At 55.8% G+C, this 114483-nt stretch carries 107 protein-coding genes, 2 rRNA genes and 1 riboswitch (1 of these 110 only partly in view); of the genes, 52 read left to right on the top strand and 57 right to left on the bottom strand.

Annotation, left to right across the window (positions count from 1 at the left end; all coding sequences use genetic code 11):
• The 3 genes in view from pgaB to pgaD are tightly spaced (each overlapping or abutting the next) and all read left to right on the top strand, a layout consistent with a single transcriptional unit that may run on beyond the window.
• Positions 1-1464, top strand: the 3' portion of a protein-coding gene (gene pgaB, locus AC22LX_RS19350; RefSeq protein ID WP_487334176.1) for a poly-beta-1,6-N-acetyl-D-glucosamine N-deacetylase PgaB. It extends 522 nt beyond the left edge of the window; only the last 1464 of its 1986 coding nucleotides appear in the window; its start codon lies off the left edge, out of view; its stop codon occupies positions 1462-1464.
• The gene (gene pgaC / locus AC22LX_RS19345; protein ID WP_047078506.1) at positions 1457-2788 is read left to right on the top strand and encodes a poly-beta-1,6-N-acetyl-D-glucosamine synthase; all 1332 of its coding nucleotides are present in this window, start codon (positions 1457-1459) and stop codon (positions 2786-2788) included. The genes pgaB and pgaC overlap by 8 nt, the downstream gene beginning before the upstream one ends.
• Positions 2785-3219, top strand: coding sequence for a poly-beta-1,6-N-acetyl-D-glucosamine biosynthesis protein PgaD (gene pgaD / locus AC22LX_RS19340; RefSeq protein ID WP_045396482.1), 435 nt, complete (start codon positions 2785-2787; stop codon positions 3217-3219). The genes pgaC and pgaD overlap by 4 nt, the downstream gene beginning before the upstream one ends.
• A gap of 58 nt (positions 3220-3277) precedes the next feature.
• Here pgaD and AC22LX_RS19335 read toward each other — a convergent pair whose 3' ends face one another.
• Positions 3278-4069, bottom strand: coding sequence for a DsbA family protein (locus AC22LX_RS19335; protein WP_049059798.1), 792 nt, complete (start codon positions 4067-4069; stop codon positions 3278-3280).
• Between the two features lie 220 nt (positions 4070-4289).
• Between AC22LX_RS19335 and AC22LX_RS19330 the strand changes: the two genes are divergently transcribed.
• The 4 genes from AC22LX_RS19330 to AC22LX_RS19315 all read left to right on the top strand — a co-directional run bounded on the left by AC22LX_RS19330 (position 4290) and on the right by AC22LX_RS19315 (position 6623).
• Positions 4290-4973, top strand: a complete 684-nt coding sequence (locus AC22LX_RS19330) for a TerC family protein (RefSeq protein WP_045396487.1) — start codon at positions 4290-4292, stop codon at positions 4971-4973.
• A gap of 141 nt (positions 4974-5114) precedes the next feature.
• The gene (cbpA, locus tag AC22LX_RS19325; RefSeq protein WP_045396490.1) at positions 5115-6032 is read left to right on the top strand and encodes a curved DNA-binding protein; all 918 of its coding nucleotides are present in this window, start codon (positions 5115-5117) and stop codon (positions 6030-6032) included.
• Positions 6032-6337 (top strand): chaperone modulator CbpM, encoded by a 306-nt coding sequence (cbpM, locus tag AC22LX_RS19320; protein WP_015368685.1) that lies wholly within the window; start codon positions 6032-6034, stop codon positions 6335-6337. Before cbpA ends, cbpM begins: the two co-directional genes overlap by 1 nt.
• A 139-nt stretch (positions 6338-6476) precedes the next feature.
• Positions 6477-6623 carry a hypothetical protein gene (locus AC22LX_RS19315; protein WP_213292866.1) on the top strand — a complete coding sequence of 49 codons (147 nt, stop codon included), beginning with the start codon at positions 6477-6479 and terminating at the stop codon, positions 6621-6623.
• Between the two features lie 309 nt (positions 6624-6932).
• On the opposite strand, the gene AC22LX_RS19310 is transcribed toward AC22LX_RS19315, so the two are convergent.
• The 4 genes from AC22LX_RS19310 to melA form a co-directional block, all read right to left on the bottom strand.
• The gene (locus AC22LX_RS19310) at positions 6933-7304 is read right to left on the bottom strand and encodes a plasmid partitioning/stability family protein (RefSeq protein WP_015704087.1); all 372 of its coding nucleotides are present in this window, start codon (positions 7302-7304) and stop codon (positions 6933-6935) included.
• A 9-nt stretch (positions 7305-7313) separates the two neighbouring features.
• Positions 7314-8270 (bottom strand): plasmid stability protein StbA, encoded by a 957-nt coding sequence (locus tag AC22LX_RS19305; RefSeq protein WP_015368687.1) that lies wholly within the window; start codon positions 8268-8270, stop codon positions 7314-7316.
• A 274-nt stretch (positions 8271-8544) separates the two neighbouring features.
• Positions 8545-9960: a melibiose:sodium transporter MelB gene (melB, locus tag AC22LX_RS19300; RefSeq protein ID WP_487334149.1), complete on the bottom strand. Its 1416-nt coding sequence runs from the start codon at positions 9958-9960 to the stop codon at positions 8545-8547.
• Positions 9961-10052: 92 nt separating this feature from the next.
• Positions 10053-11405: an alpha-glucosidase/alpha-galactosidase gene (melA, locus tag AC22LX_RS19295; protein WP_045396499.1), complete on the bottom strand. Its 1353-nt coding sequence runs from the start codon at positions 11403-11405 to the stop codon at positions 10053-10055.
• A 239-nt stretch (positions 11406-11644) separates the two neighbouring features.
• On the opposite strand from melA, the gene melR reads away from it, so the two are divergent.
• Positions 11645-12583 carry a transcriptional regulator MelR gene (gene melR, locus AC22LX_RS19290; protein WP_032715623.1) on the top strand — a complete coding sequence of 313 codons (939 nt, stop codon included), beginning with the start codon at positions 11645-11647 and terminating at the stop codon, positions 12581-12583.
• Positions 12584-12633: 50 nt separating this feature from the next.
• Here the strand turns inward: melR and proP are convergent, their stop codons facing one another.
• Complete coding sequence (gene proP, locus AC22LX_RS19285) at positions 12634-14136, bottom strand: glycine betaine/L-proline transporter ProP (RefSeq protein WP_020079848.1); 1503 nt, start codon at positions 14134-14136, stop codon at positions 12634-12636.
• 534 nt (positions 14137-14670) lie between these two features.
• On the opposite strand from proP, the gene AC22LX_RS19280 reads away from it, so the two are divergent.
• From AC22LX_RS19280 to phnP, 12 genes are all read left to right on the top strand, one after another.
• Positions 14671-15006 carry a zinc ribbon domain-containing protein YjdM gene (locus AC22LX_RS19280; protein WP_015368693.1) on the top strand — a complete coding sequence of 112 codons (336 nt, stop codon included), beginning with the start codon at positions 14671-14673 and terminating at the stop codon, positions 15004-15006.
• Between the two features lie 284 nt (positions 15007-15290).
• Positions 15291-15725 carry a VOC family metalloprotein YjdN gene (gene yjdN / locus AC22LX_RS19275; RefSeq protein WP_487334148.1) on the top strand — a complete coding sequence of 145 codons (435 nt, stop codon included), beginning with the start codon at positions 15291-15293 and terminating at the stop codon, positions 15723-15725.
• A 156-nt stretch (positions 15726-15881) separates the two neighbouring features.
• Entirely contained in the window at positions 15882-16607 is a 726-nt protein-coding gene (gene phnF / locus AC22LX_RS19270) for a phosphonate metabolism transcriptional regulator PhnF (protein ID WP_487334147.1), read from the top strand.
• On the top strand, positions 16608-17060 hold the full coding sequence (gene phnG / locus AC22LX_RS19265; RefSeq protein ID WP_045396504.1) for a phosphonate C-P lyase system protein PhnG: 453 nt from the start codon (positions 16608-16610) through the stop codon (positions 17058-17060).
• Complete coding sequence (phnH, locus tag AC22LX_RS19260; RefSeq protein ID WP_015368697.1) at positions 17057-17641, top strand: phosphonate C-P lyase system protein PhnH; 585 nt, start codon at positions 17057-17059, stop codon at positions 17639-17641. The genes phnG and phnH overlap by 4 nt, the downstream gene beginning before the upstream one ends.
• The gene (locus AC22LX_RS19255; RefSeq protein WP_045396506.1) at positions 17642-18706 is read left to right on the top strand and encodes a carbon-phosphorus lyase complex subunit; all 1065 of its coding nucleotides are present in this window, start codon (positions 17642-17644) and stop codon (positions 18704-18706) included.
• On the top strand, positions 18699-19547 hold the full coding sequence (locus AC22LX_RS19250; RefSeq protein ID WP_015368699.1) for an alpha-D-ribose 1-methylphosphonate 5-phosphate C-P-lyase PhnJ: 849 nt from the start codon (positions 18699-18701) through the stop codon (positions 19545-19547). Before AC22LX_RS19255 ends, AC22LX_RS19250 begins: the two co-directional genes overlap by 8 nt.
• On the top strand, positions 19544-20302 hold the full coding sequence (gene phnK, locus AC22LX_RS19245; protein WP_045396510.1) for a phosphonate C-P lyase system protein PhnK: 759 nt from the start codon (positions 19544-19546) through the stop codon (positions 20300-20302). The genes AC22LX_RS19250 and phnK overlap by 4 nt, the downstream gene beginning before the upstream one ends.
• Before the next feature lie 106 nt (positions 20303-20408).
• Positions 20409-21089 carry a phosphonate C-P lyase system protein PhnL gene (phnL, locus tag AC22LX_RS19240; RefSeq protein ID WP_045396513.1) on the top strand — a complete coding sequence of 227 codons (681 nt, stop codon included), beginning with the start codon at positions 20409-20411 and terminating at the stop codon, positions 21087-21089.
• A complete protein-coding gene (gene phnM, locus AC22LX_RS19235; protein ID WP_045396516.1) occupies positions 21086-22222 on the top strand; it encodes an alpha-D-ribose 1-methylphosphonate 5-triphosphate diphosphatase in 1137 nt (378 codons plus the stop codon). The genes phnL and phnM overlap by 4 nt, the downstream gene beginning before the upstream one ends.
• Entirely contained in the window at positions 22222-22785 is a 564-nt protein-coding gene (gene phnN, locus AC22LX_RS19230; RefSeq protein ID WP_045396519.1) for a ribose 1,5-bisphosphokinase, read from the top strand. Before phnM ends, phnN begins: the two co-directional genes overlap by 1 nt.
• Before the next feature lie 15 nt (positions 22786-22800).
• A complete protein-coding gene (phnP, locus tag AC22LX_RS19225; protein ID WP_047050397.1) occupies positions 22801-23559 on the top strand; it encodes a phosphonate metabolism protein PhnP in 759 nt (252 codons plus the stop codon).
• Between the two features lie 21 nt (positions 23560-23580).
• Here the strand turns inward: phnP and yjdP are convergent, their stop codons facing one another.
• Both yjdP and AC22LX_RS19215 read right to left on the bottom strand, forming a co-directional pair.
• Positions 23581-23934, bottom strand: a complete 354-nt coding sequence (yjdP, locus tag AC22LX_RS19220) for a DDRRRQL repeat protein YjdP (protein ID WP_045396524.1) — start codon at positions 23932-23934, stop codon at positions 23581-23583.
• Positions 23935-24004: 70 nt separating this feature from the next.
• On the bottom strand, positions 24005-26290 hold the full coding sequence (locus tag AC22LX_RS19215; RefSeq protein ID WP_487334146.1) for an ATP-binding protein: 2286 nt from the start codon (positions 26288-26290) through the stop codon (positions 24005-24007).
• Positions 26291-26479: 189 nt separating this feature from the next.
• On the opposite strand from AC22LX_RS19215, the gene AC22LX_RS19210 reads away from it, so the two are divergent.
• Genes AC22LX_RS19210 through AC22LX_RS19200 form a run of 3 tightly spaced genes read left to right on the top strand, consistent with a single transcriptional unit; the run spans position 26480 to position 29964 of the window.
• Positions 26480-28000, top strand: coding sequence for a sugar ABC transporter ATP-binding protein (locus tag AC22LX_RS19210; RefSeq protein ID WP_487334145.1), 1521 nt, complete (start codon positions 26480-26482; stop codon positions 27998-28000).
• Entirely contained in the window at positions 27997-28995 is a 999-nt protein-coding gene (locus tag AC22LX_RS19205) for an ABC transporter permease subunit (protein ID WP_045380370.1), read from the top strand. Before AC22LX_RS19210 ends, AC22LX_RS19205 begins: the two co-directional genes overlap by 4 nt.
• Positions 28996-29022: 27 nt before the next feature.
• The gene (locus AC22LX_RS19200; RefSeq protein ID WP_045396533.1) at positions 29023-29964 is read left to right on the top strand and encodes an ABC transporter substrate-binding protein; all 942 of its coding nucleotides are present in this window, start codon (positions 29023-29025) and stop codon (positions 29962-29964) included.
• A gap of 33 nt (positions 29965-29997) precedes the next feature.
• On the opposite strand, the gene AC22LX_RS19195 is transcribed toward AC22LX_RS19200, so the two are convergent.
• The gene (locus AC22LX_RS19195; RefSeq protein WP_042894288.1) at positions 29998-30732 is read right to left on the bottom strand and encodes a response regulator; all 735 of its coding nucleotides are present in this window, start codon (positions 30730-30732) and stop codon (positions 29998-30000) included.
• Between the two features lie 272 nt (positions 30733-31004).
• Here AC22LX_RS19195 and fdhF point away from each other — a divergent pair, with 272 nt between their 5' ends.
• Together fdhF and AC22LX_RS19185 are read left to right on the top strand one after the other, a co-directional pair.
• Positions 31005-33152 carry a formate dehydrogenase subunit alpha gene (fdhF, locus tag AC22LX_RS19190; protein WP_308958424.1) on the top strand — a complete coding sequence of 716 codons (2148 nt, stop codon included), beginning with the start codon at positions 31005-31007 and terminating at the stop codon, positions 33150-33152.
• 912 nt (positions 33153-34064) lie between these two features.
• Entirely contained in the window at positions 34065-34748 is a 684-nt protein-coding gene (locus AC22LX_RS19185; RefSeq protein WP_026612428.1) for a tetratricopeptide repeat protein, read from the top strand.
• A 35-nt stretch (positions 34749-34783) separates the two neighbouring features.
• Here the strand turns inward: AC22LX_RS19185 and gltP are convergent, their stop codons facing one another.
• Positions 34784-36094: a glutamate/aspartate:proton symporter GltP gene (gene gltP / locus AC22LX_RS19180; RefSeq protein WP_047047489.1), complete on the bottom strand. Its 1311-nt coding sequence runs from the start codon at positions 36092-36094 to the stop codon at positions 34784-34786.
• Between the two features lie 414 nt (positions 36095-36508).
• Between gltP and acs the strand changes: the two genes are divergently transcribed.
• From acs to actP, 3 genes are all read left to right on the top strand, one after another.
• Complete coding sequence (gene acs / locus AC22LX_RS19175) at positions 36509-38467, top strand: acetate--CoA ligase (RefSeq protein WP_015704069.1); 1959 nt, start codon at positions 36509-36511, stop codon at positions 38465-38467.
• 183 nt (positions 38468-38650) lie between these two features.
• Positions 38651-38965 carry a DUF485 domain-containing protein gene (locus AC22LX_RS19170; RefSeq protein ID WP_045398145.1) on the top strand — a complete coding sequence of 105 codons (315 nt, stop codon included), beginning with the start codon at positions 38651-38653 and terminating at the stop codon, positions 38963-38965.
• The gene (gene actP, locus AC22LX_RS19165) at positions 38962-40611 is read left to right on the top strand and encodes a cation/acetate symporter ActP (RefSeq protein WP_213292874.1); all 1650 of its coding nucleotides are present in this window, start codon (positions 38962-38964) and stop codon (positions 40609-40611) included. Before AC22LX_RS19170 ends, actP begins: the two co-directional genes overlap by 4 nt.
• Positions 40612-40652: 41 nt before the next feature.
• On the opposite strand, the gene AC22LX_RS19160 is transcribed toward actP, so the two are convergent.
• The 7 genes from AC22LX_RS19160 to AC22LX_RS19130 form a co-directional block, all read right to left on the bottom strand.
• Positions 40653-41744 carry a type 1 fimbrial protein gene (locus AC22LX_RS19160; protein WP_487334144.1) on the bottom strand — a complete coding sequence of 364 codons (1092 nt, stop codon included), beginning with the start codon at positions 41742-41744 and terminating at the stop codon, positions 40653-40655.
• 20 nt (positions 41745-41764) lie between these two features.
• The gene (locus AC22LX_RS19155; RefSeq protein ID WP_045398154.1) at positions 41765-42334 is read right to left on the bottom strand and encodes a fimbrial protein; all 570 of its coding nucleotides are present in this window, start codon (positions 42332-42334) and stop codon (positions 41765-41767) included.
• Between the two features lie 34 nt (positions 42335-42368).
• Positions 42369-44954 (bottom strand): fimbria/pilus outer membrane usher protein, encoded by a 2586-nt coding sequence (locus AC22LX_RS19150; protein ID WP_045398157.1) that lies wholly within the window; start codon positions 44952-44954, stop codon positions 42369-42371.
• Positions 44908-45597: a fimbrial assembly chaperone gene (locus tag AC22LX_RS19145; RefSeq protein WP_045398160.1), complete on the bottom strand. Its 690-nt coding sequence runs from the start codon at positions 45595-45597 to the stop codon at positions 44908-44910. The genes AC22LX_RS19150 and AC22LX_RS19145 overlap by 47 nt, the downstream gene beginning before the upstream one ends.
• A gap of 56 nt (positions 45598-45653) precedes the next feature.
• Positions 45654-46214: a fimbrial protein gene (locus tag AC22LX_RS19140; RefSeq protein ID WP_161801914.1), complete on the bottom strand. Its 561-nt coding sequence runs from the start codon at positions 46212-46214 to the stop codon at positions 45654-45656.
• 555 nt (positions 46215-46769) lie between these two features.
• Positions 46770-47459: an LrgB family protein gene (locus AC22LX_RS19135; RefSeq protein WP_045398166.1), complete on the bottom strand. Its 690-nt coding sequence runs from the start codon at positions 47457-47459 to the stop codon at positions 46770-46772.
• Positions 47452-47862 carry a CidA/LrgA family protein gene (locus tag AC22LX_RS19130; protein ID WP_045398169.1) on the bottom strand — a complete coding sequence of 137 codons (411 nt, stop codon included), beginning with the start codon at positions 47860-47862 and terminating at the stop codon, positions 47452-47454. Before AC22LX_RS19130 ends, AC22LX_RS19135 begins: the two co-directional genes overlap by 8 nt.
• A gap of 103 nt (positions 47863-47965) precedes the next feature.
• Between AC22LX_RS19130 and AC22LX_RS19125 the strand changes: the two genes are divergently transcribed.
• Complete coding sequence (locus AC22LX_RS19125; protein WP_487334143.1) at positions 47966-48847, top strand: LysR family transcriptional regulator; 882 nt, start codon at positions 47966-47968, stop codon at positions 48845-48847.
• A gap of 171 nt (positions 48848-49018) precedes the next feature.
• On the opposite strand, the gene AC22LX_RS19120 is transcribed toward AC22LX_RS19125, so the two are convergent.
• From AC22LX_RS19120 to soxR, 4 genes are all read right to left on the bottom strand, one after another.
• A complete protein-coding gene (locus AC22LX_RS19120) occupies positions 49019-50665 on the bottom strand; it encodes a Na+/H+ antiporter (RefSeq protein ID WP_015368729.1) in 1647 nt (548 codons plus the stop codon).
• Between the two features lie 147 nt (positions 50666-50812).
• Positions 50813-52162, bottom strand: a complete 1350-nt coding sequence (locus tag AC22LX_RS19115; RefSeq protein ID WP_015704058.1) for an NCS2 family permease — start codon at positions 52160-52162, stop codon at positions 50813-50815.
• A gap of 372 nt (positions 52163-52534) precedes the next feature.
• Complete coding sequence (locus AC22LX_RS19110) at positions 52535-53203, bottom strand: glutathione S-transferase family protein (protein WP_045396725.1); 669 nt, start codon at positions 53201-53203, stop codon at positions 52535-52537.
• A 274-nt stretch (positions 53204-53477) separates the two neighbouring features.
• Positions 53478-53936 carry a redox-sensitive transcriptional activator SoxR gene (gene soxR / locus AC22LX_RS19105; RefSeq protein WP_045396728.1) on the bottom strand — a complete coding sequence of 153 codons (459 nt, stop codon included), beginning with the start codon at positions 53934-53936 and terminating at the stop codon, positions 53478-53480.
• A gap of 84 nt (positions 53937-54020) precedes the next feature.
• Between soxR and soxS the strand changes: the two genes are divergently transcribed.
• Positions 54021-54350, top strand: a complete 330-nt coding sequence (gene soxS / locus AC22LX_RS19100; protein ID WP_015368734.1) for a superoxide response transcriptional regulator SoxS — start codon at positions 54021-54023, stop codon at positions 54348-54350.
• Here soxS and AC22LX_RS19095 read toward each other — a convergent pair.
• The gene (locus AC22LX_RS19095; protein WP_047045874.1) at positions 54335-55939 is read right to left on the bottom strand and encodes an EAL domain-containing protein; all 1605 of its coding nucleotides are present in this window, start codon (positions 55937-55939) and stop codon (positions 54335-54337) included. The genes soxS and AC22LX_RS19095 overlap by 16 nt on opposite strands.
• Positions 55940-56488: 549 nt before the next feature.
• Here AC22LX_RS19095 and AC22LX_RS19090 point away from each other — a divergent pair.
• Positions 56489-56770 (top strand): YjcB family protein, encoded by a 282-nt coding sequence (locus tag AC22LX_RS19090; RefSeq protein ID WP_015704055.1) that lies wholly within the window; start codon positions 56489-56491, stop codon positions 56768-56770.
• 64 nt (positions 56771-56834) lie between these two features.
• On the opposite strand, the gene iraM is transcribed toward AC22LX_RS19090, so the two are convergent.
• The gene (iraM, locus tag AC22LX_RS19085) at positions 56835-57194 is read right to left on the bottom strand and encodes an anti-adapter protein IraM (protein ID WP_045396734.1); all 360 of its coding nucleotides are present in this window, start codon (positions 57192-57194) and stop codon (positions 56835-56837) included.
• 449 nt (positions 57195-57643) lie between these two features.
• Here iraM and AC22LX_RS19080 point away from each other — a divergent pair, with 449 nt between their 5' ends.
• Positions 57644-59224: an MltF family protein gene (locus tag AC22LX_RS19080; protein WP_045396737.1), complete on the top strand. Its 1581-nt coding sequence runs from the start codon at positions 57644-57646 to the stop codon at positions 59222-59224.
• A gap of 79 nt (positions 59225-59303) precedes the next feature.
• Here AC22LX_RS19080 and ssb1 read toward each other — a convergent pair whose 3' ends face one another.
• Entirely contained in the window at positions 59304-59828 is a 525-nt protein-coding gene (gene ssb1 / locus AC22LX_RS19075; RefSeq protein WP_015368746.1) for a single-stranded DNA-binding protein SSB1, read from the bottom strand.
• Positions 59829-60082: 254 nt separating this feature from the next.
• Between ssb1 and uvrA the strand changes: the two genes are divergently transcribed.
• From uvrA to AC22LX_RS19060, 3 genes are all read left to right on the top strand, one after another.
• Positions 60083-62908 (top strand): excinuclease ABC subunit UvrA, encoded by a 2826-nt coding sequence (gene uvrA, locus AC22LX_RS19070; protein WP_487334142.1) that lies wholly within the window; start codon positions 60083-60085, stop codon positions 62906-62908.
• Positions 62909-63050: 142 nt separating this feature from the next.
• Complete coding sequence (locus AC22LX_RS19065; RefSeq protein ID WP_045422137.1) at positions 63051-63458, top strand: hypothetical protein; 408 nt, start codon at positions 63051-63053, stop codon at positions 63456-63458.
• Positions 63458-63775 (top strand): hypothetical protein, encoded by a 318-nt coding sequence (locus AC22LX_RS19060; protein WP_045396749.1) that lies wholly within the window; start codon positions 63458-63460, stop codon positions 63773-63775. The genes AC22LX_RS19065 and AC22LX_RS19060 overlap by 1 nt, the downstream gene beginning before the upstream one ends.
• A gap of 1 nt (position 63776) precedes the next feature.
• Here the strand turns inward: AC22LX_RS19060 and AC22LX_RS19055 are convergent, their stop codons facing one another.
• The 6 genes from AC22LX_RS19055 to dnaB all read right to left on the bottom strand — a co-directional run bounded on the left by AC22LX_RS19055 (position 63777) and on the right by dnaB (position 69558).
• On the bottom strand, positions 63777-64130 hold the full coding sequence (locus AC22LX_RS19055; protein ID WP_020079872.1) for an MmcQ/YjbR family DNA-binding protein: 354 nt from the start codon (positions 64128-64130) through the stop codon (positions 63777-63779).
• A gap of 3 nt (positions 64131-64133) precedes the next feature.
• Complete coding sequence (locus AC22LX_RS19050) at positions 64134-64550, bottom strand: secondary thiamine-phosphate synthase enzyme YjbQ (protein WP_045396752.1); 417 nt, start codon at positions 64548-64550, stop codon at positions 64134-64136.
• 141 nt (positions 64551-64691) lie between these two features.
• Complete coding sequence (gene aphA / locus AC22LX_RS19045) at positions 64692-65405, bottom strand: acid phosphatase AphA (protein WP_047045864.1); 714 nt, start codon at positions 65403-65405, stop codon at positions 64692-64694.
• A gap of 248 nt (positions 65406-65653) precedes the next feature.
• A complete protein-coding gene (tyrB, locus tag AC22LX_RS19040; protein ID WP_487334141.1) occupies positions 65654-66847 on the bottom strand; it encodes an aromatic amino acid transaminase in 1194 nt (397 codons plus the stop codon).
• 184 nt (positions 66848-67031) lie between these two features.
• Positions 67032-68111 (bottom strand): alanine racemase, encoded by a 1080-nt coding sequence (alr, locus tag AC22LX_RS19035; protein WP_047067000.1) that lies wholly within the window; start codon positions 68109-68111, stop codon positions 67032-67034.
• A 31-nt stretch (positions 68112-68142) separates the two neighbouring features.
• A complete protein-coding gene (dnaB, locus tag AC22LX_RS19030; RefSeq protein ID WP_045396768.1) occupies positions 68143-69558 on the bottom strand; it encodes a replicative DNA helicase in 1416 nt (471 codons plus the stop codon).
• Positions 69559-69610: 52 nt separating this feature from the next.
• Between dnaB and AC22LX_RS19025 the strand changes: the two genes are divergently transcribed.
• A complete protein-coding gene (locus AC22LX_RS19025; protein WP_045396772.1) occupies positions 69611-70594 on the top strand; it encodes a quinone oxidoreductase in 984 nt (327 codons plus the stop codon).
• Positions 70595-70786: 192 nt separating this feature from the next.
• Here AC22LX_RS19025 and pspG read toward each other — a convergent pair whose 3' ends face one another.
• The 3 genes from pspG to AC22LX_RS19010 all read right to left on the bottom strand — a co-directional run bounded on the left by pspG (position 70787) and on the right by AC22LX_RS19010 (position 72760).
• The gene (gene pspG, locus AC22LX_RS19020; RefSeq protein WP_045396775.1) at positions 70787-71029 is read right to left on the bottom strand and encodes an envelope stress response protein PspG; all 243 of its coding nucleotides are present in this window, start codon (positions 71027-71029) and stop codon (positions 70787-70789) included.
• A gap of 141 nt (positions 71030-71170) precedes the next feature.
• A complete protein-coding gene (gene dusA, locus AC22LX_RS19015) occupies positions 71171-72169 on the bottom strand; it encodes a tRNA dihydrouridine(20/20a) synthase DusA (protein WP_289578574.1) in 999 nt (332 codons plus the stop codon).
• Positions 72170-72271: 102 nt separating this feature from the next.
• On the bottom strand, positions 72272-72760 hold the full coding sequence (locus AC22LX_RS19010) for a cupin domain-containing protein (protein WP_015368759.1): 489 nt from the start codon (positions 72758-72760) through the stop codon (positions 72272-72274).
• A 114-nt stretch (positions 72761-72874) separates the two neighbouring features.
• On the opposite strand from AC22LX_RS19010, the gene zur reads away from it, so the two are divergent.
• The gene (gene zur / locus AC22LX_RS19005) at positions 72875-73390 is read left to right on the top strand and encodes a zinc uptake transcriptional repressor Zur (protein ID WP_045379090.1); all 516 of its coding nucleotides are present in this window, start codon (positions 72875-72877) and stop codon (positions 73388-73390) included.
• Between the two features lie 80 nt (positions 73391-73470).
• Here zur and AC22LX_RS19000 read toward each other — a convergent pair whose 3' ends face one another.
• The 4 genes from AC22LX_RS19000 to AC22LX_RS18985 all read right to left on the bottom strand — a co-directional run bounded on the left by AC22LX_RS19000 (position 73471) and on the right by AC22LX_RS18985 (position 76351).
• Positions 73471-73680 (bottom strand): CsbD family protein, encoded by a 210-nt coding sequence (locus AC22LX_RS19000; RefSeq protein ID WP_015704042.1) that lies wholly within the window; start codon positions 73678-73680, stop codon positions 73471-73473.
• A gap of 175 nt (positions 73681-73855) precedes the next feature.
• Entirely contained in the window at positions 73856-75181 is a 1326-nt protein-coding gene (gene dinF, locus AC22LX_RS18995; RefSeq protein WP_045396779.1) for an MATE family efflux transporter DinF, read from the bottom strand.
• A 70-nt stretch (positions 75182-75251) separates the two neighbouring features.
• Positions 75252-75860, bottom strand: a complete 609-nt coding sequence (gene lexA, locus AC22LX_RS18990; RefSeq protein ID WP_015704040.1) for a transcriptional repressor LexA — start codon at positions 75858-75860, stop codon at positions 75252-75254.
• Positions 75861-75982: 122 nt separating this feature from the next.
• Positions 75983-76351: a diacylglycerol kinase gene (locus AC22LX_RS18985; protein WP_045396782.1), complete on the bottom strand. Its 369-nt coding sequence runs from the start codon at positions 76349-76351 to the stop codon at positions 75983-75985.
• 130 nt (positions 76352-76481) lie between these two features.
• On the opposite strand from AC22LX_RS18985, the gene plsB reads away from it, so the two are divergent.
• Positions 76482-78905 carry a glycerol-3-phosphate 1-O-acyltransferase PlsB gene (plsB, locus tag AC22LX_RS18980; protein ID WP_045396787.1) on the top strand — a complete coding sequence of 808 codons (2424 nt, stop codon included), beginning with the start codon at positions 76482-76484 and terminating at the stop codon, positions 78903-78905.
• A gap of 51 nt (positions 78906-78956) precedes the next feature.
• On the opposite strand, the gene ubiA is transcribed toward plsB, so the two are convergent.
• The 6 genes from ubiA to AC22LX_RS18950 form a co-directional block, all read right to left on the bottom strand.
• Positions 78957-79826, bottom strand: a complete 870-nt coding sequence (gene ubiA / locus AC22LX_RS18975; protein WP_045396790.1) for a 4-hydroxybenzoate octaprenyltransferase — start codon at positions 79824-79826, stop codon at positions 78957-78959.
• Between the two features lie 12 nt (positions 79827-79838).
• Entirely contained in the window at positions 79839-80336 is a 498-nt protein-coding gene (gene ubiC, locus AC22LX_RS18970; protein WP_015704038.1) for a chorismate lyase, read from the bottom strand.
• Between the two features lie 188 nt (positions 80337-80524).
• Positions 80525-81472 (bottom strand): maltose operon protein MalM, encoded by a 948-nt coding sequence (gene malM / locus AC22LX_RS18965; RefSeq protein ID WP_045396796.1) that lies wholly within the window; start codon positions 81470-81472, stop codon positions 80525-80527.
• A 107-nt stretch (positions 81473-81579) separates the two neighbouring features.
• Positions 81580-82878 (bottom strand): maltoporin, encoded by a 1299-nt coding sequence (locus tag AC22LX_RS18960; RefSeq protein WP_015704036.1) that lies wholly within the window; start codon positions 82876-82878, stop codon positions 81580-81582.
• Between the two features lie 99 nt (positions 82879-82977).
• Positions 82978-84087 carry a maltose/maltodextrin ABC transporter ATP-binding protein MalK gene (gene malK, locus AC22LX_RS18955; protein WP_045389498.1) on the bottom strand — a complete coding sequence of 370 codons (1110 nt, stop codon included), beginning with the start codon at positions 84085-84087 and terminating at the stop codon, positions 82978-82980.
• 166 nt (positions 84088-84253) lie between these two features.
• Complete coding sequence (locus AC22LX_RS18950; RefSeq protein ID WP_015368771.1) at positions 84254-84430, bottom strand: hypothetical protein; 177 nt, start codon at positions 84428-84430, stop codon at positions 84254-84256.
• A 27-nt stretch (positions 84431-84457) separates the two neighbouring features.
• Here AC22LX_RS18950 and malE point away from each other — a divergent pair, with 27 nt between their 5' ends.
• The 3 genes from malE to malG all read left to right on the top strand — a co-directional run bounded on the left by malE (position 84458) and on the right by malG (position 88227).
• Positions 84458-85648, top strand: a complete 1191-nt coding sequence (malE, locus tag AC22LX_RS18945) for a maltose/maltodextrin ABC transporter substrate-binding protein MalE (RefSeq protein WP_045396799.1) — start codon at positions 84458-84460, stop codon at positions 85646-85648.
• Positions 85649-85777: 129 nt separating this feature from the next.
• Entirely contained in the window at positions 85778-87322 is a 1545-nt protein-coding gene (gene malF / locus AC22LX_RS18940) for a maltose ABC transporter permease MalF (protein WP_045396803.1), read from the top strand.
• A gap of 14 nt (positions 87323-87336) precedes the next feature.
• Positions 87337-88227, top strand: a complete 891-nt coding sequence (gene malG / locus AC22LX_RS18935) for a maltose ABC transporter permease MalG (protein ID WP_015368774.1) — start codon at positions 87337-87339, stop codon at positions 88225-88227.
• A gap of 193 nt (positions 88228-88420) precedes the next feature.
• Here malG and psiE read toward each other — a convergent pair whose 3' ends face one another.
• Positions 88421-88831 (bottom strand): phosphate-starvation-inducible protein PsiE, encoded by a 411-nt coding sequence (gene psiE / locus AC22LX_RS18930; protein ID WP_015368775.1) that lies wholly within the window; start codon positions 88829-88831, stop codon positions 88421-88423.
• A 364-nt stretch (positions 88832-89195) separates the two neighbouring features.
• Here psiE and AC22LX_RS18925 point away from each other — a divergent pair, with 364 nt between their 5' ends.
• From AC22LX_RS18925 to AC22LX_RS18900, 6 genes are all read left to right on the top strand, one after another.
• Positions 89196-90473: an L-cysteine desulfidase family protein gene (locus tag AC22LX_RS18925; RefSeq protein WP_045396804.1), complete on the top strand. Its 1278-nt coding sequence runs from the start codon at positions 89196-89198 to the stop codon at positions 90471-90473.
• 83 nt (positions 90474-90556) lie between these two features.
• Complete coding sequence (locus tag AC22LX_RS18920; RefSeq protein ID WP_045396808.1) at positions 90557-91297, top strand: AzlC family ABC transporter permease; 741 nt, start codon at positions 90557-90559, stop codon at positions 91295-91297.
• Complete coding sequence (locus tag AC22LX_RS18915; RefSeq protein WP_015368778.1) at positions 91290-91610, top strand: AzlD domain-containing protein; 321 nt, start codon at positions 91290-91292, stop codon at positions 91608-91610. The genes AC22LX_RS18920 and AC22LX_RS18915 overlap by 8 nt, the downstream gene beginning before the upstream one ends.
• Positions 91611-91630: 20 nt before the next feature.
• Complete coding sequence (locus tag AC22LX_RS18910; protein ID WP_045396811.1) at positions 91631-92011, top strand: RidA family protein; 381 nt, start codon at positions 91631-91633, stop codon at positions 92009-92011.
• 108 nt (positions 92012-92119) lie between these two features.
• On the top strand, positions 92120-92629 hold the full coding sequence (locus tag AC22LX_RS18905) for a GNAT family N-acetyltransferase (RefSeq protein WP_045396813.1): 510 nt from the start codon (positions 92120-92122) through the stop codon (positions 92627-92629).
• Positions 92630-92637: 8 nt separating this feature from the next.
• Entirely contained in the window at positions 92638-93093 is a 456-nt protein-coding gene (locus AC22LX_RS18900) for an acyltransferase (protein ID WP_045396852.1), read from the top strand.
• A gap of 49 nt (positions 93094-93142) precedes the next feature.
• Here the strand turns inward: AC22LX_RS18900 and pgi are convergent, their stop codons facing one another.
• Entirely contained in the window at positions 93143-94792 is a 1650-nt protein-coding gene (gene pgi / locus AC22LX_RS18895; RefSeq protein ID WP_020079879.1) for a glucose-6-phosphate isomerase, read from the bottom strand.
• A 340-nt stretch (positions 94793-95132) separates the two neighbouring features.
• Positions 95133-95366: riboswitch (Lysine riboswitch) on the top strand.
• A gap of 183 nt (positions 95367-95549) precedes the next feature.
• Between pgi and lysC the strand changes: the two genes are divergently transcribed.
• Together lysC and panS are read left to right on the top strand one after the other, a co-directional pair.
• Positions 95550-96899 (top strand): lysine-sensitive aspartokinase 3, encoded by a 1350-nt coding sequence (lysC, locus tag AC22LX_RS18890; protein ID WP_032709596.1) that lies wholly within the window; start codon positions 95550-95552, stop codon positions 96897-96899.
• A 97-nt stretch (positions 96900-96996) separates the two neighbouring features.
• A complete protein-coding gene (gene panS, locus AC22LX_RS18885) occupies positions 96997-97926 on the top strand; it encodes a ketopantoate/pantoate/pantothenate transporter PanS (protein ID WP_015368789.1) in 930 nt (309 codons plus the stop codon).
• A gap of 37 nt (positions 97927-97963) precedes the next feature.
• Here panS and AC22LX_RS18880 read toward each other — a convergent pair whose 3' ends face one another.
• Entirely contained in the window at positions 97964-98302 is a 339-nt protein-coding gene (locus AC22LX_RS18880; protein ID WP_045396820.1) for a helix-turn-helix domain-containing protein, read from the bottom strand.
• Positions 98299-98655 (bottom strand): type II toxin-antitoxin system RelE/ParE family toxin, encoded by a 357-nt coding sequence (locus AC22LX_RS18875; protein WP_487334140.1) that lies wholly within the window; start codon positions 98653-98655, stop codon positions 98299-98301. Before AC22LX_RS18875 ends, AC22LX_RS18880 begins: the two co-directional genes overlap by 4 nt.
• Positions 98656-98858: 203 nt before the next feature.
• Here AC22LX_RS18875 and AC22LX_RS18870 point away from each other — a divergent pair, with 203 nt between their 5' ends.
• On the top strand, positions 98859-99131 hold the full coding sequence (locus AC22LX_RS18870; protein ID WP_045396828.1) for a YjbD family protein: 273 nt from the start codon (positions 98859-98861) through the stop codon (positions 99129-99131).
• Here AC22LX_RS18870 and rluF read toward each other — a convergent pair.
• Complete coding sequence (gene rluF / locus AC22LX_RS18865; protein ID WP_045396831.1) at positions 99128-100003, bottom strand: 23S rRNA pseudouridine(2604) synthase RluF; 876 nt, start codon at positions 100001-100003, stop codon at positions 99128-99130. The two genes, AC22LX_RS18870 and rluF, sit on opposite strands and share 4 nt — an antisense overlap.
• 61 nt (positions 100004-100064) lie before the next feature.
• On the bottom strand, positions 100065-100310 hold the full coding sequence (locus AC22LX_RS18860) for a YmjA family protein (protein ID WP_020079884.1): 246 nt from the start codon (positions 100308-100310) through the stop codon (positions 100065-100067).
• A 145-nt stretch (positions 100311-100455) separates the two neighbouring features.
• Between AC22LX_RS18860 and pepE the strand changes: the two genes are divergently transcribed.
• Positions 100456-101145: a dipeptidase PepE gene (gene pepE / locus AC22LX_RS18855; protein WP_045396835.1), complete on the top strand. Its 690-nt coding sequence runs from the start codon at positions 100456-100458 to the stop codon at positions 101143-101145.
• A gap of 70 nt (positions 101146-101215) precedes the next feature.
• Here pepE and AC22LX_RS18850 read toward each other — a convergent pair whose 3' ends face one another.
• Together AC22LX_RS18850 and metH are read right to left on the bottom strand one after the other, a co-directional pair.
• Positions 101216-102847, bottom strand: a complete 1632-nt coding sequence (locus AC22LX_RS18850; protein ID WP_015368796.1) for a Na/Pi cotransporter family protein — start codon at positions 102845-102847, stop codon at positions 101216-101218.
• Between the two features lie 130 nt (positions 102848-102977).
• Entirely contained in the window at positions 102978-106661 is a 3684-nt protein-coding gene (gene metH, locus AC22LX_RS18845; protein ID WP_487334139.1) for a methionine synthase, read from the bottom strand.
• A gap of 195 nt (positions 106662-106856) precedes the next feature.
• Here metH and iclR point away from each other — a divergent pair, with 195 nt between their 5' ends.
• Positions 106857-107687, top strand: coding sequence for a glyoxylate bypass operon transcriptional repressor IclR (gene iclR / locus AC22LX_RS18840; RefSeq protein ID WP_045396840.1), 831 nt, complete (start codon positions 106857-106859; stop codon positions 107685-107687).
• Between the two features lie 51 nt (positions 107688-107738).
• Here the strand turns inward: iclR and aceK are convergent, their stop codons facing one another.
• The 6 genes from aceK to AC22LX_RS18810 all read right to left on the bottom strand — a co-directional run.
• Complete coding sequence (aceK, locus tag AC22LX_RS18835; protein ID WP_487334138.1) at positions 107739-109523, bottom strand: bifunctional isocitrate dehydrogenase kinase/phosphatase; 1785 nt, start codon at positions 109521-109523, stop codon at positions 107739-107741.
• Between the two features lie 100 nt (positions 109524-109623).
• Positions 109624-110928, bottom strand: a complete 1305-nt coding sequence (aceA, locus tag AC22LX_RS18830; RefSeq protein ID WP_015368800.1) for an isocitrate lyase — start codon at positions 110926-110928, stop codon at positions 109624-109626.
• A 31-nt stretch (positions 110929-110959) separates the two neighbouring features.
• Positions 110960-112561, bottom strand: a complete 1602-nt coding sequence (aceB, locus tag AC22LX_RS18825; protein WP_063447951.1) for a malate synthase A — start codon at positions 112559-112561, stop codon at positions 110960-110962.
• Between the two features lie 260 nt (positions 112562-112821).
• Positions 112822-113751, bottom strand: coding sequence for a homoserine O-acetyltransferase MetA (metA, locus tag AC22LX_RS18820; RefSeq protein ID WP_045396850.1), 930 nt, complete (start codon positions 113749-113751; stop codon positions 112822-112824).
• Between the two features lie 422 nt (positions 113752-114173).
• A 5S ribosomal RNA gene (gene rrf / locus AC22LX_RS18815) occupies positions 114174-114289 on the bottom strand.
• A gap of 96 nt (positions 114290-114385) precedes the next feature.
• Positions 114386-114483, bottom strand: a 23S ribosomal RNA gene (locus AC22LX_RS18810); the annotation flags it as partial.

The raw sequence follows: 114483 nt of genomic DNA, 5'->3' as shown, positions 1-114483 counted from the left end.
ACCTGGGCTTCGCACTACGGTATTCAGGCCAATCCGCAAGGTAGCCGCGAACCGGCGGTTGCCAACCGTTTTTATGATAAGGCCAGCGGACGCTACGAAAGCGACCAGCAGTTTCACCAGCGCATCGATACCGACGTGCGCAAAGTGAGCGACAAAATCGCCGACGTCACCGGCAAAGCGCCGCGCGCCTGGGTATGGCCCTACGGCGCCGCCAACGGCACATCGCTGGCTATCGCGAAAAGCCGCGGCTATCAACTGGCGTTTACCCTCGGCGATGGTCTGGGCGATGTGCGGGATTTGGATAACATTCCCCGTCTGCTTATCTCCGGCAATCCGTCGATCAAGGCCTTCGCCAGCCAGGTGACGCAAATCCAGGAGCGTGAGCCGGTTCGGGTGATGCACGTCGATCTCGATTATGTCTACGATAAAGACCCGGTTCAGCAGCGCAAAAATATCGATAAGCTGATCCAGCGTGTCTACGACATGAAAATCACTCACGTTTTCCTGCAGGCCTTTTCCGATCCGCTCGGCGACGGCACGGTGAAAGCGCTCTACTTCCCCAACCGCCGCCTGCCGATGCGCGCCGATCTCTTCAACTTCGTCGCCTGGCAATTACAAACGCGCGGCGGCGCCAAAGTGTATGCGTGGATGCCGGTGCTGGCGTTCGATCTGAACGGTTCGCTACCGCGCGTACAGCGCTGGGATGCGCAGAGCAACACGCTGCGCCAGGCCACTCGCCCCTATGTACGGCTATCGCCATGGAATAGCCAGGTGCGCGATCAGATCCGCGATATTTATCAAGACCTTGCCCGCTACGCGACCTTTGACGGCGTGCTGTTCCACGACGACGCGGTGCTGACGGATTATGAAGATGCCGGCGCCGGGGCGATGGCCGCCTGGCACGCGGCGGGCCATTGGGAGGATATCGCGCAGATCCGCCAAAATCCCGCCACGCTGCATGCCTGGACGCGGTTTAAAAGCCAGGCGCTTATCGACTTCACCCGCACGCTCAGCCAGAGCGTAAAAGAGATCCGCGGCCCGCAGGTGAAAACCGCGCGCAATATCTTTGCCCTGCCGATCCTGCAGCCGGAAAGCGAGGCCTGGTTCGCGCAGAATCTCGATGATTTTCTGACGGCCTACGACTGGACGGTGCCGATGGCGATGCCGCTGATGGAATCGGTTCCGGTTGCGGAAAGCGATGCGTGGCTGGCGCGTCTGGTGCGCGCCGTCAGCGCCAGACCGGGCGCGTTGAAGAAAACCATTTTTGAGCTGCAGGCTAAAGACTGGACTCTCCCGCAGCAGAACGCCATCCCTGACCAACAGCTGGTTGACTGGATGCGGACGTTACAGCTCAACGGCGTCAACAATTACGGCTACTACCCCGACGATTTTCTTAATAATCAGCCTGATATCTCAAAAATCAGGCCCCTGTTTTCATCGTACTGGTATCCCAACAATGACTGATCGCATTATCGCATTTTCGATTTTATGCCTGGTTTTCGGGCTACCGCTGGGCGTGGCCGCCGTTTTCACCGGCGAGTTGATACTGGATTTCGTCTTCTTCTGGCCGCTGTTTATGTCGGTGCTGTGGATAACCGGCGGGCTCTACTTCTGGTTTCAACTGGAGCGCCACTGGCCATGGGGTAAAGAGACGCCGCCGCCGGAGCTTGCGGGCGATCCGCTGATCTCCATTTTGATTCCCTGCTTTAACGAGGAGAAAAATGCCCGCGAGACCATCGAAGCCGCGCTGGCGCAGCGCTATCGCAACATTGAGGTGATCGCCATCAACGACGGTTCCTCCGACGATACCGCCAGGGTGCTTAATCAACTGGCGGAAGAGTACGCTCTGCTGCGGGTGATTCACCTGGCTGAAAATCAGGGGAAAGCGGTAGCGCTGAAAGCCGGCGCTGCCGCCGCGCGCGGGGACTTACTGGTGTGTATCGACGGCGATGCCCTGCTCGACCGCGATACCGCCGCCTACCTCGTGGCGCCGCTGATCCAATACCCCCACGTCGGCGCGGTGACCGGTAATCCGCGTATTCGTACCCGCTCGACGCTGATTGGCCGCATTCAGGTCGGCGAGTTCTCTTCGATAATCGGGCTGATCAAGCGCACCCAGCGTATTTATGGCCGGGTGTTTACCGTCTCCGGGGTGATTGCCGCTTTTCGTCGCCAGGCGCTGGCGGACGTCGGCTACTGGAGCCCGGATATGATCACCGAAGATATCGATATCAGCTGGAAGCTGCAGCTACGTCATTGGGCGATTTTCTTCGAGCCGCGGGCGCTGTGCTGGATCCTGATGCCGGAAACGCTGAAGGGACTGTGGAAACAGCGTTTACGCTGGGCGCAGGGCGGCGCCGAGGTTTTCCTGGTCAATCTGCGCCGCCTGTTTCGCTGGGAACACCACCGAATGTGGCCGCTGTTCCTCGAATATGCGCTCTCCACGCTGTGGGCCTTCGCCTATGCGGTCACCATTTTTCTGTTCATCGCCAGCCATTTTGCCCCGCTGCCGGAGAACCTGACCGTCCGCAGCCTTTTTCCGCCGGAATTTACCGGGCTACTGCTGGGGGTGATGTGTCTGCTGCAGTTTATCGCCAGCCTGTACATCGAAAGGCGCTATGAACGCGGCGTCGCCGGCTCGCTGTTCTGGGTGATCTGGTTTCCGATGGTGTACTGGATGATCGGCCTGTTAACCACCATCGTCGCCTTCCCCAAAGTCATGTTGAAACGTAAACGCGCCAGGGCTCGCTGGGTCAGCCCTGATAGAGGTAAAGGAAGAATGTCATGAACGAACAAACTCTGATATTAACCGAGCATCGCATGTTGCCGCGGATCTTTGACGGCGTGTTAACCGCCATCGCGTGGGCCGGCTTCGCCTTTTTTCTGTATGCCAACCTGCTGATGCAGTTTACCGAGCGCGGTAACGACAGCTGGGACGCAATTATGGCGTCGTTTAATACCGTGCTGGTCTATTTATTGGTGGCGGCAATTAACGGCTGGCTGCTGATTTTGTGGTATCAGTACAATCTGCGCCGTTATAACGCCCGGCGGCACGGCAGCATGGCCTCGCTGCGCCATGAAGAGCTGGCGGAGAGCTTTAATATCGCGCCGCAGATCATTTCCGAGATGAGCCAATATAACCTGCTGACGGTATACCACGACCAGATTGGCAGAATTATTGATTTGAAAATCAATCAGAACGAGGAGGTCGAACGGTAACGGCCCCCCCAAAAAAGGCCGCATCACGCGCGGCCTTTCCTCTTTCAGCCCGGTGAGATTACTGACCGCCGGCTTTCTTAATCGCCGCATCCAGCGAGGCTTTGTCGGCCAGTCCCGGGAAGACGGTAATGGTCGCTTCGGTCGCGCCGGTAGTCGGCATGACAATCACGCCAGGCGTACCGCTTAAGCCAATCTCCTGCGCCAGCTGGTTAATGTTTTCCAGCGCCGGTTCGACATCCGCCGCTTTTTTGGCGTCAAAGTTCACCTTTTTCGCCTGCTGCTGAATATCCGCCGCCGTCAGTTTGCCTTCGTTATGCCCGGTAGCGTAAACGCCGTTGTGGTAAGTCAGATAGGCCTCAGCCCCTTTCTGCTGATAAATCTGCAGGCCGGTTTTCGCCGCGTCCAGCGAGGTTGCCCAGCGGCTGCCGAAAATCGGCCACTCTTTAAAGGCAAAACGGGTTTGCGGATGATCTTTAATCACCTGCTCCATAACCGGCGCGAGGCGGCTACAGTAGATGCATTGATAATCGAAGAACTCGATAACGGTGACTTTACCGTTAGCCGGGCCGTAGGTTGGCGTGGCCTTATCCTGCGTCAGCTTGTCGGCATTCTTGATTACCGCCTGAGTAGCGGCGCTGGCCTGCTGCTCCGCCTGAATTTGCTGCAGCTTTTGGCTGGCCTGCAATAGCACTTCCGGATGGGCGACCAGATAGTCAGCGGCGATTTTGCCGATGCGCGCTTCCTGCTCCGCGGTGAAAGTCGCGGCCGGCGCGTCAGCGGCGCTGGCCAGCGCCGGCAGCAGGGAAGCGCCCGTCAGGGCGAGAATAAGTAAATTCTTGATGCCAGACATATTGAAAAGTCCTTACGAAAAAGTAGACGGCAGGTGAGCTTAATCGGACAAAATATCATCCTTTGGCGGCGAATCATTGTCAGTCTATGCATTGATTCGTAACTTTATTTGTCAGACGCCACTATTCTCCCTACGGCTTGAAGGGTGGTCAGGGGCGAAGAACGGGAGTACCCTGCGCCCATCTTTTTTTGATCGACATTATTTGCAATACGAGCCAGGCATGAACGAAATATTGAGTCAGTGGGACTTCGCCGTTATTTTGCTACAAATCATCGCCATCGATTTGTTATTAGGCGGCGATAACGCGGTGGTCATCGCCATGGCCTGCCGCAAGCTGCCGGCGCATCTGCGCACCAAAGCCATTGTTATCGGTACTCTCGGCGCGATTATCGCACGGGTCGTGCTGCTGGCGGTGGCGATTTATTTGTTGTCGTTGCCGTGGCTAAAAATCGTCGGCGCGTTACTGCTACTGTGGATTGGCGTTAAGCTGGTCGCCAACGAAGAAGAAGAGAGCGATATCAGCAGCTCAAGCAGCCTGTGGCGCACCGCCGTCACCATCACCGTCGCCGATGTCATCATGTCGCTGGATAACGTACTGGCCGTGGCCGCCGCCGGTAAAGGCCATCTGTTACTGGTGGCGCTGGGGGTATTAATCAGCATTCCGATTATTGTCGCCGGTAGTAAGCTGGTGTTGGCAATCCTGACTCGCTTTCCCTCGGTCGTATTACTGGGCGGCGCGCTGATTGGCTGGATTGCCGGTTCAATGATGATAACCGATCCGACCCTGGTTCAGCTGTTCCCCAATTCCCCGAATTATCTACATTTTGTTGCCGGGGCCATTGGCGCGGCGTTGGTGCTGCTGGAAGGATGGCGCCGCAACTACCGCTCCGGCACCCCGGAATAATCACTGGACGCCGTCACCCCCGACGGCGTCAAGTTTTCGCCACTTTTCTCCGCCACCCTTTCTCATTTGCCCTACTCTTAATAGAGCCGCCTGATCCAGGGATTCTGTGACCAGATTTTTGAGCATAAATGAGATAACACCATGGAATTAAAGGATTATTATACCATTCTAGGGGTTAAGCCAACGGACGATCTGAAAACCATCAAGACCGCCTATCGCCGTTTGGCGCGTAAATATCACCCCGACGTCAGCAAAGAACCCGATGCCGAAGCAAAATTCAAAGATCTCGCCGAAGCATGGGAAGTCCTCAAAGACGATCAGCGTCGCGCCGAATATGACCAACTTTGGCAGCACCGCAACGATCCGCAGTTCAACCGCCAGCAGCACGCCCACGAACAAAGCTACAGCCAGCAGGACTTCGACGATATCTTCTCCTCGATGTTCGGCCAGCAGGCGCATCACGCCCGCCGCCAGCGCGCCGAGCGCGGCCACGATGTCGAAATCGAAGTGGCGGTGTTCCTCGAAGAAACCCTCGCCGAACAGACCCGTACCATCAGCTACAAGCTGCCGGTCTATAACGTCTTCGGCATGGTTGAGAGTGAAACCCCGAAAACGCTGAATGTGAAAATTCCGGCCGGGGTCAGCGATGGCCAGCGTATTCGCCTGAAAGGCCAGGGGACACCGGGCGAAAACGGCGGCCCAAATGGCGATCTGTGGCTGGTGATTCACATCGCGCCGCATCCGCTGTTCGACATCAACGGTCATAACCTGGAGATCGTACTGCCGCTGGCGCCGTGGGAAGCCGCGCTGGGGACGAAAGTCACCGTACCGACGCTAAAAGAGAGCATTCTGCTGACAATACCGGCGGGTAGTCAGGCGGGGCAACGGCTACGCATCAAGGGCAAAGGGTTGGTGAGCAAAACCCACACCGGCGATTTGTTCGCCGTCATCAAAATTGTCATGCCGCCAAAACCAGATGAAAAAGCGCGTGAGCTCTGGCAGCAGCTCGCCGAAAGCGAAGCCAGCTTCGATCCGCGTAAGACATGGGGGAAAGCCTGATGGCTAAAGTAACAGTGACGTTTACCATCACCGAGTTGTGCCTGCGCACCGGGGTGTCGGAAGAGGAACTGACGGAGATCGTCGGCTTAGGGATGATTGAGCCACACCAGCCGCAGGCTGAAACCTGGCTGTTTGACGACAGCGCGGTGACGATTGTGCATCGCGCGGTGCGCCTGCGTAACGAGCTGGAGCTGGACTGGCCGGGGATTGCGGTGGCGCTGACGCTGCTGGATGAAAATGCGCGCCTAACCCGCGAGAATCGCCTGCTGCAGCAGCGACTGGCCCGCTTTTTGACCCACAGCTAAGCGGAGTTCCCGGGTCGCGGCGTTCCGCCTTACCCGGGCTACCTATGGCACTGGGCCCACCATTGCACTGGATCTTTAGGCCCGCGCAAGCGCAGCGCCGCCGGGCAATATCCGCGGATAAGGAACCGCTTTGCGCCGGATGGCGGCTACGCCTTATCCGGCCTACGGTCTGTGCGGCCTGCCTTTAATTTATTCACCATGCTGGCTGCAACTGCCGGTGCTGGTGGCCTCAAAATCGCTGAGACGTTCCCGGCAGGCCGGGGCAGCCCGCATGGATGCGGGCTGAGGGCCGTGACTTGCAGGGACGCAGCCTCGGCCCGACCCGAAGCCTGCCGGGATAAGTCGAAGGAACCACGAAGTGGCGATTTTGGCGGCCAAAGCCCGGGAGTACAGAGGGCGGCGGCGACTGGCCGCCCTCTGTGCGCTCCCTGCGCCACGGAAAACATATTGCAGAAAAATTAACCGGGAGCGCAATATCCTCCGGAGCGAAACGAGATAAACGCTTTTCTCAAGCTAAAGGTTGCGAACCGATAACAGTATCTACAAATGGCATTGGGCCCACCCATTGCACTGGAAGCGCAAACCGGCAAAGCGCTTAATCCGGCAGCGAGCCGGCGAGATTACGCGCGGAGACGCTCTCGCTCACCGGGGCTGGCGGCTCGGGCGCCTTAACCGGCGCAGCCGCTGGCGCGGATGCCGGAGCGGAAGACGCTGGCTGAATCTCAAGAAACGAGGCCAGCATTCTACGCAACGTCTCCGGCGGCGTATCTTCCGCCAGCAGCGCCGCCAGCATTGACGGCAGCCGGCTATCAACTTCACCCAACGCTAACCCCGCCAACAGCGCCGTACGCGACATATCCCCGCGATCGCCGCGATGATGGGCCTCAATTTTCGCGTCCGCAAAGCGCTCGCTGGCGCTGATATCCGGGCGCAGGTAAATCAGAACCTTTCTGCGGTCCAGAGTCATAGACGCTCCTTAACCAATAATTTTCAGACCACGCACGAGGGCGAACTGCGGCTCGTCGGCCACCACAAAGCGATCTTCGCGCAGACCCATGCGTTCGCGAATCGCATCGGCAACCAGCGGCGCGCCGCCGCCAATCACGATGGCGTGCGAATAGCCTTTAAAACTATCAATCGCCGTCAGAACGCGAGTCGTCAGGCGTTCGATGCTATTAGAGATAACCTTTTTCACCTCCGATACCGCATCCGGATCGTTGATGTTATCGGTCAAATACTCTTCGTCGTGGCGGTTGATGATTATCTGGTCAACGTTATAGCTCGAGGTATCGGTATTCGCCCGGGCCAGCGCCAGCTTAACGGCGTCGGTCACCAGCGATACGCCCAGCTTCGGGTCGCCATAAATGCGCGAAACCGAGGTCATCTGCCCGGCCACCATCGAAATATCCAGCGTGGTGCCGCCGAGGTCGACAATCAGCACCGAATGCGATGGTTTCAGCTCATCGCACAGGCTAATACCCGCCGGAATGGATTCCGGACGCACGGTGACTTTGGTGATATTGAACACCACGCCTTTATTCAGTTTAACTTCGCGCAGCAGGCTCTTTTTCTTACGCTCAATGTTATCAAGACGATATTGCGCATCTTCATCATAAAATTCGGTCAGCGGCAGGGTGACCACAATCTCGACATCCTGCGGTTCCAGACCACTGGTCAGCAGCGCATGATGGACAGCGATGGAGTTCAATGGGCTGTATTGCCAATCAATATTGTTGGTGGGTAACGCATCGGGGGTGATCAGGTCGAAAGAGTACTTTTCATCATCCACGGTGTAGTTAAATGGCTTCCCGGCGCCGAAAGTGGCAGACCAGCCGCGCTTGAAACTATTGGGGCTGATATGGGTGAAAGTTTCGCCATCTTGCTCCCACAGCATTTTGATATTGGTTGAACCATCATCGATAAAAATGCGCATCGCATTGCTCCATCACTGAGACAAATAAGAGAAAATGTAAGACCCAAAAAGAGTAGCAAGAGTTAAAAAGCAGCGCAAGAGCACGAAAAAGAGACAATTCTGAGTTTTATTTGAGAAACAATAGAGATTTCAATTAACCCATTGAGCTCAAAGAGAGAACTATAAGAGACAAATCAGAGAAGTTAAAATTTTCATTTCTGTCTGTTTTAAACGCTTTTTTTGTGCAAAAAGAGAGCATCCCTCCCCTCTTTCGCCAGCGGTTTTCGCACGCTTTTTACACCTGATTGGGTACCACAATCGGCCGTTCCGGCTCGACGACATTTTCCGATACCCGACGATATTTATCCAGCAGGTGAATCTGAATACGTCGCAACATATCGCCATTCAGCTTGTAATAACGGAAATAAAGAAACAGCGTCAGTGCAAAAAAGAGCGTCGGCAGCGCAATCATAATCGCCTGCATCCCCAGCAGCGTGTGAGGCGATTGCGCCGTATTCGGCACGTAGCCAATGATACCCAGCACGATGGCGATAAACCAGGCCGCAAACGCCGAACCGGCTTTGACCACCAGCGTCTGCACCGAGTAGGCGATGCTTTCGCAGCGGATATTCATCGTATATTCGCCGTAATCAACGGTATCGGCCACCATAATGACCTGTAGCACCCAGAACAGCGCGGTGCCGATATTCAACAGCACCCCGGCAAGCGAAATCAGCACGATGTTGTAAACGCCGCTCAGCGCCATCAGCAACAGCACGCCGCAGCCCAGCACCGGCATGATAGATGCTCCCGCCCACAGAATGCGCCGCGACAGCCCTTTCACCAGCCGTGGGAACAGGATCAGCGTCAGCAAATTCGCCGCCCCCGCGTAGGACATGTAATACGGGAACATCTCCGCGCTGCCGATAACGTAGGTAAAGTAATAAATCGCGAAGCCGGCGATAATATTCGCCGCCGTGTTATAGGCCAGCGCCATGCCCAACAGGCAGGCCAGCTGATCGTTTTTATAGATGAGCGCCACCATCTGGCGCAGTGAAAGATGGCTGGAATCCTCGCTCACGCCGCTATCCGACGAGTAAACCTCATGGACGTTGCGTAAGGTAACGAGGGTGGAGACCACGAAGAAGGCAATCAGCACCAGGGTAAACATCTGGAAACCGAAGCCGCGATCGGCGCCGCCGACGGCGCTGACAAACGGCAGCGTGACGCCGGCGGTCACAAACCCGGCAAGGCTGGCGAAAAAGCGCGGGTAAGGCACCAGTTGTTCACGTTCGCGTTTATCAAGGGTAATGGTCGGCACCAGCGACCAGAACGGCACATCCATGATGGTATAGGTGAAGCCCCACAGCAGGTAGGTCAGCCACACCCACGCCAGTAGCGCTCCGCCGCTGAAGTGATGGGCGCTGAACAGCATATACAGCACCACCGAGTTGGTGATAGTCCCGATCAGGATCCACGGCTTGAACTTCCCCCATCGCGATCGCGTGCAGTTGACGATCCATCCCATGATCGGATCGGCTATCGCATCGAGGATCCTCGCCACCAGGAACAAGGTGCCAACCACCCCAACCGATAAGCCAACAATATCGGTGTAGTAATACATCAGATACATGTAAACGATACCGATAGCGAAATCTTTACCAAAGGCACCAAATCCGTAGCTGAGCTTTGTTGTCATTGAAATACTCATAGGGTACAGGTCGCTGTCGCCAGCGCCTCCTTTAGCGTTTGATAGAGCATGGCAGGCGCCGCCGGGCCAGATCCCCCGGCGGCATGAGAAAATTAACGGTGCAGCCAAGCCGGCAGCCAGTCGCCGTGGCTGGCGATCAGATCGTCCACCAGCGCGTAGATCTCTTCGATCCCCAGCACCGCGGCGGTGTGCGGATCCATCATCGTGGCGTAATAAACGTAATCGCGATTTTCCGTCAGGATGGCCTCCGTTAGCAGCGTCTGCACGTTGATGTTGGTCTGCATCAGCGCCGCCAGATGCGCCGGTAGCACGCCGATTTTCGTCGGCTGGATACCGTTAGCGTCCACCAGACAAGGGACTTCGACGCAACAGCCCTGCGGCAGATTGTCGATGAGATCATCGTTGCGTACGTTGCCATACACGACGCTCGGCTCGCCGGTCCAGATAGCGTTCATGATGGTGCTGGCATACTCGCGTGAAGGTTTAACCTCGATCCGCTCGCCGCTCTTATAGCTCTCCAGCTCTTTATGCCAGTTGGCCAGCTGCTCGACGCAGCGTTTAGGGTACTCATCCAGCGGCACTTTATAACGGGCGATAAGATCGTCGCGCCCCGGCTTGATAAACCATGGCGTGTATTCGGCGAAATGCTCCGACGATTCGGTGACAAAGTAGCCCAGCTTTTTGAACATCTCATAGCGGACGATGTTTTCGCAGCGCGGATTGCCATGCAGGTTCGGCTTCGGCGCCAGTCCTTCGGCGTAGGCCTGCAGCAGGTCGGGATAGATACTGACGTAACTGCCGTCCGCGAGCTTTTTCTCCAGCGACAGATAGAACGCCATATGGTTAATGCCCGCGCAGCGGTAACGTAAATCCGCCGGGTCGAGGTTAAGGTCGCGCGCCAGCTCTTCCGCTGTGCCTTGCACCGAATGGCACAGACCCACCTGCTTGATATGCGGGTAGCGGGCGTACATCGCCCAGGTGTTCATCGCCATCGGATTAACGTAGTTAAGCATGGTGGCGTCCGGGCAGACCTCGCTCATATCGTCGCAGATAGCCCACAGGTGCGGGATGGTGCGCAGCGCGCGCATAATGCCTCCCGGCCCCAGCGTATCGGCAATGGTCTGCTCAAGCCCGTGGCGTTTACACACTGCAAAATCGGTGACGGTACAGGGCTCATAGCCGCCAATCTGGAAGGCGACGACGACAAAATCGGCGTCCCGCAAGGCGGTTTTACGATCGCGATGGCAGCTAATTTCGCCATTCGCGCCGACGGAATCCATCAGTTTGCGCACCACGATATGCGACTCTTCCAGTCGGGTTTCATCGATATCCATCAGCGCGATATGCGCCGATTTCAGCGCCGGGCGCTGGAAAACATCACCGAGAATATTTTTAACAAACACCGTCGAACCGGCGCCGATAAAGGTAATTTTGGGGGCAGACATCGCGCTCTCTCCATCAGGTCATTGAACACTTTCAGAGTGGCATGCCGCTCGCCGCTGCGCTGCCCCGTTCCCGCCGGAGCATTCCCGGAAACTCAGATCGGCCATTAAGCGCCACAAAATCTGAGTTTTTGGGAATAGATCGGCCTAAAAGGAGAGAAAACGGGCCGATGATTCCGCTAAGCTGTAATCAGTTCAGGCTAAAAACGCAGCCACTCTGACGATCCAGGAATCCGCCCATGATGGAACACCGCTTCACTTCCCTGCCCCCCGACCCGCACATGTGCAGCAGCGATGAAAAGCAGAGCCGCAGCCCGCTGGCGCTCTATTCCGAGTATCAGCGCATGGATATCGAACTGCGCCCGCCGCACGCCATGGCCACCAGCCACTGGCACGGCCAGGTAGAGGTCAACGTGCCGTTCGACGGCGACGTGGAGTATTTGATTAACAATGAAGTGGTGCGCATTGAGAAAGGCTATATCACCCTGTTTTGGGCCTGTACGCCGCATCAACTGACCCGCCCGGGCGACTGCCAGCAGATGGCGATATTCAACCTGCCGATGCATCTGTTTCTGTCGTGGCCGCTGGATCGCGAACTGATAAATCACGTCACCCACGGGATGGTGATTAAATCTCTCGCCGCCCAGCAGTTAAGCGCTTTTGAAGTACGGCGTTGGCAGCAGGAGTTGAATCACGAGAATGAACAGATTCGCCAGTTGGCGATCGATGAAATCGCCCTGATGCTCAAGCGGCTGAGCCTCGCCGGCTGGCAGCCTATTCTGGTCAATAAGACCTCGCGCACCCACAAGAACAGCGTCTCGCGCCACGCGCAATTTTACGTTAGCCAGATGCTGGAATTTATCGCCGCCCATTATGACCAGGCGCTGACCGTCGATGCCGTCGCCGAGCACGTTAAACTTAACCCAAACTACGCGATGGGCGTTTTTCAGCGGGTGATGCAGCAGACCATGAAGCAGTACATCACCGCCATGCGCATCAATCACGTGCGCGCGCTGCTGAGCGACACCGATAAGACCATCCTTGATATCGCCCTCACCGCCGGGTTCCGGTCCAGCAGCCGCTTCTACAGCACCTTTACCCGCTACGTCGGCATGCCGCCGCAGCAGTACCGTAAATTGAGCCAACAGCGCCGCCACAGCCTCGCGTCGCCGCAGCCATAAAAAATGCCGCCGGGGTCTCCCCTGGCGGCATCGTGAACAGTGAAAAACGGTTAGTCGTTGATACGCGGATGCTGCTGTACCAGACGGGCGCGTTTTTCCTGCAGGTCGGCGATTTCCTGATCGATATCTTCGATTTTATGCTCGATGTTATCGTAGTGCTCGCCCAGAATTTCTTTCGCTTCCTGGATATCGGACGCCGCCGGCGTCGCCCCTTTCAGCGGACGGTTAGCGGTCTCTTTCATCGACAGGCCGGTAATCAGACCAATCACCGCAATCACCATCAGATAGTAAGCCGGCATCATCAGGTTCTGGGTGGTTTCCACCAGCCATGCCGCCAGCGTCGGCGTCAGACCGGCGATCAGCACCGAGATGTTAAAGGCGCTGGCCAGAGCGCTGAAGCGGATGTGGGTCGGGAACATCGCCGGCAGCGATGAGGCCATCACGCCGATAAAGCAGTTCAGCACCACCGCCAGCAGCAGCAGACCGGCGAAGATCAGGCCAATCACGTTACTGTTAATCATGATAAAGGCCGGGATAGACAGCGTGAACAGCGCGACGCTACCCACCAGGATAAACGGACGGCGGCCAAAACGGTCGCTCAGCATGCCGATAACCGGCTGGACAAACAGCATGCCGACCATAATGGCGATAATAATCAGTACGCCGTGATCTTCCGAGTAGTGCAGGTTATGCGACAGGTAGCTCGGCATGTAGGTCAACAGCATGTAATAGGTCACGTTGGTGGAAATCACCAGGCCAATACAGGTCAGCAGGCTGCGCCAGTGCTTGGTGGCAATCTCTTTAAAGGAGACCTTCGGACCTTCCTGCAGACCTTCGCGGTCGCCCTGTTCAAGGGTATCCACGTGCTGCTGGAACGCCGGCGTCTCTTCCAGCGCGTGACGCAGGTACAGGCCGATAATCCCTAGCGGCAGCGCCAGGAAGAACGGGATACGCCAGCCCCAGTCGAGGAAGTTCTCTTCACCCACCACGCTTGAAATCAGTACCACCACGCCTGCGCCCATTACGAAGCCGGCAATCGAACCGAAGTCCAGCCAGCTGCCCATAAACCCGCGTTTACGGTCAGGCGAGTATTCGGCCACGAAGATCGACGCCCCGGTATATTCGCCGCCCACCGAGAAGCCCTGCGCCATTTTACACAGCAGCAGCAGAATCGGCGCCCAGATACCAATGGTGGCATACGACGGAATAAGACCGATACAGAATGTACTTATCGACATAATAACGATGGTGATCGCTAAGATTTTTTGTCGACCGTATTTATCGCCGAGCATCCCGAAGAACAGGCCGCCGAGCGGACGAATCAAGAAGGGAACCGAGAAAGTACCGAGCGCGGCAATCATCTGCACGCTGGGATCGGCATCGGGGAAGAAGACTTTACCAAGGGCATAAGCCACAAAACCATACACACCGAAATCGAACCACTCCATCGCATTACCGAGCGAGGCCGCGGTGATGGCTTTTCGCAACTTACCATCATCGATGATGGTGACATCCCTAAGCGTAATCGGCTTTATTTTTTTCCTTTTAAGCATACTTTTCCTCTGTGCTATCGCCTTGAGCGCACGACTCCTCGCCAAATGACGAGGTCATTCGCGACGTACGTTGGGAGCGGCGAAGTGCTGTGCTCCACATTTCAAGCGTAGCAGGTTTGCCTGCACTGTCTTTCTGACAGAGTGTACAACCGAACCTGTTGACGCCTGCTCTGGCCTTAAATTAATAATTCACTTACCAAATAAGCAGTGACGAATTTACTTACATCCCTTTTTACCCTACCAGCGTTTAAATTTGGGATCAACTTCACGAAAAATTCGCCCAGCTTAATTACAGAGCCAAATAAAATGAATAAGTTCAATCTCTGTTTCGCCGCTGATGTTTATTTATGGACTTTATTAACGTCTGTTTTTCAGCATATTCTCCGTAAAGCCAAAATAATTACCCTGCGTTATTTCCTGGAAAAAATACCCGACAAAAGTGCGGGATTGCGCTATAATCAGCCGCACTTTCGGCTCACAGCCGCTGTTTAACGGACCAACGTCCTGTTTTTCCCAGTAATCACGAGGAACGCCATGCAACTTCCACACTGCCCAAAATGCCATTCTGAATACACATATGAAGATAACGGCATGTACATCTGCCCGGAATGCGCCCACGAGTGGAACAATGCCGAGCCGGCCGATGACGCCGACGCGCTGATCGTAAAAGACGCTAACGGCAACTTACTTGCCGATGGCGACAGCGTGACCGTGGTGAAAGATCTGAAGGTAAAAGGCAGCTCTTCCATGCTGAAAATCGGCACCAAAGTGAAGAATATCCGTCTGGTCGAAGGCGATCACAACATCGACTGCAAAATTGACGGTTTTGGCCCGATGAAGCTGAAATCTGAATTCGTCAAAAAGAACTAATTAAATTTTTTCACGCCAGCGCTATTATTTTTCCGGCGCTGGCGGCAACCTTGCCAGCGCGTCCGAATATCAGCGGCGGAACGTCGCCAAATTATATCGCTCATTTCGCCAAAATTATTCCCGGAACCTTCCAGCCAAACCGCGCGATCAATTCTCATTTCGTCTCTGCCTTCCCGCCACGCGGCGACGCATTTTCAGAAAAATTCACCCCGCTTTGCCGCCTGGCTTCTTTTGCCCGTCACCAACTACGCTTTATGGGTCATTGGTTATCTGAGGTCATGGTTATGTCCCTGAGTCCTTACATTGCTTTTAGCGGCAACTGCGCTGCCGCCATCGCCTTCTATCAGCAGGCGCTGGGGGCGCAACTTATCCACCAAATCACCTACGGCGAAATGCCGCAGAGCGCCCAGGATGCCGACGATGGCTGCGCCTCCGGGCAGCATCTTGCCGCCGACTGCATCGCCCACGCCAGTCTGCAGGTCGCCGACAGTATTCTGATGCTGAGCGATAGCCCCAGTAGCGACATGGAACATTACGCGGGATTCGTCCTCGTGCTGGAGCCGAAAGATATTGCTGAAGGCAAACACTGGTTTGAGGCGCTGGCCGATGGCGGGCGCATCGAAATGGCGTGGCAGGAGACCTTCTGGGCCCACGGTTTCGGCAAAGTCGTCGATCGCTTCGGCGTGCAGTGGATGGTTAACGTCGTCAAACAACCCTAATCTTCTCTCCAGGGCGGCTTCTCCGCCCTGTCATCTCACCGGCATTAACTCTTCATCCTGCGGTCATCGTGACTTAACAGGAATGTAACAAAAACGCGTCAGTATCGGCCCACGCTCAACGGGGATCCCCAAGGTGCTTAGTGAGGCTCGATAACCATGTACTTATCCAGACATCCGACCAGTTACCCCACCCGGTATCAGGAAATTGCCGCCAGGCTTGAACAGGAGCTGCGCCATCACTATCGCTGCGGCGATTATTTGCCTGCGGAACAGCAGCTGGCGGTGCGCTTTGAAGTCAACCGCCACACCCTACGCCGGGCTATCGATCAACTGGTGGAACGCGGCTGGGTCCAGCGCCGCCAGGGCGTCGGCGTGCTGGTATTGATGCGCCCCATCGACTACCCGCTCAACGCCCAGGCACGCTTCAGCCAGAACCTGCTGGAACAAGGCAGCCACCCGACCAGCGAGAAACTGCTGTCGGTGCTGCGCCCGGCCAGCAGCCATGTCGCCGAAGCCTTTGGCATTGCCGAAGGCGAAACCGTCATTCATCTGCGCACCCTGCGCCGGGTCAACGGCGTGGCGTTGTGTTTGATTGACCACTACTTCGCCGACCTGCGCTTCTGGCCGGTGCTGCAAACCTTCACCCACGGTTCGCTACACGACCTGCTGCGCGACCAGCTCGCCATCGAACTGACCCGCGTACGCACCAAAATCAGCGCCCGCCGCGCGCAGGCGAAAGAGAGCAAGCTGCTGGAAATCCCCAATATGGCGCCGCTGCTGTGCGTACGCACGCTCAATAGCCGCGAGGGCGAGACAGTCACGACGGAGTACTCCGTTAGCCTGACCCGCGCCGACATGATTGAATTCACCATGGAGCACTGAATGCACTTCGATACCGCCACCCGCCAGCGTTGGATGTCCGTGCTGGCCCACAGTGAACCGCAGGACCTTCTGGCGCGCATGCAATCGCTGCGGCTGGCGCCGGAGTATGAATTAATTCGCGCCCCGGAAACCGGGCTGGTACAGCTCCAGGCGCGTATGGGCGGCATCGGCGATCGTTTCTTTGCCGGTGACGCCACCCTGACCCGCGCCGCCGTGCGCCTGGCCGATGGCACCCTCGGCTACAGCTGGATTTTAGGCCGCAATCGCCCACACGCCGAGCGCTGCGCGGCGATCGACGGCCTGCTGCAATCGCCTCACTATTTTCACACCTTAATGGAAACCCTCATTACCCCGCTGGAAGCACAACGCAGCGCGCGCCTCGATGCTCGTCGCGCCGAAGTCAACGCCAGCCGGGTCGACTTCTTTACTCTGGTTCGCGGAGATAACGCATGACATTACAAACCGCCTTTACCCTACCGGTGCAGGATGCCCAACACAGTTTCCGCCGCCTGCTGAAAGCAATGAGCGAGCCGGGAGTGATTGTCTCTCTGCAGCAGCTTCAGCACGGCTGGCAGCCATTGAATATCGCCTCCACCAGCTTGCTGCTGACCCTGGCCGATCACGACACCCCGGTATGGATGGCCGCCGCGCTGCATAACGATCTGGTCAGCCAAAATCTGCGCTTCCATACCGGCGCGACGCTGGTGGAACAGCCGCAGCAGGCGGTATTTGCCGTCGCCTGCGACACCATCAGCGCCGAACAGCTTAATGTCCTTTCCGCCGGTACCGTGGCGGCGCCGGAAACCGGCGTCACGCTGATTGTTCAGCTAGCCAGCCTGAGCGGCGGACGCATGCTGCGCCTGACCGGCGCGGGCATTGCCGAGGAGCGAATGATCGCCCCACAGCTGCCGGACTGCATCATCGACGAATTAACCGAACGCCCACACCCGTTCCCGCTGGGCATTGACCTGATCCTGACCTGCGGCGAGCGCCTGCTGGCTATCCCGCGTACCACCCACGTGGAGGTGTGCTAAATGTATGTTGCCGTCAAAGGCGGCGAGAAGGCGATTAGCGCCGCTCACGCCTTGCAAGAGCAGAAACGACGGGGCGATGGACGGCTTCCCGAACTGAGCGTTGACCAGATAAGCGAACAGCTCAGCCTGGCGGTGGACCGGGTGATGACCGAAGGCGGTATTGCCGACCGCGAACTGGCGGCGCTGGCGCTGAAGCAGGCCAGCGGCGATAACGTCGAAGCCATTTTCCTGCTGCGCGCCTACCGCACCACCCTGCCGCGGCTGGCGGTCAGCGAACCGGTTGATACCGCTGGAATGCGCCTCGAGCGCCGCATCTCCGCGGTGTACAAAGATATCCCCGGCGGCCAGCTGCTGGGCCCCACTTACGACTATACCCACCGCCTGCTCGATTTTACCCTGCTGGCCAACGGCGAACCGCCGTCGGTGCAGAAAGCCGGTAGCGAAACGTCGCCGACGCCGCACGTCTTCAACCTGCTGGCGCAACAGGGGCTGGCCAAAGCGGAAGCGGACTGCGGCGCGCCGCCTGACGATATCACCCGCACCCCGCCGGTCTATCCCTGCTCGCGCTCCTCGCGGCTGCAGCAGCTGGTACGCGGCGATGAAGGCTATCTGCTGGCGCTGGCCTACTCGACCCAGCGCGGCTATGGCCGCAATCACCCGTTTGCCGGCGAGATCCGCAGCGGCTACGTGCAGGTGGAAATCGTGCCGGAAGAGCTGGGTTTTAGCGTCAATATTGGCGAGCTGCTGCTGACCGAATGCGAAATGGTCAACGGCTTTGTCGATCCAGAGGATGAGCCGCCGCACTTCACCCGCGGCTACGGCCTGACGTTTGGCATGAGCGAGCGTAAAGCGATGGCCATGGCGCTGGTCGACCGCGCCCTTCAGGCGCCGGAATACGGCGAAGAGATAAGCGGACCGGCGCAGGACGAAGAGTTCGTGCTGGCGCACGCCGATAACGTTGAAGCCGCCGGCTTCGTCTCGCATCTGAAACTGCCGCACTATGTCGATTTCCAGGCCGAACTGGCGCTGTTGAAACGCCTGCAACGGGAGAACGAACGTGGCTAACCCACTGACTGGCTATAACTTTGCTTATCTTGATGAGCAAACCAAGCGCATGATCCGCCGGGCGATACTGAAAGCGGTGGCCATTCCCGGCTATCAGGTGCCCTTCGGCGGCCGCGAAATGCCGATGCCCTACGGTTGGGGTACCGGCGGGATCCAACTGACCGCCAGCGTTATCGGCGAGAACGACGTACTGAAGGTCATCGATCAGGGCGCCGATGACACCACCAACGCGGTGTCGATCCGCCAGTTCTTTAAACGCGTAACCGGTGTCGCCACCACCGAACGCACCGAAGACGCCACCCTGATCCAGACCCGCCACCGGATCCCGGAAACGCCGCTGGTGGAAGATCAGATCCTGATCTATCAGGTGCCGATCCCGGAGCCGCTGCGCTTTATCGAACCGCGCGAAACCGAAACCCGCACCATGCACGCGCTGGAAGAGTACGGCGTAATGCAGGTGAAGCTGTATGAGGATATCGCCCGCTTCGGCCACATCGCCACCACCTACGCCTATCCGGTGAAGGTGAACGGCCGCTACGTGATGGACCCTTCGCCGATCCCGAAATTCGATAACCCCAAAATGCACATGATGCCGGCGCTGCAGCTGTTCGGCGCCGGGCGCGAAAAGCGTATCTACGCGGTGCCGCCCTATACCGCAGTCGAAAGCCTCGATTTCGACGATCACCCGTTTAGCGTGCAGGAGTGGGATGAACCCTGCGCCATTTGCGGTTCGCGTCACAGCTATCTTGACGAAGTGGTGCTGGATGACAGCGGCCAGCGGATGTTTGTCTGCTCCGATACCGATTATTGCCGCCAACAGAGCGAGGCGCAGAAAAAATGAGCCAGCCGTTACTTGCAGTCAATCACCTGACCCATCTCTATGCGCCGGGCAAAGGTTTTAGCGATGTCTCTTTCGAGCTGTGGCCGGGCGAAGTGCTCGGTATCGTCGGCGAATCCGGCTCCGGTAAAACCACGCTGCTGAAAGCGATTTCCGCTCGTCTGGCGCCGCAACAGGGTGAAGTGCGGTATCAACAGCGCTCGCTGTACGCCATGAGCGAAGCCGAACGCCGCCGCCTGCTACGCACCGAATGGGGCGTTGTGCATCAGCACCCGATGGACGGCCTGCGTCGCCAGGTCTCGGCGGGCGGCAACATCGGCGAACGGCTGATGGCGACCGGCGCCCGCCACTACGGCGACATTCGCGCCACCGCCGAACGCTGGCTGCAGGAGGTGGAGATCCCGCCTTCCCGCATCGACGACCTGCCGACCACCTTTTCCGGCGGTATGCAGCAGCGCTTGCAAATCGCCCGCAATCTCGTGACGCAGCCGAAACTGGTGTTTATGGATGAACCCACCGGCGGGCTGGACGTCTCGGTACAGGCGCGCCTGCTCGATCTCCTGCGCGGGCTGGTGGTGGAGCTGGGTCTGGCGGTGGTGATCGTCACCCACGATCTCGGCGTCGCTCGCCTGCTGGCGAACCGTCTGCTGGTGATGAAACAAGGACAGGTGGTGGAAAGTGGCTTAACCGACCGGGTGCTCGACGATCCGCACCATCCTTACACCCAGCTGCTGGTGTCGTCGGTGTTGCAGAATTGATGCTGTTTTGCCGGATGCGGCTGCGCCTTATCCGGCCTACAGGTGCGTTATTCGTAGGCCGGGTAAGCGAAGCGCCACCCGGCACTCCAACCCCGAGAGGGCTAAAATGATCCGCGTTGAAAACATCCATAAAACCTTTGTTCTGCACCAACAGCACGGCGTACGTCTGCCGGTGCTCGCCGACGCTTCGCTCTCCGTTAACGCCGGGGAGTGCGTGGTGCTGCACGGCCATTCCGGCAGCGGCAAATCGACGCTGCTGCGCTCGCTGTACGCTAACTATCTGCCGGACAGCGGTCATATTCATATCCGCCACGGCGACGAATGGGTGGATCTGGTGACCGCCACGCCGCGCAAGGTGCTGGAAGTGCGTAAAACCACCATCGGTTGGGTCAGCCAGTTTCTGCGGGTGATCCCGCGGATATCCGCGCTGGAAGTCGTCATGCAGCCGCTGCTTGAGCTCGGGACGCCGCGCGAAGAGAGCGCCGCTAAAGCCGCCCGTCTGCTGAGCCATCTCAACGTGCCGGAGCGTTTGTGGCATCTGGCGCCATCCACCTTTTCCGGCGGCGAACAGCAGCGGGTCAACATCGCCCGCGGTTTTGCGGTCGACTATCCGATTTTACTCCTTGATGAACCCACCGCCTCGCTGGATGCCAACAACAGCGCCGCGGTGGTGGCGCTGATCCAGCAGGCTAAAGCCCGCGGCGCGGCCATCGTCGGTATTTTCCATGATGAAACGGTACGCGGTCAGGTCGCCGACCGCCTGCACCCAATGGGTATCACAGTATGATAATCAATAACGTAAAGCTGGTACTGGAAGACGAAACCATCGACGGTTCGCTGGAAGTGCAGGAGGGGCGGATTTACGCCTTTGCCGAAAGCCAGAGCCGGCTGCCCGGCGCCCTCGATGGCGAAGGCGGCTGGCTGCTGCCGGGGCTTATCGAACTCCATACCGATAACCTGGATAAATTCTTCACCCCGCGGCCAAAGGTTGACTGGCCTGCACACTCGGCGATGAGCAGCCATGATGCTTTGATGGTCGCCAGCGGCATCACCACCGTACTCGACGCCGTGGCGATTGGCGACGTGCGCGACGGCGGCGACCGCCTTGAGAATCTGGAAAAGATGATCAACGCGGTGGAAGAGACGCAAAAACGCGGGCTTAACCGCGCCGAGCACCGCCTGCATCTGCGCTGTGAACTGCCGCACCACACCACTCTGCCGCTGTTTGAAAAGCTGGTCGACCGCGAGCCGGTCACTCTGGTGTCGCTGATGGACCATTCGCCGGGTCAACGCCAGTTCGCCAACCGCGAAAAATATCGCGAATATTATCAGGGCAAATATCAGCTCAGCGGCGAGCAGATGGAACGCTTCGAAGAGGAGCAAATGGCGCTGGCGGCGGCCTGGTCGCAGCCTAATCGCCAGGCTATCGCCGCGATGTGCCGGGAACGCCAAATCGCTCTCGCCAGCCACGACGACGCCACTCATGAACATGTCGCCGAATCCCACCAGCTTGGCAGCGTGATCGCCGAATTTCCTACCACGTTGGCCGCCGCGCAGGCTTCGCGCCAGCACGGAATGAATGTGTTGATGGGGGCGCCGAATATCGTGCGCGGCGGCTCGCATTCCGGCAATGTCGCCGCGCATCAACTAGCCGCCAGCGGCCTGTTAGATATTCTCTCTTCCGACTACTACCCCGCCAGCCTGCTTGATGCCGCTTTCCGTATCGCCGATAGCGACGACAACGCTTTCACGCTGGCGCAGGCTATCCGTCTGGTCAGCAAACATCCGGCGCAGGCGCTGGGTCTGCATGACCGCGGCGTCATCGCCGAAGGCAAACGCGCCGATCTGGTACTGGCGCACCGCCGCGGCGAGCACGTCCATATCGATCACGTCTGGCGTCAGGGAAAGAGGGTCTTTTAATGCCTGGAAAACTGATTTGGCTGGTCGGCCCTTCCGGGTCGGGAAAAGATAGTCTGCTGGCCGCGCTGCGCCAGCGTGAGCATCCGCAACTGCTGGTCGCGCATCGCTACATCACCCGACCGCACCAGGCGGGCTGCGAGAACCATATTGCGCTGAGCGAGCATGAGTTTTTCACCCGCGCCGAGCGTAATCTTTTCGCCCTCAGCTGGCATGCCAACAATAATTACTATGGCGTCGGCGTGGAGATCGACCTCTGGCTGCATGCCGGTTTCGATGTCGTCGCCAACGGCTCGCGCGCGCATCTGGCGCAGGCGCGGGAACGTTACGATGACGTACTGGTACCGATTTGTCTCGAAGTCTCACCACAGGTGTTGCGCCAGCGGCTGGAACAGCGCGGCCGGGAAAATGCCGTGGAAATCGACCAGCGACTGCAACGCGCCGCGCGTTATAAACCGGCCGATTGCCTGACGTTGAATAACGACGGCAGCCTTGGGCAATCGGTAGAGCGTTTCTTCCAGCTGTTGCGCCAGCACGCCGGGCGTGAAGAGAATCAGCATGCCTGAGGATAAGGTAATACGATGAGCCTGACGATCCGCCTGACCGGCACCGGCGGCGCCCAGCAGGTGCCGGTCTTCGGCTGCGACTGCGCCGCCTGCCAGCGCGCCCGCGCCGATGCGCGCTATCGCCGCCGCCCCTGCAGCGCGGTGGTGCGCTTTAACCATGCGGTCACGCTGCTCGACGCCGGGCTGGCAGACCTGGCGGAACGCCAGCCCGCGGGTAGCTTCCAGCAGATTTTATTGACGCATTACCATATGGACCACGTACAGGGGCTGTTCCCCCTGCGCTGGGGCGTGGGCGATCCGATTGCGGTGTACGGCCCGCCGGATGACATCGGCTGCGACGATCTGTTTAAGCATCCCGGCATCCTCGATTTTAGCCACACCGTTACCCCCTTCACGGTATTTGAACTACAGGGGCTACAGGTCACGCCGCTGCCGTTAATCCACTCAAAGCTGACCTACGGCTATCTGCTGGAGTCGGCGCACAGCCGGGTGGCCTGGCTTGCGGATACCGCCGGGCTGCCGGAGAAGACGCTGAAGTTTTTACTTAATAATCAGCCGCAGGTGATTGTCATCGATTGCAGCTACGAGCCCAGAGCACAGGCGCCGCGCAACCACAGCGACCTGAATACCGTGCGCGCGCTGAACCAGGTACTTGGCTGCCCGCGGGTGATCCTCACTCATATCAGCCATCAGTTCGACCAGTGGATGATGGATAACTCGCTGCCGAAAGGTTTCGAGGCGGGATACGACGGTATGGAGATCGTGCTCGATTAGCCGGCAGCGTGACCGGGAAAATCAATAATCGTTGTCGAGGCGGCGCTGATCGCTTTCCAACTGGCGGCGATCGCTATCGAGCTGGCGCTGGCGCTCATCCAGCTGGCGACGGCGGTCGTCAAGCTGGCGCTGGCGATCGTTATATTGCTGCTGATTATCCCTACGCTGCTGGCGGCTGCCCTGATAGCTGCCGTCATCGTAGCGTCCGTCGTCATAGCGCCCGTCATCGTCGTCGGAACGGCTGCTGCCCGGATTGTAGGCATCGTTGATGGCTTGCTGAATATTGCCAATAGCGTCATCAATAATATCGGCGTGGGCCAATTGGCTGCTCAGCGCCAGCGTGCAAAAAAACAGAGCGGTTGCGTAACGTTTCATCGGGGCCGGTCTCATCAGGGTACTGGCGATACCTTAATCAACCCTATTTGCCGCGTGTAGCGGAGGAATCTCAAATCCGCGCCATCGCCGCACGCAACGCCTGCGCCAGCTGCATACGGGTAAAAGGCTTGCGCAGCCGTTCCACCTCCGGCAACGCCGGGTTATGCGCCGGGCGCAAATCCTGGCCGCTAATCAATAGCAGCGCCACCGCCGGGAAACGGCGTTGCGCTTCGTGAATAACCTCGGCGCCGCTCAGCCCGCCGGGGAGCATTAAATCGCTAATCAACAACGCGATATCCCCGGAGGCCGCCAGCATCTGCAGCGCCTGCTCGCCGCTTTGCGCCTCCAGCGTCAGCCAGCCCAGCTGATGCAGCTGCTCGCATAACGTCTGGCGCACATCGGCTTCATCCTCCAGCACCAGCGCTAGCCGCTCGCCGATCGCCATCGGTTCGCTATCCAACGGCGGTCGCTCCTCCTCCACCGCTGACGTGGCTCGCGGTAGCTGTAAACGTACGGTGGTGCCCTGCCCCGGCGCGCTTTCAATCGCTACGCGCCCGCCCGACTGGCGCACAAAACCGTACACCATCGACAGCCCAAGCCCGCTGCCGCTGCCGGTCTGTTTGGTAGTAAAAAAGGGCTCGAAGACCTGCGCTTTAATTTCCTGCGACATGCCGCTGCCGTGGTCAATCACCTCCAGCGCCACCATATCCTGACGTCGTCCATCGCTACGGGTGACCCGCTGGTTCCAGGTGCGTAGCGCGATAATGCCTGACCGCCCCTCCATGGCGTCGCGGGCGTTCATCACCAGGTTGATGATGGCGTTTTCCAGTTGTCCGACATCGATCCATGCCGGCCAGGCAGGCGACTGTGCTTCAATTTCGAGACGCAAAGAGGCAGGCAGCGAATGGCGCATCAGCTCGCAGACGTTCTCCAGCAATGGCTGTAGCGCCACCGCCTGCGGGTTCAGCGCCTGTTTACGCGAAAAGGCCAGCAGCCGCTGAGTGAGTAAGGCGCCGCGTTCGGCAGCCTTCAGCGCCCGCGATATCCGCGGCGCATCGCGCTCATCCGGCTGTACCAGTTCGAGGCTGCCGATAATAACCGCCAGCAGGTTGTTAAAATCGTGCGCCAGGCCGCCGGTAAGCTGGCCGACGGCTTTCATTTTTTGGCTATGCAGCAGCGCCTCCTCCAGCCCCTGTCGCTCAAGGCGGTCAATCTCCATCTGGGTGGTTTTCTCCCGCAGCAGGCGGGTAGTGTGTTCAAGGGAAGCGGTATTGCGGGCGAAAACGTTAAAGGCGCGCGCCAGTTCGCCAAGCTCATCGCGCCGCTGCAGAGCCGGCACCGTCACATTCTGCTCGCCGTGCGCCAGCCGCGACATCGCGCCGGATATCGCGTTCAGATTAAGGCCGAGATTACGATAGATATACCAGCCCGCACAGCCGGTAATCGCCAGCGCCAGCAGCGCCGCCAGCAGGATAAACGCGCTGATGGAGCGCAACTGCTGGTGGCTTTGCGCCGCTCGCGCCTCAGATGCCTGGGCAACTCTGGCAACATACTGATTAATATCATCATTAAGCAGCGCAACCAGCGCTTTAATATGAAACATATACCAGCCGATCGCCAGATCGCTCTCTTCAAGCTGCGCCGATAGCGGCGCCAGCCGCGCCAGCTCGGCGTTGAAATCCGGCAGGATAAACGCCCGCTCAGAATCGCTATCATTACGCGGTAAAAAGCGTCTGATGTCATCGAGCTGCAGAACGATCGAGCGCGGCGTGGCGGTGTGTATCGCGGCGACGATCAGCCGGTCCATTTCGTTTAAACGCTGAGGATCGATCGCCGGTTTACCCTCGCGATCGTTGAGATCCTGCAAATGGCGCAAATAGCTCTGGTTTTGATACAGCGCGCTCAGCAGTTCATTACGCTGCAGATGGCGGCGTTGCCCGCGCTCCAGCATGCCGGCGACGCTCTGCTGCAGCTCGTTGCTGCGGCGGATAATGCTCGCCACCAGCGTCTGTTCCTGCCGCGCCAGCGGCGCCGAAGCCAGTTGGCTCAGCGAATGCTTCAGCGCCTGTTGGGTTTCCAGCAGACGTTCCGCTTCGCTTTTATACTCCAGCGCGCCTACTACCTGCGACAGTCGCACCGCCGCGGTAGCGACGTTCGCGGTATCGCGCGCCAGATTCATACTGCCGCTCATGTCGCTGAGCGTTTGCTGCTGTACCTGCTCCTGCAACTGGCTGGCATGGCGAAAACCAAATATCGCCACCCCGGCGACCATTAACGTCACCGCCACCATCAACAAGTTAAATGACAGCAGGCGACCGCGGGCGCTAACGAAAAAATGCGGGTGATGGGAAGACATAGCGGCTCCGGTCTGGCGTTTTCTCCCATCATTCCCGGACTGTCGCCGAAGGTGAAGAAAATTTCACTGCGTAATTGTGATCTGCATTAACTATTCAAAAATATGACAATTATGAATGGCCGATGACATCACTCATTTACGTTGCGGTGATGAAGTGCCGATATCGATAACGCAGCCAGGAGAGCAGGCATGCAGGGAACACCGGTGCTATCCATGCGCAACATCGCCAAAGTTTTCGGCAAGTTTTATGCGCTGAAAGGGGTGGATCTGACGGTCTGGCCCGGCGAGATCCACGCGCTGATGGGCGAAAACGGCGCGGGAAAAAGCACGTTGATGAAGATCCTCGCCGGCGCCTATACCGCCTCCAGCGGCGAGATCCTGATCGACGGACAACCGCAGACGATCAGAGGCCCGAAAGATGCGCTGGCGGCGGGGATCACCTTGATCTATCAGGAGATGCAGCTGGCGCCGAACCTCACCGTCGCGGAAAACATTTTCCTCGGCAGCGAGCTTTCCCGCGGCGGTCTGGTACAACGCAAAGAGATGGAGTCCCAGGCGCAGGCGGTTATCGACCGGCTCGGCGCGCAGTTCAAAGCCAGCGACCGGGTGATGAAGCTGACTATCGCCGAACAGCAGCAGGTGGAAATCGCCCGCGCGCTGCATCGCAACAGCCGCATTCTGGTGATGGATGAGCCCACCGCCGCCCTCTCCTCGCGGGAAACGCAGCGCCTGTTTGAGCTGATTTTGCGCCTGCGCGATGAAGGGATGGCGATCATCTATATCAGCCACCGCATGGCGGAGGTGTATGAACTCTCCGACCGGGTCAGCGTGCTGCGCGATGGCCAGTACGTCGGCAGCCTCACCCGCGATCGCCTTAGCGCCCCCGAATTAGTGCGCATGATGGTTGGCCGCCCGCTCAGCGATCTGTTCAATAAAGAGCGCGATATCCCGCGCGGCCAGCCACGCCTGCGGGTGCAGGATCTTAGCGACGGCGGCAAAGTGTATCCCAGCAGCCTGGTGGTGCACGCCGGGGAAATCGTTGGCCTGGCCGGGCTGGTCGGCGCCGGGCGTTCCGAACTGGCGCAGCTGATTTTCGGCGTCCGCAAAGCCACCGCCGGGGTGATTGAAATCGACGGCGAACCGGTGGTTATTCACTCGCCGCGCGAAGCTATCGACCTCGGGATCGGCTTTCTGACCGAAAACCGTAAGGAACAGGGGCTGTTCCTCGAACTGGCGGCGCAGGAGAACATCACCATGGCGACGCTTGAGCGCGACGCCAATTGGGGAATGCTCGACCGTAAGAAAGCGCAAACTATCTCCGATGACGCCATCCAACTGCTGAACATCCGCGTCCCGCATGCTCAGGTGCGCGCCGGCGGGCTTTCCGGCGGCAATCAGCAAAAGCTGCTGATTTCACGCTGGGTGGCGATCGGCCCGCGCATTCTCATCCTGGATGAACCGACCCGCGGCGTTGACGTCGGCGCCAAAAGCGAGATTTACCGCATCATGAATCAGATGGCCCGCCAGGGCGTCGCCATTTTAATGATCTCCAGCGAATTGCCGGAAATCGTAGGCATGAGCGACCGGGTATACGTGATGCGCGAAGGCGCTATCGCCGGCGAGTTGCAGGTTGGCGAGATTAGTCAGGAAAGCATTATGACGCTGGCGACCGGCGTGAACGATTCTCACCTTAAGGCAGGACAAGCATGAGCATACCGAAAGAGACCTCCGCGCCGGCGGCGAAATCCGCCTCGGCAAAAAAAATGCTGATGGGCGACCTGATGCAAACCGTCGGCATCCTGCCGATTTTAATCCTGATCGTCGCGGTGTTCGGCTTCGTCGCGCCGAACTTCTTTACCGAAAGCAACCTGCTGAATATTACCCGCCAGTCCTCTATCAACATCGTGCTGGCGGCGGGGATGACCTTTATTATTCTTACCGGCGGTATCGATCTGTCGGTGGGGTCAATTCTCGGCACCACCGCGGTTGCGGCGATGGTGGTATCGCTCATCCCGCAATTCGCGATGCTGTCGATTCCGGCGGCCCTGATGCTTGGTCTGCTGCTTGGGCTGTTCAACGGCGCGCTGGTGGCCTTCGCCGGGCTACCGCCGTTTATTGTCACCCTTGGCACTTACACCGCGCTGCGCGGCGCCGCCTATCTGCTGGCCGACGGCACCACGGTGATTAACTCCGATATTAGCTTTGAGTGGATCGGCAATAACTATCTCGGCCCGGTGCCGTGGCTGGTGGTGATTGCGCTGGCGGTCGTGGCGGTATGCTGGTTTATCCTGCGCCGCACCACCCTCGGTATTCATATCTACGCCGTCGGCGGCAATATGCAAGCGGCGCGGCTGACGGGAATTAAAGTCTGGCTGGTGCTGCTGTTCGTCTATGGCATGAGCGGGCTGCTTTCCGGGCTCGGCGGGGTGATGAGCGCCTCGCGGTTGTACAGCGCCAACGGCAACCTCGGCGTCGGCTATGAGCTGGACGCCATTGCCGCGGTGATCCTCGGCGGCACCAGTTTCGTCGGCGGTATCGGCACCATCACCGGTACGCTGGTAGGAGCGCTGATTATCGCCACTCTTAACAATGGTATGACGCTGATGGGCGTCTCCTACTTCTGGCAATTGGTGATCAAAGGGGCGGTGATCATCATAGCGGTGCTGATCGACAAATACCGTACCCGACACCATCAAAGTGCATAACAACATCTTACCTGCGAGGAAAAGCGAATGCGTTTAAAACCGATAGTGACCGCGCTATGTGCCGGCGCGCTGCTGGCCACCTCCCCTTTTGCGTCGGCCAAAGATCTACAAGCGATAGGCGTGACGGTGGGCGACCTCGCCAACCCGTTTTTCGTGCAAATCACCAAGGGGGCCGAGCTGGAAGCGCGCAAGCTGGCGGGGGACAAAGTGAAGGTCACGCTGGTGTCGAGCGGCTACGACCTGGGACAGCAGGTAGCGCAGATCGATAATTTTATCGCCGCCAAAGTCGATATGATCATCCTCAACGCCGCTGATTCAAAAGGTATCGGCCCGGCGGTGAAGCGGGCGAAAGAGGCCGGGATCGTGGTGGTGGCGGTTGACGTCGCCGCCGAAGGCGCCGATGCCACCATCACCTCCGATAACACCCAGGCGGGCGCGATGGCCTGTAAATACATTAGCGATCGCCTGAACAACAAAGGCAACGTGGTGATTATCAACGGACCGCCGGTTTCCGCGGTGCAGAACCGCGTCGAAGGCTGCGAAACCGAATTCAAAAAACATCCGGATATCAAAATCCTCTCCGCCAACCAGAACGCTAAAGGCAGCCGCGAAGGCGGGCTGGAAGTGATGACATCGCTGCTGGCGGCGAATCCGAAGATTGACGGCGTGTTCGCGATTAACGATCCAACGGCGATTGGCGCCGATCTGGCGGCGAAACAGGCGCAACGTAATGAGTTCTTTATCGTGGGCGTCGACGGCAGCCCGGACGGCGAAGAGGCGCTGAAGCGTAAGAATTCGCTGTTCGTCGCCACGCCGGCGCAGGACCCGCAGGTCATGGCGGCGAAGGCGGTGGAAATCGGTTATGACATTCTGCAGGGCAAGCCCGCGCCAGCCGCGCCGGTGCTGATCCCGGTGAAGATGATCGATAAAAATAACGTCAGCAGCTACAAGGGCTGGACGGTGAAATAACGCAGCAAAGCGGCTGACGGGTCTCTTTTCGCCCTACGCCGCTTTGTCGTTATGGATAACGTCAGCGGCGAAAACGTAGCCCAGCCCGCGCAGGGTTTTAATCAACGTGGGCTGATGCGGATTGACCTCAACTTTACGCCGCAGGCGCATGATCAGCACATCGATCGTGCGGTCGAATACTTCCATGCTCTCATTATGGGTCAGCGCCAGCAGCTGTTCACGGTTCAGAACCCGGCGGGCGTTTTGCGCCAGCGCCAGCAACAACCCATACTCCCCCTGGGTTAACGCCACGCTCTGCTGCTGGGGATTAAACAGCTCACAGCGGCGGGTATCCAGTCGCCAGCCGTTAAACAACAGCCCATGCTCCCCGCCCGGCACGAGGCTTTCCGCGCCGATCGCCCCGCTGCGCCGCAGCACCGCCTTTACGCGCGCCACCACTACCCGGGCATTAAACGGTTTGGCGATGTAATCGTCGGCGCCCATTTCCAGCCCGACCACCACATCCGATTCGCTTCCCAGGCCGGAAAGCATTATCACCGGTAGCTCAGGCCGCGTGCGCTGCAGCTGTTGTAACACCAGCAAACCATTGGTATCCGGCAGGATCATATCCAGCAGCACCAGCGCGATATCTGCGCGCCGGGCGACCGTCGCCAGCGCTTCGCCGCCGTTCTGGCAGGCCACCACCTCGAACGCGTGGGCGCCGAGCACGTCGCCCAGCAGCTCGCAGATCGCGGTGTCATCATCAATCACTAAAATGACCGGTTTCATGGTTTACCTCTGCCTGGCGGGAATAGTGTCAGTCTGGTCGATTGTGCAAGCGGGCGACGACAAATCCATTTTTCGCTGCCGTTTTTATAATCGGCGTCACATCTCCGGGCTTTTCGTCACGTCAAAACTGACGATGACCTGTTTTTCGTCAGCATTTCGCCCAAAAAAGCCGCGTACTATCCGTTAATACCCACAATGAAAACATGGCATAGAAGATGCATAGTGACGGTCGATTGCGCGTCAGCGCTAATTGATTAACTGGAGCAAAACCGATGAAAAAAGTCGTCACGGTTTGCCCGTATTGCGCATCAGGTTGCAAAATCAACCTGGTGGTCGATAACGGCAAAATCGTCCGGGCTGAGGCGGCGCAGGGGAAAACCAATCAGGGAACCCTGTGTCTGAAAGGCTATTATGGCTGGGACTTCATTAACGATACCCAGATCCTGACCCCGCGTCTCAAAACCCCCATGATCCGTCGCCAGCGTGGCGGCAAACTGGAAGCCGTCTCCTGGGACGAGGCGCTCGATTACGTCGCCACCCGCCTTGGCGCCATTAAAGAAAAATATGGCCCGGACGCGATCCAGACCACCGGCTCCTCCCGCGGGACCGGTAATGAAACCAACTACGTGATGCAAAAATTCGCGCGCGCCGTTATTGGTACCAATAACGTCGACTGCTGCGCTCGCGTCTGACACGGCCCTTCGGTTGCAGGTCTGCACCAGTCGGTCGGTAACGGCGCCATGAGTAATGCCATCACGGAGATTGATAACACCGATTTGGTGTTTATCTTCGGTTACAACCCGGCGGATTCCCACCCTATCGTGGCGAATCACGTCATTAACGCCAAACGCAACGGGGCGAAAATCATCGTCTGCGACCCGCGCAAGATTGAAACCGCGCGCATCGCCGACATGCACATCGCGCTGAAGAACGGCTCGAATATCGCGCTGCTCAACGCCATTGGCCACGTTATTATTGAAGAGGATCTGTACGATAAATCCTTCGTCGCCAGCCGTTCCGAGGGCTTCGAGGAGTATCGCAAAATCGTCGAAGGCTACACGCCGGAGTCGGTGGAAGAGATAACCGGCGTCAGCGCTCAGGAGATCCGCGCCTGCGCCCGGATGTACGCCAGCGCCAAATCCGCCGCCATCCTATGGGGCATGGGCGTCACCCAGTTCTACCAGGGCGTGGAGACCGTGCGGTCACTGACCAGCCTCGCGATCCTCACCGGCAACCTCGGCAAGCCGAGCGTCGGCGTCAACCCGGTGCGCGGGCAGAACAACGTCCAGGGCGCCTGCGATATGGGCGCGCTGCCGGATACCTATCCGGGCTACCAGTACGTTAAGTTCCCGGAAAACCGCGAGAAGTTCGCTAAAGCCTGGGGCGTCGACAGCCTGCCGGAACATACCGGCTACCGCATCAGCGAGCTGCCGCACCGCGCCGAACACGGCGAAGTCCGCGCCGCCTATATTATGGGCGAGGATCCGCTGCAGACCGATGCCGAGCTTTCCGCGGTGCGCAAGGCGTTTGAACAGCTGGAACTGGTTATCGTCCAGGATATTTTCATGACCAAAACCGCCGCCGCGGCCGACGTCATCCTGCCGTCCACCTCGTGGGGCGAGCACGAAGGCGTGTATACCGCAGCGGACCGCGGCTTCCAGCGCTTCTTTAAAGCGGTGGAGCCGAAGTGGGACCTGAAAACCGACTGGCAGATCATCAGCGAAATCGCCACCCGGATGGGCTATCCGATGCACTACAACAATACCCAGGAGATCTGGGATGAGTTGCGGCATCTGTGCCCGGACTTCTACGGCGCCACCTATGAAAAAATGGGCGAGCTCGGCTACGTCATGTGGCCATGCCGCGATGAGTCCGACGCTGACCAGGGGACGTCGTATCTGTTTAAAGAGAAGTTCGATACCCCCAACGGGCTGGCGCAGTTCTTCACCTGCGACTGGGTCGCGCCGATCGATAAGCTCACCGACGAGTACCCGATGGTGCTCTCAACGGTGCGCGAGGTCGGTCACTACTCCTGCCGTTCGATGACCGGCAACTGTGCGGCGCTGGCGGCGCTGGCGGATGAACCGGGCTATGCGCAAATCAACACCGCCGACGCCGAACGGTTAGGCATCGAGGATGAAGCGCTGGTGTGGGTCAACTCGCGTAAGGGGCGCATCATCACCCGCGCGCAGGTCAGCGATCGGCCGAATAAAGGCGCGGTATACATGACCTACCAGTGGTGGATTGGCGCCTGTAACGAGCTGGTGTCGGAGAACCTGAGCCCGATAACCAAAACGCCGGAGTACAAGTACTGCGCGGTTAACGTTGAGCGGATTGCCGATCAGCGCGCGGCGGAGCAGTACGTGATCGACGAGTACAACAAGCTGAAAGCCCGCCTGCGCGAAAGCGCGATGGGTTAAGGTTCGGCGGCCATACCAACCCTCCCCCGGTAGCGCTTACGCTTACCGGGGCTACTAACCGACTACCGAACCGTAGCCCGGATAAGGCGCTGTGCGCCGCTACCCGGGAACCCTCCCCGGTAGCGCTTACGCTTACCGGGGCTACCGACCGACTACCGAACCGTAACCCGGATAAGGCGCCATGTGCCGCTATCCGGGAATCCTCCGCCGGTGGCGCTTACGCTTACCGGGGCTACTAACCGACTACCGAACCGTAGCCCGGATAAGGCGCTATGCGCCGCTATCCGGGAACCCTCCCCGGTGGCGCTTACGCTTACCGGGGCTACCAACCGACTACCGAACCGTAGCCCGGATAAGGCGCCATGCGCCGCCATCCGGGAACCCTCCCCGGTGGCGCTTACGCTTACCGGGGCGACCAACCGACTACCGAACCGTAGCCCGGATAAGGCGCTGTGCGCCGCTACCCGGGAACCCTCCCCGGTAGCGCTTACGCTTACCGGGGCTACCGACCGACTACCGAACCGTCGCCCGGATAAGGCGCTATACGCCGCTATCCGGGAACCCTCCCCGGTAGCGCTTACGCTTACCGGGGCTACCGACCGACTACCGAACCGTAACCCGGATAAGGCGCCATGTGCCGCTATCCGGGAACCCTCCCCGGTGGCGCTTACGCTTACCGGGGCTACCAACCGACTACCGAACCGTAGCCCGGATAAGGCGCCATGCGCCGCTATCCGGGAACCCTCCCCGGTGGCGCTTACGCTTACCGGGGCTACCGACCGACTACCGAACCGTAGCCCGGATAAGGCGCTGTGCGCCGCTATCCGGGTATTCACCCCGCTAATTCCCGCCATTTTCTTCTTTTCCGTCGCCCTTTATACTGCGGGGGTCTTCCTTACTGATAATAAAAAAATGAAATACCTCTATTTACTGCTGGCGCTGACAAGCTTCGCCGCAGACGCTGCGGATCCGGGCAGCCAATACCAACAGCAGGCCGAAGCCGGCGACCCGCGCGCGCAGTTTTATCTGGCGGATACCTGGGTTAGCTCCGGCAACTACCAACAGGCCGAATACTGGGCGCAGAAAGCGGCGGCGCAGGGCGATGGCGACGCAATGGCGCTGCTGGCTCAGCTTAAAATCCGTAACCCGCAGCAGGCCGACTATCAACAGGCGCGACAGCTAGCGGAAAAATCCGTGCAGGCCGGCAGCAAGGCCGGCGAGATTATCCTCGCCCGGGTGCTGGTCAATCAGCAGGCCGGACCCACCGATTATGCGCACGCCATCAGACTGCTGCAGGATGCGGCCAAAGATGAAGAGAGCGACTCCGCCGTCGATGCGCAGATGCTGCTGGGGCTTATCTACGCCAGCGGCGTGCTGCCGCCGGAAGATGACCTCAAGGCCGCGCAGTACTTCAAAGGCAGCTCGGCGCTTTCACGCACCGGCTATGCCGAATACTGGGCAGGGATGATGTTCCAGCAGGGAGAGAAAGGTTTTATCGAACCAAACCCGCAAAAAGCGCTGCACTGGCTTAACGTCAGCTGTCAGGAGGGGTTTGATACCGGATGTGAAGAGTTCGACAGGATAACCAAAGGCTAAAAAAAGCCCGGCGCGAATGGCCGGGCTCTGACATCTTATTGGGCGGTTTTATCAAACTTGCCCAGCACTTCGCGTTCATACGCCAGCGCTTTCTTACGGTCAAACTTGTGTTCCCACTTGGCGATAACCAGCACCGCCAGCGCGTTGCCGACCACGTTCAGCGCGGTACGCGCCATATCGAGGATACGGTCGACGCCGGCAATAAACGCCAGCCCTTCCAGCGGGATCCCCACGCTACCCAGGGTCGCCAGCAGCACCACGAAGGAGACGCCCGGTACGCCCGCGATGCCTTTTGAGGTCACCATCAGCGTCAACACGAGAGTGATTTCCTGCCACAGGGAGAGTTCGATACCGTACAGCTGGGCGATGAAGATCGCCGCGATGCTTTGATATAGCGTCGAACCATCGAGGTTAAAGGAGTAGCCGGTCGGCACCACAAAACTAGTGATTGAGGCCGGCGCGCCGTAGGCTTCCATTTTCTCAATGATACGCGGCAGTACGCTCTCGGAGCTCGCGGTGGAGTAAGCCAGAATCAGCTCGTCTTTGAGGATACGAATCAGGATCCAGATGCTCAGCCCACATACCCGCGCCACGATACCCAGCACCACTAGCGCGAAGAACAGAATCGCGAAGTAAACCAGGATAACCAGCTTAGCCAGCGGCCACAGCGAAGCGAAGCCGAAGGTGGCGACGGTCACCGAGATCAGGGCAAAGACCCCGACCGGCGCATAGCGCATTACCATGTGCGTCACTTTAAACATGGTTTCGGAGATAGAGCGGAACACGGTCACCAGCGGCTCGCGGTGAGTAGACGGCAGGGAAGAAAGCCCCAGGCCGAACAGCACCGAGAAGAAGATAATCGGCAACATATCGCCTTTCGCCATCGAGGCAACGATGTTGGTCGGCACCAGCGACAGGATGGTTCCCATCAGGCCATGCGCGTGACTCTGCACTTCCGCGGTGGTGTTCTGATATTTCGAGATATCGACCGCCGCCAGCTGCGACATATCAATGCCGCTGCCCGGCTGGAAGACGTTCGCCAGGGTGATCCCCAGTACAATCGCCACCGTGGTGATCACTTCAAAATAGATGATGGTCTTGGCGCCGATGCGGCCCAGTTGCTTAGCGTCGCCTACGCCCGCAATGCCCACCACCAGCGTCGAGATGACAATCGGAACGACAATCATTTTAATCAGGTGGATAAAGATATCGCCCGCCGGGGTCAGGAGGTTTGAGATTAACCAATCACGGCTTTCGGCGTGGTAATGCAGGTAGCTGCCCAGAAGTATGCCAAGCACCAGGGCTAGCAAAATCTGCCAGGCCAGGCTGACTTTTGTTTTTTTCATCACTACTGACTTCCTCAATGAAAGGCACCATTCCGGGAGGTAATGGCACCCACTGAAAGGGGTATGAATTGTGTTGCGTTGCTTTATGGGGTTATTTAACGCGCAATATCAGTATCATTTGCACGGCATGCTGCGCAAGCCTTTAAGAACAGCGCTTTCCTCTGGTTTTCTGCATAAATCCGCCCATTTCAGCGCATTACATTGCATAAGTATTTGTTATAAAAAATATTTAACACATTCAGTTTCTATAAATACAGCAAATGAATTATTTCATTTCAAAGTTTCATTTGATTGAATTTCATTCAGTTTAATCAATGCGTGATCTGCCCCCCAAATAGTAAACAAAGCTCATAAAGCCCCTATTCTTAACGGTTATTTGACATATATTTAACAAGTTAAAGGAGAAAAAAAGCCATGAGCCAAATACATAAACACCCTATTCCCGCAGAGATTGCGGAACATTGCCTGATGAATCCGCAACAGTACCAGGTGAACTACCAACAATCCATCACCAACCCAGATGCCTTCTGGGGCGAGCAGGGCAAAATCCTCGACTGGATTAAGCCCTATACGCAGGTAAAAAATACCTCTTTCGCGCCGGGAAACATCTCCATCAAATGGTATGAAGATGGCACCCTGAACCTCGCGGCCAACTGTCTCGACCGCCACCTGCACGAGCGCGGCGACCAGACCGCGATTATCTGGGAAGGCGACGACGCCAGCCAGAGTAAAAACATCACTTATCGCCAGCTCCATCGCGATGTTTGCCGTTTTGCCAACGTATTGCTCGATCTGGGCATTAAAAAAGGCGATGTCGTTGCTATCTATATGCCGATGGTGCCGGAAGCCGCCGTGGCCATGCTGGCCTGCGCGCGCATCGGCGCCATCCACTCGGTAATCTTCGGCGGCTTTTCGCCGGAAGCGGTTGCCGGACGCATTATCGACTCCAGCGCTCGCCTGGTGATCACCTCTGACGAAGGATTACGCGCCGGTCGCGCCATCCCGCTGAAGAAAAACGTCGACGATGCGCTGAAAAATCCGCACGTCACCAGCATCGAGCACGTGGTGGTCCTCAAGCGCACCGGCGGCAAAATCGACTGGCAGGAAGGTCGCGATCTGTGGTGGAGCGATCTGATTGAAAAAGCGGATGACCAGCATGAAGCGGTGGAAATGAACGCCGAAGACCCGCTCTTTATCCTCTATACCTCCGGTTCGACCGGCAAGCCGAAAGGCGTACTGCACACCACCGGCGGCTACCTGGTGTATGCGGCGACCACCTTCAAATACGTCTTTGATTACCATCCGGGCGATATCTACTGGTGCACCGCCGATGTGGGCTGGGTCACCGGTCACAGCTACCTACTGTACGGCCCGCTGGCCTGCGGCGCCACCACGCTGATGTTTGAAGGCGTGCCAAACTGGCCGACCCCGGCGCGCATGTGCCAGGTGGTGGACAAACATCAGGTCAATATTCTCTACACCGCGCCGACGGCGATCCGCGCGCTGATGGCGGAAGGCGACAAAGCTATCGAAGGTACCGATCGTTCTTCACTGCGCATTCTCGGCTCGGTCGGCGAGCCGATTAACCCGGAAGCCTGGGAGTGGTACTGGAAGAAGATCGGCAACGAGAAGTGCCCGGTGATGGACACCTGGTGGCAGACCGAAACCGGCGGCTTCATGATAACCCCGCTGCCGGGCGCCACCGAACTGAAAGCCGGTTCCGCCACGCGTCCATTCTTTGGCGTCCAGCCGGTACTGGTGGACAACGAAGGGACGCCGCTGGAAGGCGCGACCGAGGGCAATCTGGCGATTGCCGACTCCTGGCCTGGCCAGGCGCGTACCCTGTTTGGCGATCATGAGCGCTTCGAGCAGACCTATTTCTCAACCTTTAAAAATATGTACTTTAGCGGCGACGGCGCCCGTCGCGACGAAGATGGTTACTACTGGATCACCGGTCGCGTCGATGACGTACTGAACGTCTCCGGCCACCGTCTGGGCACCGCGGAAATTGAATCCGCGCTGGTCTCGCATCCGAAAATCGCCGAAGCGGCGGTGGTTGGTATTCCGCATAATATCAAAGGCCAGGCCATCTACGCTTACGTGACGCTGAATCACGGCGAAGAGCCGACGCCGGAACTGTATGCCGAAGTACGTAACTGGGTGCGCAAAGAGATTGGCCCGCTGGCGACGCCGGATGTACTGCACTGGACCGACTCGTTGCCGAAAACCCGCTCCGGCAAAATCATGCGCCGTATTCTGCGTAAGATTGCCGCTGGCGATACCAGTAATCTCGGGGATACCTCGACGCTGGCCGATCCGGGCGTAGTGGACAAACTGCTCGAAGAGAAGCAGGCCATTGCGATGCCTTCTTAACACGATACCTACCCCCCTCTCCCTCTCTGGAGGGAGAGGTTAAAAACATAAACCCCCCCCAAGGATTCTGTTCAGCAGGAAAGCGGTAAACCAGCGGCTACTCGACGTAATAACGTCGGGCGGGTCACTGTTGCCGACGGATAGCCGATGGATGACATAAGGGTTACCTCTGGAGACGCTAAGATGAATGAACAAATTTGTCAGCGGATAGAAAATAGTGCGCATTTCAGGGAGTTAGTTGCATCACGGCAACGGTTTGCCGCCATTCTGTCAGTCATTATGTTGGTCATTTACGTAGGCTTTATTTTGCTTATCGCCTTCGCGCCCGGCTGGCTTGGGACGCCGCTGCATGAAGGCACCAGCGTCACCCGCGGCATCCCTATTGGTATCGGCGTCATTATCATCTCCTTCGTTCTGACCGGCATTTACGTCTGGCGGGCAAACGGCGAATACGACAAGTTGACCAAAAGCGTGATTAGCGAGGTGCAAGCATCATGAAAAAAGTCCTGACGGCGCTTGCCGCCACGCTCCCTTTCGCCGCCAACGCCGCCGATGCCATTACCGGCGCGGTGCAGCGTCAGCCGACCAACTGGCAGGCGATTATCATGTTCGTGATTTTCGTCGCCCTGACGCTGTATATCACTTACTGGGCGTCAAAACGCGTGCGTTCGCGCAGCGATTACTACACCGCGGGCGGCAATATCACCGGTTTCCAGAACGGTCTGGCGATCGCCGGCGACTTTATGTCCGCGGCCTCGTTTCTCGGCATTTCCGCGCTGGTGTACACTTCCGGCTACGACGGTTTGATCTACTCGCTCGGCTTCCTTGTCGGCTGGCCGATTATCCTGTTCCTGATCGCCGAACGCCTGCGTAACCTCGGTCGCTACACCTTTGCCGACGTAGCCTCTTATCGCCTGAAGCAGGGGCCGATTCGCACTCTCTCCGCCTGCGGTTCGCTGGTGGTGGTGGCGCTGTATCTGATTGCGCAGATGGTTGGCGCCGGCAAACTCATCCAGTTGCTGTTCGGCCTCAACTACCACGTTGCGGTGGTGCTTGTCGGCGTGCTGATGGTGTTGTACGTGCTGTTTGGCGGCATGCTCGCCACCACCTGGGTGCAGATTATCAAAGCGGTCCTGCTACTGTTCGGCGCCAGCTTTATGGCCTTTATGGTGATGAAGCACGTTGGTTTCAGCTTCAATAATCTGTTCACTGAAGCGATGGCGGTGCACCCGAAAGGGGTGGCGATCATGAGCCCCGGCGGGCTAGTGAAAGACCCGATATCGGCGCTATCGCTCGGTCTCGGCTTGATGTTCGGTACCGCGGGCCTGCCCCATATTCTGATGCGTTTCTTCACCGTCAGCGACGCCAAAGAAGCGCGTAAGAGCGTGTTCTACGCCACCGGTTTTATGGGTTACTTCTATATCCTGACCTTTATCATCGGCTTCGGCGCGATCATGCTGGTGGGGGCGAATCCGGCGTTTAAAGATGCGGCAGGACAGCTCATCGGCGGCAACAACATGGCGGCGGTGCATCTGGCGGATGCCGTCGGCGGTAACCTGTTCCTCGGCTTTATCTCGGCGGTGGCGTTCGCCACGATTCTGGCGGTGGTCGCCGGACTGACGCTGGCGGGGGCATCGGCGGTCTCTCACGATCTTTACGCTAACGTGTTCCGCAAAGGCGCGACCGAACGTCAGGAGCTGAAGGTATCGAAAATTACCGTGCTGATCCTCGGCGTGGTAGCGATTCTGCTGGGGATTTTGTTCGAAAACCAGAATATCGCCTTCATGGTCGGCCTGGCGTTCTCTATCGCCGCCAGCTGTAACTTCCCGATTATCCTGCTGTCGATGTACTGGTCGAAGCTGACCACCCGCGGCGCGATGATCGGCGGCTGGCTCGGCCTGCTGACCGCGGTAATTTTAATGATCCTTGGCCCGACCATTTGGGTACAGATCCTCGGTCACGAGAAAGCCGTCTTCCCGTATGAATACCCGGCGCTATTCTCCATCGCCATCGCGTTCATCGGCATCTGGCTATTCTCGATTACCGATAACTCCGCAGAAGGGATGCGCGAGCGCGAGCAGTTCCGCGCCCAGTTTATCCGTTCACAAACCGGTATCGGTATCGAACGCGGCCAGGCGCACTAATGGTATCGGCCTCTTCCTCGCGCTGAGGAAGAGGCTATATTTTAGTTATAGGTAAAGGTTATCACCCCGCTCGCATTTGCCGATCCCGCCGTCACCGTCTCCGCTGTTTTGTAATAATTGGTGGTAAACATGAGCGACTGCATAGCATATGCGCCGCCGGGGAAATCAGGATTGGTAAAAATGGTATAGCCAGCATCCGCGCCGTTATTGGTCACCGTCGTGCGGCTTGAAGAATATAAGCTGATATCCGTATTCAGCGGCAGCGCATTGTCCTTCAGATTAAGCTGTACGCCAACGCCGGTGGCAGCATTACCATCCGCAGTTAAGGCCATCACCGTATGGTTCGGGTTATCGCCGCTCGCTTCCGCAGCCGTCACCCGCATTACAACGTTAGTCCCCGGCTCACAGGAGAGCGTCACCGATTGAGTTGCAGAGCCGGCTTTCCCCGCGGAATTGAATGCCGAAGCGCTTACCGTCCCCATCGCGAAATTCAATCCTGAGCTACTGACCATGCAACCCATCGGGGTGAGCTGAATAGTCGTGGTGCCGCTAATATGCAGCTGGGAAATTACGATAGTACCTGAACTGTCTTTCGCAGAGACCGTCGCCACCGGATCGTTCAACGACAATTTACTATTTGTCGCTATTGGGCCGCCGGTCGCCACCAGCTGTAGCTGGTAAGCCGGTGAGTAATTGGTTGAAGCATAATAATCCAGTAAGCCGGAAGGTTTGCCAAGGTAGTAATTAACATCACCAATAAAATGCTGCTGATAATCGCTATTGAAATCGTCGCTATCACCATCATATTCGCCGGTAACGTTTAACCAAACTTTGACTCTCAACCCTACGCCTTGTAACGAGGTGGCATAGATATTATCGCCGATTAAATTTCCGGTGTTATTTGATGCCCACTGAAAGTTAGCATATATATCACCTTGACAGTTGAGTAGCGCGGCCTGCGAACGAGTTATCTTACCTGAGTCATATAATACTGTTCCGGCCGAGTAATTCCCGGCACTAAGTAAAATCTTCTCAGGCAAATTAGTCATCGATACATCGCCAGAATTCACCCCCTCACAAGCCCAACTCAACACAGGGAAAATCAGCAGCAACATTAATAAATATTTATTCATACCGTTCCTTGTATATCTGACTATTTATAGGTGACATCAAAGGTTACGGTAAACCCCACAATGCCAGCACTAATTTTTCCGTAGGGTGAATACATTCTGGCGATCATGTTAAATGTATGAGAGCCAGCACTATCATCAAACGTATAAACATACCGATCGTTTGGCCCTAACGACTCGTTATCCGCCTGACTAAGGAGCTGCATCCCAACGCCGCTGGCGCCATCGCTACCGGTTTGATTATTTTTATAAATTGAAGTATGGGTATCATCAAAATAGGAGCCACTGAAGGATAAGGTGACCGTAGAGGTTCCCGCGGAGCAGTTGCTAAACTCAAGCTTGACCGGCGTGCTTTCCCCACTGGATCCTGCTTTACCGGTTAACGTTTGATACGACACCGTGCCTAAATCAATGGTGGCAGAGGGTTTTATTGCAACGTCACAGGATGGTTCCTCAATATTGCCAGAAACGTTAAAATTGATCGTGCTTGAATCCTCATAGGCCAATGCTGGCGTCGAAATAACAAAAAGCGCACAGATTAAATAGCCAAATAAACAGATTAAGATACCGCCGATACATTTAACATCACCCATATTCAAACCTCATTCCTTTGAGCAACCATTTAAGTTAATGACACAGTGCTTGATAGAAAATAATCTCCTGATTTTTTTCCTTCACGGTCAAATCATAATCTGCACGGCATTGTTCATTGCGCCCCTCGCCCCATTTCACCAGCATGGTTCCTTTTTGCTGAAGACCCGTCATATAAACCTGCCCGTCATCACCAACAATATTGCCGCGAATATCCTGGCGCCGTTGCGGCTGTTTTTCTAAAGTCACAATAGCGCCAAATGGCGCGACGCCGGTCGCCGTCTTTAAAGTGACCATGGCCTTCGCTCCAATATAGGTATCGTATTGCACTCTGACTATCGCGTTACGCGTCGGTACCACGTTTCTCACCACATTATCAACCTCCGCACCCGTAATCTGCTGTTCATCTAATGACAGGCTATTGACATGATATGGCCGAATATATGGCACGATAGCGTAACCTGAGGAATCGGTTGTGACATTGGTTTGTCCGCGGACCGCCACATCGCTCACACCGGGTGTTTCAATCAGAGCGGAACTCTCACCGAGGAATCGGGAAAAGGTGAGTCCGCCCGCATGGGCGATCATGCCTCCGCGTAATGAATAGTTATAGTGATTGCTATAATGGTCATAGCCGTAGCCGGCGGAAATATCCCCTTTGGAACTCTGATAATCCACGCCAATATTTCCGGAAGCGCTTTTATTACTGGCGTTATAACCTTGCTGAACATTCCAGCTAAGCGAGCGATCCGCCAGCATCATGCCGTTCAATCCTATGCTGTGGGTGGTGTCGCTTGCACGGCCAGAACTCATGCTGTAATTAGACGAGAGCCTTTCGCCTATCGGTATAGACAGCGTTAACGACACAATAGTATCGCTGCCAGGTTTCGTCTCTCCATGACTTTCACTACTTTGTACGTTACGGTTATATGAATAGTTAATGAAATAAGAAACTTTTCCCAGCGAACCGCTATAGCCAATGCCCAATGAATCCATTCGCGAACTATCCCAGTAAGTTTCATTCACTAAGGAAAGCGACAGAGAACCATACCCAAACAGCGATTGCGATATTGAGGCATCAAAGCGCCCTTTTTTCCGACCAGTTAATGTACAACAATCCTGGTCATCTGAGGTCTTATCGATAAAATCCTGAAAGGAATAATATCCCGCAGTAGAATAGCGATAACCCGCCACCGAAAAATTAGTTCCCGTCTGCAAAAAGCTTTTACTAAAACGCAGGCGTAAGGATTGTCCCTTTTTTTGCGATAACGTAGAGCGGGCTTCGTTTTGCTTAATATTGACCAATGATTGAGAAGCATCAAACGACAACGCACCAATGCTCCCTAAATTAAAACCAGAACCCATTAATATATTAGTATATTTATCTTCAGCCTGCTGTAGTCCCGCATATAACGTAATATTACTTGAAACGCCGTATGCCACCGTCGACTGGACAAAATTATATTCTTTATCACCGGAACTGGAGGCACGCGTTTTTCCGCTACTAAAGGCATAGTCCAACTGCCCCTCGCGTTGCAAAATAGCCAACGAGGCATAAGGCACGACAAAATTTTGCTCGCTACCGTCGGACTCTTTAATATTAACGTTGAGATCGCCGGCGCTCCCGGTTGAATAAAGATCCTTAATCTCGAAAGCCCCGGGAGCAACCGTTGTTTTATAGATACTGTAGCCATTCTGATAAACAGTGACCTCGGCGGTAGTACGCGCGATGCCTTTGATCGTTGGCGCAAAACCATGAAGGCTGTCTGGCAGCATTTCCTTATCCGAGCCCAACTGCAGGCCAGTAAAATTTATGCTGTCATAAATACCCGACGAGGTATAGGTATTACCCAAAATGAATTGGCTTTTCAGGATATGGATATCGCGCGCCAGATAGCTATACACCGATTGCCAGTGACTACCGTCATCGCCGTGATCAAACGTGCTATAGTTGCGAAGACGCCACGGTCCCAGATTTATACCAGGCTGCAAACTCGCAAACTGGCTTTCGGTGGCGCTACCGCCATGCCGCGGCGTATTCCATTGCCCCGACAAACTATAGTTAAGCAAACCCGCGTTGATTCCTTGTTGCCACTGCTCTTCCGGAACATAGTCTCCTGGGCGATTGAGCAGCGCCGCCTGGGGCACGGAAAGTACCAGGCGCTGCTGCGACAACGACACTGAGTATTCAAGACCAGGGATCGCTGACAGAGAGGCGCACTGCGTTGCCATATCCGCAAGCTGCGGATAGCGCTCGGTATTAATTGACCATGATTTTAGCAGTCCAACGCCAATGCAGGGTTGAACCCTGGTCTCTTGTTTATCCGTGTTTTCTTTAAATTCAATCACCTCGGTAGATATATATTTATCATTAATATAAATATCCAGATTATAGCTACCGGGTGGAATCGTATCCTGAGATAACCAGGATAAGTCCACGGCGGTAGCGCTACTTTCAGTCACTTCCAGTAAATGCGGGTTGAAGTATTCTCCGGCCTGCGCACCAGAACTTAGGGTAGTGGCGTATAGCAAGAATGCTACTCCGATATACCCTGGAGTATGAAATAAAGTAACGCTACTGTATGATTGCGGAATATTTTTTCCCTGCCATACCATAATCATTAATCACGCTCCATGTGATTTCTTTGTTCCTCGCAGAGGATAAAACATCTTTTGCCGGTATCTTTAACGTAGAAAATGGTGCTGCGAACCATATTCCAGATACATTCTTGCCGTTAATCTTTATTTGTGAAAAATTCATATATAACGGTGAATTATTTGTTACGCTATAAAAGTTGCTATCGTGACGCCATTGTAATTTAGCAGCATAATTTTCTGGGATTTGTCCCTGCAGCTCTTTGGGACGATAAATAAGTTTAATTTTAGAATTAATAGCGAACTGCACCGTGTTCTTATCGGGCACATTATCCATTGCGGGTATGCCTTTAACATTTAGCCAAAGCATGGACTCCCGACTGGTTGGTAATGGCTTCCCAGAACGCACTATCCGGACAAAACCTTTCTCACCAGAATTTAAACGAAATAGCGGTGGCGTTATAATAAATGAGTCTTTTTCAGGTGATGAGGTATCAACGACAGAAAGCCAGGACTGGACAATATTAGTGGTATTATCTTTATTATCAACAGCCACTACCGTACTCTCTTTGGCGCCATCAAATATCACCCGAGTCGCGCCGACCACTACGCTCGCTTGCGCATTCGAAAGGGTTAGCAATAAGCTAATAAAAAATAAACGATATCTCATATACCCATAATAAAGGGGAATCTACATACCGCTCCCCTTTCTCCATATAAAATTAATTAATAGTAAGTCACGTTATAAGTCACGGTCGTTTTAACTGCCCCTTTCGTTGGATCAGAAGCGCCTGACTTGACCATTTTCACGGTAAATGGAATAGTCGCAGCCCCTGATGAAATATCCACATCGGCGCCTTCTTCATTATTTTTCAGCAAATTACCTGCGTTATCAAAGATGGCGACCGCAACGCCAGAAGCTGCAGAAGTTGAGGCCTGGTTTTTGAAGTAATCACTGTTCGCAGCATCTGCCTCGCCACCGAAGGTAACGCGGGCGATAGCGTTGCCACCCTCTTCAGTAGCAGGACAGTTAGCCAGGGAAAATGAAAAATTCTTCGCAGCACCATAGGTATTCGCTTTCAAATCCGCCACTGAAGTGGTACCCATTTCGATAGACGTCACCCCCCCATCAATTGTTGCGGTACAGGTGGTATCAGAAACGGTACCGTTGAAAGTAATCGTATTCGATGCAGCTTGCGCATAGGTCGACAGCATGCAGGAGGCAGAAATTGCCAGCGCGCTGAACACATATTTCTTACTGATTTTCATATGAATTCCCATATCCATTGTAAACGACAATCAATCCGTCAATTGCTTGATGCAGGTATATTAAAGAATGGAATTCAAAATTAGCGCCGTCAGATTTTTATAAAAACAACATGCAATGTTTTATAAATAATTTAAAATTGACCAGGTAATCGCTTAATGAATCCATTCAATAATAGCATCCCGCATAAAAATAATATCTTGAGAAAAATATTTTTCAATAAGTATTGCTAACATCATCCATTAGAATGAATTAATCACCTATTATAAAAACAAACCAAATACACATATTATCAGCATGTTATGCATTCATATAATTCACAGCACAAATTAATAATTGTTTAATCATTATTAAATTCATTAAATAACCCGTCATTTAGAAATATATTTTTACAAATTAAATGACATAAGATCTTTCCAAACAGCATTCAACAAAAACATCCCACAATGAAATTAAGAATATAACCTAAACACATTTCATACTAATTAAGATAAATAGCCTATGGATACGTAATATTTTACCGGGGTGAACTCAGCAGTCTTACCCGTTGTCCTTCGAGGTAAGACTGCGGAATCTTAAAATATCGCCCAACGAACTAGCGGCGCCGCCAGCACCATGACTACGCCGGAAAGCATCATCACCAGGCTGGCGACCACGCCCTCCTGCTGGCCCAGTTCATAGGAGCGGGCTGTTCCGGCGCCGTGCGACGCCGCGCCGAACCCCGCCCCTTTAGCCATACCGGCGCGGATTGACAGGCGTAAGAACAGCACATCGCCAATCGCCATACCGAATACCCCGGTGACCACCACAAAAAGCGCTACCAGGTCGGGCTGGCCACCGAGCGGTTTCGCCGCCGCCAGCGCAAACGGCGTGGTCACCGAGCGTACCGCCAGGCTACGCTGAATTTCGTCAGGCAGAGTGAAGAGACGCGCCAGCCAAACGGAAGTGGTAACGGCGACCACCGACGCCGTCACCACTCCCGCGGTCAATGACATCCAGTGACGCTTAATAATCGCCATGTTGTCATAGACCGGTACGGCAAAGGCGATGGTGGCCGGCCCCAATAACCATAATAGCCAGTGCGACTCGCCCATATAGCTCTGATAGGAGATATGACCAAAGACGAGGATCAGCACCAACAGTACCGGCGTCAGCACCAGCGGCATTAACGGCAGTTTATGGAAGCGGCGATAGAGACGCTTATTGGCGAAATAGAGCCCGAGGGTGACCGCCAGGCACAGCATGCTCAGGATAAAATCACTCATTTTTCAGCCTGCTCACTTCGTAGCGATACACCTTATCCACTACCCACGCCGTGGCGCCCAGTACCATAGTGGTGCTTAACGCGATGACGAGGAAGATGCGCCAGCCGTCCACCATCAGCAGTTGCGCATAATTAACGACGGCAACCACCGCCGGGACGAAAAACAGCAGCATCTCCGCCAGTAGCCAGCGCGCGCCTGCGCGCACCCAGTTGAGCGGTATCACCCGGCAGACGATAAGCATCAGCAGCATCAACATGCCGACAAGATTGGCAGGAAGCGGGAGATGTAGCCAATTAACCAGATATTCAGCGCAGACAAACAACCCGGCATAGAGCAGTACCTGAACCGGTACCTGAAGACGTTGCATCACGAAAGGCGCAACACGTGCTGGCGCGAAGGCCATGAGCGGAATTCCCTAAAAATAAGTCAGGGGTGCAGTATAGAGAGCCGCCCTTGTGGACAGAAATGAATTAAAATCATCACAGGTATAGTCTCAGGGAATAATCATGGATATACGTACGTTGCGGTATTTTGTCGAAGTCGTCCGCCAGCAAAGCTTTACCCGCGCGGCGGAGAAACTCTTCGTCACGCAACCCACCATCAGCAAGATGCTCAAAAATCTGGAAGATGAGCTCAACTGCACCCTGCTTATCCGTGATGGCCGCAAGCTGTTATTAACCGATACCGGCCGGGTAGTCTTCGAACGCGGGCAGGCGATACTCGGCGAATTCAGCCAGTTAAAAGCCGAACTCAGCGATATTAACCATCTGAATAAAGGCGTACTGCGCCTGGGGATCCCGCCGATGGTCGGCATGTTGATGGCTGAGCCCATCAGCCGCTTTCGCCTGCGTTATCCCGGCGTGGAGCTGAAAATTTCCGAGTTCGGCGGGTTGACGGTGCAGCAGGCGGTTAGCAACGGCGAACTCGACCTGGCGATGACCGCGCTACCGGTCGATGAGTCCAGCGGCCTGACCACGCTGTCGCTCTTTAGCCATCCGCTCTGTGTCCTCGTGCCGAAGACAGCGCAGTGGCAGGATATCACCTCGATCTCGCCGCAAAAGCTGGCGCAGTATCCATTGGTTATCTACAACGAAGATTTCGCCCTCAGCCAACAGCTGATGCGCCTGTTTGCCGAGCGTGATGTCAAGCCGCGTATCGCCGTGCGCAGCGGTCAGTGGGATTTTCTGGCGGCAATGGTGCAGGCGGGCATTGGCGTGGCGATTTTGCCGGAGCCGATTTGCCAGCGTCTTGATGCCGAGGATTTTTATTGGATCCCGCTGGAGAGCGAATTACGTTGGGAATTAGGGATGATCTGGCGGGAAGGGGTGTATATGTCGCGCAGCGCCGAGGCGTGGCTGGAATGCAGTAAAGCGTTCTGGCTGGAGTAACTCCCCGGTCGCGCTAACGCTTACCGGGGCTACATATAGACTGTCGATACTGTTATCGGTTGGCAACTTTTTAAGGGTTTTTCCCGGACGCGGCGCGTTGCGCCTTCTCCGGGCTACCAAATCGCACAGTGCTGTAGCCCCGATAAGCGTCGCGCTTACCGGGACTTAAGGTTACTGATCTTCGATTAACAGCGCTTCTAACAGGTCGAGATCGTGCAGCAGCTTCTGCAACGTCTCGTTGCTGATTTGCCGCGTCGCGCGCAGGTGGTACAGCTCACCGCGTTCCGAACGTAGCGCCGCCAGACGGAAACGGCGCTCAAGGCTCTCTTCCAGCATCGAGGTTTCGACATCGTTACGCCCATCCACACGGCGACGCAGGTTACCGATGACGCGCGAACTCACCTCGGTCAGCAGCTGGTTGTCGATATTCTCTTTGGTATCCGCCGCCAGGCGTTCTTCCATTTTCTGAATCGCGACAATCGCCACATCCGCCGTCGCGGCGCGCGCCAGACGCTCTTCTTTGCGCTGCTGTACGTGGTCGGTGGACTCAATACGCCGCAACAGAATCGGCAACGCGATCACCCCGACGAACAGGGAGAAAAGAATCACCCCGGCGGCCAGGAAGATAAGCTCGTAACGCGCCGGGAAGACGTTACCGTCCGGTAAGAGTAGCGGAATCGACAGCACACCGGCGAGAGTAATCGCCCCGCGCACCCCGGCGACGGAGGAGATCAGCAGCTCGCGGGTGGTCCAGGAGCCAAACTCCATCGGTTTCTTCTTCAGGAAGCGTTGGCTGAGCTTACGCATCGTCCACAGCCAGCCGAAACGCACCAGCATCAGCGCGGCGTAAATCAGCACGATATCGGTGAACAGCATCCAGGTTTCAACGTTCGGATCGGCTTCCGCCGCCACCAGCGAGCTCGACAGGATATCCGGCAGCTGCAGGCCCAACAGCAGGAACACCATGCCGTTAAACACGAACTCCAGCATGGCCCAGGTACTGTTGGCGCGCAGGCGCATAGCCAGCGGCGCGGTACGCATCACCCCGGAACGGGTGATGGTCATCCCCGCGGCCACCGCCGCCAGGATCCCCGAGAAACCGATATGTTCGGCAATCAGGTAAGAAGCGAACGGCAGCAGGAACAGCAGCACAATTTGCGTTGCCGGTTCATCGCCGCCCCAGCGGCTGAGGAAACGCATTGAGCGGCCATACAGCCAGCTGACCACGAAACCGGCCAGGATGCCGCCAATCGCCACCTTCAGAAACTCAACGGTGGCGCCGCCAATGGTGAACACCATCGTGCCCATCGCCACGGCAACGGCAAATTTTAACGACACCAGGCCAGAAGCGTCATTCATCAGCGCTTCACCCTGCAGGATGCCCATGATTTTCTTCGGTATCCGCCCTTCGCCGACAATACCGGACAGCGCCACGGCATCGGTCGGCGACAGCACCGCCGCAAGAGCAAATGCCGGAACCAGCGGGATCCCCGGCACAATCCAGTAAATCAGGAAGCCGATACCGACCACGGTGACCACCACCAGCGCCAGCGCCAGGCCGAAGATTTCCCGGCCGTGCTCGATAAACTCGCGGGTCGGCGTTTTCCAGCCATCGGCAAACAGCAGCGGCGGGATAAACAGAACGAGGAAGAGTTCAGGGTCGAACTCAACGTGCAAACCAAAGGTCGGCCAGGCCAACAGCGCGCCGATGGCGATTTGCATTAACGGTAGTGGGACCTGAAAGGGCAGTACACGTGTAACCACCCCTGAGAGAGAGACCACGAGGGTCATGATGAGTATGGTGAAGAATATTTCCATGTGTTCCCTGTTTGCTGCGTTTTCTTTTTTTACATCTGAGGCGTCATGTCTCGAAATGATACGCTACTCAGATTAACGCAAAAGGAAACAGGATGTGGCTTAAAAATTAAACGGGCGGCCAAAGCCGCCCGTCGTTAGCAGGAAAAGTTAAATCGCCCATCCGCCGGCGTAGAAGATGACCAGCGCCGCCGCGATGATCACGGTGCCCGCATTGAGCTTGCGCCATTCGCCGGATACCACGCGGCCAATCACCAGCGATGCAAAACCGATCATGATGCCGGTCACGATGTTGCAGGTCAGCACGATGAACACCGCGGTAATCAGCCCCGCCATCGCATCAACGAAGTCATTGAAGTCGATTTTCGCCACGTTGCTCAGCATCAGCAGGCCAACGTACATTAGCGCTGGCGCGGTCGCGTAGGCCGGTACCAGATAGGAGAGCGGAGAAAGGAACAGGATCAGCAGGAACAGCACGCCAACGGTGACTGCCGTCAGGCCAGTTTTGCCGCCCGCCGCCGTACCGGCTGCCGATTCGATATACACCGCCGCAGGGGCTGCGCCCACCACGCCGGAGAACACGCTGCTCAGGGAGTCGGTAGTCAGCGCTTTGCCGCCGTTGATGATCTGCCCGTCTTTATCCAGCAGGTTAGCCTGGCCGGCCACCGCGCGAATGGTACCGGTGGCGTCGAATACCGCAGTCATGACCAGCGCCAGCACGCTTGGCAGCACCACCGGGTTCAGCGCGCCGATGATATCAAGGCTGCCAATCAGCGAATTGCCTTTGTCGTCGCTCAGCGACGGCATGGCGAAAATCCCGGAGAAATGGACGTTCGGATCGAAAATCAGTCCGATAATGGAAATACCGATGATGGTCAGCAGAATGCCGCCAGGCACTTTCAGTTTTTCCAGACCGATAATGACCGCCAGGCCAATCAGCGACATCATCACCGGGAAGCTATCGAAATTGCCCAGCGCAACCGGCAGGCCGTCCAGCGGGTTTTTAATTACCAGACCGACGCCGTTGGCGGCGATCAGCAGCAGGAACAGGCCGATACCGATGCCGGTGCCGTGCGCCACGCCCTGCGGCAGGTTGCGCAGGATCCAGCTACGAATACCGGTAGCGGAGATAATGGTGAACAAAACCCCCATCAGGAACACGGCGCCTAATGCCACCGGAATACTAATGTGCTGCCCCAGCACCAGGCTAAAAGCGGTAAACGCGGTCAGCGAAATCGCGCAGCCGATAGCCAGCGGCAGGTTAGCCCACAGGCCCATCACTAATGAACCGACGCCCGCTACCAGGCAGGTCGAGACGAACACCGCCGCAGGCGGAAAGCCAGCTTTACCTAACATTCCCGGCACCACGATGACGGAGTACACCATCGCCAGGAAGGTCGTTAATCCGGCAACAATTTCCTGACGTACGGAGCTGCCGCGAGCTGAAATTTTAAACCAGGCGTCTAAAGAACCACCGGTACGCGCTGAAGGCGTAGACATAGAAAACTTCCCCTGAAAATTTTGATCGTTCGCTTGCATGCGTGATGGACCGTCCACTGCCAGTTAAACGCCATCTCCTTGTGCTGTTTCCCGGCGCCAGGAGGGAGGCTGAGAAAAAGCAAACGTTTAACTCCGCGCATACAATGCGGTATATGGAATGTCTTTGCTCCCCCTGTCGGCAGGGGAAAAAACGAGCAAAGTAAAAAGGCAAACGATTATCCTGTCTTTAGCTGGCCCTTTTCAACTGAAGTTTGTCGTATTTTGCCAAATTTCGCCGCCAAAGCTCAGGAAATAGACAAACGATGCGCAAACGTTATCGTCAGTGCGCAATGCATTAACATTTTTATATGTTTTAATCCTATTTCTGGCGTATTAACCGCCAGGCAGGGTAAATGGCCCGCCGCGCTCAATAGCGTTAATCCACCCCGGACGTGACTCCACCTGCTGCTGCCAACGCCGGGTGTGCGGCAGGTGTTGAATGCCGCCGCGCGCCAGTAAGGCCATCACCGGGAAGCTCATCTGAATATCCGCCATGCTCAGCGTGCCGCCGGCAAACCACGGCTGACGAGCCAGATGCTGTTCAATATATGCCGCATGGGTCGCCAACTGTCTATCCAGCCACGCTTTTTGTACCCCTTTGCCCAACGCCCCGCCCAGGGTGCGCATACCAAGCGGCACCGGCGGCTTGCCGAGGCTGGCGAAGATAAGCTTCATCAACAGCAAGGGCATTAACGATCCCTCGGCATAATGGAGCCAGAAGCGATATTGCAGTTTATCTTCCCTCCCCTGCGGCCTCAGCTGCTGGGCGCTATCGTAGGTTTCCTGCAGATATTCCAGAATCGCGCCGGACTCTGCCAGCACCACGCCCTGATCCTCAAGCACCGGCGATTTACCCAACGGGTGAATTTTTTTCAGTTCCGCTGGCGCCTGCATGTTTTTTTCACGCTGATAGCAGACGACCTGATAAGACAATTGCAGTTCTTCCAACGCCCACAGCACGCGCTGCGAGCGGGATTGGTTGAGGTGATGGACCGTCAACATGGCGCTCTCCTGTTGTTCGTTCAAATTAACTATAGAAACAGGCGACCAATGACGGAAAAATTTCGGCAACGCCAACAGGCAAAATCATCAGGCTGTGCCACAATTACATTGTCGACGCAATCCGGAACCTCCTTCAACACATTGCGCAATACCTGAGGGGAGTCGACGTCGGGGGAAACCCTCCCGTGAGCCAGCGGGATAATGCGAAAGACAAAGACCGGAAAACAACTAAAGCGCCCTGTTGTGGCGCTTTAGTTTTTTGCAGGTATCACGATTAATCCTCTTCCAGCAGGCGTGCGCCGGTTCCCTCTTCACCCAACTTATCCCCAGGGTTGCGTAATGGACAATCGCGGCGCGATAAACAGCCGCAGCCGATGCAGCCGTCGAGCTGGTCACGTAGCGCGGTCAGGGTGTGGATACGCCGGTCCAACTCCTCCCGCCATTGCGACGACAGTTGTTTCCACTCTTTGGCGCTCAGATTATGCCCTTCCGGCAAGACGCCGAATGCCTCGCCGATGGTCGCCAGCGGAATACCAATACGTTGCGCAATCTTGATGATCGCCACTGCTCGCAGCACATCACGGCGATATCGCCGCTGATTGCCCGCGTTGCGCTGGCTGCGGATAAGCCCTTTGCTTTCATAAAAGTGTAGCGCCGAGACGGCGACGCCGGTTCGTTTCGCCACCTCCCCAGGGGAGAGCAGCATTTTGATGCGTGCTGGTTTATTTTCCATAAAGCTCTTTACCTCAAGTTAACTTGAGGAATTATACTCGCCGACAGACAAAACGACGAATCGAGAATTGAGAGAGGCCGCTTTATGTCCCATCAGGATATTATCCAAACGCTTATTGAATGGATTGATGAACATATCGATCAACCACTTAACATTGATGTAGTCGCTAAAAAATCGGGATACTCGAAATGGTATCTGCAGCGAATGTTCCGTACCGTTACCCACCAGACGCTGGGTGATTACATTCGCCAGCGCCGGCTACTGCTCGCCGCTGAAGCGCTGAGAACCACGCAACGTCCTATTTTTGATATTGCGATGGATTTGGGATACGTCTCGCAGCAGACGTTCTCGCGGGTATTCCGCCGGGAGTTCGATCGCACTCCCAGCGATTACCGTCATCAGATTTCCGCCTGACGACCGTCGTGCGGCGTACGCAGTAAGATCGGGGACTTGGCGAGCCACTGCATAAACTCCTGTGGCGGCATAGCCCTGGCAAAATGCCATCCCTGACAAAACTGCACGCCGCGCTTAAGCAACCAATCCACCTGATCCAGCGTTTCTACCCCTTCGGCGATGGTTTTTAAACGCAGGCTACGCGCCATATCAATGATATGCTCGGCAATCAGATGGCTGGTACTGTTGGTGGTCAGCGTATCGATAAAGGATTTATCAATCTTCAGAATATCGACATTGAGCGAATAGAGGTTATGCAGGTTGGAATAACCGGTACCGAAATCATCAATGGCTATTTCGTAGCCCGCTTCGCGGAACGCCTGAATCACCGGTGTGGTTTTCGGCACATCGATAAATCCTCTTTCGGTGACTTCAATTTTAATTTGCTTCACGCAAACCGCATAGCTGCGGGCCTTCTCAGTGATCTGCGCAATTAATCGCGCGGAGTGGAAGTCCGATGCCGAAAGATTAATCGCGATATAGAGCTGTGGATGTCTGGCCAGATATTCGCCAAGATCGTTGAACAACTCGTCGACCACATAATCCGTCACCTGAGCAATCATGCCTGAGTTTTCCGCCAACGGAATAAACTCCGCCGGGCTCATCACCGGACCGTCAAACCCCGGCCAGCGTAACAGCGCCTCGGCGCCGACGCAGCGGTTATTCTTGATGTCGATAATAGGTTGGTAATGCAGGCACAGTTGTCGGTGGCTTAACGCTCGCTGCAGTTTATTGCGCGGTGAATGATACTGCTGACGGCTTCGCGACCAGACCATCAGAATCAAAATGCTGCAAATAATGCCTAACGGCAGGGTCAAGGTAATCTGGTCGTAGAGGCTGGCATAATAGCTGGCGCGCGAGGTGGACATGATGACCGCAATCGGTCGAATCGACGAATGGGCGACGGTATAAACCCGGCCATCCTGGTTGAAAAAAGCGTCTTCGTGGCGAATAAGACGATGTAATTCCCTGGCATCAACGTTTTTACTCACGGAGAAAAACATGTTCGTTTTGGTGTCGAAGACGCCGTAAGCTAAATCTTTATCGCTGGAAATAACCGAACTATAAGAGAGAGGGTTAACCACCACGGCATAATGCCCGCGCTGCATATAATTCATATCATAGCCGGGATAAAACGGCGTATCACGATAGTAGTAAATGGAGACGTCGGGCTTTCGAGTATAATTCGCGGCAGCTATTCTCCAGCCCTCTTCGGGATGGACCGCGGTGGAACAGAGGAAAGTGTTACCGCTCGCATAAATCAGGTCATCAACATACAGTAGCCCGCGCACGATATTTAACATGTACTGCTGATGCTGCGGGGAACACATTGCCCCGGTAAAGTGCATGGCTTTTTCGCGCGCCTGCTCGGATTCATGAATGACCATTTCCGTTTTTTGCAGCGCCAGCTGCGAAAACGATTGCAGTCTATCTGAGATTTCTTCCCGGGCTCTGATTTGCGCAAACCACAACGCCAACACCACCGGCAGCACAACCACCAGTATGATGAAGAATATTCTTAACGCCTTATGCGGCGCGTTACGACTCATTTCCGCTTTTTATCCATGCGATACGCCTCAATCACGGTATAAGGACAAAAACCAGGCATTACCGACTGTTATAAAAAACAGCGAATTTCAGCAACGAACACGTTTATGTAAAAACCTCACACCTAATAATGATGAATCATACTTACTTATAGATGGATCGAGAAACATTCTCGTAATAATTAAGACACTAGCCACTTACTAATTCGGTTTCTCCGTACAATTACTCGTAATAAGTAACAAAACCCGTTGAACAATTATCGGCAGTCCAGGTCCAGTCCTTAACGGTGTCGAAAAACAGACACCAGACATGCTGGCGCGCATTCCGCCGCCATTAACCCTATTAATAACGTGGTTTAAAATGTCAAAAAAGGTCATTTTTTGTCTGGCGAATAAATCAGCAAATGTGATATAGTTCACACAAGTTGATGAAACAAAATCGTCGTTTCATCACTCCCTGAAGTGCCCGCCGATAGCCAGAGCGTCTCATTATTGATAATCGCGCCAGGTTGTCTAAGGCTCCCGACTTTCTTTGAGAGATAGGATAAGTTAATGGCTTCCATTACTACCAGTGTCGTACTTTTGCGCTGGCCCCTGGTGAGCGCGGTATTGATGTTCCTGGCCAGTTCGTTGAATATTCAATTACGTAAAAGCGACTATGCCGGCTTAGCGATTATTTGTAGCTGCCTGGGTCTGGCTGCCGCCTGTTGGTTTGCTACCGGCTTGTTAGGCATCACCATGGTGGATGTTGCTAAAATCTGGGGCAACATTAAAGATGTCATGGTTGAAGTCATGAGCCAGACGCCGCCAGAATGGCCAATGATGATGACCTGATAAAAAAGCTTCCTGCGGGAAGCTTTTTTATTTTCAGCAACAGCGATGCTCTTCCCGGCCCCTGCTAATATTGTTCGCATAACATCGGTCGTAGACGCTCGTTTGGGCAGCGCTTAACCGCACAATACGATTGATAAAGACAAGATTCCTGCTCCGCGACCTCGAAATTGTACGGGCAGGTTGGCCGCTCTCTTAAGGTTTCCCACTGTTTATCGTCGTAACGCGTGATGTTATAAATTTTTAATGAATGATATCGATCATTAATTAAAACTTTAGATGAATAAAGTTTCATGGTTTCGCCGGGAATTAATAAAAGCTCAGCCTCATACCAGATAATAAACTTGAGAAACCGTAGCCCAGATATTGACGAAAAGGCAACGCCAGTATGCGGGCAGATAAGGGTGTTAAGAATCGTCCATTTCATCTTCCATCCTTGTAAGTAAAATCTGAGAGAGAATTTAGTGATAGCACTCCAGGCCGTTATCTGCAAGGCAGGTTATTAATAGTGTGATATAGACCAACCCTGACACACATCGGCCATACCACTCTTGAAGTAAGCTAATCCGGGCATTCTACGAATTATGTATTAATACTAAAAAAACATAACCATGCAAAGGTTATAAATAACCTTACAATATATTTTAAATAGCAGACAAAAATATCATTTTGATATTCACCTGGATGGGATAAGCAATTAGCGATCGCAAAGCGAAAATATTCTATGGTAGGAGAAGCGTCACTTTCTTTTGTATTCTCGCAATCAGGACAATACCACCTACGTCGCGCTGAACCCGGGAGAGGTAAGTAGAAAAAGGCACAGGGGCGCGTTTGCATTGACTAAAATATAACCATCTCCCTGCAGAGTGCCGCATCATGAACATCTTCGGTTTTCAACGTCGTCTGGCGATGGTTTCCGGCTGCCTTCTGGCCATCGTGTTTGCCTTCTCCGCTTCAGCGGCTTCGACGGATAAATCGCCGCCGGCGCAAAAGGACAAAGCGGAGCTGGCCATCAATATGGATCACATCATGCAGCCGCAAAAAGGCGATCTTCCCGATATGATCAACCGGCGGGCGATCCGGGTATTAACGACCTACAGCAAGACCTTCTTTTTTATCGATAAGGGGACCCAGCGCGGCGCCACCCACGATCTTTTCATCGCTTTAGAAAAAGATCTCAATAGCAGACTGGCAAAAGAGAAGAAGCTGAAGCAGAAACACCTCAAAGTGCGGATCGTTTTCATCCCGGTGACGCGGGATAACCTGTTCAAGGCGTTGAATGAAGGTAAGGGGGATATCGCCGCCGCCAATCTCACCATTACTTCATCGCGTCAGGAGCAGGTCGCCTTTACCACCCCGCTCTATAGCGATGTCAAAGAGCTATTAGTTTCTGGGCCATCATCGCCCAACGTGAAAAGCCTGGAGCAGCTTTCCGGTAAAACCGTGTTTGTTCGACGCTCCTCCAGCTATTACGAAAGTTTGCAGGCGCTTAACGCCCGCTTTGCCAAAGCGTCGCTGCCGCCGGTCATTCTGCAGGAGGCGCCGGAGGCGCTCGAAGATGAGGATCTTCTCGAAATGCTTAATGCTGGCCTGATTCCTCTGATCGTGGTGGATCGCCATAAAGCGATTTTCTGGAAACAGGTGTTTCCCAAAATTCAGGTGCATGAAGACGTTGTGTTACGAGATGGCGGTAGCATCGCCTGGGCGGTCCGCAAAGATAACCCACAGCTTCTCGCGGTGCTGAATACCTTCGTGAAGAATAATCGTCAAGGCAGCACCCTGGGAAACACGATTCTGCTGCGCTACCTGAAAAGCGCGACCTACGTTAAAAATGCCGCAGCCAACAGAGAACGAGCTAAGTTTTTGCAGATGGTAGACATCTTTAGAAAATATGGCGAACGCTATGATGTCGACTGGCTGCTGATGGCAGCCCAGGGATATCAGGAGTCGCGGCTCAATCAATCGGTACGTAGTCACGTCGGCGCAATCGGCGTAATGCAGGTCATGCCCGCCACCGGCAAGGAGCTGAAAGTTGGCGATATTAAGAAAATCGATCCCAACATTCATGCCGGCGTGAAGTATATGCGCTGGATGATTGATCATTACTATGGCGATCAGCCAATGACGCCGCTGAATAAAGCGCTATTTTCGTTCGCGTCCTACAATGCGGGCCCGGCGCGCATCGCGCGTCTACGTACGGAAACCCAAAAACGCGGTTTTGATCCGAACATCTGGTTTGGCAACGTTGAGAATCTCGCCGCGGAAAAAATCGGCGCTGAGACGGTAACCTACGTCAGCAATATCTATAAATACTATATTGCCTATCGGCTGATATTGGATGATATCGCCCGTAAACAAAAAGCGACTGCCGCGCCGCTACCCGAGCCAGGAACGGGCAAGCCGCAGCCCGACGCGGCTACGCCCACAACGCCTCAAATTCCGACGCCGGCGGCCTGAGAGCCTGAAATGAAAAAGCCCCGGACAATCGGGGCTTTTTGTTGGCTTACCGCACAGGCAGCACGTAATAAGGAAAACCTTAGAACGGGATATCGTCGTCGAAGTCCATCGGCGGTTCGTTAGATGGCGCTGCCGGAGCCTGCTGCTGCGGACGAGACTGCGCGCCGCCGCTGAACTGGTTGCCGCCCTGCGGCTGCTGAGGCTGACCCCAACCGCCCTGCTGCTGGCCGCCGCCTGCCGGTGCGCCGCCACCCTGACGGCCGCCCAGCATCTGCATGGTGCCGCCGACGTTTACCACGATTTCAGTGGTGTACTTGTCCTGACCGGACTGATCGGTCCATTTACGGGTGCGCAGCTGGCCTTCGATATAAACCTGAGAGCCTTTACGCAGGTATTCGCCAGCGACTTCCGCCAGTTTGCCGAACAGCACAACGCGGTGCCATTCAGTCTGCTCTTTCATTTCGCCGGTTTGCTTATCGCGCCAGGATTCGGAAGTTGCCAGCGTGAAGTTGGCGACAGCGCCGCCACTTGGCATGTAGCGTACTTCCGGGTCCTGCCCCAGATTACCGACGAGAATCACCTTGTTTACGCCTCTGCTGGCCATGATCGAATCTCCTGAATGATACGTTTTGTATAAGTGTAAACCGGGAATTCTAACACCACAAAGGGGCAATTTGATAGCTGCGAAGCCAATTCCAGAAAACATCCCGCCGCTATGCAATTTTTCACCCTCTTACTGCAGCGCCATTCCAATACTGTATATCCAGACAGGTTAAGTTGTGTCATAATTAGCCGTTTCTGCCGTTTGTCCTTCAAACAAACCAGGCAATCCGTGTATCTACCTACCGGGAAAGGTGAATGGATAAGATCGAAGTTCGGGGCGCCCGCACCCATAATCTCAAAAACATCAACCTCGTCATCCCGCGCGACAAACTCATTGTCGTCACCGGGCTTTCTGGGTCTGGCAAATCCTCACTCGCTTTCGACACCCTGTACGCCGAAGGCCAGCGTCGCTACGTCGAATCGCTCTCCGCCTATGCGCGACAGTTCCTGTCGCTGATGGAGAAACCGGACGTCGATCATATCGAAGGGCTGTCGCCGGCGATTTCTATCGAACAGAAATCGACCTCCCACAACCCGCGTTCGACGGTAGGCACCATTACTGAAATCCACGACTATCTGCGACTGCTGTACGCCCGCGTCGGCGAACCGCGTTGCCCGGATCACGACGTGCCGCTGGCCGCGCAAACCGTCAGCCAGATGGTCGATAACGTGCTCTCACAGCCGGAAGGTCAGCGCCTGATGCTGCTGGCGCCCATCATTAAAGAGCGTAAGGGCGAGCACACCAAAACGCTGGAGAACCTTGCCAGTCAGGGCTATATCCGCGCGCGGATCGATGGCGAAGTCTGCGATCTTTCGGATCCGCCGAAATTAGAGCTGCAAAAGAAACATACGATCGAAGTGGTTATCGACCGCTTTAAAGTACGCGACGATCTGGCGCAGCGTCTGGCGGAGTCTTTCGAAACCGCGCTGGAACTCTCAGGCGGTACCGCCATTGTTTCCAATATGGATGACAGTAAGGCGGAAGAACTGCTGTTCTCGGCAAACTTCGCTTGCCCGATTTGTGGCTATAGCATGCGCGAGCTGGAGCCGCGCCTGTTCTCCTTCAACAACCCGGCAGGCGCTTGCCCAACCTGCGACGGCCTTGGCGTTCAACAGTATTTCGATCCCGATCGGGTAATTCAGAATCCTGAGCTATCGCTGGCTGGCGGCGCCATCCGCGGTTGGGATCGCCGCAACTTCTACTACTTCCAGATGCTCAAGTCGCTGGCGGATCACTATAAGTTTGATGTCGAAGCGCCATGGGGCACCCTCAGCGCTAATGTGCATAAAGCCGTGCTGTACGGTTCAGGTAAAGAGAATATTGAATTCAAATACATGAACGACCGCGGCGACACATCAGTACGCCGCCATCCGTTCGAAGGCGTGCTGCACAACATGGAGCGCCGTTACAAAGAGACGGAATCCAGCGCGGTGCGCGAAGAGCTGGCGAAATTCATCAGCAACCGTCCGTGCGCCAGCTGTGAAGGCACGCGTCTGCGTCGCGAAGCGCGCCACGTGTTTGTGGAAAACACGCCGCTACCGACCATTTCCGACATGAGCATCGGTCATGCGATGGACTTCTTCAACAACCTGAAGCTGTCCGGACAGCGGGCGCAAATCGCCGAGAAAGTGCTGAAAGAGATTGGCGATCGTCTGAAGTTCCTCGTCAACGTCGGCCTGAACTATCTAACGCTCTCTCGTTCGGCGGAGACCCTCTCCGGCGGTGAAGCGCAGCGTATTCGTCTGGCGAGCCAGATTGGCGCGGGGCTGGTTGGCGTGATGTACGTGCTGGATGAGCCCTCTATCGGCCTGCACCAGCGTGATAACGAACGCCTGCTCGGTACGCTCATCCACCTGCGTAACCTGGGTAACACGGTCATTGTCGTTGAACATGACGAAGACGCCATTCGCGCCGCCGACCACGTGATCGATATCGGCCCCGGCGCTGGCGTTCACGGCGGCCAGGTGGTGGCCGAAGGGCCGCTGGACGCCATTATGGCGGTACCAGAATCCCTGACCGGGCAGTACATGAGCGGCAAACGCAAAATCGAAGTGCCGAAACAGCGCGTCGCCGCCGATCCGGAAAAAGTGCTGAAACTTACCGGCGCGCGCGGCAACAACCTCAAGGATGTGACGCTGACGCTGCCCGTCGGCCTGTTTACCTGCATTACCGGCGTTTCCGGTTCCGGCAAATCAACGCTGATTAACGATACCCTGTTTCCCATCGCCCAGCGTCAGTTGAACGGCGCGACGATTGCCGAACCGGCGCCGTACCGCGATGTCCAGGGGCTGGAACACTTCGATAAAGTCATTGATATCGACCAGAGCCCGATTGGCCGCACGCCGCGCTCAAACCCGGCAACCTATACCGGCGTGTTCACGCCGGTGCGCGAACTGTTCGCCGGAGTACCGGAATCACGTTCACGCGGCTATACGCCGGGCCGCTTCAGCTTTAACGTGCGCGGCGGTCGCTGCGAAGCCTGTCAGGGCGACGGGGTGATCAAGGTTGAGATGCACTTCCTGCCGGACATCTACGTACCGTGCGACCAGTGCAAAGGCAAACGCTATAACCGCGAAACGCTGGAGATTAAGTACAAGGGCAAAACCATCCACGAAGTGCTGGATATGACCATCGAAGAAGCGCGCGAATTCTTTGATGCCGTGCCGGCGCTGGCGCGTAAGCTGCAAACCCTGATGGATGTCGGCCTGACCTATATTCGTCTCGGCCAGTCGGCAACCACGCTCTCCGGCGGTGAAGCCCAGCGCGTGAAGCTGGCGCGCGAACTTTCCAAGCGCGGTACCGGCCAGACGCTGTATATCCTTGATGAACCGACCACCGGTCTGCATTTCGCCGATATTCAGCAGCTGCTGGACGTGCTGCATCAGCTACGCGATCAGGGTAATACCATCGTGGTCATTGAGCACAACCTCGACGTGATTAAAACCGCTGACTGGATTGTCGACCTCGGCCCGGAAGGCGGTAGCGGCGGCGGGGAGATTCTCGTTTCCGGCACGCCGGAAACCGTTGCCGAATGTGAAGCCTCGCACACGGCGCGCTTCCTGAAGCCCCTGCTGAAGTAACCTCTCAGGCCTCTTCCTTCGCGGAAGAGGCCTCATTTCATCTCATTTCATCTCATTTTTTTACGCTGATACTTCGTGATTTGCCCGGTGCGCACACTCTGGCGTCTGATAGTCGCTATCGCCCACCGATGTCGGGAAAACTATGCGAGTACCACGCCTCATTCCGTTATTTGTTATCGCCGCCGCGCTATGTGCGGTAAGCGCCTGCTCATGGGTTGGCCGCTACAGCGATACGGCCTATCAGCAATTGCTCACACTCAAGCAATTGCATTTGCAGTTCATTGCCACCGCAGCGACGGAGGACGATCAACAACTGAACGCAGAAGATGAACAGGTTCGCCAGCAGTTCGCGCAGGCGATGGATCACAGCGATGCGTTGCGCCAGGAAAATTTCAGGATACTTGAAGGTAACTATCTGCGCGTTTACGCCCATCGCCAGATGCTGGGCGCGCCCTTTACTCCTGCCGAAGCGCAATATTTATCGCGGCAGACCCTTTATCTTTATCAACAGGCTATCGCTGGCGAATGTCAGCGAACAGGGAGGGAATAATGCCGACAACCATGGAGATTCGCGCGCTGTTGTCCGCTTGCGCGATTGATAGCGCCGAATGGATGCCATTACTGAATAAAGTACTTGGCGATGAGTACCGTGAAGTACGCGATAGCGGACTCTTTTTACTGCAGGCATTGCAGCAAAAAGCCCAGGGCTGGCTGACCGAAGACGATCTACGGCTACTGCTGGAAGGTCAGCGCGATATTGCCCGCATTCGCGCTAACAACCAGAGTATCGCACGCCAGGCGCAGCTGCAGTCGACATTATTACGTCTGTTCGATATCACGTTGCTGGCGCTGGCAGGGGGGTTATAAGCTAGGCTAACTGCCGCCGCTTATCCTCCGACAGCAGGTCGACCGCCTGCTGGTAGGAGGCATCCACCAGGTAGTAAATCTGCGAGTCTGGCAAGGAGCCATCAAGGAAGACCGTGCTCCAGTGAGCTTTATTCAGGTGCCTGCTGGGGCGTACATCGCGATGTTGTTCCCGCAGCAGCTCGGCAAGCTCCGGGCTGGTCTTTAACGCAACGGCCGGCCGCTTATCCTCCACTTCTTTTACCATGGCGAATAGCACGTCCGCGACCTTGATTTGCGTTGCTTTCCAGTCGCTATGAACGCTTTGTTCCGCGCCCGGCTTCGCCATGCAGTACTGCAGTAGATCCGATATAGTCATTTTTTATTCTCCCGTGAGCGTGGCGACGATATGCCGCGAGCCGCCGTGAATGCGATGCTCCCCCAGCCAGATCCCCTGCCAGGTCCCCAACATGACGTTGCCGTTCTGCACCGGCAGCATCAGTGAAACGCCCAGCAGCGAGGATTTAATGTGCGAGGGCATATCATCAGGACCTTCATAATCGTGTTCATACGGCGCGTTGTCTGGTACGGCGTTGAGAAAATGCTGTTCCATATCAAAACGAACCGTGGGATCGCAGTTCTCATTCAACGTCAGGGAAGCGGAAGTATGCTGGAGTAACAGATGCAGCAGGCCAACCTTGATATGCGACAGTTCGCGGATTTGACCAATAATTTCGTTAGTCACCAGATGGAAACCACGAGATTTCGGCCCTAATGTCAGGGTTTGCTGATGCCACATAAACGACTCCTGTAATGTGTGAATCCTTCTAAGTTTGCAGCAAGAAGCGAAAAGGTAAAACCTCAAACGCTGAAATTCGTATAAAAAAAAGACAGCCTGCGGCTGCCTTCTCATGTTCAGATGCGTCGAGTTTCGCGCGCCTTAATATTCTGAATTCACAATCACCTCTTCCCCTTGCGATCCGGCCATCGGCAGCGGTTTGTAGGAGGAGTTTGCCGCGCGCAGCACGCGAATTCCGCGCGCATCGGCATCGCGAGCCGCCGAGATGTCGTTGTCCGAGTCACCGTAGAAGACTTTGATATTCTTCTCCCGTAACCACTGAGTTTTCGTGTTCTGGCCTGGCTTATCGCCGGCAAAAATCACCGGGTTCATATTAGCTCCGGGGATCAGGAAATCATCCTGCAGGGTTTTGGAGACGGTCTCAGTTTTGGTCTGGCTGCGGCCGGTCACGAAGTAGATGCTGTCGCCGCGCTTTATATGCATCGCAATCAGCTGGCGGCCCACTTCTTTCGGCATGCTGAACTCGTCCCAGCCGTTATTCATCTTTTCCCAAAACTCCGGGTTCTTTAGATAGGCTTCGCTGCCGGGAGAATAGGTTTTTTGCCCACGCCAGAAACCGGGGCTGGAAAACAACACGGTGTCATCGATATCGAAACCCACCGCCATCGGCGCGCGGCCCAGCAGGCTATTTTCGATTTGCGCTACCGATACCCAATGGATCGGCGCCTGTTCGGCAAGTATCGCAACATTCGTCCCCTCCCAAATGGGCTGCGGAGTAGAAGCGCGAGCGACAACGGAGCTATTCAGAGCGAACAACAGACAGGTGGCGCTAATGGCCAAAGTTAACTTACGCATATTTATCCCTATGCCCCTCATGCGCCAGGCCGCTTAGCGGCAACCTGAGTTATTTTGGGTCTAAATAATCGATTCGTTATTATTTTTAATAATGAGTGAGCTCATTAATGTAGCAAGACCTTAACGCCTGACCACACAGATAGAAAGGATTTTCTGCTCAGATATCATATAAAAAGAGCATGATCACACTTCGGGGGTAATATTACCCTCGCCTTAACGCTGACGAGGGTAAATTAGTAAGTAAGCACTTACATTACAGCGGAAAACGCCTGAGCGACGCGCTGGACGTTACGCGAGTTAAGTCCTGCTACGCACATCCGACCGCTGGCAATCAGGTAAACGCCAAACTCTTCGCGTAGACGATCCACCTGTGCCGCGCTCAATCCGGTGTAGCTAAACATGCCACGCTGCTTCAGCAGGTAGTCAAAGTTCTTGCCGGGAACTGCCTCTTTCAGCGCATCAACCAGCGTCTGACGCATCGCCAGAATGCGGGTACGCATCGCTTCCACTTCCGCCAGCCATGAGGCTTTCAGCGCCGCGTCGTTCAGCACCGCCGCGACCACCTGCGCGCCAAAATTCGGCGGGCTTGAGTAGTTGCGGCGCACCGTCGCTTTCAACTGGCCCAGCACGCGGCCTGCGGTTTCCGCATCATCGCAGACAATCGACAACCCACCGACGCGTTCGCCGTACAGTGAGAAGATTTTGGAAAATGAGTTGCTGACCAGCATCGGCAGGCCGGCGCTGGCAATCGCACGAATAGCGTAGGCATCGTCTTCCATACCGGCGCCAAAGCCCTGATAGGCGATATCGAGGAAAGGAATTAAATTGCGTGCTTTCAACACCTTAACGACTTCATCCCACTGCGAGTTGCTCAGATCGGCGCCCGTCGGGTTGTGGCAACACGGATGCAGCAGCACGATATCGCGCTCAGGGAGCGTCTGTAGTTTGGCGAGGAAGGCTTCAAAACGCACGCCGTTGGTCTCATCATCGAACCAGGGGTAAGTACTTACTTCGAATCCAGCCCCTTCAAATATGGCGATGTGGTTTTCCCAGGTCGGGTCGCTAACCCATACGCGCGACTGCGGGAAGTAGCGCTTGAGGAAATCGGCGCCAACCTTCAGCGCGCCGGAGCCACCCAGGGTTTGAATTGACGCTACGCGGTTTTGTTTCAGCACCGGATGGTCGGCGCCAAATAACAGCGGCGCAATGGCGTGGCGGTAGCTATTGAGCCCTTCCATCGGTAAATACAGCGAAGCGCCATGCGGCTGGGCATTGAGGCGCGCTTCGGCTTCCGCCACCGCCTGTAGTTGCGGAATAATGCCGTCTTCGTTGTAGTAAAGACCAATGCTGAGGTTCACTTTGTCACTACGCGGATCGTCTTTGAAACGCTCCATCAAGGAAAGAATGGGGTCGCCGGCGTAGGCGTCAACTTTTTGAAACACGAGATGTATCTCCAGGTTTACGAAAGCAGGTATTTACACAATAAACCGGAAGTTGGGGAAGGTCGAGGGGATGTTGGTAAGTTATCGACAAAGATCGCTGCAAACCTGGGCGACGCCGCGCGCCGCCCCTGCTCATTACCCCGATAAGCGTAGCGTAATCGGGGAAATATGCCACTGACAGTCGTTAGTCGAGGTAGCGGATAGCCAGCCTGGAAGTCAGTCGGGTAATAAGTTCGTAAGCACTCACTTTCGTTATTTCCGCGATGCGCTCAACGGGGAGCCCTTCTCCCCATAACACAACCGGATCGCCAGTTTTATCCTGCGCTTCAGGACCGAGGTCGACGCAAATCATATCCATCGCCACGCGACCGACAATCGGCGCTTCGCGGCCGTTGACCAGCACCGGCGTGCCGGAGGGCGCGGCGCGCGGATAACCGTCGCCGTAGCCCATCGCCACTACGCCGAGGCGAGTATCGCGCTCACTAATCCAGGTGCCGCCATAGCCCACCGGCTCCCCGGCTTTATGTTCGCGCACCGCAATCAGGCTGGAGGTCAGCGACATCACCGGCAGGCAACCAAAATCCTCTCCGGTAGAGTGATTTTCCAGCGGCGAAACGCCGTAGAGAATGATGCCCGGCCGCGCCCAGTCGAAATGCGACTGCGGCCACAGCAGGATCCCGCCAGAGGCGGCAATAGAACGCAGCCCCGGTTTCCCTTCGGTAAAGGTGGTGAAAATATCCAGCTGACGCTCGGTCGCGCCGCATTCCGGCTCATCGGCACGGGCGAAATGGCTGACGATATTCACCGGCTGGCGAACATTTTTGCACCGGCTTAGCCGCTGATAAAACGCTTCTGCCTGTTCCGGCAGTACACCAAGGCGATGCATACCGGTATCCAGCTTCATCCAGACGGTAACCGGTTCGGTCAGTTCCGCTTGTTCGAGCGCCGCCAGCTGTTCCGGGCTATGTACCACGGTATGCAGTTGCTGCGCGGAAATCAGCGCCAGATCCGCCGCTTCAAAGAAGCCTTCCAGCAGCAATATCGGTTGGGTAATGCCCCCTTCACGCAGGCGCAGCGCCTCTTCCAGGCGGGCGACGCCGAAGGCATCGGCGTCGGTCAGCGTTCGCGCGGTCTCAAGGAGGCCGTGTCCGTAGGCGTTCGCTTTCACCACCGCAACCAGTTTGCTGGCAGGAGCCAGTTCACGCAGGCGTTGCAGGTTGTGTCGCAGAGCGCGGCGGTTAATAACTACAGTTGCCGCTTGCATTTGAATTCCTTAAAAAAAGACAGACGGAGGTTTACTCATCGTCATACTGAGGACCGGCATAATTATCGAAACGCGACCACTGGCCGTTAAAGGTCAGTCGTACCGTACCGATCGGGCCGTTACGTTGTTTACCAATGATAATTTCAGCAATACCTTTTAAATCACTGTTCTCGTGATAAACCTCATCACGGTAGATGAACATGATTAAGTCGGCATCCTGTTCAATAGAGCCGGATTCACGCAGGTCGGAGTTGACCGGACGTTTATCGGCGCGCTGTTCCAGAGAGCGGTTCAACTGCGACAGCGCCACCACCGGCACCTGCAACTCTTTTGCCAGCGCCTTCAGCGAGCGGGAGATTTCGGCGATCTCCAGAGTACGGTTGTCGGAGAGCGACGGTACGCGCATCAGCTGCAGGTAGTCGATCATGATAAGGCCAATACCGCCGTGCTCGCGGGCGATACGCCGGGCGCGCGAACGCACTTCCGTCGGCGTCAGGCCGGAGGAGTCATCAATATAGATGTTACGTTTTTCCAGCAAAATACCCATCGTGCCGGAGATCCGCGCCCAGTCTTCATCGTCCAGTTGGCCGGTACGGATACGGGTCTGATCGACGCGCGACAGCGAGGCCAGAGTACGCATCATGATCTGCTCCGATGGCATCTCCAGACTGAAGATTAACACCGGCTTATCCTGCAACATCGCCGCGTTTTCCACGAGGTTCATCGCAAATGTCGTTTTACCCATCGAGGGACGCGCGGCAACGATGATCAGATCCGAAGGCTGTAGCCCGGCGGTCTTTTTGTTGAGGTCGTCATAGCCGGTATTGACCCCGGTGACGCCGTCATGCGGCTGCTGGAACAGCTGTTCAATACGGGCGACGGTCGCATCGAGCACGTCGGCGATATTTTTCGGCCCCTCGTCTTTATTGGCGCGGCTTTCGGCAATTTTAAACACCCGGGATTCGGCGAGGTCCAGCAGATCTTCGCTGGTGCGCCCCTGGGGGTCAAAGCCGGCTTCAGCGATCTCGTTAGCGACCGAAATCATCTCGCGAACTACCGCACGTTCGCGAACGATGTCGGCATAAGCGCTAATGTTCGCCGCACTTGGCGTATTTTTTGATAGCTCAGCCAGATAGGCGAAACCGCCTACGCTATCCAGTTGCCCCTGACGCTCCAGCGATTCCGCGAGGGTTATCAGGTCAATCGGGCTGCCAGACTCTTGCAGGCGCGCCATTTCGGTAAAGATATGACGATGCGGGCGGGTATAGAAATCTTCCGACACCACCCTTTCGGCGACGTCGTCCCAGCGCTCGTTATCCAGCATTAAACCGCCCAACACCGACTGTTCCGCTTCAATCGAGTGCGGCGGGACTTTCAACCCGGCGAGCTGCGGATCGCGTTCGCGAGGTTCTGTCTGTGGTTTGTTGAAGGGTTTATTTCCTGCCATAGTGAATGGAGTTACCTGTAAATGAGAGACACAAAATTATAAAGGAGTTCACATGGCAACACGAATTGAATTTCCCGCGCATGGAGGCCCCGAGGTTCTGCATGCGGTTGAGTTTACCCCCAACGATCCTGCCGAACACGAAATCCAGGTAGAAAACAAAGCTATCGGTATCAACTATATCGACACCTACATCCGCAGCGGCCTGTATCCACCGCCCTCGCTGCCGAGCGGACTGGGAACCGAAGCCGCCGGTATCGTGAGTAAAATCGGCAACGGGGTTAAACATATCAACGTTGGCGACCGCGTGGTATACGCCCAGTCCGCGCTTGGCGCTTATAGTTCGGTGCATAACGTGCATGCTGACAAAGCGGCAATTTTGCCGGATGCGATTTCCTTTGAGCAGGCCGCCGCCTCGTTTCTTAAAGGGCTGACCGTCTGGTATCTGCTGCGCAAAACCTATGAAATACAAGCCAATGAAACCTTCTTGTTCCACGCGGCGGCGGGCGGCGTGGGGCTGATTGCCTGCCAGTGGGCGAAAGCGCTGGGGGCGAAACTTATCGGTACCGTCGGAAGCGAGCAAAAAGCGCAGCGCGCCCGGCAGGCCGGCGCCTGGGAAACCATTAACTATCGCGAAGAGAATATTGCCGAGCGCGTCAAGGCGCTAACCGGCGGCAAAAAAGTCGCCGTGGTTTACGATTCCGTGGGTAAAGATACCTGGGAGGCCTCGCTCGATTGTCTTCAGCGGCGTGGGCTGATGGTCAGCTTCGGCAATTCATCTGGCCCGGTAACCGGTGTGAATTTGGGTATCCTCAATCAGAAAGGATCGCTGTATGTGACCCGCCCTTCTCTGCAAGGCTACATCACCAACCGGGAAGAGCTGACGGAAGCCAGCAACGAGCTATTTTCGCTGATCGCCAGCGGCGTGATCAAAGTCGATGTGGCGGATAATCAGAAATACGCCCTGCGTGACGCCAGACGCGCGCATGAGATCCTGGAAAGCCGGGTGACCGAAGGCTCGAGCCTGCTGTTACCGTAACCGGATGAGATCGCCAGAAAAGTTTAGGGCCTCCTGACGGAGGCCCTGACTTTTTTGTTCGGCTGTATGTAGGGTACAGCACGATGAATTCGTTATCGCGCTAATAGTGACAGATTTAATACGCAATGCCTACGCTGTTTTATGCAAAATTACTCAGGTTGTGACACACCGCTCAATCCCCAAAATGATGGCTTAGTAGCGCCAACGATCTTCGCGGCGATAGCGGGTTGTGGTCGGCGATTTTATCGCCCGAATGACCCATACGACGGCCACCGCCAGCAGCAACCAGGGTAGCAGCTTAAACATTAATGCGAACAGGCCGCCAAAGAACATCAGCGCGGTGGCGACGACCAACGCGGCAATAATGCCAAGCAGCGAGATGCCGGTGACCAGCAGCATGACAAAAAAGCCAATAACAAATAAGAGTTCCAGCATGGTCTTCTCCCGAAATAAATAACCAGATAGCTGATTGGCTATTTCAAGAATCATGCCAGGTATAACTCATTGAATTAAAACACAACGCCCCGCAGCAGTGCTGTAGGGCGTGGCGAAATAGACCAGTTTTTAGCGAAAAGTTTAACGCTTATCGGCAACCAGCTTCAGCGCGTGTTCCAGCACGTTGATATCGGCGCCCGCTTTGTGGGCATTTTCACTCAGATAGCGACGCCACTGACGCGCGCCGGGGATCCCCTGGAACAATCCCAGCATATGGCGGGTGATATGGCCAAGATAGGTACCGTTGCTGAGCTCGCGCTCGATATAGGGGTACATTGCGCGCACCACCGCCACCGGATCGGCATCCGCGCCGTCGACGCCGAAAATCTCGCGATCCACAGAAGCCAGAATACCCGGGTTTTGATAGGCTTCACGCCCCACCATCACGCCGTCCATATGCTCAAGCTGCTGTTTAGCCTCTGCCAGAGATTTAATTCCGCCGTTAATCGCCATCGTCAGATGCGGAAAATCACGTTTCAGTTGCCAGACGCGCGGATAATCCAGCGGCGGAATTTCGCGGTTCTCTTTCGGACTCAGGCCGGAAAGCCAGGCTTTACGAGCGTGAATGATGAACATTTCACACTCCCCTTTGCCGGAGACGGTCTCAATGAAATCACACAGGAATTCATAGCTATCCCGATCGTCAATGCCAATACGGGTTTTTACCGTTACCGGGATCGACACCACGTCGCGCATCGCTTTGATGCAGTCCGCCACCAGCGCGGCGTTACCCATCAGACAAGCGCCAAACATCCCATTCTGCACGCGGTCAGAGGGGCAGCCGACGTTGAGGTTAATCTCGTCGTAGCCGCGCGCCTCGGCGAGCTTCGCGCAGTGCGCCAACGCCGCAGGATCGCTACCGCCCAACTGCAGCGCTACCGGATGTTCTTCTTCGCTATAGGCCAGGTAGTCGCCTTTACCGTGAATTATCGCGCCGGTGGTGACCATTTCGGTGTACAGCAGAGTATGGCGCGACAGCAGACGCAGGAAGTAGCGGCAATGTCTGTCGGTCCAATCGAGCATGGGCGCGATAGAAAAACGGTGGGCAGCAAAAGCGGTAGATGTGGATTCTGGCATCATGGCGAATAAATAAGCATCCGGGTAAAAAGGGGCGCTACTATAGCACAAACACCAACCACGGCGCATAACGTCGAACGCCACGCGCCATGGTCAAAATGCGGCCTATATTTTCCGCGGTTTGCCGTCGTGCGGGCCAAAGAACTGCGGAGGGTGATCCACCCAGCGATCCTGGCGAGTCGCGGCATAGCCCGGGTTCAACGGATAGTAGATGCGGTTGTGTTTTTTATTCGCCTCGCCAACGACCAGCAGCCGCACCTCCTGCTCGGTATTATTCAGGAAGGTATGACACACGCCAGTCCCCGCCGGAAAGCCGACGCTATCGCCCGGCTCCAGCTTCCATAGGTAGCCATTGATCCAGACTTCCGGAAAGCCTTCCAGCACGTAGATGAACTCTTCTTCATCGCTTTCCGCATGTGGATAAGAGGTTCTGCGTCCCGGCGGTAAGCGTTCATGATGGATGCCCAGCCGATTTAGCCGCAGGCCGCGGGCAAGAGGCGCGCCAATAGAAAACAGCTCGTGACTATCGGGGTAGGTGGAATCATCCGCACCTTCCAGTTCGCGCCAATGTCGAATGCAATCAGGTCGTTTCATCGTTTTCTCCCGAAAATGAGATACATCAGGTATAGCAAAGCTTGCAGGATCTCGGCGTTTTACCTGGTTCGTGATAAAGTAACAGTTTCAACATCACGCAACCAGAGGATGCTCATGGATAACACCACTTCGCAAGAAATGTTAGCGCAGGCTGAAAAGCTTTGCGTGCAACGTGGCGTACGCCTGACCCCGCAGCGTCTGGAAGTGTTGCGTCTGATGAGCCTGCAGCAAGGGGCGATTAGCGCCTACGATCTGCTGGATCTGCTGCGAGAAAAAGAGCCGCAGGCGAAGCCGCCCACGGTCTATCGCGCGCTGGAGTTTCTGCTGGAGCAAGGTTTTGTGCACAAAGTGGAATCGACCAACAGCTATGTACTGTGCCACCTTTTCGATCAGCCGACCCACAGTTCGGCGATGTTTATCTGCGATCGCTGCGGCGTGGTCAAAGAAGAGTGTGCGGAAGGCGTAGAAGATATTATGCATACGCTGGCGGCCAGAATGGGCTTCGCTCTACGGCATAATGTGATTGAAGCGCACGGCCTGTGCGCGGCCTGCGTGGAAGTCGAAGCGTGCAGCGCCCGCGAACACTGTCATCACGATCATACCATCCAGATTAAAAAGAAAGCCCGCTGAGTCGGGCGACATCAGCGGGAAGCTACGGCATATCACTATGCCGTTAGACAGGCATAAACAGGGGGTCAAAACCGCATTCGCTACCAGCGCGTATCGTTCTTACGCTCCCAGTCAGACACCTCTTTTTCGGCCTGATCTTTCGCGTAGCCGTAACGCTCCTGAATTTTACCGACTAGCTGATCGCGCTTCCCTTCAATGACCGTCATATCGTCATCGGTCAGTTTACCCCACTGTTCCTTGGCTTTACCTTTCAACTGTTTCCAGTTACCGCTGATTTCGTCTTTATTCATCATTACGTCCTCATGATTCGGTGGGTTAACAGCCCGTTTTGTTCCGGACATGGTAATAACTATAGATGACAATGCTGACACCGATTCGTTATTCGGAATTTTTAACCATCAGGCCAATTGAACACGCTGGGAGAATTTTCCCGGCTCGCGCTGCGCTCGGCCGGGCTATTTGCATTCAGGAGGGTGAATTAAACCAGGTGCCACGCTGCCAGTGGCGGCGCCAGATGAGCGCCAGCGAAAGCCCACGCAAAGCCAGGAACACGGCCAGCGCCAGCCACAGGCCGTGGTTGCCGAGCACGGGCACAGAGAGCAGCGTCACCGCAAATCCCGCAGCGGCCACCGCCATGCTATTACGCATCTCCGCGCCGCGCGTCGCGCCGATAAACATGCCATCCAGCAGATAACACCAGACGCCAATCACCGGCAGGATCAACTGCCAGAACAGATAGCGGTCGGCCAGCTGCTGCAATGATGGGATAGAGGTCAATAGCGCGATGATATGCTCACCGGCCACGCTGTAGATTAACGCGAACGCCAGCGCGACCATTCCCGACTGCCGACAGGCCGCGCGCCAGACTTCCAGCAGTTGGCTACCGTCACGCGCGCCGTAAGCCTGCCCGGAATGGGCTTCGACGGCATAGGCAAAACCGTCCAGCGCGTAAGCGGTAAAGGTCAGCATGGTCATCAGTACCGCATTGACCGCCACCACGTCGCTGCCAAGACGGGCGCCGAAGACGGTGATGGCGCCAAAACAGAGCTGCAGTAGCAGCGAACGCAGCATGATGTCGCGATTAAGCGCCAGCAGGCGCCGCATATTGCCGCGCCAGGCTTCCTTCAACATGGCAAGCGTCACGCCGCGCAGCGCCAGCACCCGTTTCGCCATCAGCAGGCCGATGATAAAGGTAGCGTATTCCGACAACGCCGTCGCCAGTGCCGCCCCCTGCACGTTCATATGCAGCCCCATCACCAGCCACAGATCGAGCACGATATTCAGCAAGTTGCCGACCACCAGCAGGATCACCGGGGCGCGGGCGTACTGCACGCCAAGCAGCCACCCCAACAGCACCAGGTTGGCCAACGACGCCGGGGCGCTAAGCCAGCGGATTTCGAGGAACCGTCTGGCCTGCTCCAGTACCGCCTCGCTGCCGCCGACAATATGTAGCGCGAGGTCAATGAGCGGCATGCGGAACAGAACAATGAGCAGCCCGGCGGCCAGCGCCAGGATCAGCGGTTGCACCAGAGCGCGCGCCAGCCGCTGCGGATCTTTGGCGCCGTAGGCCTGAGCGGTTAAGCCAGTGGTGCTCATTCGCAGGAACAACAGCAGCATAAAGAGGAAACTGGTGGCCGTCGCGCCGACGGCGACGCCGCCAAGGTATACGGGGCTATCAAGATGGCCGACAACGGCGGTATCGACCAGCCCCAACAGCGGAACGGTAATGTTCGAGAAAATCATCGGTAGCGCGAGGCGCCACAGTGCTTTATCGGCGGCGTTGAGCAGCATGCAGAGGGACCAGACAGAGGAGGAACATCGCAGCGTCATGCATCATGATGACGCTGCGTTAGGACGGGAGTTACAGCCACTCACCGTTACGGATCACGCCGACGGCCAAACCTTCAATGGTGAAGCTCTGCTGGCGCAGATCGACGACGATCGGGGAAAACTCGCTATTTTCCGGCAGCAGTTCAACGACGTTGCCCTGCTTTTTCAGACGTTTTACGGTGACTTCTTCATCGATACGCGCGACGACGACCTGGCCGTTACGCACGTCCTGAGTTTTATGTACCGCCAGCAGATCGCCGTCTAGGATACCGATGTCTTTCATCGACATCCCGCTAACGCGCAGCAGGAAGTCGGCATTTGGTTTAAACATCGCCGGGTCAACCTGGTAGTGACCTTCAATATGCTGCTGCGCCAGCAGCGGTTCGCCTGCGGCGACGCGGCCGATCAGCGGCAGTCCGTGTTCTTCTTCCGTCAGCAGACGAATGCCGCGTGAAGCGCCGGAGACGATTTCAATCGCGCCTTTACGCGCCAGCGCTTTGAGGTGTTCTTCCGCCGCGTTTGGGGAACGGAACCCCAAGCGCTGAGCAATTTCCGCACGCGTCGGCGGCATGCCCGTTTGGCTGATGTGATCCCGGATGAGATCAAACACCTCTTGCTGCCTGGTCGTTAACGCTTTCATTCCGCCCCCTGGGTGTATATACAGTTATGCTGTGAGTATATACAGCTAATGGTGATTTTGGAACCACATATCATATAAAAATCAGGAGATTCTTTGCGTTTTGCGAGCGTTGCCGACAAGACTTAGCGGTAATGCGACCACAACAGCATAGTCCAGGTGATCAACGCGATGATTATCGCCAGCAGTACCGCCGCCGAGCCCATATCCTTGGCGCGCCCGGAAAGTTCATGATGCTCAGGCCCGATACGGTCAACCACCGCTTCAATCGCGCTGTTAAGAATTTCGACTATCATCACTAACAGGACCGAGCCAATGAGCAGGACTCGCGTAATGATATCGACATCCAGCCAGCAGGCTATCGCCACGGCTACAATGGCGGCGACGCCTTCCTGGCGGAAAGCGGCTTCGTTCACCCACGCCGCGCGGAAACCTTTCCAGGAATAACCTGCTGCTTTAATGATTCTGGTTAACCCAGTGGTATTATTGGCCATCAAAAAGAACCTTTTAATGTAAATGACGTCGCTGAGTGTACGTGTTTGCCGTGTGACAACGGAAATTTTGTACGCTTTCTGTTATTCTTGCCGCGCATTTGCATGATTAACCAGAGGCTTCACATCGTTTATGTCCGGCTGGCAACGAATTTACTATAAATTACTGAATTTACCATTACGGGTGCTGGTAAAAAGCAAGTCTATTCCGGCAGAACCTGCTCAGGAATTAGGGCTCGATACCTCGCGTCCGATAATGTACGTCTTGCCTTATAACTCCAAGGCGGACCTGCTGACCCTGCGCGCCCAGTGCCTGGCGCATGACTTACCCGACCCTTTTGAACCGCTGGAAATCGACGGCACCCTGCTGCCGCGCTACGTTTTCATCCACGGCGGCCCGCGCGTGTTTACCTACTACACGCCGAAAGAGGAGTCCATTAAGCTGTTCCACGACTACCTAGATCTGCACCGTAATCATCCCGATCTTGACGTGCAAATGGTGCCGGTCTCGGTGATGTTCGGCCGCGCCCCGGGTCGCGAAAAAGGCGAAGAGAATCCGCCGCTACGCATGCTTAACGGTATTCAGAAATTCTTCGCCGTCTCCTGGCTTGGCCGCGATAGCTTCGTGCGTTTCTCGCCTTCTGTCTCTCTGCGCCGCATGGCGGATGAGCACGGTACCGATAAAATCATCGCCCAGAAGCTGGCCCGCGTGGCGCGTATGCACTTCGCCCGTCAACGTCTGGCCGCCGTCGGCCCGCGTCTCCCTGCCCGCCAGGATCTGTTCAATAAGCTGCTGGCATCGAAAGCTATCGCCCGCGCGGTAGAAGATGAAGCGCGCAGCAAGAAGATTTCTCACGAGAAGGCCCAGCAGAACGCCATCGCGCTGATGGAAGAGATTGCCGCTAACTTCTCTTATGAAATGATCCGCCTGACTGACCGTATTCTCGGCTTCACCTGGAACCGTCTGTATCAGGGGATTAACGTGCATAACGCCGAGCGCGTACGCCAGCTGGCGCATGACGGCCATGAGATTGTCTATGTGCCCTGTCACCGTAGCCACATGGACTACCTGCTGCTCTCTTATGTGCTTTATCATCAGGGGCTGGTGCCGCCGCATATCGCCGCCGGCATAAACCTCAACTTCTGGCCGGCCGGGCCGATTTTCCGCCGTCTGGGCGCTTTCTTTATTCGCCGTACCTTTAAGGGCAACAAGCTCTACTCCACGGTATTCCGCGAATATCTTGGCGAGCTGTTCAGCCGTGGCTATTCGGTGGAATACTTCGTCGAAGGCGGGCGTTCCCGTACCGGCCGCCTGCTGGATCCGAAAACCGGCACCCTGTCGATGACTATCCAGGCAATGCTGCGCGGCGGTAGCCGCCCCATCACCCTGGTGCCGATTTATATCGGCTACGAGCACGTGATGGAAGTCGGTACCTACGCCAAAGAGCTGCGCGGCGCGACAAAAGAAAAAGAGAGCCTGCCGCAGATGGTGCGCGGCCTCAGCAAGCTGCGTAATCTCGGCCAGGGCTACGTTAACTTCGGCGAACCGCTGCCGCTGATGACCTACCTCAATCAGCACGTGCCTGAATGGCGCGAAGCCATCGATCCTATCGAAGCTGTCCGCCCTTCCTGGCTGACGCCGACGGTGAATAATATCGCCGCCGATCTGATGGTGCGCATCAACAATGCCGGGGCGGCCAACGCCATGAACCTGTGCTGTACGGCGCTTCTGGCGTCGCGTCAGCGTTCTTTGACCCGTGAGCAGCTGACCCAGCAGTTGGATTGCTACCTCGACCTGCTGCGTAACGTGCCGTACTCCACCGATTCGACCGCGCCGACGGCTTCCGCCGGCGAGCTTATCGACCACGCACTGCAGATGAACAAGTTCGAAGTCGAGAAAGACACCATCGGCGATATCATCATCCTGCCGCGCGAGCAGGCGGTGCTGATGACCTACTATCGCAACAACATCGCCCATATGCTGGTGATGCCGTCGCTGCTGGCCGCTATCGTGACCCAACATCGCCGCATCACCCGTAGCGAAGTGCTGCGTCATGTCGAGATGTTCTATCCGTTCCTGAAAGCCGAGCTGTTCCTGCGCTGGGAAAAAGAGGAGCTGGCGGGCGTTATCGATGCGCTGATGGCAGAGATGCAGCGTCAGGGCCTGGTGGTGCTGAATGGCGATGAGATGAGCGTCAACCCGGCGCACTCTCGTTCCCTGCAGCTGTTGGCCGCCGGCGCGCGCGAGACGTTACAGCGCTACGCGATCACCTTCTGGTTGTTGAGCGCCAACCCGTCCATCAACCGCAGTACGCTTGAGAAAGAAAGCCGCACCATGGCGCAGCGTCTGTCGGTACTGCACGGTATCAACGCGCCGGAGTTCTTCGATAAGGCGGTGTTCAGTACTCTGGTGCTGACCCTGCGTGACGAAGGCTACATCAGCGATACCGGCGATGCCGAGCCGGCAGAGACCCTGAAGGTCTACCAGATGCTGGCGGATTTGATTACGTCGGATGTACGTTTGACGATTGAAAGCGCCGCTCAGGACGACGCATAACGTTGCGGCTTCTGTTCCCCGGCTCGCGCCGCGAGTCGGGGAAAGAAGGATTTACTGCAGATAGCTCATCGCCAGACCGAGAAACAGCACCAGCCCAACGTAGTTATTATTCATAAACGCTTTGAAGCAGTTATCGCGTTCGCGCTTGAAGATAAGCTTCTGCTGCCAGACAAACAATCCTGCCGCGATAAACAGCGACCAGTAGAATTCCCAGTTCAGCCCATTCAGCCAGCCCACCGCGCCCATCAATACCAGCACGGCAACCTGCAGAATACCGATAATCAAACGATCGTTTTCACCGAACAAAATCGCCGTCGACTTAATGCCAATTTTGACATCATCGTCGCGATCGACCATCGCATACTGGGTATCGTAGGCTACCGCCCACAAAATATTGGCGAGGAACATCAGCCAGCAGCTGAGCGGCAGCGCTTCACTTACCGCCGAGAAAGCCATCGGGATCGACCAACCAAAGGCCGCGCCCAGCACTACCTGCGGCAGATGGGTATAGCGCTTCATAAAGGGGTAGACCCAGGCTAGCGCCAGCGCCGCAACCGACAGCAGGATGGTCATGGTATTGAGCGTCAACACCAGCAAGAAGGAGAGCCCCACCAGTACCGCGAACAATATGCGCGCTTCTTTTTCGGTGACCTCGCCGCTTGGTAGCGGGCGACGAGCCGTACGCTTAACGTGGCCATCAAATTTACGGTCGGCATAGTCATTCACCACGCAGCCGGCGGCGCGCATCAACCAGACGCCAGCGACAAATACCGCCAGTATCCACAGCGGCGGCACCCCGGGTGATGCCACCCATAGCGCCCACAGCGTCGGCCACAGCAGCAATAGCGCGCCGATTGGTTTGTCAGTACGCATCAGGCGGTGAAACGCCAACAGCTTATTCTGCGTCAGACTCCACTCCATTTTCTCTTCCTCTTAATACAATGGCGATGCAGGCAGAAAAAGCTCTGTCAGCAGCAGCGGTTTGCCGCTCAGCCGGAGACGGGAACGTCGCCCCCACAGCTGTGCACTACGGCCAATCTCAATAAAATCACGGGTTAACGTCGACGACGTAAACAGATACCGGCCCAGCGGCGTCTGCCCCAGCTGCTGCAGGGCTAATTCCGGGCCGCATAGCGTCGATTCCGGCACGAGGGTACGACCGGCAAGCCAGGGTTCGCCATCGGCGCAAAGAATGATTTCCCGCAGCCAATAACGCGCTTCTTCCGGCAATAGGGCTTCTTCGCCCGCCAGCGCGTCGCGCCCGACGAAACCTTCGTTAATCATGGTCACGGTGACCTTTTTCCCTTGTTGCTCAAAGCGCTTGGTCATTGAGTCTTCCAGCAACAGCCAGTCGCGCAGCGGCGCGTCCAGCTCGGGTATGGCGGCAAAATAGCGCAGCGCACGCAGTTGCGTAAGCGCAGGATGTGGCATGCCTGATTCTCCGGTACAAAACGTGCAGGCATTGTATCGCAGAATAGCGTTTTGAGGGCGGGCAAACGTCAATATACGATCATCCGCGCAACAGGCATGCAACAGTTGCCGCTGCGCGAGAAAAAAAAGTGCGTCCAGGCGGACGCACCTAAAGGCTGTGCCTAAACATCAGCATTGTGGGGAGACGGTCACCCCTTGCCTTTTACACTGCTGATAAAGGTGGAACGAGCAGATTTCGAGCCGAGACGTTCAGCTTCGTTCATCAATTTAAGGGCTTTATCGATATCGCCTTGTTTAACCGCTTTCTTGATACCGTTGTTGAAGTAGGTTTCGGTATCGTCAAGCATCGGTTCGCTTTTCGCCGCAGGGGCGGCAGCGACCGGCGCGACAACAGGCGCAGCGGCCGGGGCGTTATAGACCGGCGCCGCGGTATTGCCGACGGTCACCGGGCCCGGGCCGGAAGATCCAAACAGCGGGCCCACCAGCACGCTGGAACTCGAAGACGTTTTCACCTTCAGGCTCAAGGTGCCGTCAGTGGTATGTTTAGCGATCGGATCCGGAATGTCCGGCACCGCGTTACCGGTGCCTTTCGCGTAGGCTTTCGCCGGGTCGATTAATTTGGTGGTCTGCTGCAGATCCTGCGGAGTGGTAAACACCAGCACATAAATTTTCTGCTGTCCCAGCGCCGGCGTCAGGCGCATTACCCCTTCCAGGCGGTCGGCGCTCATCACGCCCGGCTCCAGATAAGTGAAATAGCTGCTCGGGAAGAAGGCGGACGGCGTCATGCTCTGATCGAGGATCAGCACGTTTGGCGCATAGACGCTGGTCTGTTTGTCGACCTCGCTGGTCAGCGTCAGGGTTAACTCGCCGATATTGGCCGGTACGCTATAGGCCACCACCGGCCCGGCGATACCGGGAACATTCAACGTTTGGCCGGCGATCGCCACTTTAGAGGTTTGGGTTTTCGATTGATCGACCGGCGTCCAGGTCAACTGCTGCAGCGAGGAGGCCGGGATGGACGGCGCGGCAGAGGTATTCTGCGGCACGAAATTGACATCAGCAAAACTGACTGCGGGTACGCTGGCCAGCAGGCCGGCGGACAGGCAGAGGGCAACGAGACTTTTCTTCATATTCATTGTTATCACCTCAATTCCTATGGCCGAGCGTTAGCCAGGCAATAGCGCGCTGGGCCGAAAATAGAGGGGCTGATGCCCCTCTTTTACTCATCATGATGCGGATAGCATTACCACCAGATTTCCATCTGGGCGCCGAAGGTCCACTCATCGTCGTCGCCGCGGCTGGAAGTGTTGATACCGGTACCAGAGGTATCGCGCATGGCGACGCCGCTATCGGTGTAACCCCACTTCTCATCCCACTTCGCGTAGGTGGCGAACAGACGAATTGCCGGACGGGACCAGATGCTGTCGCCCGCCTGCCACTGTTGCGCCAGGGTGATTTTGTACTGGTTGTTGCTGTCGCCGGTTTTCTGCGATTTGACGTTGTCGTAGCCGACTTCCAGCAGGGTGCTCATGATCGGCGTCCATTTGTACATAGGACGTACGCCGACGGTCCACCATTTGGTACCGTTGTTGTTGTCCAGGTTGACGTCCTGGTACATGGCGACGTACATCATGTCCCAATCGTCCGCCAGAGAGACCGCGCCGTGGTCAAGCACACGCCACATGGAACCATCGTTATTAATGCTGCCGCCCTGCGGTACGCCTTTACCGTTGGAGGTCATGGCATCGGTCGCGTACTGCAGAACAAATTTGTTGTAGCCTTTCAGGATGCTCTGGGTATGTTCAGCGGTGAACATCCAGCCATCTTTCGATGCATCCGGCTGCAGGTAATAGTCATCCGGCACGTTGGTGTGACCATAGTCCACGCCCAGCTCCAGCGTACCGCCCGGGTTGGTTTCCATCTGCGCTAAACGCACGTCGAAGACGTCGTTCGGTACCAGATGATCGTAAACGCGTTCGCCAGTCAGCGGATCGCGGTCAGCATAGGTTGCCGAGCCGCCGGATTCAGAAGAACGAGTGGCGGCCAGAGAGAGTTTACCGAAGCCCAGATCGATGTTTTCGATACCGGCGCCAGGACCGGAAATATCCCAGTAGTAGAAGTCGATCATGTGAACGTCATGACGCTGATAGAAGCGCTTACCGGCCCACAGGGTTGAACCCGGCAGCCAGTCGATCAGGTTTTTACCCTGCACGTTAACTTCACGGAAGGCCGGGCTGGTAGATTCCCAGTCGTTCTGCTGCGATACCGAGTAGGCAACGTTGGTATCGAAGTAGAAGCTCTTATCGCCCTCTTTCCACACTTCCTGGCCCAGTTTCAGTTCAGCGTAAGTTTCACATTCGTTACCGAGACGGTATTTACTTTGAGCGCCGGTGGCCTGGAAGCACTGCTGTTCGCCGCCGCTGCCGGTCCAGCCAATACCGGAACGAGCGTAACCGTGGAAATCGACAGCCAGCGCCTGGGCAGACATCACGCCCGCCGCAACGGCTACCGCCAGTGGAAGTTTGCGCAGAGTAATCATCATTCTATCTCCTGAGATCATTGCTTTTCTTTGAACACTTCCCCGTCGGCCGCCGCATGGTTGGCTGCACGCTGGGTTCGCGTCTTCTTTTAATGGGGAACCTTATACGCCCGGCTCTTTATGCAACCGACGACAAGCGGTGCCATCCTCACGGAATAAATGGCAGCGCTCCGGCGGCAAACCGATGGCGAATGTGGCTCCCTCTTCTACCAACACCACGTCATTCTGGCGGTACACCAGGTTCTGACGGATGGCGGGGATCTGGATATGAATTTGCGTTTCGTGACCAAGCTGTTCGACCACCTGCACTTCGCCCTCAAGGGTGACATCGGCGATGTCGCTCGGCAGCAGGTGTTCCGGGCGGATGCCCAAAGACATATTGGCGCCGACCTGAACGTGAGCGCTGTCTACCGGCAGCCAGACCTGCTGGTGGTTCGGTAGTTCGACTTGTACCTGTTCGATGGCGGTCGCGGTGACTTTGACCGGCAGGAAGTTCATCTTCGGCGAACCGATAAAACCCGCGACAAAGCGGTCTGCCGGATAGTGATAAAGTTCCAGCGGTTTTCCGACCTGCGCGACGCGGCCGGCGTCCAGCACCACGATTTTGTCGGCCAGGGTCATGGCTTCCACCTGATCGTGGGTGACGTAAATCATCGTGCGACCGAGGCGCTTATGCAGACGGGAGATTTCGATACGCATCTGCACGCGCAGCGCGGCATCGAGGTTGGACAGGGGTTCATCAAGCAGGAAAACCCGCGGCTCGGCGACCAGGGTACGGCCGATGGCCACGCGCTGACGCTGGCCGCCGGAGAGCGCTTTCGGCTTACGCTCCAGCAGGTGCGCCAGCTGTAAGACCTCAGCGACTTGAGTTACGCGCTGGTTAATCACCTCTTTTTTCGCCCCGGCCAGCTTCAGGCCAAAAGACATATTTTCGGCAACGGAAAGGTGGGGATAGAGCGCATATGACTGGAATACCATGCCGATGCCGCGCTCGGCGGGCGGCACATCGTTCATTCGGGTATCGCCAATAAACAGATCGCCGCTGGTGACCGTTTCCAGTCCGGCGATCATACGCAGCAGGGTGGATTTGCCGCAGCCCGACGGTCCTACAAACACGACGAACTCCCCATCCTGGATCTCGAGATTGATATCTTTAGATACCACCACGTCGCCCCAGGCTTTCGTTACATTTCGTAGCTGTACGCTCGCCATGCCCTTCTCCCTTCGTTACAACCTGTCACTTAAAGACACATTCAAGATGGGCTGACTATGCGGCATTCATTACGTTGGCAAATCCTCCACCCCCCGGGTTTTTGATGGGGGAGGAGACGGGAGGATGAGAAACCGCCTCTCGCCGCCGGAAGTTCCCGGCACAACGTCATTTCGTGATCGAAGCGACAAAAACGGTGGCTTTTTTATGTGCTCCAGGGCCCATTACCGGCATTTCTGCAATGCGGATCACATAAACGGCGGGCGGGGCGTAGACATAGGGAGGATGGAAAGAGGTTGTTAAAAAAGGAAACTCATCAGCGTTAAACCACTCAAGTGTATCCACGAGCACATCACCAAATAGGACGGGTATATGAAAATCAAAACTGGCGCTCGCATCCTCGCGCTGTCTGCATTGACGACGATGATGTTTTCCGCCTCTGCCCTCGCAAAAATTGAAGAAGGTAAGCTGGTTATCTGGATTAACGGCGATAAAGGCTATAACGGCCTCGCTGAAGTGGGTAAAAAGTTCGAAAAAGATACCGGCATTAAAGTTTCCGTAGAACATCCGGATAAGCTGGAAGAGAAATTCCCGCAGGTTGCTGCCACCGGCGACGGCCCGGATATCATTTTCTGGGCGCATGACCGTTTTGGCGGCTACGCGCAGTCCGGCCTGCTGGCGGAAATCACCCCGGATAAGGCCTTCCAGGACAAACTCTATCCCTTCACCTGGGACGCCGTACGCTACAACGGCAAGCTGATCGCATACCCGGTAGCGGTTGAAGCCCTGTCGCTGATTTATAACAAAGACCTGGTCCCGAACCCGCCGAAAACCTGGGAAGAGATCCCGGCGCTGGATAAAGAGCTGAAGGCGAAGGGTAAGAGCGCGCTGATGTTCAACCTGCAAGAACCGTACTTCACCTGGCCGCTGATTGCCGCCGATGGCGGATACGCGTTTAAGTTTGAAAACGGCAAATACGACGTGAAAAACGTCGGCGTTGATAGCGCCGGCGCGAAAGCCGGCCTGACCTTCCTGGTCGACCTTATTAAGAATAAACACATGAACGCCGACACCGACTACTCCATCGCGGAAGCGGCTTTCAACAAAGGCGAAACCGCGATGACCATCAACGGTCCGTGGGCGTGGTCGAACATCGACAAGAGCAAGGTTAACTACGGCGTCACTCTGCTGCCAACCTTCAAAGGTAAACCGTCTAAACCGTTCGTTGGCGTCCTGAGCGCCGGGATTAACGCCGCCAGCCCGAATAAAGAACTGGCGAAAGAGTTCCTCGAAAACTACCTGATGACCGATCAGGGTCTGGAGTCGGTGAACAACGATAAACCGCTGGGCGCCGTGGCGCTGAAATCCTTCCAGGAGAAGCTGGAGAAAGACCCGCGTATCGCCGCCACCATGGCTAACGCCCAGAAAGGCGAAATCATGCCGAACATCCCGCAGATGTCCGCATTCTGGTATGCCGTCCGTACCGCGGTTATTAACGCCGCAAGCGGTCGCCAAACCGTCGATGCCGCGCTGAAGGATGCACAGGGCCGTATCACCAAGTAATACCGTCGCACACGTGCCGGATGGCGGCATAAATGCCTTATCCGGCCTACACGCCTTGTAGGCCGGATAAGCGCAGCGCCATCAGGCACTTTTGTCGACAGATATTTAACGTTGTAGAGGATGATCCCCATGGATGCCGTTAAAAAGAAACACTGGTGGCAAAGCCCGCAACTCACATGGTCTGTGATTGGTTTGCTGTGCCTGCTGGTGGGTTACCTTGTTGTTTTAATGTACGCCCAGGGGGAGTACCTGTTCGCCATCATGACGCTGATTTTAAGCTCGGTTGGCCTGTATATCTTTTCCAATCGCAAGGCCTATGCCTGGCGCTATGTTTATCCGGGTCTCGCCGGGATGGGGCTGTTTGTTCTGTTCCCGCTGATCTGTACTATTGCCATCGCCTTCACCAACTACAGCAGCACCAACCAGCTCACCTTCGAACGTGCCCAGCAGGTGCTGATGGACCGTTCTTTCCAGGCCGGCAAAGCCTATAACTTCTCACTCTATCCGGCGGGTGACGAGTGGCAGCTGGCGCTGACGGACGGTGAAAGCGGTAAAAATTATCTCTCCGAGGCCTTTAAATTCGGCGGCGAGCAGAAGCTGACGTTAAAAGAAGCCGATGTCCTGCCGCAAGGCGAACGCGCGAATTTACGCGTAATCACCCAGAACCGCGCCGCGCTGAACCAACTGACCGCCGTGCTGCCGGATGAAAGCAAAGTGATTATGAGTTCGCTGCGCCAGTTCTCCGGTACCCAGCCGCTGTACGCGCTGGCCAACGACGGCACGCTCACTAACAACCAAAGCGGCGTGAAATATCGCCCCAACGACAACATCGGCTTTTATCAATCCATCAATGCTGACGGCAGCTGGGGCAATGAAAAGCTGAGCCCGGGTTATACCGTCACCATCGGCTGGGATAACTTCACCCGCGTTTTCCAGGACGAAGGGATCCAGAAACCGTTCTTCGCCATTTTCGTCTGGACCGTGGTCTTCTCGGTGCTGACGGTGATTTTGACCGTCGCCGTGGGAATGGTGCTGGCCTGTCTGGTGCAGTGGGAAGCGTTGAAGGGCAAAGCGATTTACCGCGTGCTGTTGATTCTGCCGTATGCGGTGCCGTCATTTATCTCAATCCTGATTTTCAAAGGGCTGTTTAACCAGAGCTTTGGTGAAATCAACATGATGCTGAGCGCGCTGTTCGGCATTAAACCGGCCTGGTTTAGCGACCCAACCACCGCGCGCACGATGATCATCATCGTCAACACCTGGCTGGGCTACCCGTACATGATGATCCTGTGCATGGGGCTGCTAAAGGCGATTCCGGACGATCTGTACGAGGCGTCGGCGATGGATGGCGCGGGTCCGTTCCAGAACTTCTTTAAAATTACGCTACCGCTGCTGATCAAGCCGCTCACGCCGCTGATGATCGCCAGCTTCGCCTTTAACTTTAACAACTTCGTGCTGATTCAACTGTTAACCAACGGTGGCCCGGACCGTCTCGGCACCACCACGCCGGCCGGTTATACCGACCTGCTGGTGAGCTACACCTATCGCATCGCCTTTGAAGGCGGCGGCGGTCAGGACTTCGGCCTGGCGGCGGCTATCGCCACGCTTATCTTCCTGCTGGTTGGGGCGTTAGCGATTGTGAATCTGAAAGCCACGCGCATGAAGTTTGATTAAGGGAGATAACGATAATGGCTATGGTCCAACCTAAATCTCAAAAACTGCGTCTCTTCACTACGCATCTTCTGTTACTGATTTTTATCGCCGCGATTATGTTCCCGCTGCTGATGGTTATCGCAATCTCGCTGCGCGAAGGCAATTTCGCGACCGGCAGCCTGATCCCGGATACCATCTCCTGGGAGCACTGGCGTCTGGCATTAGGCTTCAGCGTCGAACACGCCGATGGCCGGGTAACGCCGCCGCCGTTCCCGGTGCTGCTGTGGCTGTGGAACTCAATTAAGGTCGCCGGGATTACTGCGATCGGCATCGTCGCCCTCTCCACCACCTGCGCTTACGCTTTCGCCCGTATGCGCTTCCCGGGTAAAGCGACGTTGCTCAAAGGGATGTTGATTTTCCAGATGTTCCCGGCGGTACTGTCGTTGGTGGCGCTGTATGCGTTGTTCGACCGCCTCGGTCAGTATCTGCCTTTCGTCGGCCTCAACACTCACGGCGGGGTGATCTTCGCCTATATGGGCGGTATCGCGCTGCACGTCTGGACGATTAAGGGCTACTTCGAAACTATCGATGGTTCACTGGAAGAAGCGGCCGCGCTGGATGGCGCCACTCCGTGGCAGGCCTTCCGCCTGGTGCTGCTGCCGCTGTCGGTGCCGATTCTGGCGGTCGTGTTTATTCTGTCGTTCATCGCCGCGATTACCGAAGTGCCGGTGGCCTCGTTGCTGCTACGCGATGTGAACAGCTATACCCTGGCGGTGGGGATGCAGCAGTATCTCAATCCGCAGAACTACCTGTGGGGTGACTTCGCCGCGGCGGCGGTACTGTCGGCGATTCCGATTACCGTCGTCTTCCTGCTGGCTCAGCGTTGGTTGGTCAACGGCCTGACGGCGGGCGGGGTGAAAGGTTAAGTTTCATCATGTTAGACCCTTGTTTTATCGCCCCAAATTTCAGCGAGGGTGGGATGTGGTACACGACCCCAACCGGGTACGGCAGCCCACCTCTCCCTGAAAAAGTAGGGCAAATGCCACTGCAATCCTCTACTGGACCCTACATAAATTTCATTTGTGATTGTCGGTCAAGCGGCCCTGGAGGCCGCTTTTTTTATTCCCGTTTCAGGCGGTTGGAATTACACAACCACAGGGTAATCACCAGGATAAGGATCGCCGCAGAGTAAATCAGCACCGCCATTGGCGACTCATGGTCGACGATAATAAGCCGTACAATCGCGGTAATGCCGATATAGACGAAATAACGCAGCGGGAAGTGAAAACCGGACTCAAAGTATTTCACAATCAACGCGATAAATTCGAAGTAGAGAAAATAAACCACCAGCCCTTCGACCAGCTTGTACTTACTCACCGGCTCCGGCGTAAACAGCACGTGCGCCAGATGCAGGGTCTCCTTTCCCAGGAACACCACCAGAATAATTCCCAGGCACAATAGCGCCAGGTTGAGCACGGCCTGCATGGCCTTCGCAACAAAATTAACCAGCGGACGATATACCGACGGCATAGTGACACCTCAAATGCATGAACGTTATTGATCTGTATAGCGCAAAAGTGTGATCCAGATCTACTTCACTTTGCGAGCAGCATCGGTCCTTCAACGCGGTAAATGCAACTAAGAGAAAATTTTACTTCCTACAATGCTGTGAGCAAGTTAACTAAATCATCCGTTACGCTTAGGACAAAACCAAATAAACAACTGAAATTTAAAGAATTTACCATTTGAAACAGTTATATCTTAAAACCTGCCACAAGATAAAATTTTTCTCTAATCCGCATTATTTATATGGCTATTAGGGTAAGATTTTTCTCATCCTTTGTCTTAGCATTATCGCAGCTGAATAAAATTCAATTTTGGACATTAAATCATTATGAACACCGATAACGCTTCCCTGTACGTAAAATGGCTCAAACAAGAAGTTGCCCCGGCGTTAGGTTGTACTGAACCCGTCGCTATTTCCTTCGCTGCCGCCTACGCCGCACAATATCTGGATCAGCCTTGCACCAGAATTAGCGGTTTTATTTCCGCCAATCTCTATAAAAATGCAATGGGTGTTACTATTCCCGGTACCACCGTTTGCGGAGTAGCGCTGGCCGCCGCAATTGGCGCATTTGGCGGCGATCCGCAAAAGGGATTAAAAACGCTGGAAGATATCACCCCGCTACACGTCGAAATGGCACAGAAGCTGATCGCCAATCATGCCGTTGATATTACCGTCAAAGAGACCCCGGACTTTATTCATCTGGATCTAACTCTCTCTGATGGCGAAAACACCTGTCGTGTCGTGGTAAAAGGAACCCACACCAACGTGGTCGAACTTTATATTAATGACCAGCCGCAGCCACTAAGCGAAAAACAGAATGCGAGCGCCCGGCACGAAACGCTGCCCAATTTTTCGCTACACCAGGCTTACGACTTTATTAATAGCGTCGACTTTAATGATATTCGCTTTATTCTCGAAGCCGCGCGCTTAAACTCCGCGCTGGCGGCAGAAGGCAAAACCAAAAAATATGGCCTGAACATTAACGGTACCTTTTCTGACGCAGTGAAAAACGGCCTGATGAGCAACGATCTGTTAAGCAAGGTGATCATCAACACCGTCGCCGCTTCAGATGCCCGCATGGGCGGCGCGCCGGTGGTCGCAATGTCTAACTTCGGCTCAGGCAATCAGGGCATTACGGCAACCATGCCGGTAGTAGTGGTTGCTGAGCATCTCGGCGCCGATGAAGAGACCCTGGCGCGCGCTTTGTCTCTATCTCATCTCACTGCCATCTCAATTCATTCTCGTTATACGCGCTTATCTGCGCTATGCGCGGCCTCAACCGCCGCCATGGGCGCCGCCGCCGGGATGGCCTGGCTATTTACTCGCGACATCAACACCATTAATACCGCGATTATTAATATGGTCAGCGATATTACCGGCATGATTTGTGATGGCGCCTCTAATAGCTGTGCGATGAAAGTCTCATCTGTGGTATCCAGCGCCTTTAAGGCGGTACTGATGGCAATGCAAAATAGCTGCGCTGGCGCCAATGACGGTATTGTCTGCGCTGATGTCGAGCAGACTATTAATAACCTGTGCCGCCTGGTGATTAAACCAATGACCCTCACCGATAAAGAAATTATCAGCATCATGGTCGCTAAATAACAATATTTAACGGGCCTGAACATTCAGGCCCTGATTAACCTACCCTCCCCACACTATTATTTATAAATTAGCAGGTATAGCAGATGAATAAAAAAGTCATCTTACGCGGCGCCAGCGCTATTATGCCGCTGTGCATCGGCGACTTTCCATTTTCATTTATTGTCGGCGCATTAAGCGTTAGCGCGGGCATGAGCGTCTGGCAGAGCACGGCGTGGTCGGCGATTGTTATTGCCGGTTCGGCGCAAATGCTGGCATTAAATATGCTTAAAACCGGCGCCACGCTCGGGGTTATTATATTCACCACATTAATAATTAATCTACGTCATGTACTGTACAGCGCCTCTATTTCCGGTACCGTCCGTGAAGCATCATTCTTTAAAAAATGCTTTATGTCCTACGCGCTGACCGACGAAGTGTACGCCACCACCGTCAAAGAGATGGAAGGCAATAAGCAGGATAAGTATCTGTTTTATGGTTCGGCAATGATCACCTTCTGGGCGATTTGGGTACTGGCGGATTTCCTCGGCGCGCTGGTCGGCGCTTCCTTCCCGAACATTGAAAAGTACGGTCTGGATTTCGCCATGGTCGCCGCTTTTATCGCTATCGTGGTGCCGCAAATAAAAAGCCAGGCCTGCACCGTCGCCGCCGTGGTGGCCGCCGTCTCCGGCGTGCTGTTGGTCATCCTGCCCTACTCGCTGGGCATTGTCGTCGCGTCAGTGCTTGGCGTGCTCGCCGGACTGTGCGTCGACCTGGCTGAAGAACGTAAACAGGCAGCAAAAGCCAAATCCGGGATGCCGCTCGTGGAGGCGCTGGAACATGAATAATAGCTACTTTATCGCCCTGACTTTGGGGATGGCCGCCGTGACCTTTCTGATCCGATTTTCGTTTATCGGCCTGGCCGGAAAAATCCAGATGTCCGAGCGGGTGACCAAAACGCTGCGCTTTGTCCCGGTCACCGTCCTGCCGGCCATAATCACCATTCAGATCCTGAGCGTGAATTCCAGTATGGAGTTTGACTTAAAGAATCCGAAGGTGATTGCCGCCATTATCTGCACGCTCGCCAGCTTCCGTTTAGGCCTGGTATGGGTGGTAGTGAGCGGCGTCGGCTCGCTGGTGTTGTTAAATTATTTTATGTAACCGTTTGAAGGATAAACCGTATGATTATTACCACCGCTGACGCGCCTGCCGCTATCGGCCCGTACGTGCAGGGCGTCAATCTCGGCGCGATGACCATCACCTCCGGTCAGCTGCCGATTAATCCGCTGGACGGCACCATGCCAGGCGATATCGCCGAACAGGCGCGGCAATCGCTGGAAAATGTGAAAGCCATCGTTGAAGCTGCCGGACTCACGGTCGGGCAGATCGTTAAAACCACGGTGTTTGTCAAAGACCTGCAGGATTTTGCCGCCATCAACGCCGCCTATGAGGCCTTCTTTACCGAACATCAGGCCGCTTTTCCGGCGCGTTCCTGCGTAGAGGTCGCCAGACTGCCGAAAGACGCCGGTGTCGAAATCGAAGCCATCGCCTTCGCTCGTTAATCACCCGGCTGGGGGGAAACCTCCAGCCTCCTTCCCCACCGTTTTTCGCCGTTCCTCCTTGCTCATTTTACAGGCACTATACGATGAGATCTGAATGAGGAACGCAGTATGTTAACTATCCGTAAGGCTGTACCAGAAGATGCGCCGCAGCTCAGTAATATGGGCTATGCCAGCTATCGCCACCACTTCGCCCACCTTTGGCGCAACGCCGATGAGCTGGCATTATTTCTCCAGCAGGAGTATTCCGTGGAATCGCTGCGTCAAAGTCTTGCCGCGGCGGAACAGCATTGGCTCATCGCCGAATCCGCGCACCCCGTTGGCTTTGCTAAATACAGCTGCCAGCAGAGAATTGATGGCGACGGACGTATCGGCACATTGCTGCATAAGCTCTATCTCATGCCTGACGAAACCGGACACCGCTACGGCGAGCGGCTGTTTAGCGCCATAGAGGCTCTGGCACAAGAAAATGGTGAAGCGTGGCTGTGGCTTGAGGTCCTTGCCGATAATCCTGGCGCGCGTCGTTTTTACGAACGCCAGGGAATGCAGCATGTAAAAGACACCATTTTCCATTCCGCCAGCCAACAAAGCACCTTACATATTCTGGCCAAACCAATATGAGAGAAATTATGCCTGAGCTTCGCGATACCGGCGTTCGCAACGTCATCTGCGGCGAAAACGTGGTCATATACCAGCCCGCCAACCTCTATGGTTGCCAGCTCGGCAATAACGTCTTCGTCGGGCCGTTCGTCGAGATTCAGGGGCACACGCGCATCGGCGCGGACAGCAAAATCCAGTCCCACAGTTTTATCTGCGAGTACGTCACCATCGGCCAACGTTGTTTTATCGGCCACGGCGTGATGTTCGCCAACGACTTGTTCCGCGATGGCAAACCGAATGCCGACCGCGACAGTTGGGGGCGCATTGAAATCGGCAATGACGTGTCTATCGGCAGCGGCGCCACCATTCTGGCGGTGAGTATCTGCGATGGCGTGGTCATCGGCGCCGGGAGCGTGGTGACAAAATCCATCACCGAGAAAGGCGTTTGGGCGGGCAATCCCGCGAGGCTGCTGCGGCGGCTATAAATAAAAATGCCGACCCGAGGGTCGGCATTCAGGCTTAATTGCGCAACACTTACGCGCGCCAGGCTTTATAACGGTTAATCAGGCCGTTGGTAGAGCTGTCGTGGCTGCTAACGTCTGCGCCATCTTTCAGTTCCGGCAGGATACGGTTAGCCAGCTGTTTACCCAGCTCAACGCCCCACTGATCGAAGGTGAAGATATTGAGGATCGCGCCCTGGGTGAAGATTTTGTGCTCATACAGCGCAATCAATGCGCCCAGGCTGAACGGGGTGATCTCACGCAGCAGGATGGAGTTGGTCGGACGGTTGCCTTCGAACACTTTGAACGGCACCACGTGCTCAAGCTGAGCCGGGTCTTTACCCTGGTCGCGATATTCCTGCTCAACCACTTCGCGGGATTTACCAAAGGCCAGCGCTTCAGTCTGGGCGAAGAAGTTAGACAGCAGTTTCTGATGGTGGTCAGACAGCGGGTTATGGGTGATAGCCGGCGCGATGAAATCGCACGGTACCATTTTGGTGCCCTGGTGGATCAGCTGATAGAACGCGTGCTGACCGTTAGTCCCCGGCTCGCCCCAGATGATTGGGCCAGTCTGGTAATCCACGACGTTGCCGTTACGGTCAACGTACTTACCGTTGGATTCCATGTTGCCCTGCTGGAAGTAAGCGGCAAAGCGGTGCATGTACTGATCGTACGGCAGAATCGCTTCGGTTTCGGCGCCGAAGAAATTGTTGTACCAGATACCGATCAGCGCCAGCAGTACCGGCAGGTTTTTCTCAGCCGGGGTGGTGGAGAAGTGTTTGTCCATGGCGTGGGCGCCGGACAGCAGCTGGACGAAGTTATCGAAGCCAACGGACAGAATGATAGACAGGCCGATGGCGGACCACAGGGAGTAACGACCGCCAACCCAGTCCCAGAATTCAAACATGTTAGCCGTATCGATACCGAACTCGCCAACCGCTTTACCGTTGGTGGAGAGCGCCGCGAAGTGTTTCGCTACGTGTTTCTCGTCACCCGCGGTCGCCAGGAACCAGTCACGCGCGCTGTGGGCGTTGGTCATGGTTTCCTGAGTAGTGAAGGTTTTGGAAGCCACCAGGAACAGCGTGGTTTCCGGATTCACCGCTTTCAACACTTCGGCGATATGGGTGCCGTCTACGTTGGAAACGAAGTGCATGTTGAGATGGTTTTTATACGGGCGCAGCGCTTCGGTCACCATGAACGGGCCGAGGTCTGAACCGCCGATACCGATGTTCACCACGTCGGTGATCGGTTTGCCGGTATAGCCTTTCCAGCTACCGGAGATAATTGCTTCAGAGAAGGCTTTCATCTTCTCCAGCACCGCGTTGACTTCCGGCATCACATCTTTGCCATCAACCACAATCGGCGTATTGCTGCGGTTGCGCAGCGCGACGTGCAGTACCGCGCGGTCCTCGGTACGGTTAATTTTTTCGCCGGAGAACATCGACTTGATAGCACCGGCCAGATCGGTCTCTTTCGCCAGATCCTGCAGCTTAGACAGTGTCTCTTCAGTGATGCGGTTCTTGGAGAAATCCACCAGCATCAGATCGTCAAAAGTGGCGGAGAATTTAGAGAAACGATCGCTATCTTTGGCGAAAAGCTCGCTGATAGTGACGTCTTTCATTTCATCGAAGTGTTTCTGTAATGCCTGCCATGCAGCGGTCTGCGTTGGGTTGATATTTTTCATTAGCAATACTCTTCTGATTTGAAAAATGTGACTTCGGTCGATTGTAGCCTCAGCGGCGGAAAATTGTGATGATTTTTGTGTTATGCCGTTGACGGGGGTCAGAAATAGGGTAAAGAGCCCCCATATTATAGCGATCATTAGGCATTTTTCTGTTATCCGCCGATGCATGAAAAATCCGCATAACCCTGTCGTTGACATACCCGTCCGGAAGCCTTTATATAGCTGAACTGCCTACGGAACCGTAGGTATGTATTGCTCGCGCATTTCACGCTACAGCGAAGAGTATCGTTGGGGGGTATAATGACCAGTCTCTCCCCAGGCATAGTGAAAGACGTCAGTAATTGCCAGAAGAGGTGCGTTGCCCAGGTAACCGTATTGGAGGAACCAGTCCGGGGAAAATACGTGAGGGGGAGCAACGCCGAGGCGCACAGGCATCTGGTTAAGTCTGTCGCCGGCCACAGGGGCTGAATCCCCTGGGTTGTCACCAGAAGCGTTCGCAGTCGGGCGTTTCATACTCGCGAACCGATGCGCGTCATCGGCGAACGGGTCTACAAGGTGGAGCACTTCTGGGTGACATCGTAGTTTGTTTATCGCTCTGCGCCCACCCTACTTTTCGCTCTTCCCTTGTGCCATGGCTGAGTTAATTTGGCCTGGCTTATTAAGACATTTTGTAGCGCTCCGGTTATTTCCAGCCCGAACCAGGAGCGGTTGTTCAGGAATCGTTTTAATAAGTCAGGCCCCCTGACACGAGGTTGTTATGACAGATTTAGTTGTTGCTAAGTTCGGCGGCACCAGCGTGGCCGATTTCGACGCGATGAACCGTAGCGTCGACGTCGCGCTGCTGGATGCGAATACCCGCGTAGTGGTGTTATCCGCATCGGCTGGCGTTACCAATATCTTAGTTGCTTTAGCGGCAGGGCTGGAACCCACCGAACGCTTCGCTAAGCTCGATGAAATGCGCCAAATCCAGTTCAATATTCTGGAGCGTTTACGTTATCCCAACGTTATTCGCGAAGAGATCGAGCGTCTGCTGGAAAACATTACGACCCTGGCGGAAGCCGCCTCGCTGGCCAGCTCGGAAGCCTTGACCGATGAACTGGTGAGCCACGGCGAACTGATGTCCACCTTACTGTTCGTTGAGATCCTGCGCGAACGCGGTATCGCGGCGCAGTGGTTCGACGTACGCAAAGTGATGCGTACCAACGATCGTTTCGGCCGCGCCGAACCGGATATCGCCGCGCTGGCGGAACTGACGCAACAACAACTGGCGCCGCGCCTGGAAGAAGGCCTGGTGATTACCCAGGGCTTTATCGGCAGCGAAGCCAAAGGCCGTACCACCACCCTTGGCCGCGGCGGCAGCGATTACACCGCAGCGCTACTCGGCGAGGCCTTAAACGCCAGCCGTGTCGATATCTGGACCGATGTCCCTGGCATCTACACAACCGACCCGCGCGTCGCGCCAGCGGCGAAGCGCATCGATGTGATCGCTTTCGCTGAAGCCGCGGAGATGGCCACGTTCGGGGCCAAGGTATTGCATCCGGCCACCCTGCTGCCCGCCGTACGCAGCGATATCCCGGTATTCGTCGGCTCCAGCAAAGAACCTAAAGCCGGCGGCACGATGGTCTGTCATAAAACCGAAAATCCACCGCTGTTCCGCGCGCTGGCGCTGCGTCGTCGTCAAACGCTGCTGACCCTGCACAGCCTGCATATGCTGCACTCCCGCGGCTTCCTGGCCGAAGTGTTCGGTATTCTGGCGCGGCATAATATTTCCGTCGATCTGATCACCACTTCGGAAGTGAGCATTGCGCTGACCATGGACACCACCGGTTCAACCTCCGCTGGCGATACCCTGCTGACCCAGGCGCTGCTGACCGAGCTCTCTTCGCTGTGCCGCGTCGAAGTGGAAGAAAACCTGGCGCTGGTCGCCCTGATCGGCAATGAATTATCGAAAGCCTGCGGCGTCGGTAAAGAGGTATTCGGCGTACTGGAACCGTTCAATATCCGCATGATTTGCTACGGCGCCTCCAGCCACAACCTGTGCTTCCTGGTGCCTGGCGACGACGCGGAGAAAGTGGTGCAGAAGCTGCATCATAATTTGTTTGAATAATATTCTTTTGCGCGATAAAAAATACCTATAGCCGGGCTCGAACCCGGCTTTTTTATAACAACATCAACACAACAAACACTGTCGCAAGGAATACACTATGCTCGCCACGCTTACGCGGCTGTTCCCGTTATGGGCGCTGCTGCTCTCCGTATTGGCTTATTACACGCCAACCACTTTTACCCCTATCGGCCCGTGGGTCACCACGCTGCTGATGCTGATTATGTTTGGCATGGGCGTCCATTTGAAGCTGGACGATTTCAAGCGCGTGCTGTCACGACCTGCGCCGGTCGCAGCGGGAATTTTTCTGCATTACCTGGTGATGCCGCTCGCCGCCTGGGTACTGGCGCTGCTGTTCCACATGCCGCCAGAGCTCTCCGCCGGAATGGTGCTGGTCGGCAGCGTTGCCAGCGGAACCGCTTCCAACGTCATGATCTATCTGGCGAAAGGCGATGTCGCACTGTCGGTAACCATCTCTTCCGTTTCGACACTGGTTGGCGTGGTCGCCACGCCGCTGCTGACGCGCCTGTACGTTGATGCGCACATTCAGGTCGATGTGATGGGCATGCTGCTAAGCATCCTGCAAATCGTGGTGATCCCAATCGGCCTCGGTCTGATTGTCCATCACCTGTTGCCAAAAGTGGTAAAGGCGGTGGAACCCTTCCTTCCCGCCTTCTCCATGCTGTGCATCCTGGCAATTATCAGCGCCGTGGTCGCCGGTTCCGCATCGCATATCGCTTCGGTGGGGCTGGTGGTTATCGTGGCGGTGATCCTGCATAACGCTATTGGCCTGCTCGGCGGCTACTGGGGCGGGCGCCTGTTCGGTTTTGATGAATCCACCTGCCGCACCCTGGCGATCGAAGTGGGTATGCAGAACTCTGGCCTCGCCGCGGCCCTCGGGAAAATCTACTTCGGCCCGCTGGCCGCCCTGCCCGGCGCGCTGTTCTCGGTATGGCATAACCTTTCCGGCTCGCTGCTGGCAGGTTACTGGTCCGGTAAGCCGACGACCAAAAAAGGCAACCAGCGCTAATCGGTATACGTCCGGGCCATATGCCCGGACGTTTGGTTTATCCCACCAGTAAACTCACCGGCTTGCCTAACTTCATTAACATCATGACCAATGCATCAAGGGTAAACTTACTGGTTTTCTGGTTTACCACATCTGAAATACGCGGGCGTGAAATATTCAACTTCGCTGCGGCATCCGCTTGCTTCAATTGATTTTCATCTATCCACTCAGCAATTTCCTGCATGAGTTGCCGCTTCAGGAGCATCAGTTGTTCGACTTCTTGTTCCGCTTGCGTCCTTAACCGCTCCGCTTCACAGTCATCAAAGCCGAGTTCACTGAAAATATTCGTCTCTGCTGTCGTCACGTGACGGATGCCATCCACTGTCTTACGATTCATTTACGACTCCTGTGTTCCTGCGGTATAAGCTGCAAACGGCTTCTGACAATTTGTTTTTCATGTTCGGCGGTACGTCGAGTTTTTTTGTTAAAACAGTTCAGGACGTAAACCTCTGCCTCAAAACGAGCCAGGTAAATCACCCGATAAGCGCCGGAATAATGGCGTAACCGTATTTCCTCCACACATCTCCCCAACTGAGGCATCGCTTTCCAATCAGCAGCTTCTAACCCCGCCTGTAAACGGTAAAGCTGGAAACCGGCATCCCGGCGGACCTCCTCAGGAAATTGGCACAAATCATCAAAGGAAGACCCCATCCAGACAATACTTCGTAAACTTTGCCCCTGATTCAACATACCACATCCTTGTATAAAATTTTATACACAAATCGCGCAAAAATAAGTTTGCGGATGACCACATAAACCATGCTGCTACGCTAATCCAGACAACGTCATCGGTCACCCACTCAGCAAATATTCTGCGAGGCATTTTCCGGATTAGTTCTATTTTGCGCCGATTGCCGTACACTGGACTCTCTGGTCTGATTGAGGGCACCACCATGGCACTCCCCCGCATTACACAAAAAGAGATGACCGAGCGCGAACAGCGCGAATTGAAGACGCTGCTGGACCGCGCGCGTATCGCGCACGGCCGCCCGCTGAGCAATGCGGAAACGAACAGCGTGAAAAAGGAATATATCGATAAGCTGATGGCGCTGCGCGAAGCGGAAGCGAAGAAAGCCCGCCAGGTGAAAAAGCAGCAGGCTTACAAAGTAGACAAAGAAGCGACATTTTCGTGGTCGGCGAATACGCCGACCCGCGGCAGGCGTTAGCGGCCTTTCTTTTTACGTCCCGGCTGAGCGAAACGTTTACCGTTCGAGGCCGGGCGGCCTTTCTCGTTGGTTTTTTCCATCTTCACCACCGGGCGCTTGATGCCGGCGGTCGCCGCTTTGGCCTTCGGTTTAGCTTTTGGCTTCGCTTCGGAAGAGGAGTTTTCAATCAGCTTGAAAAGATCGATCAGCTCATCATCGGTTAAATCGCGCCACTCGCCCAGCGGAATGCCCGTCAGGCTAACGTTCATAATGCGCGTCCGCTCCAGCTTCATGACTTCATAGCCGAAATGCTCGCACATGCGACGGATCTGGCGGTTTAATCCCTGAACCAGCGTGATGCGGAACACGAAAGGCGCTTCTTTCTTGACCTTACATTTTTTGGTCACGGTACCGAGAATCGGCACTCCCGCGCCCATTCCACGAATAAACTCATCGGTAACCGGCTTATCGACGGTGACCAGATACTCTTTTTCATGATCGTTGCCGGCGCGCAGGATTTTGTTCACCAGATCGCCATGGTTGGTCAGGAAAATTAACCCCTGAGAGTCTTTATCGAGACGGCCAATCGGGAACACGCGTTTACTGTGGTTCACGAAGTCGACGATATTATCGCGCTCGCCATCTTCGGTAGTGCTGACGATACCCACCGGCTTATTCAGCGCAATCAACACCAAATCATCGGCTTCTCGCGGCTCAATCAGCTGACCGTTGACTTTCACCACATCGCCCGGCTTCACCTGATCGCCAATGGCGGCGCGCTTACCGTTGATAAAGACGTTGCCTTGTTCAATAAAGCGGTCCGCTTCGCGACGCGAGCAAATCCCGCTTTCGCTGATGTATTTATTTAATCGAGTAGATGAGTCGGTCAGCATAGTTTCTCCTTTGACAGCGAAATATACCTCACCTTACTGGCGATAAAAAACAGGGATGACGTTATTCATTACCCCATTGATTGAGGAAATTGGCGATATCGTCGATACGCTGTTCGGCAATGCCTGCTTCACGGGCCATCTCCTGCTGCGCTTCCTCGCTGATCTCCTCATTATTCATTAAGCGCGTAATCAGCAGTTGGAAGTAATGCGCCAGACAATCGCGCTCGGACTCTTTTACCGCTTCCGCGCACTCCGTCGAGTACTCATCCACGATGTCATAATATTTCAGCGGTATTTCATTGTTCATAGGTCGTCTCCGGGGTGGTTAGCATCTGCGCTTTCGGCCCCGATAATAACATTCAGCTTGCCTGCACCGTGAGCCATATCAGCGCCTCAAGGCCGGGCCAATGATAGAATCTGCGTCAAATGACATGCTTACACAGGATGAAAAGATGGAACTGCTGTTACTGAGTAACTCAACGCTACCGGGCAAAGCCTGGATGGAACATGCGCTGCCGCTGATTGCCGGCCAGGTCAAAGGCCGCCACTCGGCGGTATTTATTCCCTTCGCCGGGGTGACGCAAAGCTGGGATGATTACACCGCCAAAGCCGCCGCAGTCATGGCGCCGATGGGCGTCAGCGTGACCGGTATTCACAGCGTCGCCGACCCTATCGCCGCCATTGAAAGTACCGAGATGGTCATCGTCGGCGGCGGGAACACTTTCCAGCTTCTGAAAGAGTGTCGCAGCCGCGGGCTGCTGGCGCCGATTGTCGATGTCGTCAAACGCGGGGCGTTGTATATCGGCTGGAGCGCGGGTTCTAACCTCGCCTGCCCGACCATTCGTACCACCAACGATATGCCGATTGTCGATCCTCAGGGGTTTGACGCGTTAGGGCTGTTCCCGCTGCAGATTAACCCGCACTTCACCAACGCGCTGCCGACCGGGCATCAGGGTGAGACCCGCGAGCAACGTATTCGCGAATTGTTAGTCGTGGCGCCGGAATTAACGGTGATTGGCCTGCCGGAGGGGAACTGGATTCAGGTCAGCGACGGACACGCCACGCTCGGCGGCCCGAACCCGACGCTGTTGTTCAAAGCGGGAGAAGAAGCGGTAACCCTGGCCGCGGGCCACCGTTTCTAGACTAGTTTGACGAACATTACCCGGATAGCGGCGCGTTGCGCCTTATCCGGGCTACCCAGCGTAAATCCTGCTAATAATCATCCCGCTCGTCGTCTTCATCCGGCTGCTCCATCACGCTATAGGCAACAGCGCAGAACAACGAGTTCAGACGCTTCATATCGCCCAACAGCGCCAGATGCAACGTACTGGTTTCGATACTCTGCACATTTTGCTGATGCAGGCGGTCAACATGCGCATGCGAGTAACGGCGGTTAAGAATACGAAAACGGTGCTTACTGCGGCGCAACCGACGGGCGCTCGGCACGTCGCCGGAAAAGAAGACCGACATTGCCAGCTGCAGGTTACTGAGCAGCAGCTCGTATAACGCATCCAGCTCTTTTAGCCCCTCGACGGAAAATGCGCGCCGCGCCGCCAGTGATTTATCGGCGATCTCGCTGCCCATTCGCTCGACGATGTCAGACGCCTGCTCCAGGTTGAGCGACATCTCGATAATTTCCGCCCAGCGGCGAGACTCCTCTTCCGCCAGCTCGTCCTTCGGCATCCGCGCCAGGTAGAGCTTGATAGCCGTATACAGCACGTTGATATCGTCCGCCATCCGCCGCAGCTCTTTCTCTTCGCGCGGCTCGCCGTGCATCACCTTGCGCAGGCTTTCCAGCATCTGCTCCATGGCGTCGCCGATACGCAAGGTCTCACGGGCGGCATTGGCCAACGCCAGCGCCGGCGTATCCAGCGCCGAGGGATCCAGATGCTTCGGCTTGAGATGGTTATCCAGCTCCGGCTCATCGCGGATCAGGCGCTTACACAGGTTCGCCATCGGCCCGGCGAACGGCACCATCGCCACGCAGCGGATCAGGTTGTAGAAGACGTGGAAGTAGATAACCAGCTCCGACTCTTCCAGCGGCAATTTGTGCATGACATCAGCCAGTACGTGCACAAATGGCAAAATTATCAAGCTCCCCACCAGCTTGAACAGCAGGCTGCCGAGCGCCACGCGCCGCGCCGCCGCATTGGCGCCGCTGTTGTTGAGCATCGCCAGCAGGCCTGAGCCGAGGTTAGCGCCGATGACCAGGCATAGCGCCACCGGGAAAGAGATCACCCCGGTGCCGGTTAACGTTGCGGTCAGCAGCACGGCCGCCAGGCTGGAGTAACTGATAATGGCGAACACGGCGCCAATCAGCGCATCCAGCATGATATCGCCGGTCAGCGAGGCGAAAATCACCTGTACACCGTTGGCCTGGGTAATCGGATGCACCGCCTGGACGATGAGCTCCAGCGCCAGCAGGATAAGCCCAAGGCCGATACCGACCCGCCCAAGCTGACCCGCGCGGGTCTGTTTACGGCCGAGGAAGAAAATAACGCCGATAAATATCAGCAGCGGCGATAGCCAGGAGAGGTCGAAGGTCAGTACCCTCGCCATCAGCGCCGTCCCCACATCCGCACCCAGCACCATAACCAGCGCTGGCGCCAGCGCGACCAGATCCTGGGCTACAAACGACGTCACCAGCATGGTGGTGGCATTGCTGCTCTGCACCAGCGCGGTGACGCCAATCCCCGCGCAGAAGGCGAGCGGTTTTTTCTCCACGCTGCTGCTGAGCACGGTACGCAGGCGCGCGCCAAAGACTCGCATCACGCCGGTGCGCACAATATGGGTACCCCACACCAGTAGGGCTACGGCGGAAAGTAGGTGTAACAGCGTTAACACAGAATCAGCTTCTCCTTATCGTTATAAGTGTTCCTGAGGTTTAAACCTCCCTTCAGTATAAGGGGTTAACTTCAATAAAGAGACAAGGCGCTCAAAGAGCGCCCTGTTTGTTGTAACGAAACATATTTCGTTAGTCAGCATCATAGCCGAGGTTAGGTGCAAGCCAACGCTCAACTTCCGCCGCCGTCATCCCTTTACGCAGGGCGTAATCTTCCACCTGGTCGCGCTGGATCTGCGCTACGGCGAAGTACTTACTATCAGGATGGCTGAAGTACCAGCCGGAAACCGATGCGCCAGGCCACATGGCGAAGGACTCGGTGAGCTTCATACCGGTATGCGCTTCCACATCCAACAGTTCCCAGATGGTCGCTTTCTCGGTGTGTTCCGGGCAGGCCGGATAACCGGGCGCCGGGCGGATCCCCTGGTAATTTTCGCGGATCAGCTCTTCATTGCTGAGGTTCTCATTGGCCGCATAGCCCCAGTAAACCTTACGCACTTTCTCATGCAGATACTCGGCGAAGGCTTCCGCCAGACGGTCGGCGATGGCCTTAACCATGATCTTGTTATAGTCGTCGTGCTGCGCTTCATAGGCTTCCGCCAGCGCGTCTTCTTCCAGCCCGCCGGTTACCGCGAAAGCCCCGATGTAGTCCGCTTTACCGCTCAGCTTCGGCGCGACAAAATCGGCGAGGCAGTAGTTCGCGAAGCCGACCTTCTCGGTTTGCTGGCGCAGGTGATGGCTGACCGTTAGCACGTGGGTACGGGTTTCATCACGATAGATTTCCACATCGTCGCCAACGCGGTTAGCCGGGAACAGCCCGACCACGCCGCGCGGGTTTAGCGTTTTTTCGGCGCTGAGTTTATCCAACAAATCGTTGGCGTCTTTAAACAGGCGCTGCGCCTCTTCACCCACCACTTCATCTTCCAGGATACGCGGATATTTGCCCGCCAGCGACCAGGTCATAAAGAACGGCGTCCAGTCGATGTAGTTACGCAGCGTTTCGATGCTGGCTTCCACCTCCTGCACGCCCAGACGATGGGCCACCGGCGGAGTGTAGCTCTCCCAGTCAAACGCCAGATCGTTTTCCCGCGCCGCCTGCAGAGTCACCGGCGGCGTGCGCGGTTTTTTACGCCCGTGCTGGATTCGCACGGTTTCATACTCTTTACGGGTACGGGCGACAAAATCATCGCGCTGGGTTGCCGACAGCAGGGCTGAAACCACTCCTACGGTACGCGAGGCGTTCTGCACGTAAACCGTCGGGCCACTGTAGTTCTGCTCGATTTTCACCGCGGTATGGGCTTTCGAGGTCGTCGCTCCGCCAATCAGCAGCGGGATAGTGAAGCCCTGACGCTCCATCTCTTTAGCCACGTTGACCATTTCGTCCAGCGACGGCGTGATAAGCCCGGAGAGGCCAATCAGATCGGCGTTTTCTTCGCGCGCGGTACGCAGGATTTTCTCTGCCGGCACCATCACGCCGAGATCGATAATTTCGTAGTTGTTGCACTGCAGCACTACGCCGACGATGTTTTTACCAATATCGTGCACATCGCCTTTCACGGTGGCGATCACCATCTTACCGTTGCTGGAGCCCTGTTCTTTGCTAGCTTCGATGTAAGGTTCGAGGTAGGCCACCGCCTGTTTCATCACCCGCGCGGATTTTACTACCTGCGGCAGGAACATTTTGCCTTCACCGAACAGGTCGCCGACGACGTTCATGCCATCCATCAGCGGCCCTTCAATCACCTCGATTGGGCGTTCGGCCTGCTGGCGCGCCTCTTCAGTATCCTGCTCGATAAATTCGGTAATGCCTTTGACCAGCGAGTATTCAAGACGCTTTTTCACGTCCCAGCTGCGCCATTCCGCCTGCTGAGCGTTCGTGCTATCGTCCGCTTTGCTGCCGCGATATTTTTCCGCCAGCTCAAGTAATCTTTCGGTACTGTCTTCGCGGCGGTTAAGAATTACATCTTCGACCGCATCGCGCAGCTCGCCAGGCAGATCGTCGTATATTGCCAGCTGGCCGGCATTGACGATGCCCATATCCATACCGTTGCGGATAGCGTAGTAGAGGAAGACGGCGTGGATCGCTTCACGTACCGGATCGTTACCGCGGAACGAGAACGACACGTTGGAGACGCCGCCGGAAATCAGCGCATGCGGCAGCTCGCGTTTGATGTCTTCACAGGCGCCGATAAAGTCCTGAGCGTAGTTGTTGTGCTCTTCAATACCGGTAGCGACGGCAAAAATGTTAGGGTCGAAGATGATATCTTCCGGCGGGAAGCCGACCTCTTCGGTGAGGATTTTGTAGGCGCGGCGGCAAATTTCGATTTTGCGCTCGCGGGTATCGGCCTGGCCTACTTCATCAAAGGCCATGACCACCATTGCCGCGCCGTAGCGGCGAACCAGCTTAGCGTGATGAATAAAGGGTTCGACGCCCTCTTTCATCGAGATCGAGTTAACGATGCCCTTGCCCTGAATGCACTTGAGCCCTTTTTCGATGACTTCCCACTTGGAGGAGTCGATCATAATCGGCACGCGGGCAATATCCGGTTCACCCGCTATCAGGTTGAGGAAACGCACCATCGCCGCTTCGGCATCGAGCATCCCCTCATCCATGTTGATATCGATAATCTGCGCGCCGCTTTCCACCTGCTGACGCGCCACGTCCAGCGCTTCGCTGTATTTCTCTTCTTTGATTAAGCGCTTAAATTTAGCGGAGCCGGTGACGTTGGTCCGCTCACCCACGTTGACGAACAAACTATCATCGCCGATGTTCAGCGGCTCCAGGCCAGACAGACGGCAGGCGACCGGCAGTTCCGGCAGCTGGCGCGGCGGTAAGCCTTCTACCGCCCGGCTCATGGCGGCGATATGTTCCGGGGTGGTGCCGCAGCAGCCGCCGACGATATTAAGGAAACCAGCCTGCGCCCATTCGCGAATCTGCGCCGCCATGGTATCGGCATCCAAATCATATTCACCGAAGGCGTTCGGCAGGCCGGCGTTCGGGTGCGCGGTAACGTAACACTCGGCGATCCGCGAAAGCTCCTGCACGTACTGGCGCAGCTCATCCGGCCCCAGCGCGCAGTTTAAGCCGAAGGTCAGGGCATCGGCGTGGCGCAGCGAATTATAGAACGCTTCGGTCGTCTGCCCGGACAGTGTACGTCCGGAGGCATCGGTGATAGTGCCGGAAATCATAATCGGCAGCTCGACGCCGAGCGCCTCAAATTCTTCTTTTACCGCGAAAATCGCCGCTTTGGCGTTCAGGGTGTCAAAGACCGTTTCAATCAGAATCAGGTCCGAGCCGCCTTCCACCAGCGCTTTGGTGGATTCACGATAGGCGGCCACCAGCTGATCGAACGTGATATTCCGAAAGGCCGGATCGTTGACGTCCGGAGAAATAGAAGCGGTGCGGTTGGTCGGCCCAAGCACCCCCGCCACATAGCGCGGTTTTTCCGGCGTACGCGCGGTCCACGCGTCGGCGCTGGCGCGGGCCAGTTTTGCGGCGGCAAAGTTGATTTCCGCCGACAGGGATTCCATCTGGTAATCCGCCATCGCGATGGTTGTCGAGTTGAAGGTGTTGGTCTCGATAATGTCCGCGCCGGCGGCGAAATAAGCGTCGTGGATCTCGCGAATAACCTCAGGCTTGCTGAGGACCAGCAGGTCGTTATTGCCTTTCAGGTCGCACGGCCAATCGGCAAAGCGCTCGCCGCGGAAATCCTGCTCACTCAGACGATAGCCCTGGATCATGGTGCCCATGCCCCCGTCCAGAACCAGAATACGTTCTTTTAACTGCTGATGTAATTGTTCTACTTTGTTACTCACACAGACTCCCGACAGCGCTCAACTCAGACCAAAAAGCCAACAAACCATACTGGCATAAACCACCCTGCTGGAAAAGGAAACCTGCAGCAACATGAGACAAGTTCAACTTCACTCCTCCGATCAGTCTGGTTGTGATTGCATTATCGCCAAATAAAACGAAAATCATTTCCACGATACAGAAAAAAGGAGTTCATCATGGCTACCCCGGTTCCCGCCAAACGCGGCAGAAAACCCGCTGCTGCCGCCCCTGCCGCACAGGCTGGCGGGCAAGTCCAGTCGCTTACCCGCGGTCTGAAACTGCTTGAATGGATTTCTGAATCGCATAGCAGCGTCGCGCTCACCGAACTGGCGCAGCAGGCGGGGCTACCTAACTCCACGACCCATCGTCTGCTCACCACCATGCAGCAGCTCGGTTTTGTGCGCCAGGTCGGCGAGCTGGGGCACTGGGCGATCGGCGCGCATGCGTTTGTCGTCGGCAGCAGCTTCCTGCAAAGCCGCAATCTGCTGGCCATTGTCCATCCTATCCTGCGCCAGCTGATGGAAGATTCCGGCGAAACGGTCAACCTGGCGGTGCTGGATAAAAGCGATCATCAGGCGATTATCATCGACCAGGTGCAATGTACACAGCTGATGCGCATGTCGGCGCCGATTGGCGGTAAACTGCCGATGCACGCGTCAGGCGCCGGAAAAGCGTTTCTGGCGCAGTTGAGTGAAGAAGAAGTCACCACGCTGCTACATCGGAAAGGGCTGCATGCTTACACTCACGCCACCCTGGTTTCTCCGGTACATTTGAAAGAGGATTTGGCCCAGACGCGTAAACGCGGCTATTCATTTGATGATGAAGAACATGCGCTGGGGCTGCGCTGTATCGCCTCCTGTATTTACGACGAACACCGCGAGCCGTTCGCCGCTATCTCCATCTCCGGGCCAATTTCACGCATGACCGACGATCGGGTGACCGAGCTTGGCGCATTGGTTATTAAGGCTGCAAAAGAAGTCACGCTGGCGTACGGCGGGGTTAAATAATAAAAATGCCCCAAAGGGGCATTTTGAGTAGGCCTGATAAGCGTAGCGCCATCAGGCAGATCGGCGCACCTTGCCGGATGGCGGCGTAAACGCCTTATCCGGCCTACTGTCGGCGCCATAGCGCACGCTAAAACGCTGCTTACGCCGGTAAGCGAACACATCTTCCACATGCCCGTTTTTAATGCGCGTCTGCAGTTCACGCCAGTAATCGGCACGCAGTAAATCGGCGTGCATCTCCTCCAGTAGCGGTCCGATCCGCGGATCGGCGCACAGCCAGTGGCGGAACTCTTCCGGGAAGACATCGCCAGGGGACACGCTATACCAGGGTTCACTGGCCAGCTCATCTTCCGGATAGCGCGGCGGCGGAATATCGCGGAAATTCACCTCGGTCATGTAGCAAATTTCATCATAATCGTAGAATACCACCCGCCCATGGCGCGTGACGCCGAAGTTTTTAAACAGCATGTCGCCGGGGAAGATATTGGCGGCCGCCAGTTGGCGAATGGCATTCCCGTACTCTTCTACCGCGTCGCGTAGCGCCTGGCCTTCCACCTGCTCCAGCCAGATATTAAGCGGCACCATCCTTCGTTCAATATAAAGATGGCTGATGGCAATGCGATCGCCGAGGTCGGTCAACTTATTCCCCGCTTCCGCCTGCAACAGCGCCATCAGCTCGGGCGCGATTTGCCGCTTATCGAGCACGAAGTTTTCAAACTCCTGGGTATCCGCCATCCGCCCGACGCGGTCGTGTTCTTTGACCAGCTGATAGCAGGCACGGACGTGGGCGGCGGTCATCTCTTTTTGCGGCGCAAAGCGGTCTTTAATCACCTTAAATACCCGGTCGAATCCCGGCAGGGTAAAGACCAACATCACCATCCCACGGATGCCCGGCGCTTCGATAAACTGCTCATCGCTGCGGGTAACATAGTGCAGGTACTCGCGATAACTTTCCGTTTTAGCATGCTTCTGACAGCCAATCGCCATATACAGCTCGGCGGTAGTTTTTCCCGGCAGAATCTCGCGCAGCCATTCAACCAGCGCCGCGGGCAGCGGCGCGTAGACCATGAAATAGGAGCGGGCGAAACCAAAGACGATACTCGCCTCGGCGTGGGTCGTCAGGCAGGTATCAACAAATAGCTGTCCGTCATCGCTACGATGTATCGGCAGCAGGAACGGCAGCGTCGCCATCGGCGTAACCAGTTTACCCACCAGCCAGGCGGCTTTATTACGATAAAACAGCTCATTCGCCACCTGCAGATACGACTGCGATAACAGTTCTCCACCGAGAGCTTCACGTAAATGACTGACGATATAACCGATATCACGCCCTTTGTTTTGCCACGGCAGGCGCAGCGGCAAATCGGCAAGCAGGTTATGCATCAGGTATTCCCAGCCGCGTTCGGGATAAAAATCCTTCGCCAGCGGTCGCGAAATCGTGCGAAAACGACGTTCCGGCTGGGAGCTAAAAATAAAGAGCCGCTCGGGGGTCAGCGAGCGGTGGTCAAACAGTCTGCAGTAGACCGAGTTGAAAAAGCTCTCCGCAATTTCAAAGCGAGGGTAATCCGGCAAAAGTTGGGTGTACTGCTGTTTCACCCGCAGAAGAAAATCGACGTCGGTACTTTTCCCTTCGGTAATACAGCGCAGCTGTTCTACCACCAGACCCACGTGGTGATCGTAGAGGTGGATACGCTGCTTCATCGCCTGCTGCACGGCGTGCCAGTCCGCTTGTTCGAAGCGCTGCTGTGCGCCGGAAGTGACTTCCAGAAAACGCCCGTACTGGGCGTCGAATCCCTGTAAAATGGTTTGGGCAATCAGTAGTTCCAGGCCACGCGTCATCGCTTTCCCCCATCCGGCACAACATCATGCCGGATGGCGCGTTAGCTTATCCGGCCTACACCTTTGTAGGCCCGGTAAGCGCAGCGCCACCGGGCATTGCTTAAAACTGCGATTCTTCGGTCGAGCCGGTCAGCGCCGTTACCGACGAGGTCCCCCCCTGGATAATGGTGGTCACTTTGTCGAAGTACCCGGTGCCCACCTCCTGCTGATGCGAGACGAAGGTGTAGCCTTCCGGCCCGGCGGCAAACTCCGGCTGCTGAACCTTTTCGACGTAGTGACGCATGCCTTCGCCCTGCGCGTAGGCGTGAGCCAGGTCGAACATGTTGAACCACATGCTGTGGATACCCGCCAGGGTAATGAACTGGAATTTATAGCCCATATCCGACAGCTGCTGCTGGAAGCTGGCGATGGTTTTATCGTCGAGATTTTTCTTCCAGTTAAAGGATGGCGAGCAGTTATAGGCCAGCAGCTTGCCCGGGAAGCGGGCGTGGATCGCCTCGGCGAAACGGCGTGCCTGTTCAATGTCCGGTTTAGAGGTTTCACACCATACCAGATCGGCATAAGGCGCGTAGGCCAGGCCGCGGCTGATTGCCTGTTCGATTCCGGCATGGGTGCGATAGAAACCTTCGCTGGTGCGATCGCCGGAGATAAACTCGCGATCGTATGGATCGCAATCCGAGGTAATCAGGTCAGCAGCATCGGCGTCGGTACGAGCGATAAGCAGCGTCGGTACCCCCATCACATCCGCCGCCAGACGCGCGGCGACCAGCTTCTGAATCGCCTCTTGCGTCGGCACCAGCACCTTGCCGCCCATATGTCCGCACTTCTTCACCGACGCCAGCTGGTCTTCGAAATGCACGGCCGCTGCACCGGCCGCAATCATCGATTTCATCAGCTCAAAGGCGTTCAGCACGCCGCCAAAACCGGCTTCCGCATCGGCGACGATCGGCAGGAAATAGTCGATAAAACGCGGATCGTTCGGCTCAATCCCCGCCGCCCACTGGATCTGATCGGCGCGACGGAAGGTATTGTTGATCCGATCAACTACCGACGGCACCGAGTTAGCCGGGTATAACGATTGATCCGGGTACATACTGGAGGCCAGGTTGGCGTCGGCGGCGACCTGCCAGCCAGACAAGTAGATGGCTTCAATGCCCGCCTTCGCCTGCTGCAGCGCCTGGCCGCCGGTTAACGCGCCAAGGCTGTTGATATAACCCTTTTTCGCTTCACCATGCAGCAGACGCCACATTTTCGCCGCGCCAAGCTGCGCCAGCGTGCATTCCGGGTTCACCGAGCCGCGTAACTTCACCACCTCTTCCGCGCTATATGGGCGGGTAATGCCTTCCCAGCGCGGGTTCGTCCACTCTTTGTTTAATTCTTCGATTTGTTGGGTACGGGTTTTCATGTGCAGATGCTCCATATTGTGATGGGGTGAATTACGCCAGCAGGCGGTAACCTGGCAACGTCAAGAAGTCGATCAGTTCGTCGGAAGTGGTGATTTGCTCCATCAGTCGCGCCGCATCGTCAAAGCGACCGTGGCTGAAGCGGTGTTCCCCCAACTCTTCCTGAATCACCATCAGCTCTTCAGCCAGCCACTGGCGGAACAGCGCCTTGGTAACCGGTGTGCCGTCGTTCAGGGTTTTCTGGTGATGGATCCACTGCCAGATAGAGGTACGCGAAATCTCAGCCGTCGCCGCATCTTCCATCAGGCCGTAAATCGGTACGCAGCCGTTGCCGGAGATCCAGGCCTCGATGTACTGCACCGCCACGCGGATATTAGCGCGCATGCCGGCTTCGGTGCGCTCGCCCTCGCAGGGAGCCAGCAGCTGCTCGGCGGTAATCGGCGCGTCGTCATTGCGGGTAACAAACAGCTGGTTAGGATGTTCGCCCAGTACGCGGTTAAAGACGCCCATCGCCGTATCCGCCAGTCCCGGATGCGCAATCCAGGTGCCATCGTGGCCATTGTTGGCCTCCAGCTCTTTATCGGCGGTGACTTTATTCAGCACCTGACGATTGCGCTCGGCGTCTTTGCTCGGGATAAAGGCCGCCATACCGCCCATCGCGAAGGCGCCGCGTTTATGGCAGGTCTTAATCAGCAGGCGTGAATAGGCGCTGAGGAAGGGCTTATCCATCGTCACCACCTGGCGATCCGGCAGGACGCGGTCTGGGTGGTTTTTCAGCGTCTTGATATAGCTGAAGATATAGTCCCAGCGCCCGCAGTTCAGGCCAACAATGTGGTCGCGCAGCGCATGCAGGATTTCATCCATCTGGAACACCGCCGGCAGCGTTTCAATCAGCAGCGTGGCCTTAATGGTGCCGCGCGGCAGTTCAAAGCGATCCTCGGTAAAGCTGAAGACTTTGCTCCACCATGCCGCTTCCTGCCAGGCCTGGGTCTTCGGCAGATAGAAATAGGGGCCGCTCCCTTTCGCTAGCAGCGCCTGGTAGTTGTGGAAGAAATAGAGCGCAAAATCGAACAGACTGCCGGGTATCGCCTCACCCTGCCAGGTGACGTGCTTTTCCGGCAGATGCAGGCCGCGAACGCGGCAGACCAGTACCGCCGGGTCGGGCTGTAGCTGATAAATTTTCCCTGCTTCGTTGGTGTAGCTGATGGTGCCGTTGACCGCATCGCGCAGGTTGATTTGGCCATCAATCACTTTGTGCCAATCCGGCGCCAGCGAGTCTTCGAAATCGGCCATAAAGACTTTGACGTTAGCATTCAGGGCATTAATCACCATCTTGCGTTCAACAGGACCGGTGATTTCAACGCGGCGATCCTGTAAATCGGCCGGAATACCGCGTATTTTCCAGTCGTCATTACGAATGGAAGCTGTTTCCGAAATAAAATCAGGAAGCTTGCCGCCATCAATGGCCTGCTGTTGCTGGACGCGCGCTGCCAACAGTTGATTACGCTCAGGCGTAAAACGGCTCACCAGTTCCGTCAGGAACTCCACCGCTTCCGCAGTCAGAATTTGCTTCTCCTGCTCGCCATAAGGCTGGCTGAATGCCAGTTCATCGGTCATTGTCGCCTGTTGCGTCATTGTGCAGCTCCTCTTGGTTGATCCTGGTAGCGCGAGCGAAAGATCGTTGTTTGCTTTTCGCTCAGCACAATTAAGACTACTCAAGAATTTTTCAAAATCAAAAACAATTTCCATTTTTAATTTAATATTGCATCAACATACTGATAACAAAAGAATTAAAGTTAAAATAGAAGGGGAAGTTATTTTCGGAAATAAAAAAGGCACCCGAAGGTGCCTGAGGCGAGATGCTGAAACGCTTTAGGATCGTACGCGCTGGTAGATTAATCCAGCGTTGGATTCATATGACGCAGATCGTATGGTGTGATTTGGTAGACGTAATAGTTAAGCCAGTTGGCAAACAGGAGATTGCCATGGCTGCGCCAGGTCGCCCGCGGTTTATTATTTGGATCATTATTCGGGAAGTAGTTGTCCGGAAGCTGTGGCGCTAAACCTGCCTCCAGATCGCGGAAGTATTCACTTGCCAGGGTATGCGGATCGTATTCAGGATGACCCGTCACAAAAGCGATGCGCTTATCTTTGCTGGCGAACAGATAGGCATCGCCATCTTCGGTTTCGGCGAGAATGTCGAGGTCGGTGTAGTCCCGAATCAGCCCGGCCGGGAAGTCGGCATAGCGCGAATGAGGCGCAAGGAAGGTGTCATCAAACCCGCGAGTCAGCAGCGCATGCGGGTGCAAAATATGGTGTTCATAAACGCCAGAGATCTTTTCGGTACGAGTTTGCTTGGGGATGCCATACAGAATATTTAACGCGGCCTGTACCGCCCAACAGACAAATAACGTTGACGTGACGTGATCCTTTGCCCACTCCAGTACCTGTTTAATCTGCGGCCAGTAGGCAACATCGTTAAACTCGACCAGCCCTAACGGCGCGCCGGTAACAATCAAACCATCGAAATTCTGTTCGCGAATATCGTCGAAGTTGCAGTAAAAGTTGTTCAGGTGCTCCGTCGGCGTATTACGTGATTCACGCGCATCGATGCGTAGCAGCTGGATATCAACCTGCAGCGGCGAGTTCGACAGCAGCCGCAGAAACTGATTCTCCGTCTCGATCTTCTTTGGCATCAGATTGAGAATTAACACCTTCAGCGGGCGGATTTCCTGAGTTGTAGCACGCGATGTGGTCATCACGAAGACGTTTTCATCGCGCAAGAAATTGACGGCCGGTAGCTCGTCCTGCACCCGAATTGGCATAGCTGTATCACCTCATTACATACGTATAAACGTTTAGACATCCAGATAGCTGACAATAACCAGGAATAAGCAAAATGTCGAGTCTGCAAGCGTAAGGTGAGAAAGTTTCAAGGAGGATTTAAGAGGTGGGATTTCCCCGGAGGCGGTGTAGCCCGGGGAAGGAGCGGTAGCCCCGGTAAGCGCAGCGCCACCGGGGGAGACGGCGGCGCGTCTGGCCATAAAACACCAAAACAAAAGGCCCGGTCTTCCGACTGAGCCTTTCGTTTACGTCGATATGGCAGCGGCTTTCCCCGGAGGCGGTGCTGCGCACCTTTTCCGGGCTACGGGTTGGTAGCCCCGGTAAGCGCAGCGCCACCGGGGGAGCTATACGCCACACAGCAAAAAACCCCGCACCTTCCGGTACGGGGTTCTTCTTGTTTGATGCCTGGCAGTTCCCTACTCTCACATGGGGAGACCCCACACTACCATCGGCGCTACGGCGTTTCACTTCTGAGTTCGGCATGGGGTCAGGTGGGACCACCGCGCTATCGCCGCCAGGCAAATTCTGTTTTATCAGCCCGTCATTACGACGCACTGATTAATCTGTATCACGCTGAAAATCATCTCAAATCCGCCAAAACACCTTCGGCGTTGTAAGGTTAAGCCTCACGGTTCATTAGTATCGGTTAGCTCAACGTATCGCTACGCTTACACACCCGACCTATCAACGTCATCGTCTTTAACGTTCCTTCA

Source organism: Klebsiella sp. PK01, from assembly GCF_057624675.1.
This window is presented reverse-complemented; position numbering and strand designations above follow the sequence as displayed.

What these genes read in the sequence shown, in the direction of transcription:
- pgaC (WP_047078506.1), top strand. Translation starts at nt 1,457, where the DNA reads ATGACTGATCGCATTATCGCATTTTCGATTTTATGCCTGGTTTTCGGG.
- pgaD (WP_045396482.1), top strand. Translation starts at nt 2,785, where the DNA reads ATGAACGAACAAACTCTGATATTAACCGAGCATCGCATGTTGCCGCGG.
- AC22LX_RS19335 (WP_049059798.1), bottom strand. Translation starts at nt 4,069, where the DNA reads ATGTCTGGCATCAAGAATTTACTTATTCTCGCCCTGACGGGCGCTTCC.
- AC22LX_RS19330 (WP_045396487.1), top strand. Translation starts at nt 4,290, where the DNA reads ATGAACGAAATATTGAGTCAGTGGGACTTCGCCGTTATTTTGCTACAA.
- cbpA (WP_045396490.1), top strand. Translation starts at nt 5,115, where the DNA reads ATGGAATTAAAGGATTATTATACCATTCTAGGGGTTAAGCCAACGGAC.
- cbpM (WP_015368685.1), top strand. Translation starts at nt 6,032, where the DNA reads ATGGCTAAAGTAACAGTGACGTTTACCATCACCGAGTTGTGCCTGCGC.
- AC22LX_RS19315 (WP_213292866.1), top strand. Translation starts at nt 6,477, where the DNA reads ATGGCGGCTACGCCTTATCCGGCCTACGGTCTGTGCGGCCTGCCTTTA.
- AC22LX_RS19310 (WP_015704087.1), bottom strand. Translation starts at nt 7,304, where the DNA reads ATGACTCTGGACCGCAGAAAGGTTCTGATTTACCTGCGCCCGGATATC.
- AC22LX_RS19305 (WP_015368687.1), bottom strand. Translation starts at nt 8,270, where the DNA reads ATGCGCATTTTTATCGATGATGGTTCAACCAATATCAAAATGCTGTGG.
- melB (WP_487334149.1), bottom strand. Translation starts at nt 9,960, where the DNA reads ATGAGTATTTCAATGACAACAAAGCTCAGCTACGGATTTGGTGCCTTT.
- melA (WP_045396499.1), bottom strand. Translation starts at nt 11,405, where the DNA reads ATGTCTGCCCCCAAAATTACCTTTATCGGCGCCGGTTCGACGGTGTTT.
- melR (WP_032715623.1), top strand. Translation starts at nt 11,645, where the DNA reads ATGGAACACCGCTTCACTTCCCTGCCCCCCGACCCGCACATGTGCAGC.
- proP (WP_020079848.1), bottom strand. Translation starts at nt 14,136, where the DNA reads ATGCTTAAAAGGAAAAAAATAAAGCCGATTACGCTTAGGGATGTCACC.
- AC22LX_RS19280 (WP_015368693.1), top strand. Translation starts at nt 14,671, where the DNA reads ATGCAACTTCCACACTGCCCAAAATGCCATTCTGAATACACATATGAA.
- yjdN (WP_487334148.1), top strand. Translation starts at nt 15,291, where the DNA reads ATGTCCCTGAGTCCTTACATTGCTTTTAGCGGCAACTGCGCTGCCGCC.
- phnF (WP_487334147.1), top strand. Translation starts at nt 15,882, where the DNA reads ATGTACTTATCCAGACATCCGACCAGTTACCCCACCCGGTATCAGGAA.
- phnG (WP_045396504.1), top strand. Translation starts at nt 16,608, where the DNA reads ATGCACTTCGATACCGCCACCCGCCAGCGTTGGATGTCCGTGCTGGCC.
- phnH (WP_015368697.1), top strand. Translation starts at nt 17,057, where the DNA reads ATGACATTACAAACCGCCTTTACCCTACCGGTGCAGGATGCCCAACAC.
- AC22LX_RS19255 (WP_045396506.1), top strand. Translation starts at nt 17,642, where the DNA reads ATGTATGTTGCCGTCAAAGGCGGCGAGAAGGCGATTAGCGCCGCTCAC.
- phnK (WP_045396510.1), top strand. Translation starts at nt 19,544, where the DNA reads ATGAGCCAGCCGTTACTTGCAGTCAATCACCTGACCCATCTCTATGCG.
- phnL (WP_045396513.1), top strand. Translation starts at nt 20,409, where the DNA reads ATGATCCGCGTTGAAAACATCCATAAAACCTTTGTTCTGCACCAACAG.
- phnM (WP_045396516.1), top strand. Translation starts at nt 21,086, where the DNA reads ATGATAATCAATAACGTAAAGCTGGTACTGGAAGACGAAACCATCGAC.
- phnN (WP_045396519.1), top strand. Translation starts at nt 22,222, where the DNA reads ATGCCTGGAAAACTGATTTGGCTGGTCGGCCCTTCCGGGTCGGGAAAA.
- phnP (WP_047050397.1), top strand. Translation starts at nt 22,801, where the DNA reads ATGAGCCTGACGATCCGCCTGACCGGCACCGGCGGCGCCCAGCAGGTG.
- yjdP (WP_045396524.1), bottom strand. Translation starts at nt 23,934, where the DNA reads ATGAAACGTTACGCAACCGCTCTGTTTTTTTGCACGCTGGCGCTGAGC.
- AC22LX_RS19215 (WP_487334146.1), bottom strand. Translation starts at nt 26,290, where the DNA reads ATGTCTTCCCATCACCCGCATTTTTTCGTTAGCGCCCGCGGTCGCCTG.
- AC22LX_RS19210 (WP_487334145.1), top strand. Translation starts at nt 26,480, where the DNA reads ATGCAGGGAACACCGGTGCTATCCATGCGCAACATCGCCAAAGTTTTC.
- AC22LX_RS19205 (WP_045380370.1), top strand. Translation starts at nt 27,997, where the DNA reads ATGAGCATACCGAAAGAGACCTCCGCGCCGGCGGCGAAATCCGCCTCG.
- AC22LX_RS19200 (WP_045396533.1), top strand. Translation starts at nt 29,023, where the DNA reads ATGCGTTTAAAACCGATAGTGACCGCGCTATGTGCCGGCGCGCTGCTG.
- AC22LX_RS19195 (WP_042894288.1), bottom strand. Translation starts at nt 30,732, where the DNA reads ATGAAACCGGTCATTTTAGTGATTGATGATGACACCGCGATCTGCGAG.
- AC22LX_RS19185 (WP_026612428.1), top strand. Translation starts at nt 34,065, where the DNA reads ATGAAATACCTCTATTTACTGCTGGCGCTGACAAGCTTCGCCGCAGAC.
- gltP (WP_047047489.1), bottom strand. Translation starts at nt 36,094, where the DNA reads ATGAAAAAAACAAAAGTCAGCCTGGCCTGGCAGATTTTGCTAGCCCTG.
- acs (WP_015704069.1), top strand. Translation starts at nt 36,509, where the DNA reads ATGAGCCAAATACATAAACACCCTATTCCCGCAGAGATTGCGGAACAT.
- AC22LX_RS19170 (WP_045398145.1), top strand. Translation starts at nt 38,651, where the DNA reads ATGAATGAACAAATTTGTCAGCGGATAGAAAATAGTGCGCATTTCAGG.
- actP (WP_213292874.1), top strand. Translation starts at nt 38,962, where the DNA reads ATGAAAAAAGTCCTGACGGCGCTTGCCGCCACGCTCCCTTTCGCCGCC.
- AC22LX_RS19160 (WP_487334144.1), bottom strand. Translation starts at nt 41,744, where the DNA reads ATGAATAAATATTTATTAATGTTGCTGCTGATTTTCCCTGTGTTGAGT.
- AC22LX_RS19155 (WP_045398154.1), bottom strand. Translation starts at nt 42,334, where the DNA reads ATGGGTGATGTTAAATGTATCGGCGGTATCTTAATCTGTTTATTTGGC.
- AC22LX_RS19150 (WP_045398157.1), bottom strand. Translation starts at nt 44,954, where the DNA reads ATGATTATGGTATGGCAGGGAAAAAATATTCCGCAATCATACAGTAGC.
- AC22LX_RS19145 (WP_045398160.1), bottom strand. Translation starts at nt 45,597, where the DNA reads ATGAGATATCGTTTATTTTTTATTAGCTTATTGCTAACCCTTTCGAAT.
- AC22LX_RS19140 (WP_161801914.1), bottom strand. Translation starts at nt 46,214, where the DNA reads ATGGATATGGGAATTCATATGAAAATCAGTAAGAAATATGTGTTCAGC.
- AC22LX_RS19135 (WP_045398166.1), bottom strand. Translation starts at nt 47,459, where the DNA reads ATGAGTGATTTTATCCTGAGCATGCTGTGCCTGGCGGTCACCCTCGGG.
- AC22LX_RS19130 (WP_045398169.1), bottom strand. Translation starts at nt 47,862, where the DNA reads ATGGCCTTCGCGCCAGCACGTGTTGCGCCTTTCGTGATGCAACGTCTT.
- AC22LX_RS19125 (WP_487334143.1), top strand. Translation starts at nt 47,966, where the DNA reads ATGGATATACGTACGTTGCGGTATTTTGTCGAAGTCGTCCGCCAGCAA.
- AC22LX_RS19120 (WP_015368729.1), bottom strand. Translation starts at nt 50,665, where the DNA reads ATGGAAATATTCTTCACCATACTCATCATGACCCTCGTGGTCTCTCTC.
- AC22LX_RS19115 (WP_015704058.1), bottom strand. Translation starts at nt 52,162, where the DNA reads ATGTCTACGCCTTCAGCGCGTACCGGTGGTTCTTTAGACGCCTGGTTT.
- AC22LX_RS19110 (WP_045396725.1), bottom strand. Translation starts at nt 53,203, where the DNA reads ATGTTGACGGTCCATCACCTCAACCAATCCCGCTCGCAGCGCGTGCTG.
- soxR (WP_045396728.1), bottom strand. Translation starts at nt 53,936, where the DNA reads ATGGAAAATAAACCAGCACGCATCAAAATGCTGCTCTCCCCTGGGGAG.
- soxS (WP_015368734.1), top strand. Translation starts at nt 54,021, where the DNA reads ATGTCCCATCAGGATATTATCCAAACGCTTATTGAATGGATTGATGAA.
- AC22LX_RS19095 (WP_047045874.1), bottom strand. Translation starts at nt 55,939, where the DNA reads ATGAGTCGTAACGCGCCGCATAAGGCGTTAAGAATATTCTTCATCATA.
- AC22LX_RS19090 (WP_015704055.1), top strand. Translation starts at nt 56,489, where the DNA reads ATGGCTTCCATTACTACCAGTGTCGTACTTTTGCGCTGGCCCCTGGTG.
- iraM (WP_045396734.1), bottom strand. Translation starts at nt 57,194, where the DNA reads ATGAAATGGACGATTCTTAACACCCTTATCTGCCCGCATACTGGCGTT.
- AC22LX_RS19080 (WP_045396737.1), top strand. Translation starts at nt 57,644, where the DNA reads ATGAACATCTTCGGTTTTCAACGTCGTCTGGCGATGGTTTCCGGCTGC.
- ssb1 (WP_015368746.1), bottom strand. Translation starts at nt 59,828, where the DNA reads ATGGCCAGCAGAGGCGTAAACAAGGTGATTCTCGTCGGTAATCTGGGG.
- uvrA (WP_487334142.1), top strand. Translation starts at nt 60,083, where the DNA reads ATGGATAAGATCGAAGTTCGGGGCGCCCGCACCCATAATCTCAAAAAC.
- AC22LX_RS19065 (WP_045422137.1), top strand. Translation starts at nt 63,051, where the DNA reads ATGCGAGTACCACGCCTCATTCCGTTATTTGTTATCGCCGCCGCGCTA.
- AC22LX_RS19060 (WP_045396749.1), top strand. Translation starts at nt 63,458, where the DNA reads ATGCCGACAACCATGGAGATTCGCGCGCTGTTGTCCGCTTGCGCGATT.
- AC22LX_RS19055 (WP_020079872.1), bottom strand. Translation starts at nt 64,130, where the DNA reads ATGACTATATCGGATCTACTGCAGTACTGCATGGCGAAGCCGGGCGCG.
- AC22LX_RS19050 (WP_045396752.1), bottom strand. Translation starts at nt 64,550, where the DNA reads ATGTGGCATCAGCAAACCCTGACATTAGGGCCGAAATCTCGTGGTTTC.
- aphA (WP_047045864.1), bottom strand. Translation starts at nt 65,405, where the DNA reads ATGCGTAAGTTAACTTTGGCCATTAGCGCCACCTGTCTGTTGTTCGCT.
- alr (WP_047067000.1), bottom strand. Translation starts at nt 68,111, where the DNA reads ATGCAAGCGGCAACTGTAGTTATTAACCGCCGCGCTCTGCGACACAAC.
- dnaB (WP_045396768.1), bottom strand. Translation starts at nt 69,558, where the DNA reads ATGGCAGGAAATAAACCCTTCAACAAACCACAGACAGAACCTCGCGAA.
- AC22LX_RS19025 (WP_045396772.1), top strand. Translation starts at nt 69,611, where the DNA reads ATGGCAACACGAATTGAATTTCCCGCGCATGGAGGCCCCGAGGTTCTG.
- pspG (WP_045396775.1), bottom strand. Translation starts at nt 71,029, where the DNA reads ATGCTGGAACTCTTATTTGTTATTGGCTTTTTTGTCATGCTGCTGGTC.
- dusA (WP_289578574.1), bottom strand. Translation starts at nt 72,169, where the DNA reads ATGATGCCAGAATCCACATCTACCGCTTTTGCTGCCCACCGTTTTTCT.
- AC22LX_RS19010 (WP_015368759.1), bottom strand. Translation starts at nt 72,760, where the DNA reads ATGAAACGACCTGATTGCATTCGACATTGGCGCGAACTGGAAGGTGCG.
- zur (WP_045379090.1), top strand. Translation starts at nt 72,875, where the DNA reads ATGGATAACACCACTTCGCAAGAAATGTTAGCGCAGGCTGAAAAGCTT.
- AC22LX_RS19000 (WP_015704042.1), bottom strand. Translation starts at nt 73,680, where the DNA reads ATGAATAAAGACGAAATCAGCGGTAACTGGAAACAGTTGAAAGGTAAA.
- dinF (WP_045396779.1), bottom strand. Translation starts at nt 75,181, where the DNA reads ATGCTGCTCAACGCCGCCGATAAAGCACTGTGGCGCCTCGCGCTACCG.
- lexA (WP_015704040.1), bottom strand. Translation starts at nt 75,860, where the DNA reads ATGAAAGCGTTAACGACCAGGCAGCAAGAGGTGTTTGATCTCATCCGG.
- AC22LX_RS18985 (WP_045396782.1), bottom strand. Translation starts at nt 76,351, where the DNA reads ATGGCCAATAATACCACTGGGTTAACCAGAATCATTAAAGCAGCAGGT.
- plsB (WP_045396787.1), top strand. Translation starts at nt 76,482, where the DNA reads ATGTCCGGCTGGCAACGAATTTACTATAAATTACTGAATTTACCATTA.
- ubiA (WP_045396790.1), bottom strand. Translation starts at nt 79,826, where the DNA reads ATGGAGTGGAGTCTGACGCAGAATAAGCTGTTGGCGTTTCACCGCCTG.
- ubiC (WP_015704038.1), bottom strand. Translation starts at nt 80,336, where the DNA reads ATGCCACATCCTGCGCTTACGCAACTGCGTGCGCTGCGCTATTTTGCC.
- malM (WP_045396796.1), bottom strand. Translation starts at nt 81,472, where the DNA reads ATGAATATGAAGAAAAGTCTCGTTGCCCTCTGCCTGTCCGCCGGCCTG.
- AC22LX_RS18960 (WP_015704036.1), bottom strand. Translation starts at nt 82,878, where the DNA reads ATGATGATTACTCTGCGCAAACTTCCACTGGCGGTAGCCGTTGCGGCG.
- malK (WP_045389498.1), bottom strand. Translation starts at nt 84,087, where the DNA reads ATGGCGAGCGTACAGCTACGAAATGTAACGAAAGCCTGGGGCGACGTG.
- malE (WP_045396799.1), top strand. Translation starts at nt 84,458, where the DNA reads ATGAAAATCAAAACTGGCGCTCGCATCCTCGCGCTGTCTGCATTGACG.
- malF (WP_045396803.1), top strand. Translation starts at nt 85,778, where the DNA reads ATGGATGCCGTTAAAAAGAAACACTGGTGGCAAAGCCCGCAACTCACA.
- malG (WP_015368774.1), top strand. Translation starts at nt 87,337, where the DNA reads ATGGCTATGGTCCAACCTAAATCTCAAAAACTGCGTCTCTTCACTACG.
- psiE (WP_015368775.1), bottom strand. Translation starts at nt 88,831, where the DNA reads ATGCCGTCGGTATATCGTCCGCTGGTTAATTTTGTTGCGAAGGCCATG.
- AC22LX_RS18925 (WP_045396804.1), top strand. Translation starts at nt 89,196, where the DNA reads ATGAACACCGATAACGCTTCCCTGTACGTAAAATGGCTCAAACAAGAA.
- AC22LX_RS18920 (WP_045396808.1), top strand. Translation starts at nt 90,557, where the DNA reads ATGAATAAAAAAGTCATCTTACGCGGCGCCAGCGCTATTATGCCGCTG.
- AC22LX_RS18915 (WP_015368778.1), top strand. Translation starts at nt 91,290, where the DNA reads ATGAATAATAGCTACTTTATCGCCCTGACTTTGGGGATGGCCGCCGTG.
- AC22LX_RS18910 (WP_045396811.1), top strand. Translation starts at nt 91,631, where the DNA reads ATGATTATTACCACCGCTGACGCGCCTGCCGCTATCGGCCCGTACGTG.
- AC22LX_RS18905 (WP_045396813.1), top strand. Translation starts at nt 92,120, where the DNA reads ATGTTAACTATCCGTAAGGCTGTACCAGAAGATGCGCCGCAGCTCAGT.
- AC22LX_RS18900 (WP_045396852.1), top strand. Translation starts at nt 92,638, where the DNA reads ATGCCTGAGCTTCGCGATACCGGCGTTCGCAACGTCATCTGCGGCGAA.
- pgi (WP_020079879.1), bottom strand. Translation starts at nt 94,792, where the DNA reads ATGAAAAATATCAACCCAACGCAGACCGCTGCATGGCAGGCATTACAG.
- lysC (WP_032709596.1), top strand. Translation starts at nt 95,550, where the DNA reads ATGACAGATTTAGTTGTTGCTAAGTTCGGCGGCACCAGCGTGGCCGAT.
- panS (WP_015368789.1), top strand. Translation starts at nt 96,997, where the DNA reads ATGCTCGCCACGCTTACGCGGCTGTTCCCGTTATGGGCGCTGCTGCTC.
- AC22LX_RS18880 (WP_045396820.1), bottom strand. Translation starts at nt 98,302, where the DNA reads ATGAATCGTAAGACAGTGGATGGCATCCGTCACGTGACGACAGCAGAG.
- AC22LX_RS18875 (WP_487334140.1), bottom strand. Translation starts at nt 98,655, where the DNA reads ATGTTGAATCAGGGGCAAAGTTTACGAAGTATTGTCTGGATGGGGTCT.
- AC22LX_RS18870 (WP_045396828.1), top strand. Translation starts at nt 98,859, where the DNA reads ATGGCACTCCCCCGCATTACACAAAAAGAGATGACCGAGCGCGAACAG.
- rluF (WP_045396831.1), bottom strand. Translation starts at nt 100,003, where the DNA reads ATGCTGACCGACTCATCTACTCGATTAAATAAATACATCAGCGAAAGC.
- AC22LX_RS18860 (WP_020079884.1), bottom strand. Translation starts at nt 100,310, where the DNA reads ATGAACAATGAAATACCGCTGAAATATTATGACATCGTGGATGAGTAC.
- pepE (WP_045396835.1), top strand. Translation starts at nt 100,456, where the DNA reads ATGGAACTGCTGTTACTGAGTAACTCAACGCTACCGGGCAAAGCCTGG.
- iclR (WP_045396840.1), top strand. Translation starts at nt 106,857, where the DNA reads ATGGCTACCCCGGTTCCCGCCAAACGCGGCAGAAAACCCGCTGCTGCC.
- aceK (WP_487334138.1), bottom strand. Translation starts at nt 109,523, where the DNA reads ATGACGCGTGGCCTGGAACTACTGATTGCCCAAACCATTTTACAGGGA.
- aceA (WP_015368800.1), bottom strand. Translation starts at nt 110,928, where the DNA reads ATGAAAACCCGTACCCAACAAATCGAAGAATTAAACAAAGAGTGGACG.
- aceB (WP_063447951.1), bottom strand. Translation starts at nt 112,561, where the DNA reads ATGACGCAACAGGCGACAATGACCGATGAACTGGCATTCAGCCAGCCT.
- metA (WP_045396850.1), bottom strand. Translation starts at nt 113,751, where the DNA reads ATGCCAATTCGGGTGCAGGACGAGCTACCGGCCGTCAATTTCTTGCGC.